100 protein-coding genes, 9 pseudogenes and 1 riboswitch (1 of these 110 only partly in view) are annotated in these 111646 nt (G+C 72.2%); of the genes and pseudogenes, 58 read left to right on the top strand and 51 right to left on the bottom strand.

What is annotated here, in order from left to right:
• From ACGFWJ_RS06480 to ACGFWJ_RS06500, 5 genes are all read left to right on the top strand, one after another.
• Window positions 1-605: the 3' portion of a hypothetical protein gene (locus tag ACGFWJ_RS06480; RefSeq protein ID WP_392945876.1), read on the top strand. The gene continues 43 nt to the left of window position 1, outside the view; 605 of the gene's 648 nt are visible here — the last part of the coding sequence; the start codon falls outside the window, past its left edge; its stop codon occupies window positions 603-605.
• A complete protein-coding gene (locus tag ACGFWJ_RS06485; RefSeq protein ID WP_392945878.1) occupies window positions 548-817 on the top strand; it encodes a hypothetical protein in 270 nt (89 codons plus the stop codon). The genes ACGFWJ_RS06480 and ACGFWJ_RS06485 overlap by 58 nt, the downstream gene beginning before the upstream one ends.
• A gap of 707 nt (window positions 818-1524) precedes the next feature.
• A complete protein-coding gene (gene hutH / locus ACGFWJ_RS06490; RefSeq protein WP_392945880.1) occupies window positions 1525-3183 on the top strand; it encodes a histidine ammonia-lyase in 1659 nt (552 codons plus the stop codon).
• A 281-nt stretch (window positions 3184-3464) separates the two neighbouring features.
• Window positions 3465-3749, top strand: coding sequence for a hypothetical protein (locus ACGFWJ_RS06495; RefSeq protein WP_392945882.1), 285 nt, complete (start codon window positions 3465-3467; stop codon window positions 3747-3749).
• A gap of 10 nt (window positions 3750-3759) precedes the next feature.
• Window positions 3760-4527 (top strand): SDR family NAD(P)-dependent oxidoreductase, encoded by a 768-nt coding sequence (locus tag ACGFWJ_RS06500; protein ID WP_392945884.1) that lies wholly within the window; start codon window positions 3760-3762, stop codon window positions 4525-4527.
• Window positions 4528-4691: 164 nt separating this feature from the next.
• Here ACGFWJ_RS06500 and ACGFWJ_RS06505 read toward each other — a convergent pair whose 3' ends face one another.
• The 5 genes from ACGFWJ_RS06505 to ACGFWJ_RS06525 form a co-directional block, all read right to left on the bottom strand.
• On the bottom strand, window positions 4692-6551 hold the full coding sequence (locus ACGFWJ_RS06505; RefSeq protein WP_392945886.1) for a serine/threonine protein kinase: 1860 nt from the start codon (window positions 6549-6551) through the stop codon (window positions 4692-4694).
• Window positions 6548-8512, bottom strand: coding sequence for a VWA domain-containing protein (locus ACGFWJ_RS06510; protein ID WP_392945888.1), 1965 nt, complete (start codon window positions 8510-8512; stop codon window positions 6548-6550). Before ACGFWJ_RS06510 ends, ACGFWJ_RS06505 begins: the two co-directional genes overlap by 4 nt.
• The gene (locus ACGFWJ_RS06515; RefSeq protein ID WP_392945890.1) at window positions 8509-9780 is read right to left on the bottom strand and encodes a KH domain-containing protein; all 1272 of its coding nucleotides are present in this window, start codon (window positions 9778-9780) and stop codon (window positions 8509-8511) included. Before ACGFWJ_RS06515 ends, ACGFWJ_RS06510 begins: the two co-directional genes overlap by 4 nt.
• A complete protein-coding gene (locus tag ACGFWJ_RS06520) occupies window positions 9777-11138 on the bottom strand; it encodes a hypothetical protein (protein WP_392945892.1) in 1362 nt (453 codons plus the stop codon). The genes ACGFWJ_RS06515 and ACGFWJ_RS06520 overlap by 4 nt, the downstream gene beginning before the upstream one ends.
• A gap of 75 nt (window positions 11139-11213) precedes the next feature.
• Window positions 11214-12317, bottom strand: coding sequence for an FHA domain-containing protein (locus ACGFWJ_RS06525; RefSeq protein ID WP_392945894.1), 1104 nt, complete (start codon window positions 12315-12317; stop codon window positions 11214-11216).
• A 429-nt stretch (window positions 12318-12746) separates the two neighbouring features.
• On the opposite strand from ACGFWJ_RS06525, the gene ACGFWJ_RS06530 reads away from it, so the two are divergent.
• The gene (locus ACGFWJ_RS06530; protein ID WP_392945896.1) at window positions 12747-12983 is read left to right on the top strand and encodes a DUF397 domain-containing protein; all 237 of its coding nucleotides are present in this window, start codon (window positions 12747-12749) and stop codon (window positions 12981-12983) included.
• Between the two features lie 168 nt (window positions 12984-13151).
• Window positions 13152-14018 (top strand): helix-turn-helix domain-containing protein, encoded by an 867-nt coding sequence (locus ACGFWJ_RS06535; RefSeq protein WP_392945898.1) that lies wholly within the window; start codon window positions 13152-13154, stop codon window positions 14016-14018.
• A gap of 12 nt (window positions 14019-14030) precedes the next feature.
• Here the strand turns inward: ACGFWJ_RS06535 and ACGFWJ_RS06540 are convergent, their stop codons facing one another.
• Together ACGFWJ_RS06540 and ACGFWJ_RS06545 are read right to left on the bottom strand one after the other, a co-directional pair.
• Window positions 14031-14843 (bottom strand): SAM-dependent methyltransferase, encoded by an 813-nt coding sequence (locus tag ACGFWJ_RS06540; RefSeq protein ID WP_392945900.1) that lies wholly within the window; start codon window positions 14841-14843, stop codon window positions 14031-14033.
• A 228-nt stretch (window positions 14844-15071) separates the two neighbouring features.
• A complete protein-coding gene (locus tag ACGFWJ_RS06545; RefSeq protein WP_392945902.1) occupies window positions 15072-15227 on the bottom strand; it encodes a sigma factor-like helix-turn-helix DNA-binding protein in 156 nt (51 codons plus the stop codon).
• A 1978-nt stretch (window positions 15228-17205) separates the two neighbouring features.
• On the opposite strand from ACGFWJ_RS06545, the gene ACGFWJ_RS06550 reads away from it, so the two are divergent.
• On the top strand, window positions 17206-17685 hold the full coding sequence (locus tag ACGFWJ_RS06550; protein ID WP_392946500.1) for a hypothetical protein: 480 nt from the start codon (window positions 17206-17208) through the stop codon (window positions 17683-17685).
• Window positions 17686-17791: 106 nt separating this feature from the next.
• On the opposite strand, the gene ACGFWJ_RS06555 is transcribed toward ACGFWJ_RS06550, so the two are convergent.
• The 4 genes and pseudogenes from ACGFWJ_RS06555 to ACGFWJ_RS06570 all read right to left on the bottom strand — a co-directional run bounded on the left by ACGFWJ_RS06555 (window position 17792) and on the right by ACGFWJ_RS06570 (window position 20666).
• Window positions 17792-17959 carry a hydrophobic protein gene (locus ACGFWJ_RS06555; protein WP_392945903.1) on the bottom strand — a complete coding sequence of 56 codons (168 nt, stop codon included), beginning with the start codon at window positions 17957-17959 and terminating at the stop codon, window positions 17792-17794.
• Window positions 17960-18114: 155 nt separating this feature from the next.
• Window positions 18115-19104: a hypothetical protein gene (locus ACGFWJ_RS06560; protein ID WP_392945905.1), complete on the bottom strand. Its 990-nt coding sequence runs from the start codon at window positions 19102-19104 to the stop codon at window positions 18115-18117.
• A gap of 157 nt (window positions 19105-19261) precedes the next feature.
• Entirely contained in the window at window positions 19262-19585 is a 324-nt protein-coding gene (locus ACGFWJ_RS06565; protein WP_392945907.1) for a plasmid stabilization protein, read from the bottom strand.
• A 6-nt stretch (window positions 19586-19591) separates the two neighbouring features.
• Window positions 19592-20666: pseudogene (locus tag ACGFWJ_RS06570) on the bottom strand (SDR family oxidoreductase).
• 118 nt (window positions 20667-20784) lie between these two features.
• Here ACGFWJ_RS06570 and ACGFWJ_RS06575 point away from each other — a divergent pair.
• Complete coding sequence (locus ACGFWJ_RS06575; protein WP_392945909.1) at window positions 20785-21471, top strand: HAD family hydrolase; 687 nt, start codon at window positions 20785-20787, stop codon at window positions 21469-21471.
• Window positions 21472-21575: 104 nt separating this feature from the next.
• On the opposite strand, the gene ACGFWJ_RS06580 is transcribed toward ACGFWJ_RS06575, so the two are convergent.
• From ACGFWJ_RS06580 to ACGFWJ_RS06590, 3 genes are all read right to left on the bottom strand, one after another.
• Window positions 21576-21749 (bottom strand): CsbD family protein, encoded by a 174-nt coding sequence (locus ACGFWJ_RS06580; RefSeq protein WP_392945911.1) that lies wholly within the window; start codon window positions 21747-21749, stop codon window positions 21576-21578.
• Window positions 21750-21857: 108 nt separating this feature from the next.
• Complete coding sequence (locus ACGFWJ_RS06585; RefSeq protein ID WP_392945913.1) at window positions 21858-22814, bottom strand: TIGR03557 family F420-dependent LLM class oxidoreductase; 957 nt, start codon at window positions 22812-22814, stop codon at window positions 21858-21860.
• A 46-nt stretch (window positions 22815-22860) separates the two neighbouring features.
• Window positions 22861-23022 (bottom strand): hypothetical protein, encoded by a 162-nt coding sequence (locus ACGFWJ_RS06590; RefSeq protein WP_392945915.1) that lies wholly within the window; start codon window positions 23020-23022, stop codon window positions 22861-22863.
• A gap of 154 nt (window positions 23023-23176) precedes the next feature.
• Here ACGFWJ_RS06590 and ACGFWJ_RS06595 point away from each other — a divergent pair, with 154 nt between their 5' ends.
• From ACGFWJ_RS06595 to ACGFWJ_RS06605, 3 genes are all read left to right on the top strand, one after another.
• Window positions 23177-23545 (top strand): helix-turn-helix transcriptional regulator, encoded by a 369-nt coding sequence (locus ACGFWJ_RS06595; protein WP_392945917.1) that lies wholly within the window; start codon window positions 23177-23179, stop codon window positions 23543-23545.
• A gap of 89 nt (window positions 23546-23634) precedes the next feature.
• Window positions 23635-24084: an STAS domain-containing protein gene (locus tag ACGFWJ_RS06600; RefSeq protein WP_392945919.1), complete on the top strand. Its 450-nt coding sequence runs from the start codon at window positions 23635-23637 to the stop codon at window positions 24082-24084.
• 200 nt (window positions 24085-24284) lie between these two features.
• Window positions 24285-24776: a DUF6328 family protein gene (locus tag ACGFWJ_RS06605; RefSeq protein ID WP_392945921.1), complete on the top strand. Its 492-nt coding sequence runs from the start codon at window positions 24285-24287 to the stop codon at window positions 24774-24776.
• Here ACGFWJ_RS06605 and ACGFWJ_RS06610 read toward each other — a convergent pair.
• From ACGFWJ_RS06610 to ACGFWJ_RS06620, 3 genes are all read right to left on the bottom strand, one after another.
• Window positions 24762-25490 carry a hypothetical protein gene (locus ACGFWJ_RS06610; RefSeq protein ID WP_392945923.1) on the bottom strand — a complete coding sequence of 243 codons (729 nt, stop codon included), beginning with the start codon at window positions 25488-25490 and terminating at the stop codon, window positions 24762-24764. The two genes, ACGFWJ_RS06605 and ACGFWJ_RS06610, sit on opposite strands and share 15 nt — an antisense overlap.
• Before the next feature lie 3 nt (window positions 25491-25493).
• Window positions 25494-27281 (bottom strand): thiamine pyrophosphate-requiring protein, encoded by a 1788-nt coding sequence (locus tag ACGFWJ_RS06615; RefSeq protein ID WP_392945925.1) that lies wholly within the window; start codon window positions 27279-27281, stop codon window positions 25494-25496.
• Window positions 27282-27404: 123 nt separating this feature from the next.
• Window positions 27405-27836 (bottom strand): ATP-binding protein, encoded by a 432-nt coding sequence (locus ACGFWJ_RS06620; RefSeq protein WP_392946502.1) that lies wholly within the window; start codon window positions 27834-27836, stop codon window positions 27405-27407.
• A 186-nt stretch (window positions 27837-28022) separates the two neighbouring features.
• Between ACGFWJ_RS06620 and ACGFWJ_RS06625 the strand changes: the two are divergent.
• The 3 genes and pseudogenes from ACGFWJ_RS06625 to ACGFWJ_RS06635 form a co-directional block, all read left to right on the top strand.
• Window positions 28023-28292, top strand: a pseudogene (locus ACGFWJ_RS06625) (cyclase); the annotation flags it as partial.
• Between the two features lie 73 nt (window positions 28293-28365).
• A complete protein-coding gene (locus ACGFWJ_RS06630) occupies window positions 28366-29238 on the top strand; it encodes a SigB/SigF/SigG family RNA polymerase sigma factor (protein ID WP_392945927.1) in 873 nt (290 codons plus the stop codon).
• Between the two features lie 22 nt (window positions 29239-29260).
• The gene (locus tag ACGFWJ_RS06635; protein WP_392945929.1) at window positions 29261-29758 is read left to right on the top strand and encodes a hypothetical protein; all 498 of its coding nucleotides are present in this window, start codon (window positions 29261-29263) and stop codon (window positions 29756-29758) included.
• 22 nt (window positions 29759-29780) lie between these two features.
• Here ACGFWJ_RS06635 and ACGFWJ_RS06640 read toward each other — a convergent pair whose 3' ends face one another.
• Window positions 29781-31112: an NADH-quinone oxidoreductase subunit D gene (locus ACGFWJ_RS06640; protein WP_392945931.1), complete on the bottom strand. Its 1332-nt coding sequence runs from the start codon at window positions 31110-31112 to the stop codon at window positions 29781-29783.
• Window positions 31113-31923: 811 nt separating this feature from the next.
• Between ACGFWJ_RS06640 and ACGFWJ_RS06645 the strand changes: the two genes are divergently transcribed.
• The gene (locus ACGFWJ_RS06645; protein ID WP_392945933.1) at window positions 31924-32907 is read left to right on the top strand and encodes a CapA family protein; all 984 of its coding nucleotides are present in this window, start codon (window positions 31924-31926) and stop codon (window positions 32905-32907) included.
• Window positions 32908-33033: 126 nt separating this feature from the next.
• Here the strand turns inward: ACGFWJ_RS06645 and ACGFWJ_RS06650 are convergent, their stop codons facing one another.
• On the bottom strand, window positions 33034-33618 hold the full coding sequence (locus ACGFWJ_RS06650) for a flavodoxin domain-containing protein (RefSeq protein WP_392945935.1): 585 nt from the start codon (window positions 33616-33618) through the stop codon (window positions 33034-33036).
• 286 nt (window positions 33619-33904) lie between these two features.
• Between ACGFWJ_RS06650 and ACGFWJ_RS06655 the strand changes: the two genes are divergently transcribed.
• Window positions 33905-34537 carry a hypothetical protein gene (locus ACGFWJ_RS06655; RefSeq protein ID WP_392945937.1) on the top strand — a complete coding sequence of 211 codons (633 nt, stop codon included), beginning with the start codon at window positions 33905-33907 and terminating at the stop codon, window positions 34535-34537.
• On the opposite strand, the gene ACGFWJ_RS06660 is transcribed toward ACGFWJ_RS06655, so the two are convergent.
• Entirely contained in the window at window positions 34534-35748 is a 1215-nt protein-coding gene (locus ACGFWJ_RS06660) for an NAD(P) transhydrogenase subunit alpha (protein WP_392945939.1), read from the bottom strand. The two genes, ACGFWJ_RS06655 and ACGFWJ_RS06660, sit on opposite strands and share 4 nt — an antisense overlap.
• 145 nt (window positions 35749-35893) lie before the next feature.
• Here ACGFWJ_RS06660 and ACGFWJ_RS06665 point away from each other — a divergent pair, with 145 nt between their 5' ends.
• Window positions 35894-39484 carry a hydantoinase B/oxoprolinase family protein gene (locus ACGFWJ_RS06665; RefSeq protein WP_392945941.1) on the top strand — a complete coding sequence of 1197 codons (3591 nt, stop codon included), beginning with the start codon at window positions 35894-35896 and terminating at the stop codon, window positions 39482-39484.
• A gap of 279 nt (window positions 39485-39763) precedes the next feature.
• Here ACGFWJ_RS06665 and ACGFWJ_RS06670 read toward each other — a convergent pair whose 3' ends face one another.
• Window positions 39764-40594 (bottom strand): SDR family NAD(P)-dependent oxidoreductase, encoded by an 831-nt coding sequence (locus ACGFWJ_RS06670; protein WP_392945943.1) that lies wholly within the window; start codon window positions 40592-40594, stop codon window positions 39764-39766.
• Between the two features lie 754 nt (window positions 40595-41348).
• Here ACGFWJ_RS06670 and ACGFWJ_RS06675 point away from each other — a divergent pair.
• Window positions 41349-42035, top strand: coding sequence for an alpha/beta fold hydrolase (locus ACGFWJ_RS06675; RefSeq protein WP_392945945.1), 687 nt, complete (start codon window positions 41349-41351; stop codon window positions 42033-42035).
• Between the two features lie 348 nt (window positions 42036-42383).
• Here the strand turns inward: ACGFWJ_RS06675 and ACGFWJ_RS06680 are convergent, their stop codons facing one another.
• Entirely contained in the window at window positions 42384-42668 is a 285-nt protein-coding gene (locus ACGFWJ_RS06680) for a nuclear transport factor 2 family protein (protein WP_392945947.1), read from the bottom strand.
• Complete coding sequence (locus ACGFWJ_RS06685) at window positions 42590-43171, bottom strand: thiamine pyrophosphate-dependent enzyme (RefSeq protein ID WP_392945949.1); 582 nt, start codon at window positions 43169-43171, stop codon at window positions 42590-42592. The genes ACGFWJ_RS06680 and ACGFWJ_RS06685 overlap by 79 nt, the downstream gene beginning before the upstream one ends.
• Between ACGFWJ_RS06685 and ACGFWJ_RS06690 the strand changes: the two are divergent.
• Window positions 43128-43795, top strand: a pseudogene (locus tag ACGFWJ_RS06690) (glycosyltransferase). The gene ACGFWJ_RS06685 and the pseudogene ACGFWJ_RS06690 sit on opposite strands and share 44 nt — an antisense overlap.
• 141 nt (window positions 43796-43936) lie before the next feature.
• On the opposite strand, the gene ACGFWJ_RS06695 reads toward ACGFWJ_RS06690, so the two are convergent.
• From ACGFWJ_RS06695 to ACGFWJ_RS06710, 4 genes are all read right to left on the bottom strand, one after another.
• Window positions 43937-45298 (bottom strand): carotenoid oxygenase family protein, encoded by a 1362-nt coding sequence (locus ACGFWJ_RS06695; RefSeq protein WP_392945951.1) that lies wholly within the window; start codon window positions 45296-45298, stop codon window positions 43937-43939.
• A 66-nt stretch (window positions 45299-45364) separates the two neighbouring features.
• Window positions 45365-45805 carry an SRPBCC family protein gene (locus tag ACGFWJ_RS06700; protein WP_392945953.1) on the bottom strand — a complete coding sequence of 147 codons (441 nt, stop codon included), beginning with the start codon at window positions 45803-45805 and terminating at the stop codon, window positions 45365-45367.
• Window positions 45806-45858: 53 nt separating this feature from the next.
• Window positions 45859-47310, bottom strand: coding sequence for a DHA2 family efflux MFS transporter permease subunit (locus ACGFWJ_RS06705; RefSeq protein WP_392945955.1), 1452 nt, complete (start codon window positions 47308-47310; stop codon window positions 45859-45861).
• Between the two features lie 114 nt (window positions 47311-47424).
• Window positions 47425-47991 carry a TetR/AcrR family transcriptional regulator gene (locus ACGFWJ_RS06710; protein ID WP_392945957.1) on the bottom strand — a complete coding sequence of 189 codons (567 nt, stop codon included), beginning with the start codon at window positions 47989-47991 and terminating at the stop codon, window positions 47425-47427.
• A gap of 139 nt (window positions 47992-48130) precedes the next feature.
• Here ACGFWJ_RS06710 and ACGFWJ_RS06715 point away from each other — a divergent pair, with 139 nt between their 5' ends.
• Complete coding sequence (locus ACGFWJ_RS06715; protein WP_392945959.1) at window positions 48131-48427, top strand: hypothetical protein; 297 nt, start codon at window positions 48131-48133, stop codon at window positions 48425-48427.
• On the opposite strand, the gene ACGFWJ_RS06720 is transcribed toward ACGFWJ_RS06715, so the two are convergent.
• The 4 genes and pseudogenes from ACGFWJ_RS06720 to ACGFWJ_RS06735 all read right to left on the bottom strand — a co-directional run bounded on the left by ACGFWJ_RS06720 (window position 48414) and on the right by ACGFWJ_RS06735 (window position 52543).
• Entirely contained in the window at window positions 48414-49691 is a 1278-nt protein-coding gene (locus tag ACGFWJ_RS06720) for a WD40 repeat domain-containing protein (RefSeq protein ID WP_392945961.1), read from the bottom strand. The genes ACGFWJ_RS06715 and ACGFWJ_RS06720 overlap by 14 nt on opposite strands.
• A gap of 45 nt (window positions 49692-49736) precedes the next feature.
• Window positions 49737-50105: pseudogene (locus ACGFWJ_RS06725) on the bottom strand (transposase); the annotation flags it as partial.
• A 75-nt stretch (window positions 50106-50180) separates the two neighbouring features.
• Window positions 50181-51533 carry a cytochrome P450 gene (locus tag ACGFWJ_RS06730; RefSeq protein ID WP_392945963.1) on the bottom strand — a complete coding sequence of 451 codons (1353 nt, stop codon included), beginning with the start codon at window positions 51531-51533 and terminating at the stop codon, window positions 50181-50183.
• Window positions 51533-52543, bottom strand: coding sequence for a hypothetical protein (locus ACGFWJ_RS06735; RefSeq protein ID WP_392945965.1), 1011 nt, complete (start codon window positions 52541-52543; stop codon window positions 51533-51535). The genes ACGFWJ_RS06730 and ACGFWJ_RS06735 overlap by 1 nt, the downstream gene beginning before the upstream one ends.
• 296 nt (window positions 52544-52839) lie before the next feature.
• Between ACGFWJ_RS06735 and ACGFWJ_RS06740 the strand changes: the two genes are divergently transcribed.
• The 11 genes and pseudogenes from ACGFWJ_RS06740 (at window position 52840) to ACGFWJ_RS06790 (ending at window position 64645) form a co-directional block, all read left to right on the top strand.
• A complete protein-coding gene (locus ACGFWJ_RS06740; RefSeq protein ID WP_392945966.1) occupies window positions 52840-55575 on the top strand; it encodes a BREX system ATP-binding domain-containing protein in 2736 nt (911 codons plus the stop codon).
• Between the two features lie 162 nt (window positions 55576-55737).
• The gene (locus ACGFWJ_RS06745; protein WP_392945968.1) at window positions 55738-56697 is read left to right on the top strand and encodes a helix-turn-helix domain-containing protein; all 960 of its coding nucleotides are present in this window, start codon (window positions 55738-55740) and stop codon (window positions 56695-56697) included.
• A 118-nt stretch (window positions 56698-56815) separates the two neighbouring features.
• Window positions 56816-56950 (top strand): annotated as a pseudogene (locus tag ACGFWJ_RS06750) (hypothetical protein); the annotation flags it as partial.
• Window positions 56951-57124: 174 nt separating this feature from the next.
• Window positions 57125-58129 carry a helix-turn-helix domain-containing protein gene (locus ACGFWJ_RS06755; RefSeq protein WP_392946504.1) on the top strand — a complete coding sequence of 335 codons (1005 nt, stop codon included), beginning with the start codon at window positions 57125-57127 and terminating at the stop codon, window positions 58127-58129.
• A gap of 339 nt (window positions 58130-58468) precedes the next feature.
• Window positions 58469-58696 (top strand): annotated as a pseudogene (locus ACGFWJ_RS06760) (alpha/beta hydrolase fold domain-containing protein); the annotation flags it as partial.
• 73 nt (window positions 58697-58769) lie between these two features.
• Window positions 58770-59324 carry a Dps family protein gene (locus ACGFWJ_RS06765; RefSeq protein ID WP_392945970.1) on the top strand — a complete coding sequence of 185 codons (555 nt, stop codon included), beginning with the start codon at window positions 58770-58772 and terminating at the stop codon, window positions 59322-59324.
• A gap of 207 nt (window positions 59325-59531) precedes the next feature.
• The gene (locus ACGFWJ_RS06770; RefSeq protein WP_392945972.1) at window positions 59532-60455 is read left to right on the top strand and encodes a glyoxalase; all 924 of its coding nucleotides are present in this window, start codon (window positions 59532-59534) and stop codon (window positions 60453-60455) included.
• Window positions 60456-60878: 423 nt separating this feature from the next.
• A pseudogene (locus tag ACGFWJ_RS06775) lies at window positions 60879-61271 on the top strand (aldehyde oxidase); the annotation flags it as partial.
• A gap of 190 nt (window positions 61272-61461) precedes the next feature.
• Window positions 61462-63216: a xanthine dehydrogenase family protein molybdopterin-binding subunit gene (locus ACGFWJ_RS06780; protein ID WP_392945974.1), complete on the top strand. Its 1755-nt coding sequence runs from the start codon at window positions 61462-61464 to the stop codon at window positions 63214-63216.
• Complete coding sequence (locus tag ACGFWJ_RS06785) at window positions 63213-64145, top strand: FAD binding domain-containing protein (protein ID WP_392945976.1); 933 nt, start codon at window positions 63213-63215, stop codon at window positions 64143-64145. The genes ACGFWJ_RS06780 and ACGFWJ_RS06785 overlap by 4 nt, the downstream gene beginning before the upstream one ends.
• Window positions 64142-64645, top strand: coding sequence for a (2Fe-2S)-binding protein (locus ACGFWJ_RS06790; protein ID WP_380338271.1), 504 nt, complete (start codon window positions 64142-64144; stop codon window positions 64643-64645). The genes ACGFWJ_RS06785 and ACGFWJ_RS06790 overlap by 4 nt, the downstream gene beginning before the upstream one ends.
• 11 nt (window positions 64646-64656) lie before the next feature.
• On the opposite strand, the gene ACGFWJ_RS06795 is transcribed toward ACGFWJ_RS06790, so the two are convergent.
• Together ACGFWJ_RS06795 and ACGFWJ_RS06800 are read right to left on the bottom strand one after the other, a co-directional pair.
• Complete coding sequence (locus ACGFWJ_RS06795; protein WP_392945978.1) at window positions 64657-65832, bottom strand: hypothetical protein; 1176 nt, start codon at window positions 65830-65832, stop codon at window positions 64657-64659.
• Window positions 65829-66506 (bottom strand): DsbA family oxidoreductase, encoded by a 678-nt coding sequence (locus ACGFWJ_RS06800; RefSeq protein WP_392945980.1) that lies wholly within the window; start codon window positions 66504-66506, stop codon window positions 65829-65831. The genes ACGFWJ_RS06795 and ACGFWJ_RS06800 overlap by 4 nt, the downstream gene beginning before the upstream one ends.
• A gap of 95 nt (window positions 66507-66601) precedes the next feature.
• Here ACGFWJ_RS06800 and ACGFWJ_RS06805 point away from each other — a divergent pair, with 95 nt between their 5' ends.
• The gene (locus tag ACGFWJ_RS06805) at window positions 66602-67183 is read left to right on the top strand and encodes a TetR/AcrR family transcriptional regulator (RefSeq protein ID WP_392945982.1); all 582 of its coding nucleotides are present in this window, start codon (window positions 66602-66604) and stop codon (window positions 67181-67183) included.
• 332 nt (window positions 67184-67515) lie between these two features.
• Here ACGFWJ_RS06805 and ACGFWJ_RS06810 read toward each other — a convergent pair whose 3' ends face one another.
• The 3 genes from ACGFWJ_RS06810 to ACGFWJ_RS06820 all read right to left on the bottom strand — a co-directional run bounded on the left by ACGFWJ_RS06810 (window position 67516) and on the right by ACGFWJ_RS06820 (window position 69482).
• Entirely contained in the window at window positions 67516-67896 is a 381-nt protein-coding gene (locus ACGFWJ_RS06810) for a hypothetical protein (RefSeq protein WP_392945984.1), read from the bottom strand.
• Window positions 67897-68304: 408 nt separating this feature from the next.
• Window positions 68305-68787, bottom strand: coding sequence for a DoxX family protein (locus ACGFWJ_RS06815; RefSeq protein ID WP_392945986.1), 483 nt, complete (start codon window positions 68785-68787; stop codon window positions 68305-68307).
• A gap of 32 nt (window positions 68788-68819) precedes the next feature.
• On the bottom strand, window positions 68820-69482 hold the full coding sequence (locus tag ACGFWJ_RS06820; RefSeq protein ID WP_380338285.1) for a hydrolase: 663 nt from the start codon (window positions 69480-69482) through the stop codon (window positions 68820-68822).
• A 534-nt stretch (window positions 69483-70016) separates the two neighbouring features.
• Between ACGFWJ_RS06820 and ACGFWJ_RS06825 the strand changes: the two genes are divergently transcribed.
• The 5 genes from ACGFWJ_RS06825 (at window position 70017) to ACGFWJ_RS06845 (ending at window position 76799) form a co-directional block, all read left to right on the top strand.
• Window positions 70017-70718, top strand: a complete 702-nt coding sequence (locus tag ACGFWJ_RS06825; protein WP_392945988.1) for a YoaK family protein — start codon at window positions 70017-70019, stop codon at window positions 70716-70718.
• A gap of 73 nt (window positions 70719-70791) precedes the next feature.
• Window positions 70792-72144, top strand: coding sequence for a cytochrome ubiquinol oxidase subunit I (locus tag ACGFWJ_RS06830; RefSeq protein ID WP_392945990.1), 1353 nt, complete (start codon window positions 70792-70794; stop codon window positions 72142-72144).
• On the top strand, window positions 72137-73411 hold the full coding sequence (locus ACGFWJ_RS06835; RefSeq protein ID WP_392945992.1) for a cytochrome d ubiquinol oxidase subunit II: 1275 nt from the start codon (window positions 72137-72139) through the stop codon (window positions 73409-73411). Before ACGFWJ_RS06830 ends, ACGFWJ_RS06835 begins: the two co-directional genes overlap by 8 nt.
• The gene (locus tag ACGFWJ_RS06840; protein WP_392945994.1) at window positions 73408-75153 is read left to right on the top strand and encodes an ABC transporter ATP-binding protein/permease; all 1746 of its coding nucleotides are present in this window, start codon (window positions 73408-73410) and stop codon (window positions 75151-75153) included. The genes ACGFWJ_RS06835 and ACGFWJ_RS06840 overlap by 4 nt, the downstream gene beginning before the upstream one ends.
• Window positions 75150-76799 carry an ATP-binding cassette domain-containing protein gene (locus tag ACGFWJ_RS06845; protein ID WP_392945996.1) on the top strand — a complete coding sequence of 550 codons (1650 nt, stop codon included), beginning with the start codon at window positions 75150-75152 and terminating at the stop codon, window positions 76797-76799. Before ACGFWJ_RS06840 ends, ACGFWJ_RS06845 begins: the two co-directional genes overlap by 4 nt.
• 608 nt (window positions 76800-77407) lie before the next feature.
• Here ACGFWJ_RS06845 and ACGFWJ_RS06850 read toward each other — a convergent pair.
• Window positions 77408-78343, bottom strand: a complete 936-nt coding sequence (locus ACGFWJ_RS06850) for a pirin family protein (RefSeq protein ID WP_392945998.1) — start codon at window positions 78341-78343, stop codon at window positions 77408-77410.
• Window positions 78344-78474: 131 nt separating this feature from the next.
• On the opposite strand from ACGFWJ_RS06850, the gene ACGFWJ_RS06855 reads away from it, so the two are divergent.
• Window positions 78475-78984: a carboxymuconolactone decarboxylase family protein gene (locus ACGFWJ_RS06855; RefSeq protein WP_392946000.1), complete on the top strand. Its 510-nt coding sequence runs from the start codon at window positions 78475-78477 to the stop codon at window positions 78982-78984.
• 115 nt (window positions 78985-79099) lie between these two features.
• Complete coding sequence (locus ACGFWJ_RS06860; protein ID WP_392946002.1) at window positions 79100-79735, top strand: DUF4291 domain-containing protein; 636 nt, start codon at window positions 79100-79102, stop codon at window positions 79733-79735.
• Between the two features lie 64 nt (window positions 79736-79799).
• Here ACGFWJ_RS06860 and ACGFWJ_RS06865 read toward each other — a convergent pair whose 3' ends face one another.
• Together ACGFWJ_RS06865 and ACGFWJ_RS06870 are read right to left on the bottom strand one after the other, a co-directional pair.
• Window positions 79800-80330, bottom strand: a complete 531-nt coding sequence (locus ACGFWJ_RS06865; protein ID WP_392946004.1) for a GNAT family N-acetyltransferase — start codon at window positions 80328-80330, stop codon at window positions 79800-79802.
• A 355-nt stretch (window positions 80331-80685) separates the two neighbouring features.
• Window positions 80686-81474, bottom strand: coding sequence for an alpha/beta fold hydrolase (locus tag ACGFWJ_RS06870; RefSeq protein WP_392946006.1), 789 nt, complete (start codon window positions 81472-81474; stop codon window positions 80686-80688).
• Between the two features lie 266 nt (window positions 81475-81740).
• On the opposite strand from ACGFWJ_RS06870, the gene ACGFWJ_RS06875 reads away from it, so the two are divergent.
• A complete protein-coding gene (locus ACGFWJ_RS06875; RefSeq protein WP_392946008.1) occupies window positions 81741-82601 on the top strand; it encodes an S-methyl-5'-thioadenosine phosphorylase in 861 nt (286 codons plus the stop codon).
• A gap of 140 nt (window positions 82602-82741) precedes the next feature.
• On the opposite strand, the gene ACGFWJ_RS06880 is transcribed toward ACGFWJ_RS06875, so the two are convergent.
• Complete coding sequence (locus tag ACGFWJ_RS06880; protein WP_392946010.1) at window positions 82742-83065, bottom strand: hypothetical protein; 324 nt, start codon at window positions 83063-83065, stop codon at window positions 82742-82744.
• 354 nt (window positions 83066-83419) lie between these two features.
• Here ACGFWJ_RS06880 and ACGFWJ_RS06885 point away from each other — a divergent pair, with 354 nt between their 5' ends.
• On the top strand, window positions 83420-83764 hold the full coding sequence (locus ACGFWJ_RS06885) for a hypothetical protein (RefSeq protein WP_392946011.1): 345 nt from the start codon (window positions 83420-83422) through the stop codon (window positions 83762-83764).
• A 94-nt stretch (window positions 83765-83858) separates the two neighbouring features.
• Here the strand turns inward: ACGFWJ_RS06885 and ACGFWJ_RS06890 are convergent, their stop codons facing one another.
• Entirely contained in the window at window positions 83859-84848 is a 990-nt protein-coding gene (locus ACGFWJ_RS06890; RefSeq protein ID WP_392946013.1) for a Ku protein, read from the bottom strand.
• Window positions 84849-84880: 32 nt separating this feature from the next.
• On the opposite strand from ACGFWJ_RS06890, the gene ligD reads away from it, so the two are divergent.
• Window positions 84881-85780 carry a non-homologous end-joining DNA ligase gene (gene ligD, locus ACGFWJ_RS06895; protein ID WP_392946015.1) on the top strand — a complete coding sequence of 300 codons (900 nt, stop codon included), beginning with the start codon at window positions 84881-84883 and terminating at the stop codon, window positions 85778-85780.
• A 61-nt stretch (window positions 85781-85841) separates the two neighbouring features.
• On the opposite strand, the gene ACGFWJ_RS06900 is transcribed toward ligD, so the two are convergent.
• A complete protein-coding gene (locus ACGFWJ_RS06900) occupies window positions 85842-86738 on the bottom strand; it encodes a GNAT family N-acetyltransferase (protein ID WP_392946017.1) in 897 nt (298 codons plus the stop codon).
• A gap of 312 nt (window positions 86739-87050) precedes the next feature.
• Window positions 87051-87812: an alpha/beta fold hydrolase gene (locus ACGFWJ_RS06905; RefSeq protein ID WP_392946019.1), complete on the bottom strand. Its 762-nt coding sequence runs from the start codon at window positions 87810-87812 to the stop codon at window positions 87051-87053.
• A 107-nt stretch (window positions 87813-87919) separates the two neighbouring features.
• Between ACGFWJ_RS06905 and ACGFWJ_RS06910 the strand changes: the two genes are divergently transcribed.
• Window positions 87920-88711 (top strand): DNA-formamidopyrimidine glycosylase family protein, encoded by a 792-nt coding sequence (locus ACGFWJ_RS06910; RefSeq protein WP_392946021.1) that lies wholly within the window; start codon window positions 87920-87922, stop codon window positions 88709-88711.
• Between the two features lie 42 nt (window positions 88712-88753).
• On the opposite strand, the gene ACGFWJ_RS06915 is transcribed toward ACGFWJ_RS06910, so the two are convergent.
• Window positions 88754-89395 (bottom strand): uridine kinase, encoded by a 642-nt coding sequence (locus tag ACGFWJ_RS06915; RefSeq protein WP_392946023.1) that lies wholly within the window; start codon window positions 89393-89395, stop codon window positions 88754-88756.
• A 110-nt stretch (window positions 89396-89505) separates the two neighbouring features.
• On the opposite strand from ACGFWJ_RS06915, the gene ACGFWJ_RS06920 reads away from it, so the two are divergent.
• The 3 genes from ACGFWJ_RS06920 to ACGFWJ_RS06930 are packed head-to-tail and all read left to right on the top strand — an operon-like array spanning window position 89506 to window position 90504.
• Window positions 89506-89985 carry a phosphohydrolase gene (locus ACGFWJ_RS06920; RefSeq protein WP_392946025.1) on the top strand — a complete coding sequence of 160 codons (480 nt, stop codon included), beginning with the start codon at window positions 89506-89508 and terminating at the stop codon, window positions 89983-89985.
• A gap of 58 nt (window positions 89986-90043) precedes the next feature.
• Window positions 90044-90217: a hypothetical protein gene (locus ACGFWJ_RS06925; protein ID WP_392946027.1), complete on the top strand. Its 174-nt coding sequence runs from the start codon at window positions 90044-90046 to the stop codon at window positions 90215-90217.
• Window positions 90214-90504 (top strand): dsRBD fold-containing protein, encoded by a 291-nt coding sequence (locus ACGFWJ_RS06930; protein WP_387648084.1) that lies wholly within the window; start codon window positions 90214-90216, stop codon window positions 90502-90504. The genes ACGFWJ_RS06925 and ACGFWJ_RS06930 overlap by 4 nt, the downstream gene beginning before the upstream one ends.
• 180 nt (window positions 90505-90684) lie before the next feature.
• On the opposite strand, the gene ACGFWJ_RS06935 is transcribed toward ACGFWJ_RS06930, so the two are convergent.
• Window positions 90685-90963: a hypothetical protein gene (locus ACGFWJ_RS06935; RefSeq protein WP_387648081.1), complete on the bottom strand. Its 279-nt coding sequence runs from the start codon at window positions 90961-90963 to the stop codon at window positions 90685-90687.
• A gap of 145 nt (window positions 90964-91108) precedes the next feature.
• Between ACGFWJ_RS06935 and ACGFWJ_RS06940 the strand changes: the two are divergent.
• The 5 genes and pseudogenes from ACGFWJ_RS06940 to ACGFWJ_RS06960 all read left to right on the top strand — a co-directional run.
• Window positions 91109-91815: pseudogene (locus tag ACGFWJ_RS06940) on the top strand (FHA domain-containing protein); the annotation flags it as partial.
• A gap of 206 nt (window positions 91816-92021) precedes the next feature.
• Window positions 92022-92195, top strand: coding sequence for a hypothetical protein (locus ACGFWJ_RS06945; protein WP_392946029.1), 174 nt, complete (start codon window positions 92022-92024; stop codon window positions 92193-92195).
• A 256-nt stretch (window positions 92196-92451) separates the two neighbouring features.
• Complete coding sequence (locus ACGFWJ_RS06950) at window positions 92452-92826, top strand: hypothetical protein (RefSeq protein WP_392946031.1); 375 nt, start codon at window positions 92452-92454, stop codon at window positions 92824-92826.
• 48 nt (window positions 92827-92874) lie between these two features.
• Window positions 92875-93833 (top strand): annotated as a pseudogene (locus ACGFWJ_RS06955) (serine/threonine-protein kinase).
• Window positions 93834-93968: 135 nt separating this feature from the next.
• Window positions 93969-95852: a M1 family aminopeptidase gene (locus ACGFWJ_RS06960; protein ID WP_392946033.1), complete on the top strand. Its 1884-nt coding sequence runs from the start codon at window positions 93969-93971 to the stop codon at window positions 95850-95852.
• 125 nt (window positions 95853-95977) lie between these two features.
• Here the strand turns inward: ACGFWJ_RS06960 and ACGFWJ_RS06965 are convergent, their stop codons facing one another.
• On the bottom strand, window positions 95978-97228 hold the full coding sequence (locus tag ACGFWJ_RS06965) for a streptophobe family protein (protein WP_392946035.1): 1251 nt from the start codon (window positions 97226-97228) through the stop codon (window positions 95978-95980).
• Between the two features lie 1512 nt (window positions 97229-98740).
• On the opposite strand from ACGFWJ_RS06965, the gene ACGFWJ_RS06970 reads away from it, so the two are divergent.
• Window positions 98741-99082 carry a hypothetical protein gene (locus ACGFWJ_RS06970; RefSeq protein ID WP_392946037.1) on the top strand — a complete coding sequence of 114 codons (342 nt, stop codon included), beginning with the start codon at window positions 98741-98743 and terminating at the stop codon, window positions 99080-99082.
• Window positions 99083-99177: 95 nt separating this feature from the next.
• Here the strand turns inward: ACGFWJ_RS06970 and ACGFWJ_RS06975 are convergent, their stop codons facing one another.
• Window positions 99178-99738, bottom strand: a complete 561-nt coding sequence (locus ACGFWJ_RS06975; protein WP_392946039.1) for a dihydrofolate reductase family protein — start codon at window positions 99736-99738, stop codon at window positions 99178-99180.
• A gap of 266 nt (window positions 99739-100004) precedes the next feature.
• Here ACGFWJ_RS06975 and ACGFWJ_RS06980 point away from each other — a divergent pair, with 266 nt between their 5' ends.
• Complete coding sequence (locus tag ACGFWJ_RS06980; RefSeq protein ID WP_392946041.1) at window positions 100005-101132, top strand: serine hydrolase domain-containing protein; 1128 nt, start codon at window positions 100005-100007, stop codon at window positions 101130-101132.
• Here ACGFWJ_RS06980 and ACGFWJ_RS06985 read toward each other — a convergent pair.
• The 3 genes from ACGFWJ_RS06985 to ACGFWJ_RS06995 all read right to left on the bottom strand — a co-directional run bounded on the left by ACGFWJ_RS06985 (window position 101114) and on the right by ACGFWJ_RS06995 (window position 104218).
• Complete coding sequence (locus ACGFWJ_RS06985; protein ID WP_392946043.1) at window positions 101114-101419, bottom strand: DUF2087 domain-containing protein; 306 nt, start codon at window positions 101417-101419, stop codon at window positions 101114-101116. The two genes, ACGFWJ_RS06980 and ACGFWJ_RS06985, sit on opposite strands and share 19 nt — an antisense overlap.
• Before the next feature lie 166 nt (window positions 101420-101585).
• Window positions 101586-102794, bottom strand: coding sequence for an NRAMP family divalent metal transporter (locus tag ACGFWJ_RS06990; protein ID WP_392946045.1), 1209 nt, complete (start codon window positions 102792-102794; stop codon window positions 101586-101588).
• Between the two features lie 167 nt (window positions 102795-102961).
• Window positions 102962-104218: a magnesium transporter MgtE N-terminal domain-containing protein gene (locus ACGFWJ_RS06995; protein ID WP_392946047.1), complete on the bottom strand. Its 1257-nt coding sequence runs from the start codon at window positions 104216-104218 to the stop codon at window positions 102962-102964.
• A 626-nt stretch (window positions 104219-104844) separates the two neighbouring features.
• Window positions 104845-105017, bottom strand: a riboswitch (M-box (ykoK) riboswitch).
• A gap of 232 nt (window positions 105018-105249) precedes the next feature.
• On the opposite strand from ACGFWJ_RS06995, the gene ACGFWJ_RS07000 reads away from it, so the two are divergent.
• Window positions 105250-106614 (top strand): acyltransferase, encoded by a 1365-nt coding sequence (locus ACGFWJ_RS07000; protein WP_392946049.1) that lies wholly within the window; start codon window positions 105250-105252, stop codon window positions 106612-106614.
• Window positions 106615-106620: 6 nt separating this feature from the next.
• Here ACGFWJ_RS07000 and ACGFWJ_RS07005 read toward each other — a convergent pair whose 3' ends face one another.
• Window positions 106621-107505 (bottom strand): GNAT family N-acetyltransferase, encoded by an 885-nt coding sequence (locus tag ACGFWJ_RS07005; RefSeq protein ID WP_392946051.1) that lies wholly within the window; start codon window positions 107503-107505, stop codon window positions 106621-106623.
• A gap of 377 nt (window positions 107506-107882) precedes the next feature.
• Here ACGFWJ_RS07005 and ACGFWJ_RS07010 point away from each other — a divergent pair, with 377 nt between their 5' ends.
• From ACGFWJ_RS07010 to ACGFWJ_RS07020, 3 genes are all read left to right on the top strand, one after another.
• Window positions 107883-109289: a glutamine synthetase family protein gene (locus tag ACGFWJ_RS07010; protein ID WP_392946053.1), complete on the top strand. Its 1407-nt coding sequence runs from the start codon at window positions 107883-107885 to the stop codon at window positions 109287-109289.
• A gap of 79 nt (window positions 109290-109368) precedes the next feature.
• Window positions 109369-110745: an aldehyde dehydrogenase family protein gene (locus ACGFWJ_RS07015; protein WP_392946055.1), complete on the top strand. Its 1377-nt coding sequence runs from the start codon at window positions 109369-109371 to the stop codon at window positions 110743-110745.
• Window positions 110742-111518 (top strand): 3-oxoacyl-ACP reductase, encoded by a 777-nt coding sequence (locus ACGFWJ_RS07020; RefSeq protein ID WP_392946057.1) that lies wholly within the window; start codon window positions 110742-110744, stop codon window positions 111516-111518. The genes ACGFWJ_RS07015 and ACGFWJ_RS07020 overlap by 4 nt, the downstream gene beginning before the upstream one ends.
• The last annotated feature ends 128 nt before the right edge of the window (window positions 111519-111646 follow it).

Here is a 111646-nt window from a genome sequence, read left to right on the forward strand (position 1 = left end):
GCGTCCTCGCCCTGGGAGCGGCCCTCGCTGCCGCACCCTGGAGCACCCCTCCCGCCGCGCTCACCGTCAGGAACGGCAGCACCGTCACCCTGACCCGCACCACGCGGCTGCGTCGCCTCCTCGTCGAGCCCGGCGGCACCCTCACCGCCCCGGCCGGGCAGGTGCTGACGCTCACCCTCGACGGCGTGGAGACCGGCACGGAGCTGACCGTCACGGGCGGCGACCGGGCCCGGATCGCGCCCGGCGAGTACCGCGGCGGCGTGGTGGTCGGCGTGTGCGAGCAGAACGCCGTGCCCTTCCAGGGCCTCGAGTTTCAGCTCCGGCAGGCCCTGCACGTCACCGCCGACGGGCCGGACGCGGCCAGGTCCGTGCCCGCCGCCCGGCTCGGCGGGCGGGTCGGCGGGCGGGTCGGCCGGTCCGGCGTCGACGGTCTCACCGTCCGGTCCACCGGCGAGGTGTTCCCGGCGACGTGCGCACCATCAACCTGCTGGGCCGGGGCACGACGGCCGCCTACCTCGGCTGCGAACTCTCCTCGGAGGGCTGGGGCGTGCTCTCCAGCGACGTCGGCCAGGACTGCCGGCTGGCGGCCGTCAACAGCCGGGTGACCATCACTGGCCGGTCCGGCTACGGCGCCTACGCCATCGGGGACGCCGCCGAACGCTTTCTTGGCTGCGAGTTCGACGTCGCCGACCACGCCGCCGTCGTCCGCGGCGGCACCGTGCACTTCGGCGACAGCCACCGGGCCGCCGTGCGCGAGCTGAACGACGTCTGGGAACTCGGCCTGACCGAACGCGAGTTGACGACCCTGATCCCGTAGTCGGGGACGGTCCGGTCGCGGCGCTTCGGCGTGATGTGGCACGGCCCGGGCGCGGCACGGACCGACGGCGGCACCGTGTTCCGCACCGGGGAGGCCGTGTTCCTGAACAAGGGCCAGGCCGTGCGGATCGCCGTGGACGGTTTCGGACGGGCGGCAGGATCGTCGAGGAGCTGCCGATGAGCTTGCCGGCGTTGCCCTTCAAGGTGCACCGGTAGTCGTCGACCCCCGTGCCCCCGAATCCTGCGGTGGCGCTGCTGGAGAGGCTCACGACGAGGGTCGTGGTGCCCGTGCAGGTGGCGCTCGTGGGCTCGGTGGCCGTGCCTGTCGTGCCTGCCGTGCCTGCCGTGCCTGCCGTGCCTGCTTCGCCCGCCGGGGCGAAGCCGGTCAGCGTTCCGGTGGCCGTCAGGGCGAGCGCGGCGGCCCAGGTCCGGGGGCGGATTTTCGATACGGGCATTATTCCTCTTTTCGGAAATTCCGTGCTGGGGTGGATTCGGCGACTGCGAAATCCGGGCCACCCGCCTCTTGTTTGCGATGTCAGGTTCCGGCTGCGGAGGATTATCGGAACGGGCCGCCGACTTCCAGCCGATGGGGCAATTCTGATGACAAATCATTCGTCCGGGCGACTTTCCCGCAATTAATTTTCCTTCGCGCCGAGCTTTCGCCTACGATCGGTCTGCCTGGAAATCTGACGTCGGGAGGGAATTTCCGTGGGTGCGGTGCTGCTGCTCGGCGCGGATTCGCTGAGCGTCGAGGACGTATCGGATTTCGCCCGCCGACCGGACGGGTGGGACATCAGGCTGGACGAAGCCGCCGAGGACCGGATGGCGGCATCCGCCCGGGTCAAGGACGAGCTGGTCGCGTCGGGCCGGCCCGTCTACGGGGTGACGACCGGCTTCGGCGACAGCTGCGGTCGGCACATCGGCCCGGCCAAAGCCGCAGACCTGCAACGCAACCTCATCGCGGGCCACTTGGCGGGGAACGGCGAACCAGCCCCGGCCGAGGTGGTCCGGGCCACCATGCTGATCCGGGCCAACAGCCTGGCCCGGGGCTACTCCGGCGTGCGAGTCGCCGTGGTGGAGCTGCTGGCCGACTGCCTGCGCGCGGACATCCTGCCGGTGATCCCACAGCGCGGCTCCGTGGGGGCCGGCGGAGACCTCGTCCCGCTCTCCTACCTCGCCGACCTGCTGACCGGCCACGGCACCGCGCTGCACCGGGGCGAGCTTCGGCCCGCCGCCGACGCACTGCGGGAAGCCGGCCTGACGCCACTCCGGCTCGCCCCCAAGGAGGGCCTGGCGCTCATCAACGGCACGTCCTTCATGGCCGGTTACGCCGTCGCCACGATCCGCGCCGCCCACGAGCTGTCCGCCGTCACGGACCTCTGCACGGCGCTCGCCGCCGAGACGCTGGAGGCGAGCACGGCGCCGTTCGAACCGTTCCTCCACCAGCACAAGCCACACCCCGGGCAGTACACCAGCGCCGCGCGGGTCCGCCGCCTGCTGCACGGCTCAAGGCTGGCCGTCCGGCACGAGGACCGGGTCGGCGCCAACCCCAGGCTCGCCGGGGACGGCTACCAACTGCTGCGCTCCGGCCTGCAGGACAGGTACTCCGTCCGCTGCGCACCCCACGTCACCGGCGTCCTGAACGACACCCTCGGCTGGGCCGCCGACTGGCTGGACACCGAGATCAACTCCACTAACGACAACCCACTGTTCGACCCCGACACCGGCGAGGTCCACCACGGCGGAAACTTCTACGGCGGCCATGTGGGCCAGGCGATGGACGCCCTCAAACTCGCCCTGGCCAGCATCGGCGACCTGCTGGACCGTCAGACCGCCCTGCTGGTCGACGAGAAGAGCAACCACGGGCTGACGGCCAACCTCATTCGGCCGGTGCTCGACGCGGACTACGAATCGGGCCTTCACCACGGCTTCAAAGCCGCACAGAGCGCCTCCTCCGCACTGGCCGCCGAGGCACTGAAAAACACCATGCCGGCCACGGCGTTCTCCCGCTCCACCGAGTCCCACAACCAGGACAAGGTCAGCATGGCCACCGTCGCGGCCCGGGACGCCTGGCACACCGTCGAACTCGTCCAGCACATCGCCGCCATCACCCTGGCCGCCCTCTGCCAGGCCGCCGACCTGCGCGGCAGCGACCGCCTCGCACCGGCCACCCAAGCGGCGTACGACCTGGTGCGCACCGTCGTCGGATTCCTCGACCGGGACAGGCGGCTCGACACCGAACTCGCCGACCTGGCCGCACTGATCGCCTCCGGCAGGATCGGCGCACTGCTCACCACCACGGACGGCCACCTGACGGACGAACTGCCCGAGCAGGCAAGGAGGTCCGGTGTCCATGGCCACGCCTGAGCCCGCGCTGTCCGCGCCGCCGCTGTCTGAGTTGTTGGTGCGCGAGACGGTCGGCGCCGTGCTCGGCACCTCCCTGCACGAGTGGCCCGCCGACCGGCCGCTCGCCGAACTTCGGGACGCGATCTACGACAGCCTCGCCCAACTCGAAGTGCTCACCTGGAAGGCGATCGACCCCGCGCCGTGCGCCCCGTACGGGCGCAGCGGCGGCCTGAACCCAGGGGAGGCGGTGGGCGTTCGCGGAGGAGTCCGCCCGCGTCCGCCGCGCGCCCGTCCACGCGTACGTGCTCGGCTACGGCCTGGCCGGCGACGCCCACCACGTCACCGCCCCGCCACCCGACGGGGGCGGGCTGCGCACCGCGATGCTCGGCGCGCTTGCGGACGCGGTGCTCACCCCCGACGCCGTCGGTTACGTCAACGGCCACGGCACCGGCACCGGCACCCCGGCGAACGACACCGCCGAACTGAGCGCGATGCGGCCCGCCAGGTGGCGGAGCATCGCCACGCCCGAGCGGACCGACGCGTTCCTCGAAGCTCTGCGTCAGCAAGCCCCTGTACCAGCACCATGAGGGAAGTCCGATGGGCCGACTCGACCGCAAGACCGTTCTGATCAGCGGCACCAGCTCCGGCATCGGCCGGGCCGCGGCGCTGGAGTTCGCCCGCGAGGGGGCCAGGGTGGTGGGCTGCGGCCGCGACCCGGAGGCGGCCGACGAGACCGCCCGCCTGGTCAAGGAGGTGGGTGGCGAAATGATCTCGCTCGCGCCCGTCGACCTGTCGGTCCGGGCCGGGGCCGAGGAGTGGGTGGAGTACGCGCTGTGCGAGTACGGCGGCTTCGACGTGCTGTGCAACAACGCCTCGTCGATGCGCAACGCGCCCTTCGACCGGCTCACCCCCAAGGACTGGCATTACACCATCCGCAACGAACTCGACCTGGTGTACCAGTGCACCTCCGCGGCCTGGCCGCACCTCACCAAGCATGGTGGCGTGGTCCTCAACATCGCCTCGATCTCGGGCTCCCGCGGCGCGCTGTTCGTTCAGCAGGGCGCGCACGGTGCGGCGAAGGGCGGCGTGCTCGCGCTGACGCGGCACCTGTGCGGAGCCGGCGGCGCGCACAACATCCGGGTCAACTCGATCAGCCCGGGTCTGATCCGCACCCCGGCCACCGCACCGCACATCGACGACCCGGACAGCGGTGTCCCCGCCCTGCTGCGGACCATCCCGGCGGGCCGGCCGGGCCGCCCCGAGGAGGTCGCCAAGCTCGCGGTGTTCCTGGCCTCCGACGACGCCGCGTACATCAACGGCGCGGACTTCGTGATCGACGGCGGCATCAGCGCGATGGCCGGCTGAGCTCCGCCGCCACCTGACCGACCGCCCCCGACGTCACCCGCATCGAGGCCTACCACCAGGCGTTCGGCAGCGGACTCCACGACGAACTGTGCGACCTGGTCGCCACCTGCATGTCCGACTACGACACCGGCGGCTGGACCAGCCCGCACCTGCGCAGCTGACGCCTACGGCCGGTCCGCGACCAGGGGGACGGGCTGCCAACTGCCGTCCCAGTCCTCCTGCCAGCAGCAGACCTGGTCGCCGTCGATCACGGCGGCGGCCAGCAAGCGGCCGTCGCGGCCCAGGTGAAGAGCGGGCAGCGAGGCCGCCGAGCCGCCCAGCAGTTCGGCGTGCGCGCCGGTGTCGACGGCCAGGCCGTCCGGCGTCGCTTGAGCCCCGCCCCGGCCGCCCCGCAGGGTGACCAGCAGCGACTCGGTGCCCGGCGCGGGCGCGCCGTCCGGCTCCCACACGCCCGAGAAGTGCCGGGTGAGCGGGTGTACCAGTCCGGACGCGTCGAGGAGCCGGGCGGTCAGCTCGCCCCAGTGGTTGACCGCAAGAGCGGCCTGCCGGGCGCCCGCCGCGAGCATGGTCGCCGGAACCGGAACCGGAACCGGAACCGGAGCCGGAGCCGGAGCCGGAGCCGGAACGGGACCGGGACTGGGACTTGGACTGGGACCGGGACCGGCGCCGGGGGCGAGCGGCCACGTCCAGTGGGTGACCCGGCCCTCCTCCGCGACCACGACCGCCGGGGTGCCGTCGGCGTCCCAGGCCGCGGTGAGCACCCGGGCCGGCCACACGTCGGGGACGGTCTGCTCCTCGCGGCCGCCGTCCGGGCGCAGGCGCAGCAGGCACAGGCCGGTCGCCTGGGCGGTCCAGATCAGCGCCTCGCCGAACGGCGAGACCAGCGTGGCGAGCCCCCGCGCGCCGTACCGGACCTGCTCCCAGCCGTCCGCCTCGGTGCCCAGCCAGAGCATCTCGTAACGGTCGAGGGCGGCGGTGACCAGCCGCCCGGCGCCGTCGCGGACGACGGCCACCGCGCGCACGCCCTGCGGCCCGCCGCCCGTCAGGCGCGACGGTTCGGCGGAGGTGGACCAGCGCCGCAGGCCCTGCGGGCCGCCGGTGACGACGACCGGCCGGTCCCGGGCGTCGGCGGTCAGCGACAGGCAGCCGTGCCGCGGCGCTGGGCCGGCGGCGACCAGTTCGCGCAGCCGCTCGGCCCACGGGGTCAGTGGGGACGGGCGGCCCGCCGGGTCCGGGTCCAGCGCCCGCAGCAGCCAGTCGACGGCCGCGGTGGAGTACCCGGCCTCCTCCAGTTCCTCGCCGGTCAGCGCCGCGACCCGCGCCGTGTCGCGGATCCGGGCGTCCGGCACCAGCAGGATGCGGGCCAGCGCACCCACCGAGAACGCGTCCTTCGCCGTGCTGGGTGGAGCACCCAGGCGCTCCTCCTCGGCCGCCCCGAAGCCCGGCGTGCCCACCCTGGTTCGCAGCGGCCGGTCCAGCCGTGCCAGGAACGTCAGGTCGATCAGGTGGGGCCGCCCGGCGGCGTCCACCAGCACGTTGGCGTGCGAGATGTCCCGGTGCGCCCAGCCCAGGTCGTGCAGCTCGTCGACGATCCGGCAGAGCCGCACCAGCACGTCCAGCCGTTCGGCCGGGGCCGCGGCGGATTCCTGTGCCCAGACCTGGAGTTGCGGGCCGTCGACCCAGCGCGACACCAGGTACGGCACCTGCCCGCCGCCGGGCGCGCCGGGCGGGTGCGGGGCGGCGCCGACGAAGCACAGCGGCACCACCAGGCCGGGCACGGACAGCTGGTTGGCCCGGACCGCGCTGTCCTCCCAGCGCGCCCGCCACCGTTCGATCTCTTCCTCGCTCGCGCGCGGCCCGTGCGGCCGGAGGATCTTGACGGCGCACAGGTCGCGAGCGCCGTCCCGGTCGGTGCGCTCGGCCCGCCAGACCTCGCCCTCGCCGCCGGCCTTGACCCTTTGCAGCAGGCGGTACTCGTCCGGCCGGTGCGCCGGGCCGAGCGTCAGACCGGCCTCGAAGCTCACTCCTCACCCCGGTAGCGGAAGGCGAACGAGGCGGGTGGCGGGCCGAGGTCGGTGGCGTCGGGATCGGCGACGGGTGCGGGCGGTACGGGCGGTACGGGCTGTGCGATCGGACGCGGGGGAGCGGCCGGCGGCGGGGGCATCTCCCGGACATCGGCCAGGGCGGCCGCCAGCCGCTCCAGCAGGCCGGCCAGCTCCTCGATCCTGGCGGCGCGCCAGGCCGCGTCCTCGGCCCGGCCGCCCTGCGCGGCGGCCTCGTCCAGGAAACGGTGCAGCGCGTCCAGCGGCTCGCCGAGCCCGGGCGGGACGGCCGCGGGCCGGGCGGGCCGGAAGGCGGCGGTGAGGTCGCGGACGAACGAGCGCCGGCCGTCCTCGGAGTCGCCGCCGACCACCGAACGCGTCACCGCGCGCTTGACGTTGCGGGCGTCCAGCAGCGGTCGGCCGAACACCCGCTCGGACTCCGCGACGACCCGGGCCGCGGCAGCCGACAGCCGCTCAGCCTGCCCGGCCGTGCCCGGCCCCCGCCCCGCGGGCAGCGTCGGCTCCTCGGCGAGCGCCCGCAGCGCGGCCACCGCCAGCGGGTGCAGCGGACGGCCGCCGCCGCCCGCACCGCCCGCACCGCCCGCACCACCCGCGCCGCCGCCGGGGCGCAGCGGGACCCGGCGGGAGGTGCCGGAGCCGAGACCGGAGAAGTACTCCGCGAGCACCTCGAAGCCGCCGATCGCGGCGCTGTCCCCGCCGCCGACCCGGACCAGCTGGCCGAGCAGTTCGTGGTTGGGTTCCAGCGCCGTCCCGCCCCGGTTCCCGTCCCGCAGCCACCGCTGGTACATGTCGGACGTGCTGATGCCGATGGCGTGCAGGCGCACGCCCATGTCGCGGTGGAGGTGCTCCATCAGGCTGACGGGTTCCTCGGCGGCGTGGACGACCTCGCCCAGGCCCTGGTCGCCCTTGGGCGCCCAGTGCGCGCCGTCGCTGACCAGCACCACCAGCTTCTCGTTGCCCGGTTTGCCGTGGTGGTACAGCAGGTTGGCGGCGTCGTGCAGGGCGTTGCCGATGTTCGTCCCGGCGTTGAGCGGGCGCAGCAGCGTCACCGCCTGCCGGAACTCCTCGACGGTCTCCCCGGCGGACCCGGCGTCCAGCTCGGCCATGCCGCCGCCGCGCGGGAACACCTGCTGCGTGGTGTGGGTGAACTGCACCAGGGCCAGCCGGGAGACCCGTCCGCTCAGCTGCAACCGCATCGCCAGCAGGTACTGGAGGGCTTCGCGCAGCGCCTCCATCCGCTGCCGCCGCCGCGGACTGCCCGGGCGGCGCAGCGCCGAGAGGAAACCGCCGCCCTCGTCCAGGACGCCGGGGATGTCGTCGACGCTCATCGAGCCGCTGCAGTCGGCCAGCACCACGATGTCCACGCCGTTGCGGGCCCCGGACGCGAACAGCTCGACCTCGGTCTGCGCGGTGATCTCGCCCAGCACCCCGCGCCGGCCGCCCGCGTCGGCGAGCTGCACGCGGTACGGCAGGCCCCCGATGTCCAGCCACAGCTCGCGGTCGGGCTCGGCGGGCAGCCACAGCAGCCGGCCGGGCAGTCCGGCGCCGGCCAGGTCGTGCACGGCCGTGTCGAGCGGCGACTCGGTCGGCATCTCCAACCGGACGCGGCGCAGCGGCACCACCGGCGGCCGGTCGATCCGCCAGCGCTGCTCCGCCGACGACGCCTCCACGCCGAGCGCGGCGGCCCGGTCCTCGCCGAGCGCGACCACCCCCGCGGGGACCTCCGCCACCGGGACCAGCCGCAGTTCCGCCTCGACGGGCCCGCCGGCGCCGTCCAGCACCAGCAGCGCGGGCAGCCCGGCGGCCGGGGCGCCGGCCGGCGGTTCGGCGCGGGCGATCCCGGCCCGCTGCCCGGCGACCGGCCCGCCCTCGGGCACCGGGTACAGCCGGTGAGTGGCCGCGCTCGGCAGCGACTCGCTCATCGAGGCCCCCTCCGTTTGCCGTCCGCCAGCCGGATGTCCACGCCCAGCTGCTCCGAGTAGGACCTGATCCGGGAGCCCTGCGGGCCGATGAACCGGCCCTGGAGCTCCTGCGGCAGGTACACCCAGAGCAGCGCCGGCCGGCCACCGCCGGGCCCGCCGGTGCGGGCCGCCTTGAACTCCTGCAGCCGCAGCCCGGCGGCGATCTCCGCACCCCAGCGCGGATCCTGCTGCCTCAGCAACTGCTGCAGCGCGCGCAGGAGTTGCTCGCCCTCGACGGCGCGACCGGCCAGCGTGCCCAGTTCGCGGTCCCAGTCGGCCGCCGCCCGGTCGAAGGCCGGCCCGACACCGCCCCGGACCCGGTCCAGCGCGGCGCGGATCGCCCGGTAGTCGGCGGCGAGCTCGCGGTGGCCGCAGTTGCGCAGGTTGTGAGCGAACGCCTGGAGCGAGGGCACCCGCACGCCCGGCTTGCGGACCGCCCCCGCGCAGATCTGGTACAGCAGCCGGTCGGCGGGCAGGCCCGCCACAGTGCTGTGGGCCCGGCACAGCCCCAGCCCGACCCGTTCGGCGCCGAACACCTGCCAGCGGCGGGCGTGCCGGGTGCAGGCCTGCCGGTCGCACGGCCGGCCGGCCTGGTCGAGCCAGTCGCAGGAGACCGTGCCGACCGACGCGCAGCCGCGCTCCTCGCACACCGGGAAGGCCCGCCGGTAGCAGCCCGGGCAGTAGTCGGTGTCCGGATCCTGCGGATGGCTGGTCCGGTGCCGGGCACACCAGGCCCGGCGGGTACGGCAGTCGGCGCCCGCGCACCAGAAGACCGCGTCGGCGGCGCACTCCTGACAACGCGGACGGTGCTCCGGACAGCTCGGGGTGAGCGCGCCGCTCAGCAGCACCGCGTGGTCGACGCACACCAGGTCCGGCAGCCCGGCGTCCGAGCAGCCCCGGCAGCGGAACACGCCGTAACCGGCCCGGCCCGCCCGGTCGCAGGCGGCACAGCGGTGCACCAGCCTGGCCGGTTCGCGCACCGCCACCAGATCGACCCGGGTGTCCGGCGCGAGGACGGGGACGCCGGGGACGACCCGGAGGATCTCCAGCCGGATGGTGCCCTGCTCGGCGTCCCACGAGTGCACGGCGCCGCCGCGTACCGGACGGCCGTACAGGGTGGGCTCCAACTGCGCCCACAGGGCGGCCAGTTCGTCCTGTCCGCCGATCGGCGTGGACCAGTCGCGCAGGTCGAGCACCGCCTCGACCTGACCGGTGGGACGGTCGGTCATGAGCCGTCCTTCCGCCGGGGGTTCGGGTTCTGCGGGCGCCGGACCTGGCCCTGGCCCTGCCGCCGCTGGCCCTGTGGCCGACGGCCGCCCGGCTGGGAGGGAGACCTGGGACGGCCGGACTGCTCCCTGGCGCGGGGTGCCGGCGCGACGCCCTCGGCGAGAGTGCGGCGCCAGTCGCTCAGCAGCAACTCCAATACGCCGGGGGAGTCCTGGGCCAGCCGGGCCGCCAACTCGCCTCCGGGGCGCGGATCGCGGAGCAGCTGTTCGGCGTGCTGGGCCAGCGGCCCGCTGCCGCGGCCCTCCCGGGCGGTGCGCAGCAGCAGGTCCCCGGTGCGCAGGCCGGGCAGCCCGAACGACGGCAGCTCGACGGGGGCGAGCAGCGGCAGCAGCTCCTCGGCGGTCGCGTCGAGCAGGCCGAACTCCGGCACCAGATCGGTCAGCAGCCGCCGGGCCACGTCGCGGGCGGGCCTGGTCCGCTGCGCCCGGCCGAAGTCCGTCGACTCGGGGGCGAACCGGGCGCGCAGCCCGTGCACGACCGCCCGGGCCCGGTTGGCCTCGATCACGCTCTGCGGGATGTTCCGTTCGCGCTCGCCGGCCCGGACCGTCCGCCGGGCCTTGAGCGCCAGCGCCGCGAACAGCAGCGCCTGGGCGCGCAGATCGGCCAGCGACACCTGGGCGTCCACACAGCGGACCAGCGCCTCGGCCGGTGCGCCGGACGCCGCGGGCAGCGGGGCGACATCCATCCGCAGCAGGTCCGCGATGCCGTGGCGGCGGCGGAGTTCGGCGCGGACGTGGTGCAGGTGGCGCGGGTCGGCGGAGGCCAGGTAGCGGGCGGCGAGGTGTTCGCGGGAGTCGGCGAGCCGCCGCGAGCCGACCGGATCGGCCGGGCCGCCGATCCGGGCCCGTCCGGTCAGCGCGATCAGCGTCGGGCTGTGCCGGCGCAGCAGGTTGCAGAGCACCTCCTGCTCGGCGTCGTCCAGCACCGCCAGGCCGTGGAGGTCGCCGCCGAGGGCCGGCAGCGGGCCCGCCGGGGCGAGGCGCACGCCGGGGGCGTGCAGGGCTCCGCCGAGGGCGCGCGCGGTGTCGGCCAGCGCGGACAGGACGGCCCCGAGGTACCCGTACGCCACCTCGCGGGCGCCGGGCGTCCCCAGCCAGACCCCCGGCAGGGCGACGCCGAACAGGCCGTCGGCGCGTCCGTCGGCGCGTTCGTCGGTGCGGAGTTCGGCGGCGGGCAGCGAGGGCGGAGGTCCGGGCAGCCGCACGGAACGCAGCAGCGTTGCGGTGTCCGGGCCGGTCACGGCTACCCCCTTGGTGAGGGACTGCCGTGCGGGCCCCACCCGGGTCAGGCTCACCAGCATGTCTTCAGGTTATCCAATCGGGCTGCCGCTGTGACCAGTTGACGCAGAATCAGATCCCCTCGCAGCGGCGGCAGTTCAGTCGAGAAAGGTCCGGCTGCCGCCCGCGCCGTCCAGACCGGGCGGGGCCTGCTCCTCGGCGCTGAGGTGCAGGCGGCCCGACAGCCGCACCGCGACGGCGGCACCCAGCACCAGCCGGTCCGACTCGGCGAACGGGACCCGCTCGCCGGGCTCCAGCCTGCGCCCGGAACTCCGGTGCAGCACCGTCCCGTTCCCCGACCCGAGGTCCACCGCGAACGCGCGCGGGCCGTTCGGCGTCTCCTCCAGCGAGAGCATCAGATGCCGCCGGCTCACCCGCCGCACCTCGCGCGGCGGCCGCAGCTCGGAAGCCGTCAGATTGATGCCGTGGCTCAGATCGCCGCGGCCCAACTGCACCGCGCTGCCCACACTGATCGGGAACCGCAGGAACTCCGCACCGCCGGCGGCGTCCGAGAGCACGAACAGCCGCCCGGCCCCGCGCGGCCCCGCCTCCTCCAGCGGACAGCCGCAGCAGGTGCACACCACCTGCCCGCCCCGGTCGATCGACGGCCAGTCCAGCAGCCGGTCCGGCCACAGGAACGCCTTGACGCAGCCCCGCGTCGTGCACCGCCAGTGGCTGCGCAGCACCTGGTCGTGCGCCGGGACGCGGGTGTCGATGTGCTGCCCGTGCTTGAGCTCCTTGTACTCCAGCGCCCGGGAGACCACGTGGTCCGGCTCCGGCCGGATGCCGCTCGGCCCCAGCCGCGCCGTGCCGCCCTGCCACTCCCAGCCGAGGAAGCGCCCGGGGAACTCCTCGATCCAGGGATGCTGCCGCCGCAGGTCCCTGAACCGGTCGTCGCTGATCACGAACCAGCCCCGGTCACGGGCCAGTTCGAGCAGCACCGGGTCGGCGGTCGGCGCGAAGCGCAGCTCGCCGGAACGCTCCAGCCCCCGCAGCGCCTGCCGATCCTCCGCGGACAGGGCCCGCCGCAGCGAGTTGTCGGCGACCAGCACCAGCGGGGCGTGCGCACCGTACTGCCGGTGCCAGGCGTCGCGGACCAGCTCCAGCCGGGCCAGCAACGGAAAATGCCGGCTGAGCGGCGGCAGCCGCCCCGACCAGCACACGTTGGACACATCGACCACAGCTCCGACGCCGGTCGGCATGCGCTGCACCGCCCCCCGCGAACTCCCGTTCCGTACACAGGAGTTCATCAAGCTAGCAGTGCCCGGCCGACAGGGACAAGGCCCAACCGCCGGAACGGTGCGGCTGTGCACCGGCAGTTCCGGAGCTGCCCGGTGCGGCGGAGGAGTACCCCTGTGGCCACCGGTCGTTCGCGCCACCGGGCCGCGTCGTGACCGCGACCGGGCCTGCCGGCGGGCCGGCAGATTCACTGCTGACCAATACCCACGATCGGTGATATCAGCCGACCAATTGTCGTCACCCATTTGGCGGGCTCGCTGTTCGAATAGCGAGGGCTACGCTTTACATTGCTTCGCCGGGGGAAATTTCCTAACGCCTCCACCTGCGGAGCCCGGCACCTGGTCATATTTTCCAGAGGCCTCGCAAATCGAACACAAGAGGGGATGATCGCCATGGCGAACTACCGGAACGGCATGCCGGCCGATACGATCGACGTCACCTGGATCAAGAGCACCGCAAGCGCGCCGACCGGACAGTGTGTGGAACTCGCGGTCGTGGAGACCCGCGACCTCGTGGTCCGGAACTCGCGAGACCCGCAGGGCCCGGCACTGCTGTTCACGCCCGGCGAGTTCGGGGCCTTCGTGCAGGGAGCCAAGCGCGGGGAATTCGACCACCTGATCGAGATTTAGCATTTCTGGGCGAACTTGGTCTGTAAACGCGCGGACCCCGATTGTGGGAAGATGAGACCGACTATTTGTCGGCTCGCTCACACCGTTGGGGTCCGCGTGTCGGATTTTGGCAGTTCTGAGGCAATCGTTCCGATCGGTCGGTCGAGTGCCGATCCGAAGAAGAACCCGATGGTCGCAGCGGTGGTGCTCAGTGCCACGCTGCGCTCGCTGCGGATCGGCCGGGGAATGAAGCAGGGCGACGTTGCCCGCGATACCCGGATGTCCGCTTCGAAGCTGTGCAAGCTGGAGAGTGGAGACCTGCTGCCCCAACGGCAGGACGTGGATCTCCTTGCCGGTGTCTACGGCGTCAGCCCCGGGCAGCGGACGTGGCTCGGGATGCTCACGGATCTGGCCCGCCAGCCTCCGGAGTGGCAGCAGTCGGGCATCACGGTGCCGTTCTTCATGTGTCAGCTGGTGGGGCTGGAACCCGCGGCGGAGCGGCTGTGGACCTACGAGGCCGATCTTGTTCCCGGGCTCTTCCAGACCGAGGCGTACATGAGGGCGGTGATGGCCAGGAGCCAGCCCGCGCTCGGTCCCGACGAGATCGAGGAGCGGATCGAGGTCCGGCGTTACCGCCAGGATCGCCTGTTCTCCGAGGTGCCGGACTGCATCGCCGTCTTCGACGAGAGCATCCTGTGGCGCCGTATCGGCAGCAGGGAGACCATGGTCGAGCAGCTGGAACGCCTGATCAACATCACCTGGATTCCCCAGGTCCAGATCCGCATCGTCCCGCTGGACGGCGAGCATCAAGTCCTCACCAACGTCTGCTCGCTGACGCAACTCGAGTTCGGCCAGGGCTCCACGGGGCTGCCCTCCGTCATCTACCTGGAGACCGACGAACAGAGCAAGTACTTCGTCAAGGGTGAGCGGGCGCGGGGGAACGTGCCGTCGTACGAACGCTACGCGGCCACGCTGCTGAAGCTCATGGCGGACGCCGCCGATCGCCCCAAGAGCCGGAAGATCCTGGAGGAGGCCCGGCAGCGCTTTGCTCGCTGACCGGGCCCCTGCTCAGCGAACCCGCGCGACTCCGCCGAACTCCAACCACTCATGGGTCTGTTGCGGCCGGCGCAGATCGGAGTCGGGGCGCCAGTCGGTGACGTCCACCAGGTAGGGATCGAGAACGGACAGGCCGTCGAAGTACCGGCGGACGTCGTGCTTCTCGCGGACCCGTCCCCAACGGCCGCCCGTGTCGCGGTTCATCAGGCCGGTGACCTCGTCGCGCACCCGCTCGTCGTCGCTGACCAGTTGGCAGATCACCAGGTAGCTGCCGGGGGCGAGGTGCTCCCGCATGCGCCGGATCATCGCCGCGGGGTCTTCGTCGTCCTTCAAGCAGTGGATCACCGAGACGTACAAGGCGGCGACGGGCCGGCCGAAGTCGATGAACCCTCCCCGGGAGGCCTCCTCGACGATGCGGTCCGTGTCGGTCATGTTGGCCTCGATGAACCTCGTCCCGTCGTTCACGTCGAGCGAGGTGCGGCCGTGCGCGATCACGACAGGATCGATGTCTATGTAGGTGACCCGCGCGTCGCGGTGCACATCCTGCGCGACTTGGTGCACGTTCGGCCTGGTCGGCAGCCCCGAGCCGTGGTCGATGAACTGTCTGATCCCGCACTCGCGCGCCAGGAAACGGACGACGCGTTCCAGGAACCATCGATTGTTCAGAGCGAGATCGCGACTGCTGGGCGCTATCGCCAGGAGCTTCTCGCAGGCTTCGCGGTCCGCTTCGAAGTTGAGTTCCCCGCCCAATAGCCAGTCGTACATTCGTGCTGCGCTCGGGCGTGATGTGTCGATGGCAGATGACTGCCCATTCTCACTACCCACGGTGCCCCTTCCGTGGCCGGAGCAACCCGGGGGATTCCCCGAGAGCCGGGGTCTAATCGTAGGCAGGAGCATGGTCCCGCACCATGCCCCCATCCGAGTGGCGGGGACGACTCGATGGCGCAAACCAGCGAGAGCCTGGCGGATTTCCGCAGGTGATTCGCCACCTCGCGCGCCAGGGCGCCCCTTCGGCGGGCCGGCAGACGGCATATGCCATATCGACGCGCAGTGCTATGTGCGGGCAAGCATGCGAAGCGCGAGCCGCCACTCGACCTCCACGGCGCCCTCACCGATCCCCATCAGCCGGGAGACCTCCGGAACGCCGAGTCCCAGCCGGTACCGCAGGAGAACCACGTCGGCGGCGGCCTCCGGAAGGGCCGAGTGCAACCAGCCTTCCCCCCGCCGGCTCGACGCGGCCCGCGCCGACACCGCGCCCCGGAGCAGCGGCCAGCACTCGGCCATCGGCTGGGGGCAGCCCAGCAGGGCCTCCCACCTGGCCTCGATGTACCCGAACGTCCACGCGACGGCCTCGGACCCGAGCCCACCGTCAGCGAGCCGCGCCCGGGCGTACCTCCCGTAGTCCGGCCCGTAGAGCTGAACGAACGCCTCGAAGTCGCACCGCGGCCGGAGGGATCGCGCGCGAGCGCCGGACTCCTGCCGGCACCCCACAGTTCTGGTCGAGGAATGCGACCACATGTCTCCGCCTGCCGCTCGTCAGTTCTCTTCCCGTACGCACGCACGGGACGGCCCTCCCCCGAACCGGAGGACCGCCCCGCAGGTTCAGACCACCCGCACCCACCTGACCTGGAGAACCACCTCCCTGGTGTACCGGAGCAGGCACAGCAGCAGCACCGCCCGGGAGGTGGCGATGGGTTCGCTTCCCAGCGCCACCCAGCTGATGAGAAGAACCGCCAGCACGCCGCTCAAACGCGCGGTGACGCTGATTACCCCGAACGAGGGCAGGGCCCGGTTCGGCGGGAAATTTCTGGTAGCTTTGGCGAAATCGAGAAACGGCAGGAATAGACGCCGCCCTCGGTGAAATGGTTCGAGCATTGCCTGTTCTCGTAAACCTCGACCGATTCGTACGGACCCCGGGCACGATGGGGCGACCGAACCCGGGGCCGTGCCGGCTGACCGGCACAGGCATCAACCTACCGGCGTTTTTTGCGGATCAGCGGGTTGAGGGCCGTTCACTCAATTTCTGATTGTGCCGAGCGAAATCCGACCGGCAGGATCGCCTGATCCGGTCAAGGCTGGTCGGCAATGAAACCCGGTGGTCATTTTGTGGCACTGGCCGCGACAGTCTGGACGGCTTCACCCCCGAAGGGGGCGGCGGTGCCAACGGGATGAGCGTGCAGGCGCCGGTGAGGACGAAGGCGCATCCGGTCAGGGCGAGGAGGACTCCGGTCAGGCGTTGGACGGCGGGTCTCGCCGGTGGGGGGAGCGCCGGGAGCCGTGCTCTGTTCGGCTCGTGGCGGAGGTGGCGGGAGGACTCCATGGCCCGGTAGTCCGCAGCCCACAGGACTCCGAGTCCCACAGCGAGGAGTCCGAGTGCGATGAGGACCACGCCATCGACGAGGTGGGACGAGGTGTCGACCGGTCGGGCGAGAGCGCCGACTGCCCTCGTGCCAACCGCGATTCGCATCGTCGGACACCTCCGAGTCTCGGTGGGGGCACATGGCAGAACGGCCTGGCGGGATTGCCAGGCCGTTGTCGGGAAGCCACCTCGCCCGCCTCGCCCAGCTCACCGGCCTGTCCACCGAGCCGCGCGGCCGGGCCGTCCGGCTGCCGCCCACCTGCTGGTATCGCTTCGCCCGGACACCACCGAGGCGTTCGCCGGCGCCACGAGGCTGTCCCTGCCAGAGGCCGAGGCGCTGGGACTCCGGCAGTACTGCGACGTCTACCCGCCCCTTGCCGACGCCGGGCTTCAGACCGGGCGCGTCCTGCAGAACCCCTGGGCATCCTCCGCCTCAACCAGGTTCTGCCCGACCTGCCCGGCCGATCGAGTCAACCGCCCCCGGTGCCACCGACCGGTCGGATACTCCGAGGCCAGGAACCGATGCCGAGCATCTGTTCCATCCCGGCCTCCACCCGGCGCTGGAGTGCAACTTCCAGAGCCGCCGTCGAGCCGCGCAGCTCCACGTCCCGGCCGTCCGGCTCGAGTCGAAGCACCCTCAGATCGCTCACGCATCCCCCGTCGTACGACCGTATGAGGGGCCAATCAAAGGCAGCGGTTGTGTATTTCGCTTCGGCTCCCGGTGTGCTGGTCCGGGAGGACGGGGCGTGGTGCTGATGAACCAGTCTGCGCCGAGGCCGATTTGGCCGATCGGGGGTCGGTGCGGGGTGGCCCGCGACCGGCCGGGTACTGGCCGTTGTCGGCGGCCCCGGCGGTGACCCCGCCGTCGTCCGCGGCGCACGGGATGCGGCGCGTGCCGCGGGCCTGCTGCCGTTGGTCGTCGCACCCACCGGAGCGCCGCCGGCCGAGAACCTCACCGTGCAGCGGACCTTCGGCGCCGCCCGGTCCATCGAGTTCGACGCGATCCTGGTGGCCCACGCTCCCGAGCCGGGGGCGGACGACCGCGGCGTACGGGACGCCAAGTCCGGTGCGGTCGCGGGCGGGCAGCCGGTGCTCGACTCCCGGGTCGTCCTGCTGGTCAACGAGGCATACCGGCACGCCAAGCCGCTCGCCGGCCTCGCGGACTGCCGTGCCCTGTGGGCCGCGGCGGGAGTGGACCCGCAGGCGCCGGGCGTGTTCGTCGAGACGGACGCCGGACGGGCCGTCACGGCGCTGGCCGAGCAGCTCGCCACGCACCGGGTCTGGGAGCGCTTCCCCGCGGCACTCTGAGCCGTTCTGCTCCCGCCCGCCGCCGGGGCCACCCGCGTGGGCGGGTGGGAGCTCTCGTGCAGCCCGCGCGTGGGGGCGCAATCGCCCTACCGGCACGTACAGCCGGTCACCAGCGGTACCAGCGGGCCCGACCGGATCCGGAAGCGCTGCGGACGACGAACCCGAGCAGCCACAGCACCAGCACGGCCAGCGCGACCCACCACAGGACGTGGACGGCGAAGCCTGCCCCGAACAGCAGAAGGATGATGAGCAGAACGAGCAGCAGCGCCACCATGACAACCACCTTTCTCGTTCCGGCTTGTGCCCGGCCGGGTGCGAATGATGCGTGACCGTGGCGGACGTTGCAGGGGTCCGAGCGGCGCGGCCGGACTTGAAAATCCTGAAGGCCGCATCCAGGCGGAGGAGCGCCTGCGACGCAGAAATCAGGGTTCAGGTCTGAGCGGTGATGGCGGCACACAGGACCGCGATGCCGGGGGCGAGCCAGGCCGTGTAGTCGCCCAGGCGGCCGGAGTGCAGGCGGCGCAGCGACCGGACGATCCGGGTGAGCGGATGTCCAGAAGCGAGCCGGGGCACGCGTCGGTGGACAGTGGCCACGGCGAGCGCGACAGCCAGACCGGCGGACAGCATGCCCAGCAGCACTCCGGTCCAGGTCCAGGCAGCGGCTGGTACGGGTAGGTGCTGCGGGCTGTCGGGCCCGGCGGTCACGACGGCCGAGTAGCGAGCGGGATCGGTGAACAGTGCCGCTCCACGGACGAGCGAGTCGGCGAAGGCGGGCACGCACCCCGCAGCGAATGCGAGAGCGAGCAGGATCGCGGGGACAACGATCATGGTGGGCGGCAGGGCGCGCTGCGCGGTGCGGATCTCGGGTTCCTCGCCCTCGCCGGTGGTCTCCTCCTCGTCGGTCCGGCCGCGCACGGCAGGGCCCACGGCCCAGAAGATCCGCAGCGCGACGCGCAGCACGGCGGCGCCAGTGGCAGCGGAGGCGGCGACGAACACCGCGGGGAGCCAGGGCTGCCAGTGGCCGGCGGCATCCTCACCGAGGGCTTTGCCCAGGCCGGTGCCGAACGGGGGGAGCCCGGCCAGCGCCAGCGCGCCGATGACGAACAGCACGCCCACCAGCCGCTGCTTCCGTGCCTTGCCGTGCAGGCCGTACTCGGAGACCAGGACAGCCAGGCCACGCAGCGCGGCCAGGGGGAGAGCGAGCGTCGCTCGTGCTGCGCCGCGCACGCCGTGAAGATCGGCTGCGGCGGCCGGCCTCACCCGGCGTGCCGCGAACGCCGCACCCACCGAGGCGATGCCGGCCACCAGCAACTCGACCGCAGAGACCGAGCTGATCGACACGACCGTGATGCCGAGCAGCACTACGGACCACGCCGTGATCTCGATCCCCGCGCGCACCAGGCCGTCCTGATTGCTCATGCTGCCCATGGTCGACCGCATGAGGGGCCGTCAGCATGCGGCCGGGGACCGACGTGAGCGGCTGTCACCGCGTGGCGCAGCCCTCCGCAGGCTCGGGCGCTTGTCGCGGTCGGACCCGCAGCGGTGTCGCCGCGTCGGGATCGGTCGACATGAGAACTTATCGACCGAGGGCGTGTTCGAGTTCCTGCTTGTTCATCTTCGAACGGCCGTGGATGTTGCGTTGCTTGGCCTCGTTGTACAGCTGCTCCTTGGTCGGGCCCTGCGAACCGCTGTGGGAACGCAGGCCTCCGCGCCGGGAGGAGGAGATGTCCTTGACCGAACTGCGACTGGCGGTCTTCGACTCGCCGTGCTGGGCACGTTCCTTGTTCACGGTGCGGGCGGCGATCTCCTTGGCACGCTTCTCGCTCTCACCGCGATCCAACGCACTCTCCTTGATGTGCTCGTACTGCCGTTCCCGCTTCTTGCTCGAACCAGCAGGCATGGCCACTCACTCCTGTCGATGTGACTGCGGGACGCACCCGCCCCGCAGCTGTGAAACGAACCCCGCGCAGCGTTCGGGCAGACCCTTCCCCACCCGGCCGGACACCCGCCGCGCTGCGCCGGCGAAGGCGCCAAGGGCATGGACGGCCCGCTGCTGGCGGCATCCTGCACGGGCCCGGTCGTCGAAGCGGCCGTGGGCACCGAAGTCCTGCGCGGAGTCCACCGGGGCGAACAGGTTGTCCGGGTCGCCCGGCCGGCGGGGCTGGTCGGTCTGCTGGGCCTCGAAGCCCGTGCGGGCCAGGTACCGGTCCAGCAGACCCGGCACGACCGCGTTGGCGAGCAGCGTCGCCACCGTGCTGCCGCCGACCCAGTACTCCCTCCGCCCGGGATGCCCGGCCGCGAACAGCACGGCCCGGGCTGCGACTTCGGGCTGGTAGATCGGCGGAACCGGCTGCGCCCGCCTCGGCAGACGCGAGCGGACCCAGTCGAACTGGGGGGTGTTCACCGCCGGCATCTGCACCATGGTGGTGCGCACCCGTGTGCCGGAAGCCAGCAGTTCGCAGCGCAGCGCCTCGTTGAAGCCCTGGATCGCATGTTTGGCACCGCTGTAGGCACTCTGCAGCGGGATGCCGCGGTAGGCGATGGCGAGACCCGACCTGCACGATCACGCCCCGGTCGCGCGGCAGCATCCGGCGCAGCGCCGCCTGGGTGCCGTGCACGTAGCCGAGGTAGGAGACCTCGGTGACGCGTCGGAACTCCTCGGCGGTGATCTCGGCGAAGGGCGCGAAGACGGAGGCGAAGGCGGCGTTCACCCACACGTCGAACGGCCCGAGTTCTTCCTCGATCCGCTGGGCTGCGCCCTCCACCGCGTCCGGGTCGGCGACATCCGCCTCGATGGCGATCACCTTCGGGGCGCCCCGCTGTACGGCCTCGCGTACAGCACCGTCGAGGCCGGCCCGGCCCCGGGCGATCAGCGCGAGACGGTCACCGCGGGCGGCGAACGCCACCGCACAGGCGCGGCCGATGCCGGCGCCGGCCCCGGTGACCACCACGTTCCGGGTGGGATGCTCGTGACCCGTCATGAGGTGCGGCTTTCCGCGATCGGCGACCGTAAACGGGCTGCGGCAGTGCGTGCGAGCCGGGCCGCACAGCCGTAGCGTCGAGAAACGGCAGACCACCCGTAGCCGAAGGAGGCGCCCGATGCCGGCCGCAGCGCTGTTCGACGTGGACGGAACCCTGCTGGACACCAGCTACTGGCACACGGTCGCCTGGACCGAGGCGCTCGCCCAATTCGGGCACACTCCGGCGATGGCACGCATCCATGAGGCGATCGGCATGGGCGGCGACCAACTGCTCGACCATGTCCTCGGCGAGGACCGCGACCGCAGTGAGGACGAAGCAGTCAGCTCCGCACATCAAGCCCTGTTCGCGCGCCTGTGGCCCGGGCTGCGGGCCTTCGACGGCGCGGCCGAACTGCTGCGGGAACTGAAGCGGCGCGGCTGGACGATCGTGCTGGCCTCCTCCGCCTCCGACAGGGACCTGCATGTGATGCGCCGTGTCCTGGATGCCGACGACGTGATCGACGCCGTCACCGGCGCGGACGACGTGGACGCCAGCAAGCCCGCCCCCGACCTGGTCCGCGCCGCCCTCGACAAAGCCGGGGCCGAACCCGACCAGGCACTGTTCGTCGGCGACACTCCCTGGGACGTGCAGGCCGCCGCCCGGGCCCAGGTGCCGTGCATCGCGGTGTTGTCCGGCGGCGTCGGTGAACCGGCCTTGCGCGCAGCCGGCGCCATCGAGGTCCACACCTCGGTGGCCGCACTTCTCAGGCACCTCGACACCAGCGCGCTCGCCGAACCTGACCGCGTCACGGCCGGATCCCGGTAGGGCGCGTCGGTGCGGTGCCACCTCTGAAGAGCGCAAACGGTCCCGGTCGCGACGAGAGGACGTTCTGACCGCGCAGAACGTCCTCTCCGGCGAACGCGGGCAGGTCAGTGCTTCGTCGCGTCCTTGACCTTCTCCTCGGCCTGCTTCAGATCGCTCTTGACCTGCTTGGCCTTGCCTTCGGCCTCCAGCGTCCGGTCACCGGTCACCTTGCCTGCTGCTTCTTTTGCCTTGCCCTCGGCCTTCTCGGCAACGTTTCGGACCTTGTTCTCTCCGCTCATCACGTTCACACCTCTTTCCGCATCGCGGCGGGCCGGTTCCCGCAGCACACGTGCGCATGCCCCCGGAGCAGAGCCCAAACCCACCACGGGTCCCGAACAAGGCCCGGTTCAGCGGTTGAGGGCGGGCAGAACAAGCCCACCGTAGGCGTCGAAGAAGGCCTCCTGGTCCGAGCCGATCTGACCGACGTACACCTCGTCGAACCCGGCCCGCACGTAGCTGCGCACCGTCTCCAGGTGCTCCTCCACCTCGTCCCCGCACGTCACCGCGTCCGCGATCATCTCGCGTGTGACCAGTTCGCCGGCCTGCTCGAAGTGCGCCGGGGTCGGCAGGACCTGGGCGAGTTCGCCGGGCAGAAGCTCGGTCGGCCACAGCCGGTGCACCGCGTCAACGGCCTTGTCCCGGTCGGTGCTCCAGCACACCTTCACGCCGCCCACGACCTTCTTGCCGGCACCGCCGCCCTCACGGAAGGCACCTACCAGGTCCGCGTCCGGGCTCATGGTGACGAGCCCGTCCCCGATCCGCCCCGCCAGCTCGGCCGCCCGCGGACCGAACCCGGACACGAGCACCGGCAGCGGTCGGTCGGGCGCGGTGTACAAGCGGGCGTTGTCGACGCTGTAGTGCGGGCCGCGATGGCTGACCAGCTTGCCGGTGAACAGCTTGCGCATCACCTCCACCGCTTCCTCCAGCATCTCGGCGCGCTCTGCGAAGGAAGGCCACCGGTCGCCGAGGACATGCTCGTTCAGTGCCTCACCAGTGCCGACGCCCAGCGCGAAGCGCCCGCCGAGCATGACGCTCGAAGTGGCGGCCGCCTGCGCGGTCACCGCAGGGTGCAGCCGGACGGTCGGGCAGGTCACCAGCGTGGTGACCGGCAGGCTGACCGCCTGCGAAAGCGCGCCGATCATCGACCAGACGAACGGGCTGTTGCACTGCCGGTCGTTCCACGGATGGAAGTGGTCGGAGATCGCCAGCCGGGTGAACCCGGCCTGCTGTGCCCTCCGGGCCTGGTCGATCAGCTCCGCCGGGGTGAACTCCTCGCACGAGAGGAAATAGCCGTACTCGGTCATCGGATCCCGCTCCTCTGCGGATGCTGTCCTTTCCGGGCAGACGAAGTCACGGAGCCTGCGTATCGGCCGCCGGGGGCTCCGGCTCCTCGTCGTCGTCATCGGTACGGACATCAGGCGGCGTGGGCGCCACGATCTGCCGCTCCTTCGCAGAGCGCTCTCGCACCTGCTCGTCATCGCGGGCGGTGTCTTCTTCCTCGGGGTCGCTCATGGCAATCCTCTCGTCAGGTCCAGGGTCCGCGCGGGGCGAAGGGACCGCAAAACGTGCGCAGGCGGCCCGTCGTCAGCAGGGCCACCCGCCTTCCCGCAGACCGGACCTCGGAATCCGGACTGGCCATACCCGAATCGAGGTTCATACTTGTGGTATGGGCGATGCGCGCGAGCCTCGTACCAGCTGGACGTTTCTGACCCAACACGCCAGGGTCCTGCTGATGGTCTCGCGCGACCCGGCAGTGCGACTGCGTGATCTTGCCAGCGCGTGCGGGGTGACCGAGCGGGCGATTCAGGCCATCGTCACCGATCTGGAGAGCGCGGGGTACCTGACCCGCGCCCGTTACGGGCGGCGCAATCACTACCGCGTCACCCGCCATGCGTACTTCCGTCACCCCGCCGAGGCCGGCTTCGAGATCGCCGACTTCCTGGAGCTGTTCTCCAGGCTCCCGCAGGGCTCCGGTGTTCACGAACACCGCGAGAACCTTCCTTCCGGTGATCATCATGAACGCGATGACGCGTGATCCCGCGTCCCGTACCGCTGTCCGTGCTTCCTGCTGCGGCCCTGAACGCGGCTGCCGCCGCGCGCGGTCGGACTCAGGAGGTGGGACCGGTGGCCTATGACGAGACGGGCCCGACCGGCGAGGTGCTGCCCACGGCCGTGAGAACCGGTTCGGACGAGGATGGTGGCTGCTTCACCAACTCGGTTCCCCTGCGGATCACGCTCACGCAAGTCCCCGGCGTCGCTGTGATTGTGCGGCTCGCCGGCGAGATCGATCCGGACCAGCGCCGCGCACTGGCGGAGGTGCTCGACAGCGCTGTCGCCCGGCATCAGCCACGGCTGGTCGTGGACATCGCCGCGGTGGGCTTCTGCGATTGCACTGTCCTCAACGTGCTGCTCAGCACTTGCTTGGCCTCCCAGGAGGCGGGTGTCGAGCTGGTGGTCACCGGAGCCGACCACCAGGCCCGGCGGCTGTTCGAGATCACCGGCGCCGATCGGGTCTTCACCCTGCGCACCACCGTGAGCAGCGCGTTGGCCGGCGCCCGCGAGAGCAACGGCTGAGCCCGCCATGGTCGTCGTACACCCCGCGGAGAACTCCGGGCCGTTGAAGCAGTGACAGCCGTGCCACCCGTACCGCTGGAGTGGTGCTACCCGCGCCCACTCGCCCGACCGGGGGACGCCGCCCGTTCGGCCGTGCGCTCGACCCGTGCAGCGCCGACGATGGCCAATGATGAGGGCGGCGTACCCATGGGAGGGAAACGGTGACTGAAAGCGACGGGCAGCAGGACTCCGAGGAGGAGGCCGACCGCAAATGGACCGAGATGCTGCAGGAGGTCCGCGTTGCCCAGACGGGCGCACAGATCCTCTTCGGCTTCCTGATCAGCGTGGTCTTCACCCCGCGGTTCACTCAGATCAGCCCGGGTGAACGTGCGCTGTACGACGTCACGGTGGTCCTCGGAGCCATCGCCACCGGCACTCTGATCGCCCCGGTCGCCTTCCACCGCTTCCTCGCCGGACACGGGATGATGCCCGAACTCGTACGCGCCGGCGCCAAGATGATCATCTTGGGTCTCGTTCTGCTCGGTCTCACCGTAGGCGCCGCCCTGGTGCTGCTCCTGCACGTCGCCACCGGGTCGTCGGTCGCCTGGTTGGTCGCCGGTGCGGTGATGCTCTGGTTCGTCGTCTGCTGGCTCGTCCTGCCCCTGCTGGCTCTGCGGCGCGGCCGCCGCGCATCGGGTTCACCGGCCCGCTGACAGTCCCCGAGGGTGGGCGAGGGCCGCGGCGGCTTCGAGCAGAAGCGCGTGGACGAAGGCCTGGGGCAGGTTGCCGCGGAGCCGGCGCTGGGCGACGTCGAACTCCTCCGCGAAGGCCCGGCGGGCCGCACGCGGCGCGGTTGCGTTCGAACCAGCGCACCGCGTCGACCTCGTTGCCCTGCTGGTGCGTGGCCAGTGCCATGGCGAAGCCGCACAGCAGGAACGCGCCCTCGGTGTCCTCGAGAGGCCGGCCGTCGTGGCGGAACCGGTAGACGTAGTGGTCCTGGACGAGCGGTGCGCACGGCGTGCAGGGTGGCGGTGGTGCGGGGGTCGTCGGCGGGCAGGGCGCCGCGGACAGTGTTCGGCGCGCTCGGGCAGGCTCGTGGTGGCCGCTGCGACCGTGCCGCCGGCGGGGCCGGTGAGGCCGGACAGCACCGCGTAGGCGTGCCGGGCGTCGCGCTGTCCGATCGTGTTCGCCAGGTCCGGCGCGGACGCCCGCCAGGTCTGTTCGGTGGCCCGCCACAGCACGTCGGCCGGTGTGGGCGCGGGCAGGCGCCGATCGGAGACCTCCAGGACGAGGTCGTGGTGCCGGCCGCCGGGTTCCAGCCGTACCCCGGTGCGCAGCGCGGCGTCGTCCGTGCCGGCGTCGGGTGTTCCAGCGAGGCGCACGTGCAGGTTGCCGGCCAGGCGCATGTCCACCCGGTCGGCGGCCACGGTTCAGCTCCCTCCGCTGCCGGGCAGAAACTCCTGCACCTTGGATTTGACGCCCTGGCGCACCACCGACGCGCTGTCGCTGTCGCCCTTCAGGACCGACAGGGCAGCCGCCTTGATCTGGTCCCAGGTGGCGTGGGGCGGGATCGGGGGCACCGCCGGGTCGGTGCGGAAATCGATGACGAACGGCCGGTCCGCCGCCAGGGCCCTGCTCCAGGCCGGCCCCACGTCCTCCGGCCGCTCGACCCGGACTCCGTCCAGACCGAACGTCCGGGCGATGTCGGCGTACGGCACGTCCGGCAGGCTCTGCGACGGTTCGAACTGCGGCGCGCCCTGCATCGCGCGCATCTCCCAGGTGACCTGGTTCAGGTCGCGGTTGTTCAGCACCGCCACCACCAGACGCGGGTCCGACCACTCCCGGTAGTACTTGGCGGCGGTGATCAGCTCGGCCAGGCCGTTCATCTGCATCGCCCCGTCGCCGACGATCGCGATCGCCGGCCTCCTCGGGTGGGCGAACTTCGCGCCGATCACGTACGGCACCCCCGGCCCCATGGTGGCCAGCGTGCCCGACAGGGAACCACGCATGCCGTCGCGGAAGCGCAGGTGGCGGGCGTACCAGTTCGCCGCCGACCCGGAGTCCGCTGCCACGATCGCGTCGTCGGGCAGCAGCGCGTCGAGCGAGTGGACGACGTACTCGGGGTTGACCGGGTCGGCGCTCACTTCGGCGCGGCGCTGCATGACCTCCCACCAGCGCGCGGCGTTGTCCTCCACCGTCTTGCGCCAGGCACCGTCCGGCTTGCTCTCCAGCAGGGGGACGAGCCGGCGCAGCGCCTCGGCGGCGTCGCCGACCAGGTTGACCTCGAACGGGTAGCGCAGCCCGACCATGGATGGGTCGAGGTCGATCTGCACCGCCCGCGCCTGCTCGAAGTCGGGCAGGAACTGGCTGTACGGGAAGCTGGAGCCCACCACCAGGAGGGTGTCGCAGTCGCGCATCATCTCGTAGGACGCGCGGGTGCCGAGCAGGCCGATCGACCCGGTCACGTAGGGGAGCGTGTCGGGCAGCGCATCCTTGCCCAGCAGGGCCTTCGCCACACCCGCACCGAGCAGGTCCGCGACCTGCTCGACCTCGGGCCGGGCGTGCCGAGCGCCCTGGCCGACCAGCATCGCGACCCTCTCCCCGGCGTTGAGGATCTCCGCCGCCTTGGCGAGTTCCGCGTCGGTCGGGATCGGTGCGTAGTGCGGCACGCCGAGGCTGGAGGGGACCTGCTTGAACGCGTGCGCCGGCGGCTCGTAGTCGAGTTCCTGCACGTCGGCGGGGATGATCAGCGCGGTGACGGTGCGCCGCGTCGCGGCGATGCGCATCGCCCGGTCCAGCACGTTCGGCAGCTGCGCCGGGACGGTGACCACCTCGCAGAACTCCGAGGCCACGTCCTTGTACAGCGAGGCCAGGTCGACCTCCTGCTGGTAGGAGCCGCCCATCGCGCTGCGGTCGGTCTGCCCGACGATCGCCACCACCGGGACGTGGTCGAGCTTCGCGTCGTACAGCCCGTTCAGCAGGTGGATCGCGCCCGGTCCGGAGGTGGCGGCGCAGACTCCCGTCCGGCCGGAGAACTTCGCGTACCCGACGGCCTCGAAGGCGGCCATCTCCTCGTGCCGGGCCTGAACGAATCGGGGCCGGTCCTCGGCGCGGCCCCACGCGGCGAGCAGCCCGTTGATGCCGTCGCCCGGGTAGGCGAAGACGTACTCCACCTGCCAGTCGCGCAGCCGTTCGAGAACGTAGTCGGAAACCTTCATCACCAGCTCCTCCACAGCGCGGTCGCGGCCCTCAGGACCTGGCCGGCCCCAGCCACGCGGTTAACCGTCCGGGCCCGACGCAAAACCCCACCGGCCCGGAAGCCGGACGGAGTCGCCAGGACGTCAGTGCCCCGGTTCCGGGAACCGCGGCCGCAGCGGGCACTCCGCCCAGACCGACTTGCCGAACGGCCGCACGTCCGTGCCCCATCTGGTGGAAAGCCGCTCGACGACGAGCAGGCCGTGCCCGCCCGGTCGGTCCGGACTCGCCGGACGCCGCTCCGGCATCGCTGTGGTGCCGTCGGTGACCTCGACCCGCACCTGATCCGTGCCGAGGCCAAGGGCGACCTCGTGAGGGCCTGCCGTGTGCAGGCGAGCGTTGGCGACGAGCTCACTGACCACCAGCACGACGTCCTCGCGCGCCAGAGCGCGGACGCCCCACCCGCGAAGAACCACCTCGGCGAACGCACGGGCCACGCTCACCGGGTGCTGCTCACCGGACAGGTCGATACACCAGTGCTGCTCGGCAGGACAGTCGTGCAGTGCCGGCCGCGCCATCGGTGTCACCCCCAGAAGCCGGCGGGCCACGTTGACGTTCCAGCGTGTGCCCGTTGGCCGCGAAATCCACACAACCGGCGCCAATCGAAAGCCGTCGGGTGAGCTGCGGTTGGACCGACCGTCCGGGGGCAGGCGCGAAGACAGCCGCCGCAGGAAGAGGAAGTGTGATGAGTGCCGTCCAGCAGCGACCAGCTCCCGGACGAACGGGTCGCCTGGCGCACCGTGGGAGGCGAATCCACTCAGCGTGGCGTGGTGACATTCGCGCGCCTCGACGACAGTCGCACCCGTGTCCGCCTGGCAATGGAGTTCGAGCCCGAGGGCATGGCCGAACGAGCCGGCGACGCTCTGGGCATGGTCGACCGGAGGGTCAAGGGCGACCTCGGGCGCTTCAAGGAGTTCATCGAGCACTGCGGCGACGCCAGCGGGGCCTGGCGCGGGCGGATCACCCCCAGCTGACCTCCGGCCGTGTCGCGCACCCCGAACCGGGGCATCCACGACGTAGCAGGCCAACCCGAGGGGTTGATTCCAGATGGCTATGCAGCCGCGTTCGCCGGGTAGGGACCGGCCTCGCACCGACGCGGGCCGGGTGGCGTACTGCGAGGATCTGCCGGTCGTCGACAACCCGCGGTCCGCCAGCACGGCCGAAGCACGGGAACTCACGAACTCCCTGATCATCCGGCTGCGGGAATGCGAAGAGGGCACCGCCGAGTACTCCTACATCCGCGGCACCGTGATCGAGCTGAACCTGTCGCTGGTCAAATACGCCGCCCGCCGCTACCGGAACAGCCACGTGCCGATGGACGACATCGTCCAGACCGGCACCATCGGTCTGATCAAGGCCATCGACCGCTTCGACACCACCCGAGGGGTGGCGTTCACCACCTTCGCGCTGCCGACGATCACCGGGGAAATGAGGCGGCTGTTCCGCGACACCACCTGGGCCCTGCACGTGCCGCGCCGCGCGCAGGAACTCCGCCTCGCGGTGGCGGCCGGCCGAGACGATCTCGAGCAGGCGCTCGGCCGGGCTCCCACTGACGCAGAGCTGGCCGAGCACCTCGACGTGAGCGAGGACGAGGTTCGTGCGGGCGCCGCGGCAGCCGACGCGCGAACCGCCGACTCCCTGGACGCGCCCACCGACGGTGGCGACCCGGACAGCAGCCTTCAGGCCCGGCTGGGCCGCTGCGACCCGCGGCTGGCAGCCGTCGAGGACATCGAGGCCCTGCGGCCGCTGATCGCCCTCCTACCGCAGCGTGAACGCCGGATCCTGGCGCTGCGCTTCACCGGTGAACTCACTCAGGCGGAAATCGGCCGCTGCCTCGGCATCTCACAGATGCAGGTTTCACGCCTGCTCGCGCGCACCCTCCAGAGCCTGCGCACCGGCCTGGGCGAGGAGACTCCCTGACAGGCGTCACCGCGAACCTCAGGTGATCATCGATGTCGCCGGGCTGGACCTCACCGGCTACCCGGCCGGCGACTGGCTGCGCTCCCATCGCCAAATCGACCCGCACATATGCGAGCACCGCCGCATCAGCGCACAGCTCACCCACGCCGACACCCCCGAAACCGTCGGCCGACTGCTGACCGCCCTGGCCGAACTGACCACGATCGCCGACACCTTGCGCCCCGTCGCGCAGGCCGACGTGCCCGACCCCACTGACCTGCGGCTGGAACAGGCATTGCTGCCCCACGAGGCGTTCTTCGGCCCCACCGAGCACATCCCCACCGCAACGGCCGCGGGCCGGATCGCGGCACCGTGGGGGCCGGTCCGGCTACGTGCTCGCGGCGGCCAATCTCTGCCCACGCACCGATCGGGCCTGCCCGCCGCCCGCCGCTCACCGCCCGCCGCCCGCCGCTCGCCGGTCGGACGCGGGGCAGTACCCGGTGCCGCCGGGCGAGTGCGCCCGTTCCGCATACCGAGCTGACCGCGCCCTGGCGCGGCGGCGCTCACCGGTCGACGCCACCCATCACCGGGTCGATGCTCGCCACCGCGACGATGACGTCCGCGAGCATGCCGCCCTCGCACATCGCTGCCATCGTCTGGAGGTTGGTGAAGCTCGGGTCGCGGAAGTGCACCCGGTACGGCTGCGTGCCGCCGTCGGAGACGACGTGCACGCCCAGCTCGCCCCTGGCGGACTCGATCGCCGCGTAGGCCTGGCCGACCGGGACCGGGAAGCCCTCGGTCACCAGCTTGAAGTGGTGGATCAGCGCCTCCATGGATTCGCCCATGATCTTCCGGATGTGGTCGAGCGAGTTGCCCAACCCGTCCGTTCCGAGCGCCAGTTGGGCGGGCCAGGCGATCTTTTTGTCACCCACCATGACCGGGCCGGGGGACAGCCGGTCAAGGCACTGCTCGACGATCCGCAGCGACTGGCGCATCTCCTCCAGCCGGATCAGGAACCGGCCGTAGGCGTCCGCGGTGTCCGCCGTCGCGACCTCGAACTCGTAGTTCTCGTACCCGCAGTAGGGGTCGGTCTTGCGCAGGTCGTGCGGCAGCCCGGTGGCCCGCAGGATCGGCCCGGTGGCACCGAGCGCCATGCAGCCGGCCAGGTTCAGGTGGCCGACGTCGACCAGCCGCGCTTTGAAGGCCGGGTTCCTGGTCGCCAGTTTGTCGTACTCGTGCATCCGCGAGCGCAGCAGCTTCACGCCCTCGCGGATCAGGTCCGGCGCACCCGGGGGCAGGTCCTGCACCACGCCGCCCGGCCGGACGTAGCCATGGTTCATGCGCAGGCCCGTGACCAGCTCGAAGATGTCGAGAATGACCTCGCGGTCCCGGAAACCGTAGACCATCAGCGTGGTGGACCCGATCTCCATCCCGCCGGCGGCCAGCGCCACCAGGTGCGAGGAGATCCGGTTGAGTTCCATCATCAGCACCCGGATGACGTCGGCCCGCTCCGGGATCTGTTCGGTGATGCCGAGCAGCTTCTCCACCGCCAGGCAGTAGGCGGTCTCGTTGAACAGTGGCATCAGGTAGTCCATCCGGGTCACGAAGGTCGTGCCCTGGACCCAGTTGCGGAACTCCATGTTCTTCTCGATGCCGGTGTGCAGGTAGCCGATACCGCAGCGGGCCTGTTTCACCGTCTCGCCGTCGATCTCCAGGACCAGGCGCAGCACGCCGTGCGTGGACGGGTGCTGAGGCCCCATGTTGACGATGATCCGCTCGTCGTCGGCCTGCGCGACGGCGTCGACCACCTCGCCCCAGTCGCTGCCGGTGACGGTGTAGACGCGGCCCTCGGTGGTGTCCCGCGCTCCTGACGACTCGTGCTCGATGCCGCTCATCAGCCGTATGACCTCCTGACCCCCGCTCGGGTCGCCGATCGCCTGATGTGTTCGTCTCACGGAGCGTGATCGGGCACGACAGGACCGCGGCCGTCCGGGCGGGCCGACCCCCGGGCTCCCCGCACGGGCGCGGCTCGGCGGCTCGGGCTCCTCAAATCCAGGATCGCGTACATCTGCCATGAGCACCCGGCCGGACCGGTGCGTCACAACATCCAGCCACGGCCGGGCAGACCGGGCGTCTCGTGATCGGCACGCACCGCGCCGAAGGCCCGGCGCACGACGGACCCACGGACCCTCCCGGGCGACAGCCGCCATGCCGCCCGGCTGTGAACTCCTTGGGCGGGCCGCGGCCTGCCGCGGAGGGGGCGCCCGATCTACCGTGAAGGTATGGACAGCACCCAGGTGGCCCCGGGCGTCGGCGCTGGCGGTGACCGGCGGTTCTGGCCGGCGGCCGGGCGGGACTGATTTCTGCCCTGCGGTGTCCACCGCGGACATGGTCGGCCGGAAGGAGCGAGTCGATGGGTACACCTCCGAACGATCCGGTGCCGCCGAACCCGACACCGGCGCCAGGCCCCGGTGGGCCCGAGCCCGGGCCCGTGCCCGGACCGGTGCCCGCACCGGGCGGCCCCGACCCGGTACCACCGGCTCCTCCGCAGCCCGGGCCCGATCCGCAGCCAGCCCCTGCGCCCGCGCCGGAACCGGGCCCTCACCCCGGCCCGTTGCCGGGACCTGTACCGGCACCCGAGCCGAGGGCTGGACCAGCCAGGTGACGCCGACGTCCGAACACAGCGAGCGGGAACGGATCAGGAGAATGGCGCTCAAGGTGGCACTGGCCGGTGACACGATGCTCGGGCGTGGCGTCGCCGAGGAACTGCGGCGCTCGCCGACGCCGCAGACGCTGTTCGCCGCCGAGGTGCGGGAAGCACTCGCGGAGGCCGATCTCGTGGTGCTCAACCTGGAGTGCTGCGTCTCCGACCGAGGGCACCGCTGGCCGGACCCGTGCAAGCCGTTTTTCTTCCGGGCGCCTCCCTCAGCGGCGAGGGTGCTCGCCGAGCTGGGAGTGGACTGCGTGTCCCTGGCCAACAACCATGCCCTGGACTACGGCTTCGACGCCCTTGCCGATACCCGTGTCCTGCTGGAGGGCGCCGGTGTCCGTACGGTGGGAGCGGGCCGGGACGTCCGGGCGGCCCGGCAGTTCGCGGTGCTGGAGACGGGCGGGGTGCGGCTGGCGGTGGTTGCCGCCACCGACCATCCGGAGGACTACGCGGCCGACGACCAGCGCCCCGGGGTGGCCTGGGCCGACCTCCATGCGGGCGTACCCGACTGGCTCCGGGCGCTGGTGGCCCGGGCCGCGCGGGAGGCCGACATCGTGCTGGTCACCGCGCACTGGGGCCCCAACATGACTTCCCGACCGCCGCGGCACGTGCTTGCGGCGGCACCCCAGCTGCTGGCGGCCGGCGCGACATTGGTGGCAGGGCACTCCGCCCACGTCTTCCACGGTGTAGCCGACCGGATCATCTACGACATGGGCGACTTCGTCGACGACTACGCCGTCCACCCGGCGCTGCGCAACGACCTGGGGCTGCTGTTCCTGGTCACCTTTGACGGACCCGAGCCCGCACGCCTGACCCCCGTCCGGCTGGACGCACTGCCCCTGTTCCTCGACAACTGCCACACCCGCCTCGCCCACGGCGACGAGTGGGAGTGGATCCGCGGCCGGTTCACCACCGCCTCCGCCGAGCTCGGCACCCACGTGGGCCGACGGGCCGAACGGCTGACGGTCGACTGGAGATGAGTGACGGGGAGGTCAGGCTGGTCGAGGAGAGCCCACACCGCTTCCGTATCGAGCAGTGGGACCGGACGCGAGTACGAGTCGGCCGTCACCGGAGGCAGCACGGGGGTGATCGCCTCGGTGATTTCCCTACGTGTCACCGGTATGTTCGCCATGTCCTGACAGGCTCCGGCCGATCTCCCGCCCCCAGGCGTCGACCGCGGACCAGTCCCGGTGGTCGCCGTACCGCAGCCCCATCGCCCGGAACTTCACGCGTCCGGCGCGCGTCAGGTGCTCAGGTTCGACGACCCCCGAGAACAGGCGGTGCCCGCGAGGACGGAGTTCGGCGATCAGGTCGCCCACCACGTGCTCCTCCTCGCGGGCGGCCAGCGCCCGCCACGGGCCCCGCAGCGCATCCGGCATTCCCACGGTGAACAGCCAGAGATCCCGGCCCGCGAGCAGGCCGGCGTTCGCGCGGACGAACCGCGACGCGGGCGGGAGCCACACCATGTCGTGAACGGCGCTGCCCACCACGTACGCGTCGTATCCGGCCGGATCGGCGGCGGCGTCGACGGCGACCGCGTCGACCTCGCACCCCTGCTCCCGCAGGCGTGCCGCGAGGCGTTCGGCGATGCTCCGGGTCGAGCCGTGGACACCGGCGTACGCGACGGGCACACGGGCAGCGCCGTGCCGGTCGGTGGTCCCCGGGGCGGCGTTCACGTTCACCAGTCTCATCGGCCGGGCACCCGGCCGCGACCATACGCACCCTGGCGCGGCTGGGTCCACCGCACGGCTTTCGGCCGCCCCGTCCCGCTGGCGCTTCGTCATGTTCGTCGCCGGATCGGAAGCGAGTCACCGACCGGCGGGATGCTTCCGCGTGGAGTGGTCGACTGAACTCAGAGCGTGGCGGCCGCCGGTGGCGGCTGTCGCCCGAGGGCCGCCGAGAGGAAGCTGGTGGGAGGGACTGCGCGACGTGGCCGAGCGGGTGGCCCGATGTTCCGCGCGAGACGGGAGCCGATCGATGTCGGATACCGGTGATGGTGAACTGCTGGATCTTGTCGGCGAATTGGCCGCTCTGGTCCGGCTCGCCGCGGAGGCGCTGGACGGCGCGACCGCGGCGCTGACGGCCGAGGTCGGCGCGGCGGGCGCGGTGGTGCGGTCGGAGAAGGCACTGGCCGAACTGCGCGGGCGGATCGAGGAGGACGCGGGTGCCGTGCCCGCGGGGTTGCGGGCCGTGGTGGTCGGCGTGCAGGTGGGGCGCGAGGTGGAGTGGCTGGGGGTGCTCGCCCAGCGACTGCTGGAGCTGGCCTGGGCGCGGCAGGATCGCGAGCCGTTTCCGGAGCGGCTGCGCACGCCGCTGCGCGGAATCGCCGAGGCGGCGGTCGGCCTGGTCCGCAGGGCGGCCGAGGTCCTGGAGCAGGCCGCACCGGAGGGCGTCGCGGACCTGCTGTCGGACGTACCCGAGACGGCCCTGCGGCAGCGTCTGTTGTTCGAACGGCTGCTCACGGCGAACGCACCGGTCGACGTCCGCACCGTCGCCGACCTGGTACTGCTGTCCGCGCACTGCCGGCAGTGCGCGGAGCACGCCGGTGCGATTGGGCGGTGCGCCCTGCTGTTCACCGGCCCCTCGTTGCGGCACGCAGGTCGAGGCTAGGGCGGAGGCGGGCCGACCGCGGCCGTTGCGGCAGCGAGCAGTCGCCGCGTTGCGGCGTGTCGGACGGTTCCTTGGTAAGTCACCACCATGGGGTCCTGCACCGGATCGGCCGGATCGACACGGAGCCCGTCGCGACGGGCCAGGTGGGTCAGCAGCGCCAGCACGTTGTGCGCGTACGCCTGCGAGGCCGTCACGGGGACCTGGGCGGCGAGCTCGCCGGCGCCGATCACGATCACCCCGTCACCGACCAGGGTCGTGGCGCCCGGCCGGGCGCACTCGAGGTTGCCCTGCGCCCAGCCGTCCGCAGGAGCGGGTACGTGCGCGGGCCCGGCCGTCAGGTCGACCAGGACCGAGCCGGGCCGCATCGTCGCCACCGCGTCGGTGCGCAGCAGCATCGGTGGATCCCCGCCGGGCACGTCGAGCGCGGTCACCACGAGGTCGTAGTGGGGCACGGCCGCCGCGAGGACCTCGCTCAGCGCGGAGCGGCGGTGCGCCAGCGTCTCGGCCAGCTCCAGGTCATCGGCCACCGGATCGAGTCCGGGCAGGGCCAGCAGCTCGGCGCCGAGCGCGACGGCCTGCGCCCGCTCGACGCGGCGCAGTTCGGCGACCTGTACGCGGGCACCGAGGCGGCGGGCGGTGTCGACGGCCTGGAGTCCGTCGGGCCCGGCGCCGATCACCAGCGTCCGCACCGGTTCGAACGCCGTGCCCCCGGCGCCCCACGGCGGTAGGCACCGGCCGAGCCGTTCGGCCGCCAGCAGGACCGCCCGGTAGCCGGCGATCCGCGCCTGGGACGTCGTGGCGTCCATCGGACGGGCCGCGGGCAGCCGGGCGTCCGCCAGGTCGAGGCCGATCGCGGTGACCCCGCGGTCGGCCCACTGCCCCACCTGGCGGGGGATCGCGGTGGGGCGCAGCAGGGCGATCAGCAGGCGCCCGGGGCGCAGGTCGGGCAGTCGGTCGAGGGCCGGCGGATGCACTCCGATGAGCGCGTCGGCGCGGTGCAACAGCTCGGTGTGTCCGGCGAGTTCGGCTCCGGCCGCGAGGTACGCGTCGTCGTGCAGCCAGGCCTGGGCGCCGACGCCGGGCTCGACCAGGACCGTCAGCCCGAGCCGTCCGACGGCGGTAACCACGTCGGGCACCAGGGCCACCCGCCGTTCGCCCGGCACGGTCTCCCGGAAAACGCCGAGGACGGTTCGGGGTGCTCCGGTCTCCATGTGCGTCTCACCGCCCTCCGGGACTGGCCGTATGTCCAGTATGTCCTTGATTGCGACCCCGGCTCCTCCGGGCGGATACTCGACGAGGGGCGTCGTCGGGCGTGGCCCGCCGAACCGGCGTCCCGAAGCGGCGGAAGGGGCCGAAATGCCCGGCCGGGGCTGGCAGTTCTGGGTGGACCGCGGCGGCACCTTCACGGACGTGGTCGCGCTGGCCCCCGACGGCCGGCTGCTGACCCGTAAGCTGCTCTCGCACGACCCGGCCCGCTACCGCGACGCGGCCGTCGCCGGCATCCGCGCCCTGCTCCCGTCGGGCGACGGGCGGATCGACTCCGTGCGGATGGGCACCACGGTGGCCACCAACGCCCTGCTGGAGCGGGCGGGCGAACCGACCGCCCTGGTGGTGACCAGGGGCTTCGCGGATGCGCTGCGGATCGGCTACCAGAACCGACCGCAGATCTTCGCCCGGGAGATCACTCTGCCCGAGCCGCTGTACACCCGGGTGATCGAGGTGGACGAGCGGATCACCGCCGACGGAACGGTCCTGCGCCGGCCCGACCTGGACCGGCTCGAAGGCGAGCTGCGCCAGTGCCGGAGGGACGGCATCGGCGCGCTCGCGGTGCTCTGCCTGCACAGCTACCTGCACCCCGCGCACGAGCAGGAGATCGGCCGGCTTGCCGAGCGGCTCGGTTTCGGTCAGGTGTCGCTCTCGAGCGAGGCGAGTCCGCTGATGAGGTTGGTGCCGCGCGGCGACACGGCCGTGGCCGACGCCTACCTCTCGCCCGGCCTGCGGCGCTATGTCCGGCAGGTGGAAGGGGAGTTGAGCGGTGTGCCGGTGATGTTCATGCAGTCCAACGGCGGTCTCGCCGCAGCGGGTCACTTTCGCGGCAAGGACGCGATCCTGTCCGGCCCGGCCGGTGGCATTGTCGGCATGGTGCGGATGTCCCGACTGGCCGGATTCGAGCGGGTGATCGGCTTCGACATGGGCGGCACCTCCACCGATGTGTCGCACTACGCGGGCGAGTTCGAGCGGGTGGTGACCACCGAGGTCGCCGGGGTGCGGCTGCGGGCGCCGATGCTGGCGATCCGTACGGTGGCGGCCGGCGGCGGCTCGGTGCTGCGCTTCGGAGGCGGGCGGCTCCGGGTCGGCCCGGACTCGGCCGGCGCCGACCCCGGGCCGGCCTGTTACCGGCAGGGCGGGCCGCTCACCGTCACCGACGCCAACCTGCTGCTCGGCCGGATCCAAGCCGAGCACTTCCCACGCGTCCTCGGGCCGGACGGCGACCAACCGCCCGATCTCGACCTGGTCCGCCGTCAATTCACCGTTCTGGCCGGCCGGATCGCCGCGGACTCGGGGACGGGCTGCTCGCCGGAGCAGGCCGCGGAAGGCTTCCTGCGGATCGCGGTCGGCAACATCGCCAACGCGATCAAACGGATCTCGGTGCAGCAGGGCCACGACGTCACCAGGTACGCGCTGACAACCTTCGGCGGCGCCGGCGGCCAGCACGCCTGTGCGGTCGCCGAGGCGCTCGGCATCCGCACGGTGCTGGTCCCGCCGATGGCCGGGGTGCTCTCCGCGCTCGGCATCGGCCTGGCCGACACCACCGTGCTGCGCGAGCACGCCGTCGAACGCCTGTTGGAGCCCGAGGTCATGGCGGACCTGCGCGCACTGTCCGAGGAACTGGCGGCAGGTGCCACGTCCGAGCTGCGGGAGCAGGGGATCGCGCCGGACCGGATCAGGCTGGCACACCGGGCCCGGCTGCGGTACCGCGGCACGGACACGACACTGGACGTCGCGCTCGGTGAACTCGACAACATGGAAAGGGAGTTCGAGAAGCGACACCGATCCACCTATTCCTTCCTGATGGACCGTCCGATCGTCGTCGAAGCCCTCGCGGTGGAGGCCACCGGCCTCACCGAGCAGCCGGACCTGGGCGCGCCGCAGGTCCACCGGAACGGACCTGCCGTGCTCCCCACCGTCCGGATGGCCACCGGCGGCCAGTGGTGCGAGGTGCCGCTGCTGCAACGCGAGTGGATGCGCCCGGCCGACACCGTCACCGGGCCGGCCGTGATCGCCGAGGCCGGTGCCACCACGGTGGTGGACGACGGCTGGCGCGCCACCGTCACTCCCGCCGGCCACCTGAAGATCGAGCGGATCGCCGACCGGGCCGGGCCCACGGTCACCGCCGAGGCAGACCCGGTGCTGCTCGAGGTGTTCAACAACCTCTTCATGGCGATCGCGCAGCAGATGGGAGCCCGGCTGGAGTCGACCGCCCAGTCCGTCAACATCAAGGAGCGGCTGGACTTCTCCTGCGCACTGTTCGACCCGGAAGGCAACCTGGTCGCCAACGCCCCGCACATCCCGGTACACCTGGGCTCGATGGGCACCACCGTCAAGGAAGTGCTCCGCCGCCGCGGACCGAAGATGCGGCCGGGCGACTCCTACGCCGTCAACGACCCGTACCACGGCGGCACCCACCTGCCCGACATCACCGTCATCACCCCGGTCTTCGACCCGGCCGGCCGCGACATCCTGTTCTTCGTCGCCTCCCGCGGCCACCACGCCGAGATCGGCGGAATCACCCCCGGCTCGATGCCGGCGACCAGCCGGGAGATCGAACAGGAAGGCGTGCTCTTCGACAACTGGCTGCTGGTGGCCGACGGCAGGCTCCGCGAGGCCGAGACGCTGCGCCTGCTCACCGACGCGCCCCATCCCTCGCGCGACCCGGCCACCAACCTCGCCGACCTGCGGGCCCAGATCGCCGCCAATCGCAAGGGAGTCGACGAAGTCAACGCGATGATCGAACAGTTCGGGCTCGATGTGGTCCAGGCCTACATGCGGCACGTGCAGGACAACGCCGAACGGGCGGTACGCGAGGCGATCGGCGAACTCGCCGACGGCTCCTACCGGTACGAGACCGACAGCGGCGCGGTGATCGCGGTACAGATCCGGGTGGACCGCCGCCGGCGCACCGCCACCGTCGACTTCACCGGCACCTCCGCCCAGCTCGACAGCAACCTCAACGCGCCGTCCGCCGTGGTGAACGCCGCGGTGCTGTACGTCTTCCGCACCCTGGTGGCCGACGACATCCCGCTCAACGACGGCTGCCTGCGCCCGCTGCGGATCGTCGTCCCACCCGGCTCGATGCTCGCCCCACACCCACCGGCGGCCGTCGCCGCCGGCAACGTCGAGACCTCACAGGCCGTCACCGGCGCGCTCTACGCCGCCCTCGGCCTCCAGGCCGAAGGGTCCGGCACGATGAACAACCTCACCCTCGGCAACGACCGCCACCAGTACTACGAAACCATCGCCTCCGGCTCCGGCGCGGGCCCCGACTTCGACGGCGCCGCCGCCGTCCAGACCCACATGACCAACTCGCGGCTGACCGACCCCGAGGTCCTGGAGTGGCGCCTGCCCGTCCTCCTCGACGAGTTCGCCGTACGGTCCGGCAGCGGCGGAGCAGGCCGCCGACGCGGCGGTGACGGCGTGGTACGACGAATCCGCTTCCGCGAGCCGATGACGGTCAGCATCCTGTCCGGGCACCGCCGCGTCCCCCCGTACGGCATGGCCGGCGGCGCACCCGGCGCACTCGGCGCCAACCGCCTGCTGCGCCGGGACGGCACGGTCGAGCCACTGGCCGGCTTCGAGACCGTGCACGTCGAACCGGACGACGTCCTAGAGGTCGAGACCCCGGGCGGCGGCGGATACGGCGAGCCGGAGCCACCGCGACACCGATGACGCCGCACGGGCTTGGACACTTCCCGGAAGGGCTGCGGCCGGTTGGCGCCTTGAGGGAGAGGCGTTCGCACGGACGAACCGCGACCGGGGCGGGAGCCACACCATGTCGTACAATCACCACCGCGGACACACCGCACTCGCAGGCAAACCACCCGCCCGCGTCCCCAACCTCACAGGACAGAACACCTAGTTCAGTCCGTGTCGCTCGGGGCAGTCACCTCGGCCGGAGCTGGCGAGGCACCAGGTGACAAGCTTGCCCGACCGGAACCCCGACACCCCTCACAGGGAGTCCACGAGCCCGCCGTCGATGACGAAGTCGGCGCCCGTGATGTTCGCGGCACCGGGACCGGCGAGGAACAGGACGAGGTCCGCGACCTCCGCCGGGCGGGTGAAGCGGCCGGTCGCGGACTGGGCCGCGGCAGCGCGGGCCACGTCGTCGGGGCCGGTACCACGGGACCGTCCGACCGTGGCGGCAACGCCATCAGTGCCCTGCCACAGCGCGGTCTCCACCGGGCCGGGGCCGATCGTGTTCACCCGTACCCCGTGTGGTCCCACCTCCTTGGACAGGGCCTTGCAGAAGTTGGTCAGTGCGGCCTTGGCGGCGCCGTAGTCGATGACCAGGGGGTCCGGCAGCCGGGCGTTGACCGAGGAGACGGTGACGATGCGTCCCGCGCCGGAGGCGAGCAGGTGCGGCAGGGCGGCCCGGGTGGTGCGGACGGCGGTCAGGAGGTTGACGCTCAGGGCCCAGTCCCAGTCCTCGTCGGTCACGCTCAGGAAGCCGTCGACCCTCGGGCGCACCGCTCCGACGTTGTTCACCAGCACGTCGATGCCGCCACGGAGCCGGGCGGCCTCGGCGATCAGCCCGGCCGGACCGCCCGGTGTCGCGAGATCGACTTCCACGACGGTGAGGTTCGAGCCCTGCTTCACGTGCGCGTCGAGGGCCTCGGTGCGTGTTCGTGACCCCGCGACGACGTGGCATCCCGCTGCGAGGAACGCCTCGGTGATCGCCAGCCCGATGCCGCGCCCGGCCCCGGTGACGACGACGCTCTGGCCGGCCAGACCGTCGTCGTCACCGGGCCTCGCCCATCGCGACGGTGTGGAAGGGGTCACCGCAAGGTCTCCACGGTCGGTCGTGTCGGCCCGCTGAACGCGGTGTCTGCCAAGCTGCTGTGCGGTCGGCGTCCGTGAACGAGGACGACGGCGGTCGAGGTTGTCACGTCTGGAGCCTCTCTGGGCGTGCGTGCGCGGGTGCCCTGACCCGGTATGTCCGTATCAGACCGGAACCCCGGCGGACCTGCATCAGGAAGGGCCGTGGTGTTCACGGTGGGCTACCGAACAGCTGCGGGTCGGATGTGAATCCGGAGGGGTTTCGGCACCACCCGCGCGTTCTCCTCGACTCGGGGACGTGGGACGTACAGGCGCAGGGTGAGGGTGAAGGCGCCGTCGGCGGCGAGGGGCAGCCAGTTGGTCCGGTTGAGCGGGGGCTCCCGGGTCCTGGGCCTGGATGAGCAGGAGGGTGTTCGCCGGTGTCGAGGTCCGTGGCGGGGTGGTGTGCTGGCCGATCGAGTAGATGCCGGCGGGGTTGTCGATGAGGAAGCCGTCGGCGTCATAGGCGGTCAGCGACTGCAGCAACGCGACGGCGGGCGGGGTCTGACCGATAGGGAAGGTGGGGGTGAGAGCGGCGTGGGTCGCGTGGTCGTCGGCGGACGGGTAGACGGTGCCGGCCCCGGTTCCATGACGACCAAGGCAGTCCGAACCCGTGGACGGAGGAGGGAAGGGCCGACGGTCGCGGTCGACTGCGATGAGTCATAGCGTGATCACTCGGTGCAGCCGGATCACGGCTCGATGACGAAATGAGGACGCCATGGCCAGCAGGGCCAGCATCGTTTTCGCCCATGGACTCTGGGCCGACGGGTCGTGCTTCAACAAGCTCATCCCCGCGCTCCAGGCCGAGGGGCACGCGGTTTCCAGTTCGCAGCACGGCCTCGACTCGCTCGAAAGCGACGTCGCGTGCGTCACCCGCTCCATCGAGTACGTGCCCGGTCCGGTCGTGCTCGTCGGCCACTCGTACGGCGGGACTCTGATCACCAAGGCCGGAGTTCACGACCGGGTGGGCGCGCTGGTCTACATCGCCGCGCTGAGCCCGGACGAGGACGAGACCTCGCAGGAGCAGCAGAACAAGTTCCCCCGTACGCCCGTGTTCGATCACATCGACGTCTCCCACGGCCGGATCTGGCTCAAGGAGTCGGGCACCGGCGACTTCTGCGGCGATCTGCCGCCGGCCGAGCAGAAGCTCGTCCGGGCCGTGGGCGCCGTGCCGGTCCCCGACCTGTTCGACCAGCAGATGCCCGGCACCGCTTGGCGCACCAAGCCGAGCTGGTGCATCGTCGCGAACAACGACCGGACGGTGCACCCGGACCTGGAACGGGCCTCCGCCGAGCGCATGGGCGCCAAGGCCTACGACGTCGACAGCAGCCACGTGCCGATGCTCTCGAACCCGGACTTCGTCCTCGACGTCATCCGTGACGCCGCGAAGTCCCTCGAAGCGTAGGCGTCGGCCGACCGAACTCCGCCGGGGGCTGTTCCCGGGCGGCGGCGCACGCGGCAGGTCACGTCGAGCCCACGGGATCGCGAAGAGCAGGCCGTGGATGAAGCTCAGGACTCCTCACAGCGCCACCCAAACCCCGTCGCCGCCCCTTCCGCAAGGTTGGAGTGGAGCGGTCCGGCGGGCGGCTTGGAGGTGGCTCCGAGGCCGTGATGGCGGGTGATCCCACGCCTCGGGAGGGCATTCGTGTCGGTGGCCGCCCGCGACGGCGATCGTGTGAGGGCGGTCATCGGCGGGAGCCGGAGGTGCTCGGCAGCGCGGCAGTCGGGCACTTCCTGTTCCGTCAGGGGGTGGTCAGGGGGCTGTGACGGCGGAGGCGAAGTCGGGGTGCACGCCGAGTTGGGCGAGCATGACGCTGACTCCGACGTAGCAGTTGAACTCCTTGACCTTCCCGCCTTCCACGTACCAGAAGTCGGCGGTGGGGATGCTGAGTCGGGCACCGGCTGCGTGGACGGTGCCGGGGGGTGTCTCGAAGGGGCCGGTGACGGTGCCCTCGGTCGTCAGCTCGACGGCGACCACGTCGCCCATGACGTGGAGCCGGTGCAGTTCGCGGTGGATGTCGGGTGCCAGGGCACCCATGAAGGCGACGACCTGGTCGCCGAGGTGTTCGCCGCGGTAGCTCTCGCCTGCGACGACCGCACGTCGACGGCGCGGCAGCCGAAGCCGCGGGCGAGGGAGGCGATGTCCAGGTGCGGCAGGTCCAGTCCGGGGGCGCCCGGGGTGTCCTCCAGCCGGGCGAAGGACTTGAGGATCGCGTACTCGTGGTTGCGCATGACCACGTAGACGATCGGGAGGCGGTGCCGGGCCGCGGTGTAGAGCGCCTGGACGGAGTACCGGAAGGAGCCGTCGCCGATCAGGCCGACCACCGGGCGCCGCACCCCGCGCTCCCGGTCGGCCAGCGCCACGCCGACCCCCGCCGGGACGGCCCAGCCGATGTCCCCGCTGGCCGTGGCGAAGAACGAGCCGGGGCGGGTGGTGGGCAGCCACTCGAGCTGTTCCGCCATGGTCGAGGTCGACTCGTTGACGATGACGATGACGATGACGGCGTCCGGCGGGCGGACCCGGCCGGGTATTCCGCCCATCGACCTGCTCGGCGAGCAGATCACGGCGGCGCCGGCCCAAAGCCCGACCATTGGCCACGGCCCGGCCCGCACTCTGCGCGCCGCCGCCAAGGAAGTCGAGCTGAACCGCTATCACCGGGCCACCCAGCGCGCCTTCCCCGACGGCCTCGAGACCCAGCCGACGAAGGTGCAGATCGGCGGCGGCAGCCACCAGTTGGCCGGCTTCTTCCCCCGGTGTACATCGACCACCCGCGCTCCGCCAAGGGCTTCGCCCGCGAGAGCTTCCGGGTGCTTGCCTCGGGCGGGCAGGTCATCACGGGAGTACCGGACGCCGCCCACGTGCTCGGCCGCTATCCGGCCGCCCCGGTCGCCGCCGACGAGATGATCGAGCGCTGGCACTCCTAGCGCAGCTGTCGCGACTACATCAACACCTACCTCGGCCTGATCAACCACGTCTTCCGCGACCAGGACGACGACCCCGGCTACACGCCACGCCTCTGGGCCTACAACCTCGAGAAGCCGGCCCAGCTGTTCACCGAGGCCGGCTTCACCACCGTGGAGCCCTGGACCTTCGACACCTCACTCGCCAACCCCAAGCGCGAGTGGGCCAGCTGGGCCGGCGTCTACGTCATCGCCACCAAGTAGAAACTCGGCCCGAACCAGCGCGGTGGTCCGGCAGAACCGGACCACCGTCTCGCCGGGAGGCGTCCGCAATGGGGTTGAGCCACACTCTGGCCGCCATGACAACGTCGGCCCGCTCCGCGTTCCCCGGGGCGTTGCGGTGGTTCAGCCGCGGGGGGCGTCGAGGTCGGTGTCGGGGATCCAGGAGCCGTGGATGCCGCCGGTGACGCGGCGCGGGAGGTGGACGGTGGCGATCCGGTCGAGGCCGGAGGCGTCCAGGACCAGGAGCTGGGAGGCGTCCTGCTTGAGGTCGGAGACGACGGTGAGGAGGTAGCCGTCGTCCTCGCGGGTGGCGCCCGCGGCGGGGACGAAGACGGCCTCGCTGGGCAGCCGGGCGTCGCCGGCCTGGTGGATCAGGCGGCTGCCGGTGGTGCGGTCGTACTTGACGATGCCGTAGCCGCCGAAGCCCTTCTGGTCGGGGAAGGAGACCGCGTACTGGTAGCGGTGCTCGGTGCCGAGGAAGTCCTCGTTGAGGGTGGGGAACTCGACCGCGAGGTCGTCGACGACATGCTCGTCGACGCGGCCGGCGGTCAGGTCGACGACCCAACGCCGGGTGTAGGAGCGGGTGTTGGGCTCGGTGCCGCGCCCCGGCGCGCCGACCCACCAGTTCCAGGAGAGCTGGAAGCCCTCGCGGTCCACGGTCGGCCCTTCCAGGACGATGCGGCCCCGGGCGTCCTCGTAGGCGTTGGCGGCGTGCAGCATGTTGCCCGGCTCGATGGCGAACCAGCGGATCTTTCCGGCGCCCTGAGGGCCGCGCGGCATGACTCCGATCCGGGCGGGCTGGTCGTCGTTCCAGCCGTAGGGGATGCCGGAGTGCTCGTTCGGGGCGAAGGTGACGGTGCCCTCGACGAAGACGACGTGGTTGCGGGTGATCGCGAAATCGTGCTTGAGGGAGGCGGTGGCGCCCGGCACCTCGAAGCCGTGCGTGACCCGGCCCTTGGCGTCGGCGACGTAGTACATCAGGTAGGGCGGGAACGGGGAGGAGCCGAAGAAGTGCAGCTCGCCGGTGACCGGGTCGGTCTTCGGGTGGGCGGTCATGGCGCTGCGCAGCTTGCCGTCGAAGTCGTAGGCGCCGACCGTCTCCAGCTCCGGGGTGAGCTCGAAGGGGAAGTTGGCCTCGCACAGGGCGAGCAGGCGTCCGGCGTGCTCGATGACATGGGTGCCGGCGGTGCTGGCGGTCAGGTCGGGGCCGTGGTCGGTCAGATAGGGGGCGCCCTCCAGGGCCGGGGTGTGCACCCAGCGGTTGCGGTACCACTCGGCCTCGCCGTCGCGCAGGCGGATGCCGTGGACCATGCCGCTGCCCTTGAACCAGTGAGTGGGGGTGACGCCGGGCTTGGGGTTGTGGCTGTTGCGGATCAGCCGGCCGGTCAGCTCCAGGGGCAGGTTGCCCTCGACGGTCAGGCCGACGGCGGTGACCTCGTCGGCGACGGGGGTGTAGTGGCCGGTCAGGTACGGCTTGCTGGACATGGCGGGGACCTCTCTGGTCGGTTGGAACGGTGAGCTGCGGAAGCCGGATCGGCGGTCGGGGTGGGGTCAGCGCTGCTGCTCGGCACGGGCCTTGAGACTCGCCAGCCAGGTGGTCAGGGAGTGCTCCAGCGCTCGGCCGAGCTCCTCGGCGGCGGCGTCGACGGGGGCGCCGCTCCAGGACTCCTCGGTGCGGACGGTGACCTGGCCGCCGGTCTGCTCGAAGGTCCACACGTGGACGCCGTCGATGCCGTTGGCGGGGCCGCCCCACACCAGCCGCTCGCCGGGGACGATCTCTCGGACGGTGGAGGTGATGTCCAGGCCGTGGGTCTTCCAGCGGAAGGAGCTGCCGGGCCGCAGCGGGCCGTCGAGCTCGGCCCGGTCGACGTCCGCGTTCCAGTCGGCCCAGGCGTCGATGTCGGTGTGCAGGGCCCAGACCGTCTCGATCGGAGCGTCGATCACGGTGGACAGGCGGACGATGACGGGGGCGGTCTCGTCGATGGTGAACATGGCGGTGGTTCCTCTCGGGTGATCCGGTGATGGGGGTCGGGTCTGGCGGTGGGTCAGTTGGTGGGGGCGGTGGTCGAGGCGGGGGCGGGTGCTTCCGCGGCGGGGGCGCCGCCGCGCCGCGTCAGACCTGCGGCGAGCAGGGCGGTGGCGGCCAGGACCGCGGCCGAGATGCCGAAGGCGGTGCGGTAGCCGGCGGTGAGCGCGTCCAGGTGGGGCTGGTGGGTCGCGGCGCGGGCCGTGGCGGTGCCGGCCAGGGTGGCCAGGACGGCCAGGCCGATCGCGCCGCCGACCTGGCGCGTGGTGTTGACCAGTCCTCCGGCCAGGCCGGAGTCCTGCCGGTCGACGCCTTCGACGGACAGCGCGGTCAGTTGGACGAAGGCGATGCTCAGGCCCAGGCCGATGAGGATGCTCGGACCGAGGACGTCGGCGAGGTAGCTGCCGTGGGCGCTGATCTGCGACAGCCACAGCAGGCCGGCTGCCTCGGTGAACAGCGCGGCGGTGACGGTGGCGGTGGCGCCGATGCGGCGGGAGACCTGCGGGGCCAGCGTGGAGCCGAGCATGTTGGCTGCGGCGAGCGGGAGTTGGCCGAGGCCGGTGAGGAGCGGGCCGGAGCCCAGGACCTGCTGCTGGTAGAGCGGCAGGAAGAAGAACAGGGCGATCCAGACCGAGCCGAGCAGGGCCATCAGCACGTTCCCGGCCGTGACGCGTCCGGCGCCGAACAGGCGCGGGGGCAGGAGCGGGTTCGGGTGGCGGCGCTCGATCAGGACCAGCGCGACCGTCAGCACTGCGGCGACCGCGAAGGCGCCGAGGACCTGTGGGTCGGTCCAGCCGGAGCGGCGGGCCGTGGTCAGCCCCCAGACCAGGGCGGTCAGTGCGAGCGTGACGGCGGCGGTGCCGAGGACGTCGAACCTCCCGCTCTCCTGCACCGAAGTCCTCGCGACGAAGGCGGCGGCCGCGGCGAGGACCAGGAACGCGCCGATCGCGACGGCGTGGAAGATCCACCGCCAGCCGAGCGCCTGGGTCAGCACCCCGCCGAGCAGTACTCCTGCCGCGCCGCCCGCGCCGGAGACCGCTCCCCACACCCCCAGCGCCCTGCCCCGTCCGGGGCCGGGCGGGAACAGATCCATGACCAGAGCCAGGGCCGCAGGGGCGATGGCCGCAGCCCCGATGCCCTGGACGGCGCGGGCCGCGATCAGGATGCCGGGGGAGGAGGCGAGCCCCGCCGCCACCGAGGCCGCACCGAACAGCATGAGGCCGCCCAGCAGGACCGTCCGCCGTCCCAGCAGGTCCGCGGCGCGACCACCCGCCAGGAGCAGCGCCCCGAATGCCAGGCCGTAGGCGTTGACCACCCAGGTCGTGCCGCTGTCCGACAGTCCGACGCCGGCGCGGATCTGCGGCAGGGCCACGTTCACGATCGAGGTGGCCAGCATGACGGTGAACTGGGCCCCGGCCAGGGCCGCGAGCGCGGCCGCGGGGCTTCTCGTGGTTCCAGAAGTCCTGAACATCCCGTCCTCCATGAGTGGTTGGCCACTCACTCTCGTGAGCCGAAAATATGAGTGGTTAGCCACTCACTCTTGAAGCCGCAGAGACGGCGGGGCTCACCCCGCCGACCGCCCTGCTCAGTAGTGCGTGACGCCTGCCGCCAGCGTCCGCATCCAGGGCCCGTCCGCTTCGTCCGCGCCCATCGAGACGATCAGGTGACACAGCATGCCGACGGCGAAGAACTGCTGGATCTGCTCGTCGCTCCCGCCGGAGGCGCCGCGTACGTACTCCACCAGCCGCGCATAGCCCCGGCGGACCACCTCGCGCACTGCCGGCTCCGAGACGGCGGCGGCCTGGGCGTGCAGTTGGATCAGCATCAGGTCGTTGTTGCTGATCAGCCGGGCATAGGCATCGCCCATGGCCTCCAGTACCGCCTCCGGCGAGCTGCCTGTGGCGTCGGCGGCCCCGCCCTCCAGACTTGCCCGCACCTGGACGAAGCAGTGCTCGACCACGGCCGCGAACAGCGACTCCTTGCTGGGGAACAGGCGGTAGACGTAGGCCTGGGAGATGCCGGCCGCCTTGGCGACCTCGGTCGTCGTGGTGCCCCAGTAGCCCCGCGCCGCGAAGGCGCCGATGGCGGTGCGCAGCACCGTCTCGCGGCGAACCTCGGCGGTGGACAACTGGCGGGCTCGCTCCTTGCTCATGTGAGTATTCAACCACTCACACTTTTCGGCGTCAACGAGTACGCCCACGCGGACGGTGACGATTCACGGGGTGGCCGCATTCGCGCCGACTCCGGCACGGGTGCCTGTGGTCGAACAGGGCTCCGGCAGTCACCCGGAGATGACGGGTCTTCCCTCGCGGCAGTGGACACGCGAGGTCTGCCCGGTCGCACGGGTGGAGGACCAGCTGCGGGAGGTGCTGCTGGTGCAGTGCCGGGCGGACCGGATCGAGCCGCCGGGCCGGATCGACCGGATCATCGCCTCGGCCCGGGCGGAGAAGGCGTTCTGCCCGCGGACCGTCGAGCGCCTGGGCGAGGTCTGGGCGTCCCGGCTGCCGATCGAGGCGCACTTCGGCCCGCTCGCCGGGGCGGAACCAGCAACCATCCGGTCACAGCACCAACGGCTCACGGCCCAGTAGAGTCAGGGTCGGCGTGCAGGCACAGGACCGCGACGTCGCCGCCGAAGCCCACCACGAGCGAGCCTTCCGGGGTCACGGTCAGCGCATGGACTGGCGCGGGAAACACCAGCTCCCGGCCGATCTGCCGCCCGGCGGCCAGCTCCCACAGGCACACCGTTCCATCCGAACCACCGGTGACGACCCGGAGTTCTCCACCGATCACCGCGGTCACCACCGCGGACACGGTGCCCTCGTGGCCGACCAACCTGCCGACTTCCCGTCCCATGACCAGGTCCCACACGCGCACGGTGGCGTCGTAACCTGCCGTGATCGCGTGGGCTCTGCCGCCGACGACCGCTGTCGCGACCGCCCACGCCTCGCCGTCGTGGCCCGGCAGGGGCTCCCCGACCGGTTGTCCGGTGGTCAGGTCCCACTGCCAGACCTTGCCACCGCTCATACAGCCCACCGCATGGGGCCTGTCATCGATCACCAGCGTGTCGATGGCCATCAGGAAGTCGTCGTGTCCGGTGAGTTCGCCGACCTGTTCCCCACTGGCCAGATCCCAGACCCGCACGGACACGTCGTCGTCGCTGGCGAGCGCACACGGTCGCCCCTGGACGGCAGCCGTGCCCAGACACCACACCTCACCGTTGATCCCCGGCAGCTCGCCCGTCTGCCGGCGGGTGGCCAGGTCCCACGCGAGTACCGCCCAGTCGCCGGCCGTGACGACGCACGGCCGACCGTCCACGACCTCCGTCGCCACCGCCCACACTCTGCCGTTGAAGTCGCTCATGGGCCCGCCGACCGGTTGGCCGGTCTCAAGGTCCCGCACCCGGACCGTCTGGTCCTTGCTGCCGGTGACCACGACGTGGCGGCCGTCCGAGAAGGTTGTCACCACCGCGTCAACACCGCCGGTGTGACCGGACGGGTCCATCTGGAAGTGCGGGTCACTCTGCGCGCCGGTGGACCACAGCACCTGCCATGGCTCGGTGTCGGCATCCTCCACTGACACGGCGGCAATCCGTGCCGACAACTCCCGGTCCCCGTACCGGGCCGCGTCCAGGGCCAGCAGCTGCCGCCGCACCCACGGTGGCACGTCCCGGTGTACGTCCACCGACGCCCGGTAAACCGCAGCCATCAGTCGCGCATCGGAATCCGCATCGGAAGCCAGCAACCCCAGAACCCGCTCCGGATCAGCGTTCACCAGCCATGGCAGGTCCGTCCACCACCCTTCCGCCCCGGACGGATCCGAAGCCGAAGCGGCCATATGAACGTCGTCACTCATGGCCGAAACTCTAGTGATGCGGCCGGACAGGTCCGCCAGGTTGGATCAAGCTGCGCTCTTGAGAGGCCGTCCGCCCCAGCGGATGCCTTTCTCGCTTCGGATGCGGGCGCGTTCTTTGCGTTCGGCGGCCAGGACGTCGCGGTGGCCGGCGTTGGCGCTGCGCCAGCGCAGGTAGGCGTGCAGGGCCCGGGTCTGCACGGTGTGGTTGGGGTGGTTGGAGTTGGCGATGGTGAACTGCCTCAGCAGCCCGAAGTGCGCCTCGATCGGGTTGGCCCACGAGGCGTAGGTCGGGGTGAAGCACAACTCGACCTTGTTCTCCTTCGCCCAACGGCGGATGTCGGCGCCTTTGTGAGCAGACAGGTTGTCGAGGATCACGTAGATCGGGGCGCCGTCGGGCCGTGCGGCGCGGATCGACTACCTGAGGTGGTTCGGCGCGGGCGCGGTGGGTGGTCGGCGAGTGGCGCGGCGACGGCTTCGGGCATCCCCCGCTCATCGCGGTTCGGCGATGAGGAGGGGGCCGCGCGGGCGGACGGTGGCGGCGGTGGCGTTCTCCCTGACCGGGGTGGCCGTGGCCGGCCTGAGCCGTAGGCGGGCGAGGACGGCTGCGGTGATGACGAGCATCTCGGTCCAGGCGAAGGACTCGCCGACGCACTTGTGGTGGCCGGCGCCGAAGGGGAAGAACAGCCTGGCCGGGGCACGATCCGCGGGACGGGACCAGCGGTCGGGATCGAATCGCAACGGGTCGGTGTGGAGCTTGGGGGAGCGGTGCAGTGCGGTCGGGCTGAACAGGACCTCCGCTCCCGGGGGCAGGAGGACGCCGCCGTAGTGGAGCGGCGCCACTGCCCGGCGCATCAGGATCCAGTTGGGGGTGTGGAGCCGGAGGGTCTCGCTGATCGCGTGCCCCGTGCGTTCCAGGCGCGGCAGGTCGTCCATGGACACGACGCCGTCGGCGGCGATGGCGCGGACCTCCTCGCTCAGCTCGTCCTGCAGGTCCTGGTGCCGGGCGAGTTCGTGGAACAGCCAGGCGAGCGTGGTGGCGGTCGTCTCGGTGCCGGCCAGGAGCAGCGAGACCGCCTCGTCCCGGACCTGGGCCGGTGCCATGGCGAGGCCGGTCTCCTCGTCGCGGGTGGCCAGCAGCAGGGAGAGCAGCGTGCCGTCCGGGCCCTGCTGCCGGCCGGCGGCCTGGGCGACGATCTCGTCCACGACGGTGCGCAGGCCCTCGACCGCCGCATCGAAGCGCCGGTTGGCGGGTACGGGCAGCTTCTCCAGCAGCGGCGAGGGGTAGAGCGCCCGTCGGACGAATCCGGTGAGGACCACGGGCACGGCCCGGTCGATCCTGTTCTTCTGGTCGCGGCTCAGATGGGTGGCGAACAGCGCCTCGACCACGATGTCCCGGGCGAGTTCGTGCATCCGCGTTTCGATCGGCGCGGCCCGTCCGGGCTCCCAGCGCGACACCGCCGCCGCTGCCGCCCGTGCGGCCAGCGTGGCGTACCGGCGGATGCTGTCGCGGTGGAAGGCCGGCTGGACCAGTCGCCGCTGGCGGAGGTGGAACGCGCCCTCGGAGGTGAACAGTCCGTTGCCCAGCAGTCCGCGGGCCTTGTCGAAGACGAAGCCCTTCTCGGTCTTCGCGGCGTCTTTGACGAGCAGTCGGTGGACCAGTTCGGGGTCTGTGAGGACGTGAACCGGCCTGTGCCACAGGTGGATCCGCACCACGGGGCCGTGGTCGGCCAGTGACTGGAGAAAGGGCAGGGGGCGGGTGAGCAGCGGGACCAGGTGCCCGAGCAGAGGCAGTCGGCCCGGAGCGCACGGCACCCCGGCGGGCGCGGCGTCGTCCTCGGACATCAGTGCCTCGCCACGGGCGGTGGTGCGTCGAACCGCGAGCTGCTGCGGGACCAGTCGATGTGGCCCCGCAGCCACAGACCGAGGCCGCGCGCGTACGCCGCTGTCGCAGGACTCCCGGTGGTGCGGACGGTCCGGCTCAGCTCGACGAACGCGGCCATCTCGGCATCGCGCATGGCGATGGCAGACTTCCGGGCCTCGGCCGACGAACAGCGGTGGTGGAGGGCGAGGACCTCGACCAGGTTGTGGCGGCCCTGGCCGCCGGCCGTCTCCTTGGCATGGGAGTAAAGGTCGTTGTCCCAGCTCACCAAGTTCGCGGTGATGTCCCTGAGCCGACGCAGCGCGGGGCTGTCCGCCTCGGCGGAAGGCACTTCGTAGCCCGCCGCGACGTCGACCAGGGTGAGACAGGTGTACGTCGCTCCCGCGTGCCGACGCATCGCCACGTACTCGGCCGGTCCCGGCACCAGTCCGGCCTCCCGGTTCGCGGCCTCCCATACCTGGGCGTGGAGGTAGTCGCGGACTGAGCACTCCCAGCGGAACAGCTGTGACGGCGACGCCTGTGCGGCGACCCGGTCCCGTATGTCCCGCAGGGCTGCGGCGAAGGTGTGGGCCGGTCCGTCCAGGCCGGCCTCGGCCACGTCCGCTTCGGCCAAGTCCGCGTCGAGCACCCGGGCCAGCAGAGCGGTAGTCCGTGCCAGCGGCGCGGGACGGGCGCCGCGTTCGCGGTCCTCGCAGTAGCCGTCGTCGAAGGAGAAGAGCCACACGTACCAGTCGGACAGCAGGCGCAGCATGTCGGCGGGCACCTCGGGATTGGTCCGTGCGGCCAGGTGGCCGCTGCGCTGACGCCCGATCCGCATCGCCCGGTGCGGCTGCCCGTCCAGCAGCCGGTGCCGCGCCAGCCAGGTAAGGCTCTGCCGGTCCGCCTGGTCGGCGTGTCGGTTGGTCAGGGACGGGAAAGGGCACCACAAGTCGTCCGCGGTGCTGCGCGGTTGTCCGGCGCGGAGCTCGCTCATCGTTTCGCCGACCTTCGTCTGGGTGGGTGGCCGCCGGCTTCCGTGCCCCGGCGACGATCGCGTGCGGGGCGACCCGCCTGCGCGAGGAGGCCGAAACTAGTCCGGTGCGGGGCACAGCGATGGACTGTGCGCGCATCCGTGGTTGTCTCTCGGCGCACCGCCGGTCTTCCCGCCCTGCCCCGGAGCCCGAGGACGCTGCGCACCGGGAGCCGTACACGCCGTAAAACCGAGATGTTCTGACGGCCGGTAACCTTGGGTGCCCGCGGAGCGGGCCGGCGGACTCGAGGGGGACGAGAGTGGCGGACGGCGGGCGGGTGCCGGTTCTGGTCGGGCGGCAGCGGGAGACGGAACTGCTGACCGCGGCCCTGGTCCAGGCGGTGGACGGTGCGAGCGGGTCCACCGTGCTGCTGCGCGGCGAGGCAGGCGTCGGTAAGAGCACGCTGCTGGCCTGGGTGGAGCGCGCGGCGCGCGAGCGCGGGTTCACCGTGCTGCGGGCGGTCGGCACGGAGGCGGAGACGGACCTCGCATTCGGGGCCCTCCACCAGGCGTTCTGGCTCCTCATCCAGCGTTCCGGTGCCTTGTCCGCGCACCAGCGGGAGGCCCTGGAGAGCGCGCTCGACGGCCGCTCCGGAACCCCGAGCGGGTTCGCCGTCGGAGCCGCCACCCTGGCGCTGCTGGGAGAGACGGTGCGGACCGCCCCCGTGCTGCTGCTCCTGGACGACCTGCACTGGATCGACTCCTCCAGCGCAACCGTCTTCGCCTTCCTCCACCGGCGCTGCGCCGAACTGCCGGTGGTGATCGTCGGTGCCACCCGCCCGGACGGGCCGGCCGCTCAGGCCTGGTCGGCCGAAGCCGTCGACGTGCGGGCCCTGCCGCAGACGGACGCGGCCCTGCTGCTGGGCACCCGCTACCCCGAACTCGCCGCTCCCGCCAGGGACCGGGTGCTGGCGGAGGCGGCCGGAAACCCCCTGGCGCTGGTGGAGCTGCCGCGCCAACTGGCGGCCGCACAGCAGCGGGGAACCGCTCCCCTGCCGGAGCGGCTGCCGCTCGGGCGGAAGCTGGAGCGGATGTTCACCGAACGGCTGGGGGCGACGACACCGGAGGTCGGCCGTCTCCTCCTGCTCGGCGCACTGGCCACCGGCCCCGGCTTCAGCAGCGGCGAGTGGCTGCGCACCGCCGCGGGCGAGAACGCGCGGGAGATCCTGGAACGGGTCGAGGCCGACGGACTGGCCCGGCTCGACCCCGCGGGACAACTGGTGTTCCGGCACCCGCTGGTCCGCACCGCCGTCGTCTCCGCAGCCTCCGACAGCGCGCGCCGCGAAGCGCACCGGGCCCTGTCCGACGCCCTCGCACCGGACGACCCCCGACGGCTGGTCCACGAGGCGTCCGCCACGCTGCTGCCCGACGAGAACCTCGCGCACCGACTGCAGGAGGCCGGCCGCGACCTTGCCCGGCGCGGCGGCGACGCAGAGGGCGCGCTCCTGCTCGAACGCGCAGCCGCCCTCAGCCCCAGCTCCTGCGACCGCACCCGCCGACTCACCTGGGCCGCGGTGATGTCGGCCCGCGGCGGGCAGGTGCGCCACACCGCCGCGCTGGTCGAAGAACTGAAGGCCAGCACGGTCCCGCCGGACATCGCCCCGCTCTTCGCGTACGCGGTGGTCTACGCCGACCAGAGCCACCACGTCGCGTTCGAGTCCTCCGCCGTACTGCTGCCCGCCGCCCTCGACGCGCTGACCGCGCCGGGCGCCGAGACCTTCGGTGGGCTGGTCGAACAGGCGTACTTCAAGTTGCTCCTGGCCGCCACCTACACGGACGACCCCTGGGCCTGGCGTGCCCTGGAACGGCACCAGGACCACGTCTCGGAGGCGGGCCGACTGTGCCTGCGCGCGTGGACCCACCCGGGCCCGGGTATGGCCGCCGCGCTGCGGGCGGTGACCGAGGACCTGAACGAGGAGCAGGAGGCGGGTGCGGCCTGGCTCCTGCTGTGGACGGCCTCGGCGCTCGACTGCCCCGAAGCCGACCTGTGGCAGCGCTTCACCGGGCTGCACGGCTACGCCACCCAGGGTTCGGTGGCGAAGGCCAGGTGCCACCAGGACTTCCTGTTCGGCCACTGGGACCGGGCGGCCGAGTGCCTGCGCGAGGCCGAGATCGCGGAGGAGCTCGGCTACCGCACCAACGCCCTGATGTTCCGCCAGTACTACGCCCACTTCCTGGCGGCGCAGGGCGACGAGGCCGGACTGCGGGAGGTCGACCGGTCGATCAGGCCGGCGGCCACCCGGGCCCGGATGCGGTTCGTCCTCGACCGGCTGGCCCACCTGCGCGGCCTGGCCGCCCTCGCTCACGGCCGCTACGAGGAGGCGTACGCGTACTTCTGCGAGCTCACCCCGCCCGGGCGGCTGGCGGACGGCCCGCCCTGGCGCCACACGCTGGTCTTCGACCTGGTGACGGCAGCCGTGCACACCGGCCGGGGCGAGGAGGCGCGGGTACACGTCGCGGCCGGGCGGGCGGCAGGCTCCGGGGGGATGTCCGGCCGACACGCCTTCCTGCTGGCGGCCGCCACCGCCCTGGCCACCGAGGCCACCGAGGCCGACGAGGCCGAGGCCGCCTATCGGGCCGCGTACGCCGTGCCGGGTGCCGAGCAGTGGGTGTTCGACCTCGCCCGACTGCGGCTCGCCCACGGCTCGTGGCTCCGCCGTCGCCACCGGTCCGGGGCCCGGGAGGTGCTGCGCGCGGCGCACCAGGTGTTCCGTCGCCTCCGGGCGGACCCCTGGGCACAGCGATGCGAGGAGGAGCTGCGGGCCGCAGGCGATCGGGTCGCACCGTCGCAGGGCGGAGCGGCCCGGGATGCGACCGGGTTGACCGGCCAGGAGCTGCGGATCGCCCGGCTGGCGGCCACCGGGCTGAGCAACAAGGAGATCGGCCGAATGCTCCAGTTGTCGCCCCGTACCGTCGGGGCTCACCTCTACAGGCTCTTCCCGAAGCTCGGCATCACCTCGCGGGCCGCGCTCGCCCGCGCCCTCGGTACCGGCTGACCCGCCGGGACGCGGCGGCCGGCCCGTGCTTCCCGTGCACCGAGTCGGTCCTGCGGCGCACCGCTGAAACCCGGTAGTCAGATGACCTAACACGCCTCCCGGCCTGCGGATCAGGCTGACGTCGAAGGGTTTCGGCGAAAGGGCGGTCAGGTGGGCTTGCAGGTGACGTCCGCGGCGGTCCCGGACGACGAGAAAGCGGCGTTCTGGAGCAGGGATCTGTCGCGGGCGCTGGTGCCGGTCGAGGTGGTCCCACTCGCCGGGCAGCCGATCGAGGGGCATCTGGCGTCGCATCGGCTGGGGTACGTGCGAATCTCGACGCTGGAGGCGGACGCGGCGCGGGTCTCCCGGCCGGCGGCGCTGATCGCACGGGACCGGCGGACCGAGCCGCAGGTGGGGGTCGGGGTGCAGGTGTCGGGTCGGGCGGTGCTGGAGCAGGACGGGCGCCGGGCGGAGGTGCCGGCCGGCGGGCTCGTCCTGTACGACACGACACGGCCGTACTCCATCGACTACCCGGAGCGCTTCCACACCCATCTGTTCCACCTGCCGCGCCGGCTGCTGGGCGTCCCGGAGCGTGAGCTGCGGCGGGTGGCGGGGACGGTCGTCACCCCGGCCGAGGGATGCGGGCCCGTGCTGCTGCCCTTCCTCAGCACCCTCGCCGGGTCCGCCCACTCGTACTCCGCCCCGGTCGGCGACCGGCTGGCCGGCAGCGTCGCCGACCTACTGAGCACGCTGGTCGCCCAGCTGACCGCCGCACGGACGGCCGGCGGGCCCCGTCCCCGGAACGACCACCTGGTCCGCCGGGTGCGGGAGCACATCGACCGCCACCTGAGCGATGCGGAACTGTCACCCGAGACGATCGCGCGCGCCCATCAAATCTCCGTGCGGTATCTGCACCGGCTCTTCGAGAGCGAGGGGGTGACGGTGAGCCGACTCATCCAGCAGCGCCGGCTGGACGCCTGCGCCCAGGAGTTGCGCCGCCGCGGCCGTACCGTGCCGACGGTGTCGACGGTCGCCCAGCGGTGGGGCTTCGTCCACCCGGCGCACTTCAGCCGAGCCTTCCGGGCCGTCTACGGAGTCTCGCCGAGCGAGTGGCGCGCGCTCCGGACCATGGAGGCCGAGTGATGAGTCGCTTGCCGGTGGCCGCGATCCGTGCACGGACAGGCCACGCTGGAAGCCGTCCCGGAAGTACGGTCGAGCGGCGTGTGCGCGGGGGCGGGAAGGCGCCCCGGCACTCGGCTCGGTGCGTACGGCAAGGCGGCGACGGACCTGCCGGACACCTCCAGCCGACGCGCTGCGCGACGAGGGCGAGGCATACGCGGCCAGGCTCCGCGGGGCGGGTGTCCCGGTGGTGGCGACGCGCCACCAGGGTGCCGTGCACGGCTTCCTCCTCCTCGACGCGCTCCACCCCACCGGCAACCGGCACCGCCCGGGCCGCACTGATCCAGGCCGTCGACACCGTGCACATGGCCCTGCACCGCGGGTTCCTGGCGAGGCAGGGCGGCGCGGTGCCTGCGTCCGGTCCGCCCTTACCGCCGTCCGAGGAGCGCTGATGTCCGTCGTTCTCGACACCGCCCCGCTACCGTTCGCCGAACGAGCCGAGTACTGGCACGAGGCGGTCTCCCGCACCTTCATCCCGGTGGACGTGTCCCTGCTCGAAAGCACGCCCGCCGCCGCGACCATCACCAGTCACCGTCTGGGCGCCCTGCAGGTCTCTCTGGTGCAGGCCGGCCCGCAGCGGGTCGTCCGCAGCGCGGGTCTGATCGCCCGGGGCGGGGAGGACCACCTCACGCTGGCGCTCCAGCACCGGGGCGCCGCCCGGCTCGTGCAGGACGGCCACCAGGTGCTGCTGCAGCCGGGCAGCTTCGCGATCTCCGATGCCCGGCGGCCGTTCGCCAAGGAGCTGCCGGAGCGCTTCGCCTTCACGGCTTTCCACTGGCCGCGGTCGGCGGTGAGCCTGTCCGACGAGGATCTGCGGGTGCTCACCGCGACGGCCTTCGACACCGGCGGCGGCACGGCCGCGCTGGTGGCCGCCTATCTGGAGCGCCTGGCCCGGTCGGCCGGCTCGCTCGAACCGGCTCTCGCCTGCCGACTCGCCACCACAGCCCTGGACCTGCTCGCGGTGCTGGCCCACGAGCGCCGCGGGCGGTCGGCCCCGGACGCGCCCGAGGCGGCCCTCGCCACGCTGGCCAGAGTGAAGGACCACATCCTGCGCCACTTGGGCGACCCGGACCTCTCACTGGAGCGGATCGCGGCCGCCCACCACGTGTCGGTGCGCTACCTGCACAAGATCTTCCGGTTGGAGGGGGTGACGGTGGCCCGCTGGATCCAGCACCAGCGTCTGGACATGTGCCGTCGGGCCCTGGCCCGCCGGACGGCGAATCGGGCGACCGTGGCGGCGGTCGCGGGCCGCTGGGGGTTCGTGAGCGCCAGCCACTTCAGCCGGGCGTTCCGGGCCGCCTACGGAGTCTCCCCGAGCGAGTGGCGAGCCAGCGCGGGGACGGGTCTCCCCCCGGGGCCCCGTCCAGCTGCGGCTTCCGGGTGCGAGGCGCGGTGAAGTCCCCTCCTCGTCCGGATGCCGCGGTCTTGGCGCGACCGCGGGCCCGGTGGCACCCTCGGCGGCCGACGAGGCGTCACCGGCGGTGCCCTGCGGTACGCAGGACCGCCGGCAGGGGTGCCGGCCCGGCGCGACGTGCGCGGACCGACTGAAGCGCGTGCGCCCAGGGGACAGGATTCCCGCCTGAGCGTTCCTAGCCTGATGACACACCGTCAGGACCACGAGCTGCGAGGTGATCACCATGTCCGAGCAGAACGCCGCGGGCGCCGGGCCGACCCTGGAGCCCGAGGCCCGGGCTTTCACCGAGGCGACCGCGAACCCGCCGTACCTGTTCGACCTGGGCTGCCGCCGGCGCTGGTCATCACCGGCGAGGCCGACGTGCTGCGCGACGAGGGCGAGGCATACGCGGTGAAGCTGCGTCAGGTCGGCGTCCCCGTCACCGCCGTCCGGTTCCTCGGCACCATCCACGACTTCGCGATGCTCAACGCGCTGCGTCCCTCGAAGTCCGCGCAGGGTGCCATCACCCTCGCGATCGGGACGCTGCGCCAGGCGCTTCACCGGGGGTGACCGCGCCGCCACCTCAGATCGCCGACCTGATCCGTGCCGCCGTCCGCTCCGTCACCGACCGACCGGGAGAGCCATGAGCAGCCAACCGCGCCTCCACCGGCACAGCCCCGAGATCCGGGCCTTCGGCACCGTCACCCAGCTGCCGATCGCCCTGTCCCACGACGCCCGGCAATACTCCTGCCAGCGGCTCAATCGCATCCTCGCGGACACCCAGTTCCTGTACGCGCTGTACAAGAAGCACCACTGGGGCGCGCACGGCCCGACCTTCTACCACCTGCACCTGCTCCTCGACAGGCACGCCCAGGAACAGCTTGACCTGGTCGACGTGCTCGCCGAACGAGTGCACAGCCTGGGCGGCGTCGCGGTGGGCGATCCCCGCCACGCCGCCGAGATCACCGGCGTACCCCGTCCGCCGGACGGGGTCGAGGACGTAGCGGCCGTGCTCTCGCGTCTCCTCGACGCCCACGAGACCATCCTCGCCGAGGCCCGCGACGCGGCCACCCGCACCGTGCGGCTCGGCGATGACAGTACCCAGGACCTCCTGGTCTCCCAGGTCATCCGCATCGGTGAGGCCCAGGTCCGGTTCCTTGCCGAGCACCTCGTAGTCACCCCCCGGACCGGGGCGTGACCGCCGGCGGGGCCCGTCCGACGACGGCCCCGCCGCGCCTGTTCGTTCCGTCGAGCCGCTGCGCAACCGGCTCCGCCGGCAGACCTTCCCCCTTGTGCCCCTCGGCGCCGAGTCCGAACTCGTCGACCGGGAGCCCGAATTGACCCGCACGGCCGGCGACCGTCGAGGTCGCCCGGCCGTCACTCAGTCCCGTCAGGAGGAAAACCCATGCGTTCACGCTTCGCCGTGCGGCTGCGGATCGCGGCGATCGCCGCGCTGCTCGTCGTCAGCTCGGCCTCGATCGGTCCGTCCGCACAAGGGGCACCCGCCGCCGAAACCGGCATCGCGGCGGGCGCCCAGTACGACACCACCCACGTGTACGTGACGCCCGGCTCCATCGATGCCTTCGTCACCAGCTGGGAGGCCACGTTCGGCGGCAGCCACACCCAGAAGGCGCTGGTCACCGTCACACCCACCCCGAGCCGGACATACTCCGAGCTGGTCCTCTCACCGGTCGGCACCCTCTCCGTCTTCGACTACCAGACGCCCGCGCCCTACCCGTTCGGGGCGGAGCGCACCGGCTGGCTGGTCCAGAACCTCGACCAGGGCGTCCGCAAGGCCGAGGACGCCGGTGCCGCTGTCGTGGTGGCCCCGTTCGCCGATCCGATCGGACGGGACGCCGTCATCCAGTTCCCCGGCGGCATCGACGCCCAGCTGTACTGGCACACCACGGCGCCCTCCTACCCGCCGCTGGACTCGGTGCCGGAGAACCGCGTGTACGTCCCGGCCGGCTCCCTGCACGCCTTCCTGCACAGCTATCTGCGCTTCACCGGCGGACGGGTGGTCTCCGACGACTCCCGCGCGCCGGGGCAGGAGCTGGGCATGCCCGGCACCACCTACCACCGGATCAGGATCACCAGCCCGTTCGGGGACACCGTCGTGCTGGCCACGGACGGGCACCTGCCCTACCCCTTCGGCCGGGAACTGACCGGATACCAGGTCGACGACCTGACCGCGACGCTGGCCCGCGCCACGGCAGCCGGAGCCCAGGTGCTGTGGGGACCGCAGACGACGGCCGACCGTGACTCGGCCCTGCTGCAGTTTCCCGGCGGCTACGTGGCCGAGATCCACGATCCGCGGCCGCAGCGCTGACCGACGCCGGCGCCCCGTGTCGCCTGGGCCCGGCTCACTCCCAGGCCGGTACGGCGTGCGTCACGACTGGCTCGCTCCGCACGAACTCCCGGGCCGTGCGCTCGAATTCGGGGTCGACCCCGGTAGCGCGCTCGTGGTGCTGGGCGCGGTGCTCCGCCCACGAGGTCAGCGTGAAGACCTCGACGAAACGGTTCGGTTCGGCTGCGTCCCGGTACAGCCGGCCGAACCGGCTCGCCCGGTCCTTCGCACATGACGAGTTCGGATGAACTGACGACGCGACCGGTACCTCGGTGGGGTGCCGGTCGTTGAGTGGGACGTGCCGATATCTCGTTCACGTCGCCCAGGGGTCCACCGTCCGCGGTTGACGGTTGAGTTGACGCCCGTGGTGGCGAGGCGTCTGGGCGCTCTGCTCCTGCGGGCAGGATGAGTCACGGAGGTGAAGTCGTGGAGCAGTGGGCCAGACGCGAGGACGAACGGCTGCTCACCGGCCGGGGCCGCTTCGTCGCCGACATCGAGGTACCGGCCTGCCTGGATGCGGCGTTCGTGCGCAGTGGTGTGGCCCACGGCGTGCTGCGCGGGGTGGACTGCGCCGCCGCTCGCGAGGTGCCGGGGGTGGTGGGGGCCTGGTCGGGCGCGGATCTGTCGGAGCCGGCACCGCCCGGGCTGACGGCCTCCGGCGCTCAGGGGCTTCCGGCGGTGCCGCACACGTTGCTGGCCGGGCTGTCCACCGAGGAGGCCGTGGCCGGGCGGGAGTGGCCGGCGCTGGCCAGGGGCCGGGTGCGGTACGCGGGCGAGGCGGTGGCGGTGGTGCTGGGCGAGGACCGCTACCGGGCCGAGGACGGGGCGGCGGCGGTGTCCGTCCGGATCGACCCGCTGCCCGCGGTGGTCACCGCGGGCGCCGCGGTGACGGACTCGGTCCGGCTGTTCGACGGTCTGAGCAACACCGCCTTCCAGGGGGAGGCGGGGAAGCCGATCGATGCTTCGGTGTGGCGGCAGGCTTGCGGCGGTGGTGGAGGGTCGCTACCGCCAGCAGCTGTTGCTGCCCTCCCCGATGGAGTGCCGGACGATCCTCGCCGTGCCGGAGGACGGCCGGCTGACGGTGTGGTCGGGGCACCAGATGCCCCACCGGCTGCGGCGCGAGCTGGCGGCGCTGTTGGGGTGGCCGCTCGACCGGGTGCGCGTGGTGGTCCCGGACACCGGCGGGGCGTTCGGGTCGAAGAGTGCGGCGTTCCCGGAGTTCGTCGTGGTTTCCTACCTGGCGGTGCGGCTGGGCCGACCGGTGCGGTGGATCGAGGACCGGCTGGAGTCGATGACGGCCGCCACCCGGGGCCGGGGGCAGGACCAGCGGGCGCGGCTCGCCGCCGATGCCGACGGACGGCTGCTCGCCTACGAGTTGGAGGTCGACGCGGACGTGGGAGCCTACCCCCACCTCGGCGCCGGGCTGCCGATGCAGACCGCCTGGATGGCCACCGGCCCGTACGCGACCCCGCGGGTGCACGCGACCGTCCGTTCGGTGCTGACCAACACCATGGTGACGTACCCGTACCGCGGTGCCGGCCGGCCGGAGGCGGCGATCGCGCTGGAGCGGGCCATGGACCAGCTGGCTCGTGAACTCGACATCGACCCGGCCGAATTGCGGCGGCGCAACTTCATCCCGCCGCACCGGTTCCCGTACCGGACGCCCACCGGTCGGTGCTACGACAGCGGGAACTACGCCGCCGCGCTGGACCTGGCGCTGGAAACCCTGGACTACCCCGGGTGGCGTGCCGAGCAGGCCCGGCGCCGAACGGATCCCGACGCGCTGCCGCTGGGCATCGGCCTGTCCTGCTACGTGGAACGCTCCGGCGGGGAACCGGGTGGGCTGCACGAGTTCGGCGGCGTCGAGGCCGCTGCGGACGGCACGGTCGTCGTCCGGTGCGGCGCGGCCTGCGCCGGCCAGGGGCACGAGACGGTCTTCCCCGCGCTGGTGGCCGAGGCCCTGGGCGTGGACGCGAGCCGGGTCCGGCTGATCGAGGGGGACACCGGCGAGCAGCCCGAGGGCCTGGGCTCCTTCGCCAGCCGATCCGCCCAGGTGGCCGGCGCGATGCTGCGGCACACCTCGGGGCTGCTGGTCGCCGAGGCGCGGGAGCGGGCCGCGCGGCTGTGGGACGTTCCGTCCGAGGCCGTGGGCTGGTCCGACGGCGCCGCACAGCTCGGCCCGAGCGGCTCGCAGGCGATCGGACTGGCCGAGCTGGTGCGGGCCACCGGGCCGCTGCGGGTCGACGACCGGTTCGAGACGGGCATGGCCTTCCCCTTCGGCGCCCACGCGGTGGTGGCCGAGGTCGATCCGGAGCTGGGTACCGTACGACTGCTGCGGGTGGTGGCCGTGGACGACTGCGGAGTGCAGCTCAACCCGGAGATCGTGCGCGGGCAGGCCCTCGGGTCGGCGGTACAGGGCATCGGCCAGGCCCTGTACGAGGGGATCCCCTACCGGGACGACGGCGTACCCCTGTTGGCCTCCGGGCTGTTGGACTACCTGCTGCCGACCTTCACCGAAGTGCCGCCCATCGAGCTCAGGGACACCTGCACTCCGAGCCCCGGTACTCCACTGGGCGCCAAGGGGGCGGGTGAGTCGGGCTGCATCGGCACTCCGGCCGCGGTCGTCAACGCCGTGGTCGACGCGCTGCGGATCGCCGACCCCGACCTGTTGCAGATGCCGCTCACCCCGGATGTGGTGTGGCGGGCGGCCCGTGCCCCGAAGCTCACGGAGGCGCCCCGATGAAGCCCGCCACCTTCGACTACGCCGCACCGCGCACGGTGCCCGAGGCCGTCGAGCTGCTCGGCTCCGCAGACGGGACGGCCCAGGTGCTCGCCGGCGGGCAGAGCCTGATCCTCGACATGCGGCTGCAGCGCGTGCGCCCCGGGCTGGTGGTCGACATCAACCGCGTCGCCGGGCTCGACCGGATCGACGCGGACGACCGCACCCTGCGGGTGGGCGCCCTGGTGCGGCACCGCGCGTTCGAATCGACGCAGTCCCTCCCGGGCCCGCTCGGTGCGCTGTTCGCCCGCGCGGTGGTCCACATCGCCCACCCGCCCATCCGCACCCGCGGTACGATGGCGGGCAGCTTCGCCTGGGCGCATCCCGCCTCCGAGTGGTGCGCCGTGGGCACCGCCCTGGACGCCGGCATCGACCTGCACGGCCCGCAGGGCACGCGCAGCGTCGCGGCCCGGGACTACTTCCGGGGGCCGCACGTGACCGCGCGCCGACCGGACGAGCTGCTCACCGCGGTGACCTTCCCGCTGCTCGACGAGGACACCGGGGTCGGCTTCACCGAGCACCGCCGTACGCACTTCTGCTTCGCCCAGGTCGCGGTCGCCGCCACCCTGACGGTGCGGGACGGAGTGGTCGCCGAGGCCCGCATCGGTCTGGCCAACTGCGCCGACCGGCCGCTGCGGGCCCGCGCGGCGGAGCAGGCGCTGATCGGCTCCGAGGTCCGGGCACCCGCCGACGGGCACCGGCTGCCCGAGGGACACCCGTTCACCCGGGCCGGCCGGATCGCCGCCGAGCAGGACGCCGCACCCGTGCCGGAGCCGTACGCCGACGTCGAGTACAAGCGGCACGCCATCGCGGTCCTGGTTGCCAGGACGCTGCACCAGGCGGCGCGGGACCTGCGATCCCGCCGCGCCGAGCCGGACGGAGACCGCGCATGAGGATCACCCTGACCGTCAACGGCGAGGCGTACGAACTCGACGTTGAGCCCCGCCGCATCCTCGCCGACGTGCTGCGGGAGGACTGCCGGCTGACCGGCACCCACCTGGGCTGCGAGCACGGCGTCTGCGGGGCGTGCACAGTGCTGGTGGACGGCGAGGCGGTCCGCTCCTGCCTCGTGTTCGCCGTGCAGTGCGACGGGAGCCCGGTGCGCACCGTGGAGGGCCTCGCTGGGCCCGGCGGCGAGCCCCACCCCCTCCAGCGCGCGTTCTCCGCCGAACACGCCCTGCAGTGCGGCTTCTGCACGCCGGGGTTCCTCATGGTGGCCGCCGGCGCCCTGGCGGCCGACCCCGGTCTCGCCGACTCCCCGGAGCGGGTCGACGCCCTGGTCGGTTCCAACCTCTGCCGGTGCACCGGCTACGAACCCATCCGCCGCGCGATCCTGCGGGCCGCCCGCGAGCAGGACGCGCCGCGCCCGCACGACGCGCGGGGCCCGCGGTGACGGCCGTCCGCTCACGGCTCCTTCCCGGTCCGGCCGTCGGCAGCGGCGGCCGCGTCCGGACCGTCGAGGCCCAACCTGCGCCCGAGGCCCACTCCTTGGTCGTGGATGGCGGTGCCCTCCGCGAGGCGGAGCCGCTCCCAGGTCTGCAGGGCGGTGTCCGCGGACGGCGCCTGCCGCAGGGCCTGGAACAGGGTGATGGCGTCGGCGGCGGCCTTCTCCGTGCTGGCCGCGGTGTGGGGCCGGACCACGAAGGCGGCGTCCCCGGTCAGCAGGATCCGGTGGTTGCGCATCCTGGTGGCGCGCGCGTCGAGGATCGCCTGCACGAAGGGCTCCGCGGTGTGTTCCACCAGGTGACACAGGGGCGGCGGGAGCGTCGAGCGCGCGCGGGCCAGGAGGTCGGTGCGGACCTGGGGCGCGAGCAGTCCCGGCGGCAGTGACAGCCCGTGGCGGGTGCCGTTGCGGTCGGTGGTGACGCGGGCGAGTTCGGGCCGGTCCGCCCGCGTGTACCAGACCCAGTTCATCCGGCGGCGGCCCGTCGCGGTCGTGCCGAAGTCGCCCGGGATGAAGTAGCAGAGGAACTGGCTGCGGTCCCCGTCCCAGAAGCTGAACCGGTCGTCGAAGCGCGCCACCAGTTCCTTGGGGAGGTCGGCTTCGTCCACGACGCCGCGGTAGGCGACGTAGCCGGCGTAGCGCGGCGCACCGTCCGGTGTGACGAGTCCGCGGTGCCGGGAGGCGGATCCGTCCGCGATGATCGCCAGGTCGACTGCCCGGGCCGCCTCGCCGACATGGACGGTGGCCCCCGCGGCGCTGGGCACGAGGGCGGTCACCGGCTGCCCGTCGTGGTAACGCTCAGCGGGCAGCACGTCCCGGAGGGCCTGGTAGATCGTTCCCCAGGAGATCATCCGCTGCCGCATGGGCATGATCCGCACGTTCCCGTCCCCGGTGAAGAACTGCCGATGGGTGACGGGGACGCTGACCCGGTCCGGATCGACGCCGCAGAACTCGCGCAGGAACCAGGCGACGCCCGGTTGCAGCACGATGCCGGCGCCGCGGTCGTCGGGGCGGCCCGTGGAGCGCTCCCAGACATCCACGTCCAGGCCGAGCCCGGTGAGCGCGACGGCATGGAACAGGCCGGCGAGCGACCCGCCGACGATGCCGACCGAGGTGACGTCGGGTGTCGCGGTCATCGTGAGCACCTCCCTTCCTCGCACCCGGCTGCGGCCTGCGGTCGGCCCGTCTGCTCCTCCAGGGCTTCGGTGAGCCGCTCGACGTCGACCGCGCCGTTGATCGCACGCCCGCCCAGGACGAACAACGGCACACCGCGCAGCCCCAGCCGCCGGGCGAGTTCCTCGTCCTCACGCACGGCCCTCTCCAGCGCCGGGTCGCCCAGCCCCTGCGCCACGCCGGGGGCGAGGCCTTCGTCCTCGCCCAGCCGGGCCAGCACGGCCGGGTCGCCGATGTCCTGCCCCTCGGCGAAGTAGGCGGCCAACAACCGGTCCGCCATGGCGGCGCCCAGCCCCGTCTCGCGCTGCGCCAGGGCGATCAGGCGATGTCCGGCCCGGGTGTTCGGTGTCCTGGTGATCTTCTCGTAGTCGAAGGCGATGCCGTCGCCTCGGCCGGCCAGGACCGTGCCGTGGTCGAGTTGCCGGGACCGTTCCCAGCTACCGAACTTCGCGCTTCGGTAGGTGCGCCGGTCCATCCCCGCCAGGGGCATGGCCGGGTTCAGCTCGAACGCGCGGTGACGGATCCCGAACTCGGCGCCGGTGCGTCCTTCGACGGTGTCGACCGCTCGCCTCAAGCGGCGTCCGCCGATGTAGCACCAGGGGCAGATCAGATCGCCGAACACGTCGATCGTGAACATGGGGCCCTCCTCTTCCTTCCTCATCGGACCGACTAGTCTGTCCGATCCGAACGGCAATCGAGCCGAACCCATTCCCATGCCCGTCGGAGGCGCCGATGACCAGCCCTGAAGCGACCCGCGCCAAGATCGTCGGAGCCGCCGCCGATCTGTTCGCCCGCTGCGGAGTCCGCGCGGTGGGGATCAACGAGATCTGGCGTGCGGCGGAGGTCGCCAAGTCGACGCTCTACCAGCACTTCCGCTCGAAGGACGAGCTGGTGGAGGCGGTCCTGCGCCGGCGCAACGACGCGTGGTGCGCGCGACTGCGCGCGCTCGCCGAGAGCCGCGACGCACCGGCCGACCGGCTCCTCGCCATTCTCGACCTGCTCGGCGAGGAGTTCGCCGATCCCGCCTACCGGGGCAACGACCTGGTGAACGTCGCCGCCGAGTACCCCGATCCCGACCACCCCGTACGGGCCGCCATCCGGGACCACAAGCGGGAGATCCTCCACTACCTCACCGACCTCGCCACCGCCGCGGGATCCCACGCCCCGGAGCGGGCCGCCGCCCTGCTGCTCATGCTCGCCGATGGGGCCGTATGCGCCCGGGTCGGTCTCGGCGACGCCGACGCTGCCCGCACCGCGCGCACGGCAGCGGCACGACTGCTGCCGGCCGGCCCGTCGAGCGCCGCCACCCCCTGACGCGGGATCAGGCACCGGACCGGGCCGCCGGGGCGGGGCAACGGCTCCCGCCGCACGCCAAGCGGTCCGATCGGCCTGACGGTGACGGACGTTCCGTGCGCGCGGCCAGGCAGAAGCAGGCGGACACACCGGCCTGGCAGGCCTTCCACTGCGACAGCGTCCGCCGGTACGCCGCGCTGACCACCCGGATGGCGGCGACGGTGTCCCGCTGGAAGTCCGGGCGGCCGGCATCGACGAGAAGCCGAAGGCGTCGGGACCCGCTGCGTGCCCGGCGGGCCGCCAGTGTTCCCGCCACAGGCGAAGTGCCGGATAGTGGCCGGTTCGGCAGGCTCCTACGGGTGCCACCGGTCCGCGGCGGGCCGGCCCGTGGCGGCGAACCGCCCCGCGCCGCCCTCAAGCAGTGCCGCCGCGATCGAGCGCGCCTGCTCGTCGGTGGCGGACCGGATGAATGGGGCGAACGTGAAGAACGTCGTCATCTCGTCCTTGGTCCCGGTCAGCAACTGTTTGCCGTCCGGGCGCCCGTCCGCCAGGGCCTGCTGCCAGATCGCCGGCACGCCGAAGGCGCCGAGGACGGGGTACATCGGCGGAGCGGTGCTGCCCGGGCGGGAGACGTCCCGGGCGAGCTGCCGGTAAGCGGCGAGCAGGTGCTCGGCCGGGACGGTGCGCGGCCGGCGGGTCGGGGCTGCGGTCCAGGCCAGGCCGGTCGACCACACGTTGAGGTGAGGCAGCCGTCCTCGTTCCAGGCGGGGCGCGCCGTCCCATCACCGCTTTGAGCCGGGAGGGCTCCTGGGGCACGGACGACCCCGGGGGAGCCGCGTCCCGAACGTCCGTGAATTGCTGGACGTCGAGGGTCAGGGGCGGTTCGGCACCCATCTCGCCGGACCCGCGTAGCCGCGCCCCGGTCGGCCGGCCGCCCGTGGCCGACCACGGCACTGTGGCCCGACGGTCTGCATTCAGCCGCCCGCGTTCGAGACGAACTGGGCCAGCCGGGCGGAAGACCTTCTCCCGCAGTGGGGTCCAGGCGGACCCGGCGGAATCCGTGATGGTACTCGGCTCCATCGACCCTCCCAGGCTCCCTGTCGCGTGGGCCCCGGGCCCACGCGACAGGGAGTCGCCCGCGGTCAGGTCCGGTGCAGGGCGAGCCGCGTGGCCACGCCGCCGCCGACGCCGGCGACCACCGCCGCCGGCAGCCACCACCATGGCCAGTGCGCCAGGCCGAGCGCGGCGTCGAGCGACCACCGGCCTGGGCCGGTGGCGGCCAGCACCGCACCGATGGCGATCAGCACGAGGGGGTACTCGTACCCGTCGTGCTGTACCCACAGCCCGTGCGGCCACTTGACGGTGAGGGCGACTGTCATCACGCCCATCACACCCGCGCCGGCCAGCGGGGTGAGCAGGCCGAGCGCCAGCATCAGCCCGGCCCCGATCTGGGTGCCGCCCGCGGCGAGCGCGGTGAGCCTCCCGCCGCGGAAGCCGTCGCCGCGGAACTCCGCGGTGCCACCCGCCAGCCCGCCGCCGCCCAGGCGGAAGCTGACCTTCTGGACGCCGTGGCCCGCGACCAGAAGGCCTGCGACCACCCGCAGCAGGAGAAGGCCCGTGTTCATGACGGACTCCGGTCGAGTTCGGTCGCGGCCCGTCAGCCGGCGGCGTGCGGGTTGACCATGGCCTGGGCGTAGACGACACCCATGCCGTAGGCGCCGCCGTGCTCCTTGACCAGGTCCGTCACCGCGACATAGGTCTCGGTCCGGGCCCAGTCGCGCTGGAGCTCCAGCAGCACCTGCACCCAGGTGACCGGCACCGCGCCGGCCGCGGTCATCCGCTGCAGGGCGTGCTCGTGCGCCTGCGGGCTCACACCGCCGGAGGCGTCCGCGACCACGTACACCTCGTAGCCCTGATGCAGCGCCGACAGCGCCGGCAGGACCAGGCAGACCTCGGTCCACAGGCCGGAGAGGATGATCTTGCTGCGGCCGGTCGCCTTGACCGCCTCGACCAGCGCCGCGTCCTCCCAGGCGTTCATGCTGGTCCGGTCGATCAACTTCTGCTCGGGGAAGACCGCCCGCAGCTGCGGGAGGATCGGCCCGGAGAAGGACTCCGCCGCCACGGTGGAGAGCACCACCGGCACGTCGAATATCTTCGCGGCCTTCGCCAGGCCGACGGTCGAGTTGATGATGGCGGTGCGGTCGCCGCTGCCGGTGCCGAAGAACATCTGCGGCTGGTGGTCGACGAACAGCATCATCGCGTTGTCCGGGGTGAGCAGATCGGGACTCGGGGCGGCGTGGACCCTGTCGAAGTCGACCATGATTCTTCTCTTCTCTCGGAGCGTCAGGGAGTCGATGAAGCGCTGGGCCCCGTCGGACCGGCGGGGCCGCACGCTGGACGACGCTAGGACACTTCGCACGGAACGGCTGCTCCCTCCGTGCCCCGGGAGTGTTCCGACACTGCACGCGGGCCCCGGGTGGGTCGTCGAGGGGGAACCGTGCGCTGAGAGGCAACCGGCGATGCGCTGCGATGGCACTACGGACGCGGCCGGCGGCCTAGGTTCGCCGGGTCGTTCCACCGGACTGCCCGAGAGAGGAATCCCGTTGTCCGCCATGCCCGTTGCCGGAATCCGCCCCGGCGCCCCCGAGGAGCCCGCCGACCTGGTCGTCCGCAACGCCAAGGTGTTGACCAACGACCCGCGCCGCCCCCGGGCCAGTGCCGTGGCCGTCCGGGACGGACTGGTCCAGGCGGTCGGCCTGGCGTGCGGCCCGCGGTCTCGCCCTCCCGGGGCAGGGCGCGGCGCCGCTGGACCCGTGCTTCTTCTGACGATGCGACAACTCGGAGAGGAGGCGTCATGACCACCGCAGGTGATCCCCGCACCGCCCCGCCACAGGTTTCCGGACCACAGGTTCACGACCGTCATCCGCTGGCGCTGGCCCTGTTCGCCCTCACCGCGGTCAGCGGCCTGATCGACGCGGTGAGCTACCTCGGCCTCGGCCATGTCTTCACGGCGAACATGACCGGCAACGTCGTCGTCATCGCCTTCGCCCTGGCCGGAGCACCCGGCTTCTCCGTCGCAGGCTCGCTGACCTCCCTCGTCGCCTTCCTCGCCGGCGCGGTCCTGGCCGGCCGCCTCGCGGCGCGGTACGCCATCACGCGGCGCGGCCGGTGGCTGCGCGCGGCCCTGGTCCTGGAGGTCTCGCTGCACGGCGCGGCCGCTGCTGTCGCCTTCGTCCGGGGTGTCGACGGGGCCGCGCAGTACACCGTGATCGCCCTGGTGGCGGTGGCGATGGGCATCCGCAACGGCACCGTGCGCGCCCTCGCCGTCCCCGACCTCACCACCACCGTCCTCACCCTCACCCTCACCGGCCTCGCCGCCGACTCCCGCCTGGCCGGCGGCACCGCCCCCCGCCAGCGCCGCAGGGTCCTCGCAGTCGCCACCATGCTGGCGGGCGCCCTGCCGGGTGCGGTCCTGGTGCTGCACGGCCAGATCGCCTGGGCCCTGGTGGCCAGCGCGGTGCTGGCCGGTGCCACCGTCCTGCTCAACCGGGAGTGAGACAGCACCACTTCGCTCGGCTCCCCATTCGCGCCGCGTCCCTTCCGGAGACCTCATGCCCTCAACGGCCGCCTTGGAACTGTCCCGATGGCAGTTCGCCATCACGGCGATCTTCCACATGTCCTTCCCGGCCCTCACGGTCGGTCTCTCCGTGCTGCTCGCCGTCGTACAGACCGCTTACGTACGCACGGGAAACCCGCTCTATCAGCAGATCTTCCGCTTCTGGAAGAAGATCTTCGCGGTCGGCTTCGGCCTCGGCGTCGTCGCGGGCACCGTGATGACCTTCGAGTTCGGCCTCAACTGGGGCGTCTTCGCCCACGCCGTCGGACCCGTCATCGGAGTGACCATCGGCATGGAGGTCATCACGGCCTTCTTCCTGGAGGCCGGCTTCATCGGCGTGATGCTCTACGGCGAGGGCCGGGTCAAGCCGCGGACCATGGCCTTCGCCTCCTGGATGGTGGCCTTCGGCACCCTGCTGTCCACCACCTGGATCCTGTCCGCCAACAGCTGGATGCAGGACCCGGCTGGCTACACCGAGACGGCCGGCCAGTTCCACCCGAGCGACTGGGGCGAGGTCCTGCTCAACCCGGCCTTCACCTACCGCTTCCCGCACATGCTGCTGGCCGTGCTGATCAGTGCGAGCTGGTTCGTCGGAGGCATCTCCGCCTGGTACCTCGTCAAGCAGCGCCGGGCCGCGCTGCCGTTCGCCCGCCGCTGCCTGTCCGTCGCCCTCGGCGTGCTCGCCGTCCTGATGCCGGTCCAGCTGTACATCGGCGACGCCACCGCCATCTTCATGGCACAGCACCAGCCCGCGAAACTCCAGGCGTTCGAAGGCAACTGGCGCACCGACAACAACGGGTACAACCTGGTCGTCGTCCCCGACACCGACCGGGGTGCGAACGATCTGCGCATCACAGTCCCGCACCTGGGCGCGGTGATCGGCCACGACCTCACCGGCGAGGCAGCGGTGCCCGGCCTGCTGGAGACCCCGCCCGACCAGCGGCCCAACATGTGGAGCACCTTCTACGGCTTCCGGGCCATGTACTTCACCGCCCTCGCCATGTTCGCCACCGCCCTCGCGGGGCTGGTGCTGCGCCTGCGGAGGCGACTGTTCGACTCCCGCCGCTTCCTGCGCTGGATGGTCTGGATGACACCGGCCGGCGTCATCGCGATCACCGGCGGGTGGATCACCGCCGAGGCGGGGCGCCAGCCCTGGGTGGTCTACGGCAAGCTGCGCACCCAGGACGCGCTGTCGCACTTGAGCACGGCGCAGGCCGCGACCACCCTGACCGCCTTCGTGCTCCTCTACGCGGCCCTGCTGGCCATCTGGGTCCGCTACATCGTCCGTACCGTCAAGGCCGGACCCGACCTGCCCACGGGTGAAGCCGCGACGGCCGCCCCCGGAACGGAGGCCTCCGTTGCTTGAGTACGCCACCTACGCCCTCGTCCTGCTCTCGCTCGGCATGTACGTCGTCCTGGACGGCTACGACCTGGGCGTCGGCATGCTCAGCCTGTTCGCCAAGGGGGAGAGCCGGCGCGAGTACGGCGAGCTGATCGCCACCGCCTGGGACGCGAACGAGAGCTGGCTCGTACTGGCCGGTGTGGCCCTGTGGGCCGGGCTGCCCGGCGTCTACGCGACCGTGCTCCCCGGGGTCTACCTGCCGCTGATCGGCATGCTGCTCGCGATCATCCTGCGCGGCATGGGACTGGAGTTCCAGAGCGCCGCCACCGGCTACCGGCGCGGGTGGGCCCTGCTGTTCGGCGCCTCCTCGCTCGCTGCGACCCTCTGCCAGGGCCTGGTGCTCGGCGGCGTGCTCTCCGGACTGGAGCAGCGTGACGGGTCGTTCAGCGGCGGCGCCTTCGACTGGCTCACCCCCTACAGCCTGCTGTGCGCGCTCGGCCTGGTGGCGCTCTACCTGCTGGCCGGGGCCGCCTGGCTGCAGGACAAGACCGAAGGTGCCGCCCGCGAACGCGCCGGTCGGGCCGGGCGCCCGCTGCTGGCGGCCACCGCCGTGGCCGCGCTGATCCTCGGGTTCGGCCTGCAGGCCGCCGACCCGCAGGAGTTCGGGTTCGACGAACCGGTGCGCGCGGCACTGTTCTGGACTGCCGTCGCCGGGGCGGCGGCCGCGGGCGCGGTGGCCTGGTACGGCTTCGGACGGCGGCCCGACTGGCGGCCGTTCGCGGGTGTGGTCACCGCCCAGGTCTGCGGCCTGCTCGCCCTGGTGGCCGCGACCGCGCCGGTGGTCGTCCCGCCCGGGCTGACGCTCCATCAGGCGTCGAGCCCGCCCGGCTCGCAGACCTTCCTCGTCGTCGGCGTGGGATTGTGCATGCCGGTGGTGTTCGCCTACAACGCGTACGCCTGGTGGGCCTTCCGGGGCAAGTTCACGCGGACCCCGGAGGCGCCGCTCGACCCGCTGCGGGTGCGCACGGGGGCACCCCGCCAAGCCCGGCCCGAGGCGGGCGGCTTCGTGGTCGTGGTCCGGCGCGCACTGCTCACCGTGCTGGGCGTCGGGTTGGCGGCCGTGTCCCAGGACGTCTTCGGTGGCGTTGCGACCTGGATCGATCCGCTGGGCGTCACGCTCCTGTCGGCGGCGGCCCTGGCCGCCTGGATCATCAGCGACCGGAGGGACCAGCGGGACGGGGTCTTCGATCTCGACCCGGACGATCAGGACCCCGTTCGGACGGGGACGTGAGCACCTCGACCGCCCTGCTGACCGAACTCGGCGACGCGCGCGTCCGGGACCAGGACGACGAGGTGTCGGCCCGGTTGCACGCATGGGCCGAGCCCGGCCGCGCGGAGTTGCGGCGGGCGGGCCTGCTGCGCGGTCTGGCCCCGCTGGGCACCGTGCTCTGGGCGGCCGGTCTGGCCTGGGCGGCGCAGCGCGGGCTCACCGGCCAGCACGGCGGACGGCTCCCGGTACGGATCCTGCCCGGCGCCGGGCTCGTGCTGGCCGGTGTGGCGGTCCGGGCGGCGCTGCTGGCCACCGCCGACGCGGCGGCCGCGCGCGGCGCCCGCCGGGTGCGCGCGGCACTGCGCGAGCGCCTGCTCGCCGCAGCTCTGCCTGCGCGCGGCCCCGCCCGGCCCGCCATCGGTGACGCCGCCCTCGCCGAGTCCCTGACCGGCGAGGTCGCCCGGCTGACCGAGTGGCTCACCGAGTACGTCCCCGCTCGCACCACGATGCTGCTGGGCAGCGGTCTGACCTTGGCCGCCATCGCGGTTCGCAGCTGGTTCGTAGCACTGATCCTGGTCATCGCCACCCCGCTGTTGCCCGCCAACCTCAAGGTCATCGGCCTCGGTACACAGGCCGCCGTGCACGCGCAGCTCACGGCGGTGCGCCGGCACGGCGCGCGCCTGCTCGACCACCTGCGCGGCCTGCCCACCCTGATCGGACTGGGCGCCCGGGAGACCGCCGCCGTCGCGCTGCGCGAGGACGACGAGGAACTGGCCCGTCGCACCCAGGCCGTGCTACGGGTCGCCTTCCTCTCCACCGCCTGGATCGAGCTGCTGATCACCGGCACGCTCGCCGTGGTGGCGACCTACTGCGGACTGGCGCTCCTCGACTACCTCCAGCTGCCGCTGGTGCCAGGCCGGATGAGCCTGGCCACCGCGCTCTTCGTGCTGGTGCTCACCCCCGCCTACTTCGCGCCCGCCCGCGACCTGGCCCGGGGCTACCACGCCCGCGCCGAGGCCCGCGCCGCAGCGGAGCTGATCGAAGGGATACTCGCCGGCGCCGGCAATGACGGCGACGATCCGGACCCGCCCGCGCCGGCCCGGCACACCGGCGGCGCGGCCGGCGTGCACCTGGACCATGTGACGGTCCGTCATCCCGAGCGTACGGAGCCGGCACTGGACGACGTGAGTCTCCAGCTGGCCCCCGGCGCCCTCGTCGCCGTCACCGGGCCCAGCGGCGCGGGCAAGTCGACCCTGCTCGCCGTCGCCGCGGGACTGGCTCAACCCACCTCCGGAACCGTCGCCCACGAGTGGGGCGGCACCTTCCAGCCGCCGTCACCCGCCTCGGTCGCCTGGGTCGGCCAACCCGCGCACCTGCTGCCCGGCACCGTCCGCGAGAACCTGCTCCTCGCCCGACCCGATGCCACCGACGAAGCACTCTCCGCCGCCTTCCGCACGCTCGGCTTCGGCGACCTGCTCGCCGACCTGCCGGGCGGTCTGGACACCCCGCTCGGCGAGCGGGGCAGCGGGCTCTCCTCCGGCCAGTCCCAGCAACTCTCCCTCGTCCGGGCACTGCTGCGGGACGCCCCGCTGCTCTGCCTGGACGAGCCCACCGCCCACCTCGACCCGGTGGCGGAGGCCCGCGTGGTGGCGGCCCTGCGCACGCTGATGCGCGGCCGGAGCGTGCTGCTCGCCACCCACAGCCCCGCACTGCTCCCGCTCGCCGACCGGACGATCCACCTGGACCGGGGAAGGACGCAATGAACGCCTGGAAACTGCTGAGCCACTCCATGCCCCGCCGCGACCTGGCCGTCGCCATCGCATTGGCCGCGGCGGCGGAACTGAGCGCAGCGGCGCTGCTGGGCCTGTCCGGCTGGTTCCTGACGACCTGCGCGCTGGTGACCCTGCTGGCCAACACGACCTGGTCGTGGATGTACCCGTCGGGGACGGTCCGCGCCCTCGCCCTGCTGCGCACGTCGCTGCGCTACCTCGAACGGCTGGTCAGCCACCGGGTCGTCCTCGCCACGACCGTGACCCTGCGCGGCCGCCTGGTTCGGGGTGCCGGCGAACTGAGCGCGCGCGAGCTCCGAGCCCAGCGCGACGGCACCCTGCTCGCCCGCCTGACCGCCGATGTCGAGACAGTGGCCGGCCTGCCCGCCCAGGTCGTCGCGCCACTCGCCGGCTGCGCGGTCACCGCGGTGCTGGTGGAGGCGCTGCTGCTGCGGGCGAGCCCGACGCTCGGTGCGGCCGAGCTCGTCGTGTTCGGGGGCGGCACCTGGTGGGCGATCCGCACCGGCCGTCGGGCCCGGCGGCACCTCGCAGGCGCGGCCGCCGCGCGGGCCGGCGCCGGGACGAACCTGATCGCCGCCCGGACCGCTTTCAACGAACTGCGCTGCCTGGACGCGATCCCGCAAGCCCGAGGCCTCGTCGCGACGGCGCTGGAGCACGAGGAGGCGGCTGCCGCCGCCGCGGCAGCCGAGCAGCGCAAGGGCCGCCTCGGCCTGAGGCTGCTCGCCGCCCTCGGCCAGGGCCTCGCCCTGCTTCTCGCGCTGCAGGCAGGCGCCTGGTCGCAGCCGGTGGCCGACGCCGTCGGCGAGGTGCTGCTGCTCGCGGCGGTGTGGGACCTACTGGAGCGCCTTCCGCAGCTGCTGCAGGAGCTGGCCGCCGCCCAGGACGCGGCAGCGCGTCTCGGCCCGCTCGGTGCGACCACCGCCGACCGGCAGCCGCCCGCGCCGACGCGGCGCGGCCCGGTGCTCACCGTGATGGACCTGCCCGCTGCCAACGGTGGGCGGCCACTGTCGTTCACCGTCCGCGCTCCCCGGCTGATCGTCGTCACCGGCCCGAACGGCAGCGGGAAATCCACGCTTCTCGGGCAACTGGCCGGACGGCTGCCGACCACCTCCGGCCGGGTACGGCTGGACGGCGCTCCTGTCGCGGACCTGCCCGCCGAAGCCGTCGCCGACGTGCTCACCCTGGTCGAGGCCGACGACTGGCTCGCCGACACGACCGTCGCGGCCAACTTGCGTCTGGCCGCACCACTCGCCGACCCGGAGCACCTGCGTGCCGCGCTGGCGACAGTCGGCCTCGGCGCCCTGCCCCTGGACACCCCGGTCGGCCCCGCCGGCCGCGCGCTCTCCCAAGGACAGCGCCGCCGCCTCGCCGTCGCCCGCGCGATCCTGCGCCGGCCGCGCATCCTGCTGCTCGACGAACCCACCGCAGGCCTCGACCGGCCGACCGCCGAGGCACTGCTGCGCGAGCTGCGCAGGGCGCTGCCCGACTCGGCCCTGGTCCTCGCCCTGCAGGACCAGGACCTCGCGCTGCTCCCGTGGCACCCGGACGTCGCGGTCGACCTGGCCGGCGCGACGGCTCCTCAACCGGCCTGCGAAACCGGGTGTTCCCACACGCGGTGAGAGCCGCCCCGGGCAGGACGGGGGTCGGGAGGCGATCCGGAACGTCCTGACCGTCGGCGCCCGCACCGACCTCGCCGTGTTCGACGGTTACCGGCCCCTCGCCGTCGGCGGCGACCGCTCACCACCGCCAACGCCTACGCTGCCCACCCCGCCCTCACCCCTGAAACCGTCCAGGCACTCCTGGTCCATGAGGCACGCTGGACCACCGCGATGACCGACGGCGGCAAGGACTTCGCGCGTAACGTGCTGCGCCGCTACGGCTGGGGAGTGCCGACCGAGGTGCGGTGTGGGTGGAAGGTACGAGGCCGGCAAACGGGCCGGATCGCGGGGTGGTGCAGCTGCGAGGCCGTCGGCCCCATGTCCGCCACGTGCGCGAACGGCCCCCCGTCTGCTGACGACCCGTCAGGAAAGTCAGCAAAAGGTCAGCATTCATCCACCCACAGCGTGCAAAACCCACCCGCAGGCGGGAAATCGGCAGGGTCTCCGGGACTGCTGCCGAGAGCTCGGCCCGCGACGCTCGTTGGCGTCTCGCCCAGCGCCGAAGGCGGTCGCGGGCCACCCCGCATGGGGCTGATCGCCGCGACCGCCGAGTGCGACATGTGAGCAGGTCAGGCGCGGTTTCCTCGCGCCTTGAGGGCGATGTTCGGAAGCTCCGGGGCGGGCAGCCGGTCGCCCGGGTAGCCCTGGACCTCGCCGAACCGAACCCCCTTCTCCCAGTCGATTCGTGCTTGTACGATCTCCTCGCTGGATCGGCCGATAAAGTTCCACCACATGACGATCTGCTCGTCGAAGGGGGTGCCGCCGAGCAGGATCAGGCGGGCGGGGGTGGGGGAGGGGTTGGTGATGGTGAGGGTGCTGGGGCCGGGCGGGAGGTAGCCGAGGTCGGCGCGGTGCAGGGGGGTGCCGGCGAAGGTGATGTCGCCCTGGTCGACGAGGAGGCCGTGTTCGAAGGCGGGGTCGACGTCGAGGGTGAGGGTGGCGCCAGGGTCGAGGACGAGTTCGGCGCCGAGCAGCGGGCTGAAGGTGGGGACGGGGGAGGTTTCGCCGGCCAGCGTGCCGAGGAAGACGCGGACCTCGGCGCCGTCGAGCGTGACCGGGCCGGGGACGTGGTGGTGGAAGTCCCGTGCGGTGTGCCGGTGTTCGTCGGGGAGCGCGACCCAGAGCTGGACGCCGTGCAGGGTGCTGGTGGCGGCCGTCGAGGTCTCGGAGTGGGCGATGCCGCGGCCGGCCGTCATGAGGTTGAGTTCGCCGGGCCGGACGAAGGCGTGCACGCCGAGGCTGTCGCGGTGCTCGATCTCGCCGCTGAACAGCCAGCTGACGGTCTGCAGGCCGATGTGCGGGTGCGGGGCGACGTCCATGCCGCCGGTGATGGCGACGTCGTCGGGGCCGTAGTGGTCGATGAAGCACCAGGCGCCGATCAGGGTGCGCTCGCGCTGGGGGAGGGTGCGGCGGACGGTCATCGCGCGCGGGCCGCCGAGCGGGACGTCCCGCGGCGGGAGGACCCGGACGGTGGCCGCGCGGGGGTCGTTCTCGGTGGTGCTCATGGTTGTGTTCCCTCCCGTGCCGTCCGGTTACCGGAGTTCCCGGTCGGCCCGTTCCAACAAATCGTTCCAGCTTCAACTATTATGGAGGGTATCGTCAGACAAATACCAGTACGCAGGCGGAGGAGCTCCAGGTGACCGAGGTGGCGACCACCACGACCGGCCGGCGGGTCTACATCGACAAGCAGCACCCGCAGGCCTTCCGTGCTCTGCGGTCCAACGCCGAGGCGGTCCGCGAGGCCGCTGCCGAGGCCGGACTCGACCGCCGCCTCGTCGAACTGGTCAACCTGCGCGTCTCGCAGATCAACGGCTGCGCCTACTGCCTGGACGTGCACACCAAGGCCGCCCTGCTGGCCGGCGAGAGCGTGCAGCGGCTCGGCGTGCTGAACGCCTGGCGCGACACCGCCCTGTTCGACGAGCGCGAGCGGGCCGCACTGGCGCTCGCCGAGGCCACCACCCACCCTGCCGACGCCACCGCCCAGGACGTGGCGTACGCGCAGGCCCGGGCGGTGCTCGGCGACGAGCAGATCTCCGCCGTGATCTGGGTGGCCATCGCCATCAACGCCTTCAATCGCGTCTCCATTCTGAGCAAGCACCCGGTCCGGCCCGCGCGCGTGGCCGCCGAAGCCGTTGTGAATGCGTAGGCGCCGGTAGGGAGTTGGCGTCACGTCGGCAGCGCACGCCCAGCTGTCGGAGGGCGGTCGGCCGGCCACCGAAAATGCGTGGCCGGCGGGATCGGGCGAGTGGCAGGGTCGGAGGATGGCTCAGCAGCACAGCTCGCCCCGCCACGCGCCCAATCGGTCGTCCAGTCGGTCCGCCACGTCAGGGCGGGCGTCCGAACTGCACGCCGTGCGCGCCGACTTCGACGCCAGCACGATCGTCGTCTACCAGGCGTACGCGCCCGCGATCGCCGAACCCGCGCTGCGGGCCGGACTGTTCGTCGCGCCGTTCTCGTTCCGCCGGATGACTTGGATCAAGCCCTCGCTGCCCTGGCTGCTGCACCGCAGCAACTGGGGCACCAAGTCCGGACAGGAACGCATCCTGGCCGTCCGGATCACCCGGCAGGGCTGGGAACGCGCGCTGGCAGCAGCCGAGTTGACCATCGGCGACCAGCAGCGGCTGGCGGCGGCCCAGGTGCACGTCCAGTGGGACCCGGAGCGGTCGCTGCGCGGGGCGGCGCTCAACCACTACAGCATCCAGGTCGGCCTGGGGCGGGGGATCGTCCGGGAGTTCGCCGAGGAGTGGATCGTGTCCCTCGCCGACCTCACTCCGCAGATCCGCCGCGCCGCCGAACTGGTCCGCGCCGGCCGCACCGAACAGGCCCGCCGGCTGCTCCCGGACGAGCGCCGCTACCCACTGCCCCCCGAACTCGCCGCGCGTCTCTGCCGCGTGTGACCTCCCGCCAGCGCAGTGGCCGGGGAGGGGGAAGGGGAAGGGGAGGGGGAGGGGAAGGGGAGGATCAGGCCAGGTCGGAGGGGCGGATCCGGTAGACCTGGAGATTCAGGTTGTAGTACTTGGTGGTCTCGCCGACCCAGCGCATCCCGAGCCGCTTCGCCACCGCGTGCGCCCGGTCGTTCTTCGGCCGGGCCACCGCGAACACCTCCTCGACGTCCTGGGTGAACGCCCACCTCAACAGCGCCAGACCCGCCTCCGTCGCGTACCCCTGGCCCCAGGCGTGCGGGGCGAGCTGCCAAGTGATCTCCAGGTCCTCGTCGTACGGCGGCAGCGGACGGATGCTCAGCCCGCCGACCACCTTCTTGTCCTCCCGCCGCTCCACCGCCCACCGCCCGCGCGGAGGCAGCAGTCCGGACTGCTCCTGCGCCCAGGCCTGCAGCACCAAACGCATCGCATCGACATCGGCGACCTGCGACATCGCCGGCGTCAGCCAGCGGGCGACGTCCGTGGAGCCGTACACGGCCAGCGCGTCCTCGGCGTCGTCGGGCGTCCAGTCGCGGACGACGAGCCGATCAGTGGTCAGTCTGATCCCCATGGCCGGGTCCTCCCTCATTCGATTGGCGGACGTCTCCTCCCCCGGAGTGTGCGCCCCCGGCCCGTCCCCGTCGAGCGGGGGAATCGGCCTTCACTGTCCGTCGCTGTGCGGTCGCCCGGGCCGGTCTGGCGTTGGGGTGCTCGCCCGTTTGTTGTGCGTTGGGTGGGTGCGCGCGGTGGGTCAGGGGCGGGCCGGGGAGATGATCTACGCGGAGATTATCTCTGCGGGGATGTTTTCCGCGAGCGGCGATCGGTTTTGATCGGCCGAGGGAGATCATCTATGAGGAGATTATCTCCGCAGGGATGAACTCCCCGCGCCCGACCGACTGGGCCGAGACGGACCCAGCGGCGCGCGCTCAGCGGCGCCCCGCCAGCGGAATGCCCAGACCCTCCGGGCCGCCGCCCTCGAGGGCCAGCGCGGTGCCGATCTCGTCGGGCAGCGTCGCCAGCCCCAGCAGGGCCAGCGCCAGTCCGGCGGTGGTGCGGTGCCAGTCGCCGGCCCGGCGCATCAGAGTGTGGCCGCTGCCGAACACCCGGTAGCCGGCCACTCGCGCGCCGTGGTCGCGGGCCCGGAGAGCGAACAGATCGGTGTCGGCGGGCGGCGTCACCCGGTCGCGGTCGCCGTGCATCATCAGCACCGACGTGCCCCGCAGGTGCTCGGTCGGCTCGTCCTGCGGGCACCACGGCGCCAGCGCCACCACTCCCTGCACGCACGGGTGTGCGGCTGCCCGCAGCGCCGCCCGGCCGCCCATCGAGTGCCCGATCAGCACCGTCGGCACCGGCCCGAGCGTCTCCGCCAACTCCGCCATCGCCGCCTCCGCGTCGCGGGCCGCATCCGCGCGCTCACCGTTCCAGCCCCGGCAGCGGTAGTGCACGGTGCCCACCGCCAGCGACCGGCCCGCAGCCCCGTCCGAGCCGGGCCGTGCCGAGCGTCGCACCGCGCGTTCCACGGCCCGCGCGAACGGGCGCATCCGCAGGCCCGGCAGGTTCAGCGCCGGCACCGGTTCCGGGCCGAACTCCCGCCCGCCGTGCAGCACCAGCACCGCCGCGTCCGGCGCCGAAGGCCGCACCCGCCAGGACAGTGCCCGGTGCGCCGCCATCGTCCCGTCCTCGCCGGAGTGCACCGCCAGCCGCCCGTCGTTCATCACACCGTCCCGTCGCCGTGCCCACCTGGGCTGCCACTGTACGCGGACGCCACCGCCGACCGGGAGCGTGCGGATCGCCCGGTGTTCGAGCACGTGAGTCCGAACCGCACAGCTCCGATGCGGGACGCCGGACCTGACTGCTCGTAGGGTGTCAGCGTGCCCACGGCAGGCCGCGCCGCCCACCGTGCGGCGCCCCCAGTCGCAGCCCCACCGCGCCCCTCGGGCTGTGGCGGGCCTGCGTCCCACCGGCAGAGCCGAGGAGAGCCATGGCCGACGTCCAACCGCCCCGCACCGACGGCACCCCGACCGCCGAACTCGGCGTCATCGGCGGATCCGGACTCTACGCGCTGCTCGAAGACGTCACCGAGGTGCACGTCGAAACGCCCTACGGGCCGCCCAGCGACGCCCTGTTCATCGGCGAGGCGGCCGGCCGGCGGGTCGCCTTCCTGCCCCGCCACGGCCGCGGCCACCGCCTGCCGCCGCACCGCATCAACTACCGCGCCAACCTGTGGGCGCTGCACTCGCTCGGGGTGCGTCAGGTCCTCGCCCCGTGCGCCGTCGGCGGCCTGCGTCCCGAGTACGGCCCCGGAACGTTGCTGGTGCCCGACCAGTTCGTCGATCGGACCTCCGGCCGGGCGGGGACCTACTACGACGGCCGCAGCCTTCCCGACGGTTCGATGCCGGAGGTGGTGCACGTCGCGATGGCCGACCCCTACTGCCCCGACGGCCGGAACGCCACGCTGGCCGCCGCCCGGTCACTCGCCTGGGAGCCGGTCGACGGCGGCACCCTGGTGGTGATCGAGGGCCCGCGCTTCTCCACCCGCGCCGAATCCCGCTGGTTCACCGCCAACGGCTGGTCCGTGGTCGGCATGACCGGCCACCCCGAAGCCGCACTGGCCCGCGAACTCGGCCTCTGCTACACCTCGTTGACACTCGTCACGGACCTGGACGCCGGGGTGGAGACCGGCGAGGGCGTCACCCACGCCGAGGTGCTGAAAGTCTTCGCCCGCAACGTCGACCGCCTGCGCGCCGTCCTGTTCAAGGCCCTCGAATCGCTGCCCGCCACCCGCGACTGCCTCTGCTCGCACGCCCTGGACGGCGTGGAGACCGGCCTGCCCGGCGTCTGATCCGGCGGCCCTGCTGCTCCGATTCACGCTGCGGCCCCGGTTTCCCGGAGTTCCGGCCCGGCGACGTCGATCGGCCGGCGCCCGCCGTCTTCTGGCGGTGCGCCGGCCGAACGCGCTCCCTGCGCGGGCGGGTGCGCCCGCTATCGATTCCGCGCGCGCCGGCAGAAGTGCGCCAGCGCCATCAGGGCCGCCAGCGCCGTGCCCCAGGCCGCCACCACGGCGACCAGCAGCATCGGCGCCCGCAGCGCCACCGCCAGTCCCAAAAGTCCGAACGACACGACCAGACAGCACGCGATCACCACGACCACCGATCGTGGGCGGGCCACCAGCGACCGCCGAAGCCGCGCCATCCGTGCTGGTCGCATCGTGCGCAGCTCGCGCTCCAGCTCCAGATCGCTTCCCAGCTCGGCCTCGATCTGATGAAGGATCAGGAGCTCACGCGGGGAGAGTGCCGGTCCGTCCATCAACCACCTCCGCGCCGCCAGGCAGGCGCGCCCGGCCTTCCCCGCCGGCGCGTCCCTACGTCCCAGGTAGCAACACATCTGCCCGCTGCACGCCGGTTCTAACATGCGAACGCGGTGCCGAACCGCCGTGCTGCGACCGGCGTTTCGTCCCTCCGCGACCCAAATGACCCGCGCGCCGCGCCCACCCCACCGGCACCGGGCGCACGCCTCCGGGCGGCGTCCGCACGGCCGTTGCGACGGCGCGCGACGTGTACGCGCAGAACCGATTCGCCACCGGGCCCCGCCCCTACGGTAGTTCGCGCCGGGACGGACCCGCCGATCCCGGCGTTCGATCGGAAAGGCCGTACCACCCCCATGCACCTGCGTTCCACGGCTGCCGCCGCCGTCGCCTCGCTCGCCCTGCTGTTCGCCACGCCGTGCCCCGCCGCCGCGGCCGTCGGCGAGTTCCGCTACACCTACTTCGACAACTTCGGCGACCGTGCCGAGGGCCGGCTCGTCGACCCCGACAGTCGGGTCTGCCACACCCTCCCCGAGGTCGCCGACCCCGACACCACCGAACCCGCCTTCGCCCCGCAGAACTTCACCGGCTCCACCGCCACCGTGTTCACCGGCACCCACTGCGACGGCGAGTACTACTCGCTGCGTCCCGGCGGCCGCGCCTCCGACCGCCTCAAGCTCCGCTCCGTCGTCTTCTCCTGACCGGACCCCCCATTCGCACACCGCCGTGCGGCTCCGTCCCAGCCGGGGCCGCACGCCCCGCTCCGGACGCGTGAATCGCCCAAGTGATGGGGCGTCAGGACGCCTTGCGGGGTGCGGCCTTCTTCGCGGCAGCCTTCTTGGCCGGCGCCTTCGTGCTCTTCTTCGCCGCCGCCCCGCTCCGCCTCGCCGACGTCCGCTTCGCGGCACCGCCGCCCGAGGCCGCGTCCTGCGCCGCCTCCGCATCCTCGGCATCCGCCGCAGACCCGGCCGCTCGGCCGCCCTTCGCGCCCCGGCCGTGTTCGCCCTTGGCGGCCTTCACGCTGTTGCGCAGCACCGCCATCAGGTCGATCACCTCGGCCTCGCCGCCTCCGGCCTGCTCCTCCAGGTGCGGTGCCTCCACCCCGGCCAGCTTGGCGTCGATCAACTCCTGGAGCGCCAGCTGGTATTCGTCGTGCAGCGCCGACAGGTCGAAGTCCTCCGACAGCGTGTCCATCAGCGAACGCGCCATCTTCAGCTCCTGCGGACGGACCGTCACCTTCTCGTCCGGCGCCATCCCCTGGGCCGAGCGGACCTCGTCCGGCCACAGGCAGGTCTGCAGCACCAGGGTGTCCTCGTGCACCCGCAGCACCGCCAGCGACTCCCTGGTCCGCATGGTCACCTTGGTCACCGCGATCTGCCCCGACGCGCGCAGCGCGTCCCGCAGTAGCACGTACGGCTTCGCCGGGGCCTTGTCGGCGGTGGCCACGTAGTAGGCCTTGGAGTACATCAGCGGGTCGATCGACTCGGCGGGGACGAACGCCAGCACGTCCACCACCTTCTTGCTCGGCAGCGGCAGTTCCGCCAGGTCCTCCTCGTCGAGCACCACCTGCCGACCGTCCGCAGACTCGTGCCCCTTGGCGATCTCGCCGTACGGAACCTCCTTGTCCTCCGCCTCGCAGAACCGCTTCATCCGGATGCGCGAGCCGTCCTTCGCATGCACCTGGTGCAGGGCCGGCCCACTGTGCTCCTCCGTGGCGGCATACAGCTGGACCGGTACGCTGACCAGCCCGAACGTGATGACGCCTTTCCAGGTGACCTGTGGCATGTCATGGCCCTTTCGCGGGGATTTCCCACGGTATGCCCGAGCGACAGGTCACGGAAGTCGAGGGCCGCCGCCTGGTCCTCTCCCACCTCGACAAGGTCCTCTGGCCCGCCACGGGGTGGACCAAGGGCGAGGCCCTCTACTACTACGCGCAGATCGCCCCCGCGATGCTTCCGCACCTGCGCGGCCGCGCCGCCAGCTTCCTGCGCTTCCCCTCCGGCATCGGCGAGGAGGGATTCTTCGCCAAGAACCCGCCACCCGGCCTGCCCGCCTGGGTGCACACCGTGACCGCGCCCAGCCACGAAGGCCCCAAGCAGCGCGTCGCCGTGGACGACCTGGCGACGCTGATGACCGTCGCCAACGGCTACGCCCTCGAACTGCACGTGCCGCAGTGGACCGCCGAGAGTGGACCCGACGCCCACGACCGCCTGGTCGTCGACCTCGACCCCGGACCCGGTGCCGACCTCACCCACTGCTGCCGCGTCGCCCTGCTGATCCGCGAAGCCCTCGCCGCCGACGGCCTGGTCTGCCGACCCAAGACCTCCGGCAGCAAGGGACTGCACCTGTACGCCGCGCTGCGCCCCGCCCCCGCCCGGCAGGTCAGCGACTACGCGCACGCCCTCGCCGAACGCCTCGCCCGCGAGCACCCCACCCTGGTCGTGTCCCGGATGACCAAGGCGCTGCGCCGGGGAAAGGTGTTCGTCGACTGGTCGCAGAACGCGACGGCGAAGACCACCGCCGCGCCCTACACTCTGCGCGCCACCAGCGTTCCGGGGGTGTCGGCCCCGGTGAGCTGGAGCGAGGTGGAGCAGTGCACCGACGCGGCCGAGCTGATGTTCAGCCCGGAGGAGGTGCTCGACCGGTTTGCCGAGCAGGGCGACCTGCTGGCCGACCTGCTCAGCGACGACCAGACACTGCCGGAGCCCGACGGCTGATCCCGGCGGCAGGCCGGCCGGCGCCCGGGGGAGGCCCGGGCCGTGCGGCGGCGGTGTGGTGTCAGGACGTGGCGGCCTCCGCGGCGGGCTCGGCGATCAGGGCGGTGGCGATGCGGCGGAAGCCGACGCTCTCGTATATCCGCGCCACGGCGTCGTCGCTGGCGGACAGGAAGACCGTGCGTATGCCGGTGGTCCGGGCGTGCTCGACCAACTGCGCGGTGACCCGGCGCGCCAGGCCCTGCCGCCGCAGCGACGGGAGCGTCGCCACCGCGACGATCTCGCTGACGTCGCCGACCGGCTGGTGGCAGCCGGAGGCGACGGCCAGGCCGTCGGGCCCGGCGATCGCGACGACGACCGTGCGGCCGGCCTCCATGCGGCCGATCATCCGCGTCACCTGGCCGTCGGCGATCGCCGTCCGGGTGGCGTCGGCGAGCTGCTCCGGGCCGGCCACGCCGACCTGGGTGCCCGGGTCGGCGAAGGCGAGGTGCGGGACGGTGACGGCGCTCGGCAGCAGCGGGTCGTCGATCGTCAGCACCCGGACCTTCGGGTCGTTCTCCGCAGCCGGGGCGGCAGCCGACGGGCCGTCGAGCTCCAGGACCAGCAGCGGGTGCTCGTGCACCTCCAGGCCCGAAGACTCGATCGGGGCGCGCAGACCCGGCGAGGTCTCGTGCACCCATTCGAAGCTCTCCGGTGCGCCCAGCTCACGCTGGCGGGCCCGGACCCGCTCCACGTCGGCGGCGGTGAACGGTCCGTCGCCGCCGAGTCGCGGACGTGCGTAGTAGTGCCAGCCCGGCCCCGTGCGGACGAACAGGGTGAACGGGCCGTGTTCCTCGGCGGTCGCGGAGAACCGGGGAACGGCGTCGAAGAACTCCTCGAGTCGGGCCAGGACGGTCGACGGCCCGCCTGCCTCCGCCCCCGGGGTAAGGGTGAGGTCGGTGTCGTGCTGGGTGTCGCGCATCGTGCCGTCCAAGGGTGTGGTGCGTCCTCTCGTGGAGGTTGATCACGCGGAATCAAAGCAGGGCGATCGGACGCGTGCACCTGTTTTTTCGAACCCTGCGCACGGCCTGTTCGACCATGTCGGTCTGGCAGCGTCTGCGTCGGCGTCGAATGACGAATCGGTTCTGCGATGAGGCGATTGCCCTGTTGAGGCGCAAAAGTGAGGTGCAATCACCTCCCGCGGATGGCGGCGCGTGGGGCCCTGGGGCTCGAACGGGATGCCGATGTTCACTCGGGGGAGGGGATGTGAGGGGTTCGCCGTTGACGTTCGGCGTCAGGCCTTCCACACCTCGGCGAGGTGGGCGATCAGCAGCTCGGCCACCTCGGCCGGGCGCTCCAGAGCGGGCAGGTGGCCGGCCCAGGGGAGTTCGCGGTGCTCGCCGGCGGGCAGCACGGCCGCCGTGTCGACGGCGATCCGGCGGAAGTCGTCCACGTCGTGCCGGCCGCCGAACACCAGCGCGGGGGCGACGGCGTTGCGCAGGTCCACCTCGGGCTCGGTCGGGTGGAACTCCTCCTCGGGCGCCAGCTGCACCTCGTACGCGTTGCGCTGCATCACCCGGACCTTGGCCTTTGCGGCCTCGTCCGCGTCGGGCCCAAGGAAGGTGTCCACCATCAGCTCGACCGCCTCGTCCAGCCGCCCGGAGTCGACCAGTTCGACCTCGCGCTCGCCCAGTTCCACCAGTTCGGCGCTCGGCTCGTGGGTGGCGCTGCCCGGGCAGAGCAGCGTCAGCGAGTGCACCCGCTCCGGGCGCAGCGCCGCGAACCGGGCGGCCATGTTGCCGCCGAAGGAGGCGCCGATGAGCGAGACCCGGTCGATGCCGAGTTCGTCGAGCAGGTCCTCCAGGTCGGTCAGGTTGCTGTACGGCGCGTCCGCGCAGGGGGTCTCCCCGAAACCGCGGAAGTCGCACCGCACGACTCGGTACCCGGCCTCGCGCAGCGCGTCCCACTGGCCGTCCCACATCCGCCGGTCGCAGACGGAGGAGTGCAGCAGGAGTACCGCGGGGCCGGAGCCGGCCGCCTCGTGAGTGATCGTCATCGCGCCAACCTAGAACAGCGACTCGTGACCTGACCAGGGGATTACCTGTCAGCAGAGACGGTGGGGGTGGGCCGGGCGGTGTCCGTGGCGGACGGCATGATGGGGGCGTGCCCGAAGGAGACAGCATCTACCTGGTCGCCACTCAGCTCAACCGCGCGCTCGCCGGTGCGGTGTTGACGGTGGCGGACCTGCGCGTGCCCGCCCACGCCACCGCCGACCTCACCGGCCGCCGGGTGCTGGAGACGGTGCCGCGCGGCAAACACCTGCTGACCAGGTTCGAGGGCGGCGTGACGCTCCACACCCACCTGCGGATGGACGGCCGCTGGCAGGTGTTCCGGCCCGGCGAGCGCTGGCGCAGCGGACCGGCGTTCCAGATCCGGGCGATCCTCGGCACCGAGCAGGGCACCGCCGTCGGCTACCGACTGCCCGTGGTGCAACTGCTGCGCACCGCCGAGGAGACCCGGGTGGTCGGCCACCTCGGCCCCGACCTGCTCGGCCCCGACTGGGACGTCGCCGAAGTCCGCCGCCGCCTGCTGGCCGCCCCGCAACGCCCGGTCGGCGCGGCCCTGCTCGACCAGCGGAACCTGGCCGGCATCGGCAACGTCTACGCGAACGAACTGAGCTTCCTGGCCGGAGTCACCCCGTGGCTGCCGGTCGCCGAACTGCCCGACCTCGACCGGCTGCTGCACCGGGCGCACCAACTGCTGGACGCCAACAAGCTGCGGCACGGCCACATCACCACCGGCGACACCCGGCCCGGCTGCCAGAACTGGGTGTACGGCCGGGCCCGCCGCAACTGCGTGCGCTGCGGCACGCCGATCCGCACCGGTACCCACGCGCAGGACCGCACCGCGTACTGGTGCCCGCGCTGCCAGCGCGGCCCGGCACCGACCGGCTGACGGCGGCATGCCGACGCTGGACGGCGTCGGGACGCGGGGGTATCAGTCCGGCTCGACCAGCGCCGGGTGGCGCGGGTCGTCCACCCGGACGGTGAGGTCGGCGAGCTCGGCCGGGTCGGTCTCGGTGCAGTAGCGCTCGTGGGCGGGAAGCGTCCAGTGCTGATCGGCGGGGGTGCGGCGGGCGAGCGCGGCAGCGGACTGGGTGAGGTGCACGGTGAGTTCGAACGGCAGCCAGCGGCCGAGCAGGAACGGGCCGTCCAGTAGCAGCACTCCGCGCGGCGGCAGTTCCAGGTAACGGGCCCGGGTGGAACGGTCGGTGGCCGGATCCCAGAAGGTGGGCAGCATCCGGCCGTCCGCGCCCGGCTCCAGCGGGTCGAGTACCTCGCGCAGCAGCGCGCCCTCGTCCAGCCACAGGTCGTGGAAGGCGTCCGGATCCTGCTTGCCGTACTCGAAGCGGACCGAGGCGGGACGCAGGAAGTCGCCCGCCGATACCCGCTGTACCGGCCGGCCGAGCAGCCGCAGCGGCTCCACCAACGCATCCGCCAACTCGCCCGGGCGGGCGGCGGCCGCGCCGTCGATCGCCACCCGCAGACGGCGGTCCGGATCGTCGGGGCCGGGCAGCCGGTGGATCCGCTCCGCGAGCAGGGCGACCAGGCGCTCCGGGGAGATCGGGGTCACCCGCACCGGACGATCACTTCCTCTCCGTCGATCGGACTTTCCGTCGACCGGACGTTCCGTCAACCGGACTATATTTTCCGATACCTGATCGTCGCTCATCCCAGGGGGATCCCGCCGTGCCTTCGCCGACCCTCGCCGACGTGGATGCCCTCGCCGCCCGTGCCCACGCCGGACAGTACGACCGGATCGGCGTCCCCTACATCGAACACGTCCGGGCCGTGGCAGCAGGCGTCGCGGCGTTCGGCACCGGCCTGCAGATGGCCGCACTGCTGCACGACGTGCTGGAGGACACCCCGACCCGCGCCGACGATCTGCTTGTCGCAGGGATCCCCGCCGGAGTGGTCGCCACCGTCCGCCGGGTCACCCGGGAGCCGGGGACGGACTACCGGGCGATGCTGCTCGACATCGTCACCGATCAGGCCGCGACCCTCGTCAAGATCGCTGACAACGCCCACAACTCCCGCGCCGACCGGTCCGCCCGGCTGGCCGCGCGCTACCGGGACGCCCGCGCCGTCCTGTGGCCCGCCGTCGCCGACGCCGACCTGCGGACCGTCCTCGCCGCCGTCAACCCCCCGCTGCTGGCCGAACTCGACTGAAGCGTTCGGCGGGAGCAGGCTGGAAGGAGCAGTGGGGGCCGACAGCGAGGAGCCGAGGATGTCCGAGATGAATGACAGGCTCAACGACAAGGCGCAGCGCGACGAGGACGATGTCCGCGCCGTAGACCCCCTGGAAGGCATCACCTCCGACCAGAACATGAGCGCCTGGGGGGAGCCGCCGGCGGAGGGCGAGCGGATCGCCGAACCGCCCCAGCAGGAGGAGCAGCGGTGAACGCGCGAGCCGCGGTGCCCGAACCGCACACCTCCGATTGGAACGTGCGCCTGCGGCTGGTCGAGGTCGGCGACCTCACCCAGGCACACGCCGTCCTTGACACCGGCGTCAACCTGATCGAGGTCGACGCCGAGGCCCATCGCAGCGCCCAGGACCCCGCCGACCCGGCGATCGGCGACGAACTCGCCGTCGGACGCGCACTGGCAGCCCTCGGGCAGCAACTGATCCACCGCGGCTCGACCGCCGCCGAAGCAGTCGAATCCGCCCGTCGGCGCGACACACCGTAGTCACCGAACGGCGGGGCGCCGGGTGTCGAGGGTTCGGCACTCGGCCATGGCGGGCGGTCTGCGGGGCTTCGGTCTGCCTGGGTACAGGTGCATGGGTGCAGGGCTTCGGTGCCCGGGCAGGCCGAAACCCGGGCCGTCGCGCACCTGACTGTGCCGCCGCGGCCCGGGTTCGGGGGAGAGTCAGGCCTGCGGGGCGGCCGCGCCGCCGCCCGTCTTCACCGCCTCCACCATGTGCTGGTGCACCTCGCGCGCCGCCGCCTCGTCCGCCGCGGCGACCGGGCTGCCCTCCACGGTGAACCAGTCGAGCGCCCCGCTGTACTGCACCGTCAGCCGCGCCTCGCCCTCGATCCACATGGTGTGCACCGTCAGATCCCCGGTGATGACGCCAATCTCCACGGTCTTCACGCCACCGTGGCCGGACAGAATGCCCTGCGTGGTCCAGGTTGCCCAGGTGTTCACAAACCCGCTCCCATCCGCCGCCCTATGGGCCGCTCGGTCCCGACCCCACAGGTACCCAACCCGTGGCGACCGTCTTCCACTGTCACTCGGAAGGCCGAAAACCGCCCCCCGGGCGGGTGCCCGGCGCCGGGAACAGCATCGACGTATGGGAGAGCGAGAGACGGCGTCCCCGCGCCGAAAGTGGTCCTCGAAACTGGCGGCGACTCGACCGTCATCACTCCGAGCCGCACCTGCTCCTCAGGCCGTGACCCCGCTGCCGACATCGTCCTCACCGACCCCCGGGTCTCCTGGCACCACGCGCGACTGCATGTCGATGTCGGTGACGGTCACTGGATCGTGGACGACATCGGCTCCACCAACGGCACCTGGGCCGACGGGCGGCGCATCGTCCACCAGGAGATCGAACCCGGCACCGTGCTCTGCCTCGGCAGCCCCGCCGACGGGCCGCACTGCACCTTCAGCGCTCTGCCGCGGCCGACCGCCGTCCACCGGGTACCCGGCAGCGGACCGTCGCTCGAAGCCCGGCCGTCCGCACTGACCGCCATCACCGGCTCGCTCCGGCCGCCGTCCAGGGTCCGGCCGCTGCCGACCAGAGTGGTCCGGATCGGGCGAGCCTCGGACAACGACCTGGTGCTCGGCGACCTGTCCGTCTCCCGGCACCACGCCGAACTGCGGGCCCGCCCCGACGGCCGCTACGAGATCGCCGACCTGGCCAGCCACAACGGCACCTACCTCAACGGCCGGCCCGTGCTGCGGGCCCTCGCCGGGCCCGGCGACCTGGTCGGCATCGGCCACTCGATGTTCTGCCTGGTCGGCGACGAACTCCAGGAATTCGTCGACACCGGCGACATCGACCGGGGTGCTCGGTGACGGGCAGGCGCCGGGTGACTGTCAACAGCCGGGCGCAGGGACGCCCGCCGTCGGCATTCCCACCGCAGACCGCCCCGCTGCCGGGCCGAGGCCGCAGCGCTGGCGCCGACAGGTCGGCACGCTCGGCCGCCGCTACGCCAGTGCCCTCGCCGCCGACCGGACCTTCCTCGCCCTCGCCCCGCGGGGCATTGCTGCAGCTCGACCACATTCCGGTGCTCAACCAGCTCCCCTGGCTGGTCCCCTCCCGCTGGGCGCTCGGCGCGATGGCCGCCACGATCGACCTGCACGCCATCGTCCCCGGCAGCCTCACCGACGATCCCCTGCTCGCCCACCGGGCCGGTTGCTCGACGTGGGCATGCTGATCGTCCTCGCCGTGCTGTACGGCCTGATCGTCGCCGGTTGCTGCGCCGGCACGACCGGCCGTGATGCGGCGGTAGCCGATGGGGACCCCTGGCAGATTCCGGCCCCACCCACGTCGTTCCCGGCGGCGGCCTGCCGACCTGAACCGGCCCCGGCCCGGCCGCCGTCAGGGTGCCACTGGACCCGCTGCTGCCGGTCGTCCTTGCCGCGGCCCGCGGGAACTGGGCCCGGGGCGTCTGCTCCAAACGGCTGGACGGCTTGGGTCGACGGCCGACTGCTGGTGGCCCTCCCGCAACGGCCCCGGCCACTGGCCTCCCGCTCACCGCCGGCGACGACCCGCGCCCGCTGCTCGCCGCTCTGGAGCGCAGCCTCTCCGACTACCGGCGGCTGCTCGACGACTACGCGGCCGGTCGGACCGACCTGGAGACCTTCCGCGACGGCACCCGCGACCTGCGGCTGGGCGCCGTGCTCGACGGAGCCTCCGCCTGGCCGCTCGATCTCGAACAGGACCGCTGGCTCTACTGCGCCGCCGCGCAGGTACAGGGCTACGCGGCGGCCGGCGGCGCTCGCGCAGGCGGCGACACCGGCAGCCAGGGCGAGCGCGATGACGGTGGGGGTGGCAGCCGTGGCTGAACGGGGCGCCGCAGTGCGGGACAGCGCCGAGCGCGGAGGAAGTTGACGATGACAGGGGAGGAGCCACTTGCCGCCGCCGGGCAGGACGAACTCGGCGGCCGGACGCTCGCCGGATACCGGCTGGAGCACGTGATCGGGCGGGGCGGGATGACAGTGGTCTACCGGGCCGAGGGCCTCCGGTTGGGCCGCACCGTGGCGCTGAAGCTGCTGGCACCCGAACTGGCCCGCAACGAGACCTTCCGGCAGCGCTTCGTCCGGGAGTCCAGGGTGGCGGCGTCCCTCGATCATCCGAACATCGTCCCGGTGTACGAGGCCGGGGAGATCGAGGGCGTGCTGTACATCGCCATGCGGTACGTCCGAGGCCGGGACCTGCGCAGCCTGCTCGACCGGCAGGGCCCGTTGACGGTGCGCCAGACCGTACGGATCGCCGTGCAGGTGGCCAGCGCCCTGGACGCGGCGCACGCCCATGACCTCGTCCACCGCGACGTCAAGCCCGGTAGCGTGCTGATCGCCGAGGGCACCGACCCCGACCACCCGGAACATGCCTACCTCACTGATTTCGGGCTGACCAAGAAGTCGCTGTCGCTCACCGGCCTTTCCAGCGTCGGACAGTTCGTCGGCACGCTGGACTACGTGGCCCCCGAGCAGATCTCCGGCAAGCCGGTGGACGGGCGCTGCGACGTGTGCAGCCTGGGCTGCGTGGTGCACGAAATGCTCACCGGCAGTCCGCCGTTCCGCGTGACGACGACCTGGCGCTGCTGTGGGCGCACCTCAACGACCGGCCACCGGAACCGCTGCAGCAGCGGGCGGACCTTCCCGGTGAGGTGGGCGCCGTCCTGCGGCGGGCGATGGCGAAACGGTCGGAGAGCCGGTAGTGCGCCGGCTGTCTGGAGTTCGTCGCGGCGCTGCGGGCCGCGTCCGACGCCCGGCCCGAACGGCCGCGCCAGGCACCGTCGTTGCCCCCGGCGTGGGCGCGGCCGGTGTTCGACCCGGACGGGACGCGCTGACGGGTGCGCGCGGCGTGCCGGTGAGGGTGGGTGTCGTAACGATTGATGGCATGCACCTATCAATCCTGAGAGTTTGCTGGCAATCTGCCCCTCGGCCAGGGCCCCCACAGACCCTGGCAACCGAGAGGAGCACCGATGAGCGACAGACTCCGCGTCCTCGCCACCCGCGCCGCAGCGCTGCTGAGCACCACCGTGCTGGTAGCCGCCGGCACCGCGGCCCTGGCCGCCCCCACCGCCCAGGCCGTCCAGGGCAACAGTGGCACCGCGGCCGCGAGTTGCACAGCGACCCAGGTGGTGGCGAACGGCGGATTCGAGTCCGGCACCTCGCCGTGGACCTCGTCCAGCGGCGTGATCACCAGCGGGGGAGGCCAGAGCGCCCATGGCGGAACGTCCTTCGCCTGGCTGAACGGCTACGGCTCGGCCCACACCGACACGCTGGCGCAGACCGTCACCCTTCCCGCAGGCTGCACCAGCGCCAGCCTCAGCTTCTGGCTGCACGTGGACACGGCCGAGACCACCACGACCACGGCATACGACAAACTCACCGCCAAGATCGGCACCACCACCCTCGCCACCTACTCCAACCTGGACGCGGCGGCCGGCTACGTGAAGAAGACCTTTGACGTATCCGCCTGCGCCGGACAGACCGTCAGCGTCTCGTTCAGCGGCGTCGAGGACTCCGGACAGCAGACCAGCTTCGTGCTGGACGACGTGGCGCTCGACGTCTCCGCGGGCGGCACCACCCCGCCGCCGACCACCGACGGCACCCGCACCCCCGCACCCACCGGATACACCGTCAACCTGACGAGTGACACCAGCGGCGCCAACTGGTCCGGCCACCAGAGCATCGGCTTCACCAACCCCTCGGCAACCCCGCTGACCGAGGTGTACCTGCGGCTGTGGGACAACTACCACGGCAGCTGCCCCACGACGCCGATCACCGTCAGCAACCTGACCGGCGGCACCACCGCGCCGCTCACCGTCGGCTGCACCGCACTCAAGGTCACCCTGCCCGCACCGCTCGCCCAGGGCGCGAGCGGCAGCGTCGGCTTCGACCTTTCCATCGCCGTTCCCTCCGGCGCGGACCGGTTCGGACGCGACGGCGCGTTCAACTTCATCGGCAACGCCCTGCCCGTGCTCGCCGTCCGCGACGCGGCCGGCTGGCACCTCGACCCGTACACCAACAACGGCGAGTCCTTCTACACGCTGGCATCCGACTACACGGTCACCCTCGACCACCCGAGCAGCCTGCTCGTCCCCGCGACCGGCACCTCGGTGGACACCCCCGGCAGCAGCGGACGGACCGTCACCACCGCCACCGCCAAGAGCGTCCGCGAATTCGCCTGGGCGGCCGGGCCGTTCAGCAAGATATCCGGCACCTCGCCGGGCGGAGTCGCCGTCAACGTGTACTCCGTCAGCAGCATCAGCTCGTCCAGCGCGCAGTCCATGCTGACCACCGCCAAGTCCGCCGTCGACTCCCACGCCGCGCGCTTCGGTGCCTACCCCTACGGCGAGCTCGACGCGGTGATCGACAACAACTTCTGGTTCGGCGGCATGGAATACCCCGGCTTCGTGCTCGACCTGGTCTCCACCACCGCCCTCACCCACGAGATCGGCCACCAGTGGTGGTACGGCATCGTCGGCGACGACGAGTACAACAGCCCCTGGCTGGACGAGGCCTTCACCGACTACGCCACCGACCTCGCCCTCGGCGGCACCGGAACCAACTGCTGGAGCAGCGTCTCCTGGGCATCCTCCGCCGAGAAGATCACCAACTCGATGGCCTACTGGGACGCCAACTCCTCCCGCTACTCGACGGTCATCTACAACTACGGCAAGTGCGCCCTGCACGACCTGCGCCGCACCATCGGTGACACCGCGATGACCAAGCTGCTGCACGACTACGCGGCAGCGCACTGGTACGGGGTTTCCACCACAGCCGAGTTCAAGGCCGCCGCGCAGGCCGCGACGACCGTGGACCTGACCTCGTTCTGGACCCAGCACCGCATAGAAGGCTGAGCACCCGCCATCGGCCCCGCCCGCCCGTCCCGGACCTCCGCCGGGCGGGCCGGGCCGGCCCGCCCCGTCGAAGTGGTCCGTGCCCGTCTCATCGCTTCTCCTTCTGTTTCTGCATCGGTTCTCGGTCAGTGCGGTGCCCCTTCTTCGGGTGACGCCGGGTGACTGTGGGCCTGCGTGCCGGGACTCCGCCCGGCAAGGCGTGGCGCGAGGATTCCGCCGACGAAGCCCGCAAGGGCGCCCCAGCCTGCGGCCAGCGGGACCAGCGTGAGCAGATTTGGGTCCAGCACCGTCGAGCCCGTTCCTCCCAGACCAAGCAGCGACAGCCCGTACACGGCCGACACCCGGGTCAGCAGGCCGATCGTGAGCAGTGCCAGGGCCAGCACCACAGCGAGTTGTACGGCTGACCGCCACGCCGGGAGTGCCGGACGCGAACGGGCCGCCACCGCCACGCCGGTCGCCAGGATCAGCACTGATGCCAGCGGCAGCAGGAGCCACGCCCAGCCGTTCTGCTCCGCCAGCGACCCGAGGTCCAGCGTCACGTTCTTTCCGGAGTGCAGCACCGCCGCCAGCGGCTGTGGGAACGGCAGGCCCAGGCTGTCGTCCACATGCCCGTGCCAGGACCCGCCCATTCCGATGCCCAGCGCCATCCAGGCCAGGTTCGGAAGGCCCAGGCACAGCACCGCGAGCGTCTCCCGTGGCTCACTGCCCGTTGCCGTCGCGACCAGCCCGCTGATGAGGCCCAGCCCGACGCACAGCAGCAGCAACGACAGCACCGCGTGCACCGTCGGACGCAGCGTGCCGTGCCAGCGCACCCAGCGGGTCGGCAACGGCGCGCGGCGAGAGGCGGCCAGCGCCAGCAGGACGACCACCGCCAGCCACAGCAACCCGAAACCGACCGCCGGGCCGGGGTCGGCCCGGAACCCCACGACCGGGGTCGCGCCCAGCGCGCCGCCGAGCTGGTCGATCAGTGGATTGCCCGTTGACACCGTGAAACTGTGCCGCGCCGCCCAGGAGAGCAGCAGCACCACGACCGTCCAGCATCCTGCCAGCGCGAGAACTCGCGCGAGCAGAGCCCGTCCGCCCACCACCGGGTGTCGGCGCAGCGGGCGCAGAAACAGGAACGCCGCAGCGAGCGCCCCCGCCAGCGTGACCGACAGCGGGATGGCGGTGATCCCGCCCTGCGCGGTCGCCACGAAGGCGGCGCTGCCCTCGAGTTGGACCGGCACCCCCATCGACATCAATACCGTTGCAGCCAGCACCGCACCGAAACCGTCACCCGGCAGTTCGTCGGCGCGCGCCAGCCACAGCCCGAGTGCGGCCACGGCCGCCATCGCCACCAGCGAGCCCACGGTGGCCACCAGGGCGGAGACCAGCACGGCGACCCAGCCGGGCAGCGCCGAGCGGGGCCCGAGGCCCGGCTGCGGGGGAGCAGGAACAGGGGGCACGCGTCTCACCGGCCCTTCGAACTGAGCCCCCCGCGGGCAGCCGACCGGGACCGGCCGACCTTTCCAGCTTCGGACACCCCGCAAGGCAGGGCGAGTTACGGCTCGACCCTGGCGCGAGGCAGCGAGTTCGCCGGTGCTGGCGGACAATGGTGGATGCGCAGCGTGGCTTCGGGGGAGTCCGACTGAGAGGCAGTTCCGTGGCTGATCAGCCGACACCCCGACAACCCGAAGAATCGGACAACGAGAACAACAACGCACCGCCGCCGCCTCACCGCCCCACCGAGGTGGTGGGCGAGTCGACCGACCCGCCGACGGAAGGGGTGGCAGACACATCCGGGGCCCCGACCGAGGCAGTTGGAGGTCCGGCGCCTGGTCGGGGATGCGCAGCGGCCTCGGAAGGACGCACCGGGCGCGTACCAGGTGCGCCGGACGTCGTGGGTGACGGTGCCTCGGGCGCAGGCCCGCCGATGGAGCTGGTGGACGGAACATCGGGGCCTCCTGCAGCGGTAGCTGGAAGCTGGTAGCTGGTGGCGAAGGGGCGGGTCGGTGGGCGACGGCGTCGGATCAGTGGGGCGCTGAGGGCTCTGCGGGATCCGCGCGGTCCGGGCGGGGCCCGCGGAGTGATGGCGCGTCGGGTGGGGAGCCTCCGACCGAGTCGGTGGGTGGGACAGTCGAGCCTCCTTCATGGGTGAACGGTGGGTCGGCGCCTGGGCGGGTGGATGCGCAGGGGGGGGCGGGCTGCGTGCGGAGAGCGACTGGCCGACGAGTAACGGACCGGGCGGGTTGAGGTCAGGTTCTGGTGCCGGTGGCGGCTCCCGGGCTGAGGCCGGGCCGCCGTCGTCCTCGGACGGAGCGGGATCTGCCGGGCCGCCGTCCGGTCCGTTGTCGGCAGGTGGCGCGGGCCAGTCGGAGGGGGTGCGGCCGGTTGATGGCCTCGGGTGACGGGACGCCACCGTCGAGTGGTGGTGGGCGAGTGCTGGTCGGGGACGGTGGGGACGGTGATGGGGGGTGGAAGGTGGTCGTGGTGGCGGTAGGGGCCGGCGCTGGCCGCCGCGGTGCTCGTCGTCGGTCTCGGTGATGCGCGGGGCGTGGTGCTCAGCGGCGGCTCCTCCGGTGGCGGGTCCGCCCAGAACGTGGCCCTCCAGCCCGCCGCGGCGGTCGGCCAGGAGCCGTTCACCGACCCCGTTGCCTACGCCGCCGGGACTGGTGCCGGCGGATCAAGCGGGTACCCGACCGGTGGGGCAGGGACGGCCACCCCGGCCGCCACCCGCGGCACCGTGAAAGGTGACGAACCCGGTCTGTGCGGAGGTACGCGGGAGGTCGCCAGCTGTGACGTGCCGAAGCCGCCGTTCTGGTTTGACAACCAGGGTGTGCCCCGGGTGCGGTGCGAGTGCGGCAAATCCGCTGCTCCCGCCGAACGGCACGGGTGATACCTATACCGGCATGGCTTGGGCCTCCTTTCAGGCGAACGATGTGGTGACGGTCCAGCCAGCGGCGGCACCGGTGACGCAGATGGTGTCGGTCAACCAGGCCACGGGCAGCCAGTTCGACCGGCCGGTCGGCGGGACTGGCAATTCGGACAGTTCGGCCACACCCGGCGAATCAGGCTCAGGACCGTACACAAGCCAGCCCGGCAGTGCCTCGCCGTCCGGTCCTTCGTCCCCTGGCGGGCAGTCGGGGATGCCGTCGTCAGGAGCTTCGGGATCATCGGGGAACAATTCTTCAGGGGTTGGGCCGGGTTCTGAACCTACTTCGCCGTACGCCGGTGCCGGGACATCGGGATAGGCGAATACGGGTACAGCTGGGAATTGATCGATCGGTGGCGCTCCGGCCGGTGGGACGGCGGCGGGTCCGGGTATGCCGTGGCGCAGCGCCAGGTGTCAGTGGCGCAGGTATCGGAGCATGGTGACACCGCTTTCGAAGGTGTGTGTCTCGGCGAGGACCAGGTCGGTTCGCGTGTCGGAGGGTGGAAACAGTGGTCGGCCACGGCCGAGCACCACAGGGTGGACATACAGGCTGTACTCGTCGATCAGGTCGAGCCGTCGGAATTCGGTGGCGAGGACGGCGCCGCCGACCGCGAGGTCGGACGCGGAGGCGGCCTTGAGAGAGGCAATCGCCTGCGGGTCGACGGCTCGGGCGATCGTGGTGTTCCAGTTGGCGTGGGTGAGGGTGCGGGAGAAGACGGTCTTCGGCATGTCGCGCCAGATGCGGGAGAACTCCACCATGGGCGGGGTGGCGGCCGGGTCCTGGTCGGCGGTCGGCCAGTAGCCCGCCATCAGCTGGTAGGTGACACGGCCATCGAGGAAGCCGCTCATCGCTGCAAGCCGTCGGTTGAAGTGCTTGTGCAACTGGTCGTCGATCAACTGCCAGCCGAGATCGCCTTCGGGACCCTCGAAGTAGCCGTCGAGTGACACCGACATCATCAGGACAAGCTGGGACATCAGTGCCTCCTGGTGCATATGGCAATCAATGTGGTGTTCGGCAACGTACCCGGGCGATTGGCCGTCATAACGGCCATCGGGGCCCACGATCGCGAAATCTCCCTTCGGTGGACACCGGGGTCAACTGATCGGTTGATGGTCCATCAACTGATCGACAGGGAAGGGATATCCGATCGGCTTGAGAAGGCGTCGCGGCGGCCGGGCACACTCCAGACAACACGGAACAGAAGGTGCGAAGGTGGCACCCCAGTTGAAAGGGGATCAACATGCGTGAACTGCAGAGCATGCTGGACAGCCGGGTCGCGGACGGCACGGTGCCGGGTGCGGTGGCACTGGTGGCCCGAGGAGGGGCGGTGGAAGTCGCGACGGCAGGCGATCTGACCGGGGAGTCCCTGGTGCGGATCGCGTCGATTGGGAAGCCGATGATGGCCGCCGCAGTACTTCAACTGGTCGACGACGGCGCCTTCGGCCTGGACGATCCGGTGGAGCACTGGCTGCCGGAGCTCGCCGAACGCCGGGTGGTGCGAACACCGCAGTCGCCGGTCACGGACACCGTGGCTGCCGACCGGCCGATCACGGTGCGGGACCTTCTCGAATCCCGGGCGGGGTACGGATTTCCGGCGGATTTCTCGCTGCCGGCCCTGGCGCCATTGGTCGGCGAACTGCTGCAGGGGCCACCCCAGCCACAGAAGGTGATGCCACCGGACGAGTGGCTGGCGGCGCTGGCCCGCATCCCGATGCTCCATCAGCCGGGGGAGGCATGGCTGTACAACATCTGCTCGGACATCCAGGGCGTATTGGTGTCCCGCGCAAGCGGGCAGTCGCTCGACGAGGCGCTGGCAGAGCGGTTGTTCGAGCCGTTGGGGATGGCCGACACCGGCTTCTCCGCACCATCTGGCGAGGCCGACCGACTCAGCCCGCTGTACCGGCCGAACCCGGACGGGGCACCGACCGTGGTGGACCCGCCGGGCGGGCAGTGGAGCATTCCCCCGGCATTTCCCTCGGGGGCCGGCGGTCTGGTGTCGAGCCTGGACGACGTACTCACGTTCCAGCGGATGTTGCTGTCCGGCGGCCGGGCCGAAGACGGACGGCACGTCATGTCCGAGCGGGCGGTCTGGCAGATGACCACCAACTACCTGACGGAACAACAGCGTGCGGACAGCGAGCTGTTCCTGGAGGGTCAGGGATGGGGCTTCGGCGGATCGGTGGACGTGACACGTCGCGAGCCGTGGAACGCACGAGGCCGGTACGGCTGGGTGGGCGGCACCGGGACGGCGGCACACCTCGTCCCGACGACCGGGCTGGTGACAATCCTGCTCACCCAGCAGGAGATGACTGGCCCCACCCCGCCACCGCTGATGCGGGAGTTCTGGCGCTACGCGGCGGGCGGCTGAGTATCCGGCGAGGCGGCGGCGTCGGAGCGGCGGTAGCTGGATCCGTCCCGGGTGCGGGTCAGCAGTTGGGCCTCGATCAGATAGCGACGAAGCATGGAGGTGTCGGAATGGACGGTGAGTAGCACGTCATTGACCTCGCGCTCGCTGTACGAGCGGTCGGGTTCGAACAGGGACTGTGCGAGGTGGGAGAGCAGGGCGGCGCGACGGGCCGGCTTGCGAGGGATCGACGTCAGACGGCCCTCGCTGAAGAAAGCGGCAAGGGCGGTCGGCGTTGCGTTGGCGGACATGACATGAAGCCTTGCAGGACGGCTGCCGGGCGGACAACCGGATTTCGACGCGGGACGCCGGCCCGAGGGCCGGCGTCACCGACAGAGGAGAACATGCATGCGTATGACGAACGTACGGTGGGCTGCTGTACTGGTATTGCTGCTGCGGTGCCGACGGGGCATCAGCTCAGGCCAGGCCGAACCAGCTGAGGACGGTCTGCACCAGCAGGATGGTGGACATCAGGGCCACCCCGACCACCACCGTGGTCGCGGCGATCCGGTACCGGCGGCCGTTCGCGGCATTGCCGAGCAGCGAACGGCGGTTGGTGAGTACCAGCAGGTACACCAGCACGATCGGGCTGATCAGCCCCTGGAGCACCTGAGTACCGATCAACAACTGAATGACGTCCACGGGCGTCAACGCCACGATCGCGCCCAGGGCGAGCTGTGCAGTGAACACACCGAGGAACAACGGTGCGTCGCGGAACCGCCTGGAGACCGAGCGCTCCACCCCGACGGCCTCGCCGATCGCGTAGCCGGCGGACAGCGGGACCACGGCGCCGGCCAGGGCGGAGGCACCCAACAGTCCGAAAGCGAACAGCAGTTCCGCACCCGGGCCGGCCACCGGCTCCAGAGCCCGGGCCGCCTCGGCCGCGGACTGCAAGGGACCGGTCCCGCCGATCGCGGACGCGGTGGCCACAATGATGGTCAGGCTGATGACGCATGCGAACACCGCTCCGAGTACGGCGTCCGCCCTGATCAGCTTGTAATCCTCCGGCTTCGCTCCGCGGTCCACCACCCCGGCCGCGGCGTAGAACTGCATGTACGGGCTGACGGTTGTTCCGATCAGAGCCACCGCGAGGAGAATGAAGTCGCTGGACGGCTCGAGGTGCGGAATCACCAGGTGCTTGCCGACGTCGCCCCAGTGCGGATGGCCGAGGATCATGGCGATCGGGTAGGCGAAGAACGCCAGCGACATCACCAGGAAGATTCGCTCGGCCCACCGGTACGAGCCGAACAGCACCAGCGCCCACAGCAGCACGGCGGCCGGCGGAACGACCGCCCACTTCGGTACGCCGAGCAGCTCGAACGCCGCGCCGATTCCGGCAAATTCACTGACCACCAGGCCAGTGTTGGCCAGCAGCAGGCAGCCGACTGCCAGGGCAGTCAGCCGGAGACTGAACTGCTCGCGGATCAGGGCGCCGAGACCCTTTCCGGTGTACGCCCCGAGACGGACGGCCATCTCCTGGACCATCACCAGGGCGACGGTGACCAGCACCATGAAGAACAGCGTGTTGTAGGTGAACTGGGATCCGGCCGAGGCATAGGTGGCGATGCCCGCGGCGTCGTTGCCCGCGTTGGCGGCGACCAGTCCGGGCCCGGCGATCACCGCCACGGCGGCGATCCGGCGCAACCCGCGCCTGCGGCCGCGTGGCGGTGCAGGGGCGGCGGCCGGCCCGGAGAGGGTTGCGGTGACGCCGAGTTCGGTCGCTGCAACGCCGACCGGGGCCGAAGCGGCCTGCGGCGCAGTGGAATCGGTAGCGATGGGGTCGAGGTGGGCGTTCACTGGCGGAACCTCCGGAAGTGCAGGCGCCCGCGTTCGGGCAGCAGGGCGTCGAGGATGTCGTCGGCGAGGATGCGGCCCAGAGGGCGTCCGTCCTCGCCGACCACCAGGAGGGAGGACTTGCGAGCGGCCATCAGCTGGTCGGCGGCCTGGGCGAGCCGGGTGTCCGGGGTGAGCGTCACCGGCGCACCGAACTGGGCCAGCCAGTCCGCCAGCTCGAAGATCCGGGTGGAGTCCTCGGCCACCGCCAGCTCGAACAGCGGCACGTCGGCTACCAGCCGTCCGGCGGCGTCGAGCACCACCACGGCGTCGATCTCGGCGCGGTGCTCTGCCTGGGCGGCAAGGTCGGCCCGGACATCCGAAACGGTCTGTTCCAGCCGGACCGTGACCAGCCGGGTCGTCATGGCGCCACCGGCGGTGCCCTCGCGGTGGGAGAGGAGGTCTCGGAGCTCGGCGGCCTCCTCGCTGGGCATCCGCTCCAGCAGACTCTCCCGTTCACGGGGCGCCAGATCGCGCAGCGCGTCGGCGGCTTCGTCGGGCTCCATCGCATCGACCAGCCGTGCGGCATGCTCAGGCTGGGCCTCGCGGAGCAGGTTCTCGAGCTCGGCAGGCACCATTTCCTCCAGGGCGTCCGCGGCCTGCTCCGGCTCCAACCAGCCCAGGAGTTCCTGGCGTTCGCTGCGGCCGAGGTCCTCCAGGATGTCGGCCAGATCGGCGGGGCGGAGCCGGTGCAAGGCGGAGCGTGAGGCACGCAACCGGACTTCCGTGGGGCCGTCGGTGGCCTGCTCGCCGAACGGAGCGACAGACTGCCAGTCCAGGACGCGCTCCGGCGTCGGTCGGACCTGCCAACGGCGCGGGCCGAGTCGGCGCAGCAGCGTCGGCAGCGAGACATCCACCCCGACCAGGACCACCCGGCCCACCAGCGGGGCCAGGTACAGATCGGCGGCCCTGGTCACCTGGACGCCGTCCACATCGACGAGTTGGTGGTCCAGCACGTCGCGGGCCAGCAGCACCTCACCGGGACGGCGCTGGAAGTCCCGCAGGTCGACCCGGGAGGCGCGCAACCGGACCTGTCCGGCCGTGAGACGTCCGATCGCATCCGCCGGGAGGAAGGCCCGGCGACGTCCGATCCGCAGGATCAGACCGGTCATCGGTGGATACGGCTCCGGGCCGTACAGCCGGGCGACCACATCGGTGAGCCGTCCGACCTCCGCGCCCGCCTGATTGGTGACGGACGCTCCGATCAGCCCGGCCAAAGAGACAAGGGAGGAACGCACCGCACGGCCGGCGGTGGCGCGGTGGCCCAGACCGGTCCGGCGATCGCGGAGCCTGGAAGAAGTCGAATTGAAAAGTGTGTTGGTGGCCATGGCGAACACCCCTCTGCCCCGGCTAGGCGGGGCCGACGGGCGATTCGGGACTGCTCCTCATGAGTGCCGGTCAACTTCCGCGACCAGGCCCCGGTTCGGCCCGGCGGCAACGGCTCGGCCGGGTGCGGTGGGCTCCGGGGTGGCCCGGTCGCGGGCGGTCCACGGAGCGGGCCGACGGCAGCGGACCGCCGAGCGCCCCACAGCAGGCGGTACGAAGCCGTGGCGGAGCCCATGGCGAGGCCGGACCCGACCGGGCCGGACCGCAGCCAGGCGCAGCCACGGACCGGGCATGCCGGAGGACGACGGACCGCGGCCGGGTACCGGCGGCGCTCGACCGAGCAGGGTCACGGAATCAGTGAAGGAGGAACTGTCTCGAACCGCAGAAAAACGGCGAGGACGAATCGGGAAGGGGCTGACTGTGCCCCGGACTACTGCAGTCCATCTCGCCTCCTCCCGATTCTGACCAGCGAGTCCCACTCGCGGCCGCGCGGCAGGCGACCAGGCCACGACGGCCCGGCGCACCCCAACTCGTCAGAGCTTTGGCACTCCACGGCGTGTCCCCAGGTCAGGGGAAGCCACTTGGGATCACCCCTTGGGCCGGGGAGACCTGTCCTGATCCGGAGCGTCTCTCGACGGGTGGGATCAGTGGCCTGTGTCCGTGAAGACGCCTCACCGAACGAGGTGTCTGTCCTGTGCGACCAGGATAGGGCCACCGTCACCCCCGCAACCCCATGCTTGACCAGGGTTTGACCCCAACGTGGTCGGACCTGGGGAAATGACGGACACGGGCCGACCGGCCGAAGGGAGAACTCGGGGCGCGCACGGAGGCGGTGGAGGTGGCGGGGTGGGCGGGGGTTGTGGCTGAACCGCAATGCGCCGCGTGGGACAGGCGTCAATGTTGACCGGAGATGATGACCGACATGGGGGAGAGGGGGATCGACGTGAAGGAAACGTCGGTGCGCAACGGGTACGTCGACCTATTGCGGGCAGTGGCGATCGTCCTGGTGGTGGTCGGGCATTGGCTGATCACCGCACTGGAACGGGCGCCCGACGGATCGTTGGCGGCACCCGAGTTGATGGCCGTCGTGCCATGGACCCAGTGGCTGACGCTGGTCTTCCAGATCATGCCGGTGTTCTTCCTGGCCGGTGGCTACGCGGCGGCCGGTTCCTGGAGCGCCTGCCGCGCCGAGGGCGGTACTGCGGCCGGGTGGATCCGCGGGCGGGCCTTGAGGTTGCTGATGCCGACCGGTGCGTACCTGGTCCTGGCGCTGGGCGGGCTGTTGATCGCGGCAGCGTTCAGAGCCGATCCGGTGCTGCTGAGGATGATCGGCTGGGCGCTGGCCATGCAGTTCTGGTTCCTGCCGGTCTACTTGATGATCAGCGCCCTGACACCGTGGTTGTACGCGCTGCACTGGCGGTGGGGTCTGAGCGCCGTCGCGGTGACGGCCGTCGCGGCTGTCGGCGTCGATCTGGTGGTTCTCGGGGTGGACATGGAGTGGGCGGGGCGCGTCGGTCTGCTGAACTACCTGCTGGTGTGGACGGTCTCGTACCAACTCGGATTCGACTGGAAGGACGGCGGGGTGACAACTCGGCCGTGGTTCGGTGCCGTTCTGGCCGTGGGCGGCGCGGCAGGCTACGCGGCGCTGGTGGAGTTCGGACCGTTCCCGGTCAGCCTGGTGCTGGTCACCGGGGAGGAGGTGTCCAACACCAACCCGCCCTCACTCGCCATGCTGGCGTGGCTGGTCGCCCAGTGCGGGCTCTGTCTGCTGCTGGCTCCGCGCGCGGAGCGGGCGTTGCGGTCGGCGCGTCGCAGGCGGTTCGTCGAACCGCTCGGCCGGGTCAGCATGACGCTCTACCTGTGGCACATGGTGCCGGTCCTCGGTGCCGGCGCCGCGTTCTACCTGACCGACCTGGCCCCCGAGCCGGAGGTGGGCTCGGGAGCCTGGTGGGCCTGGCGGCCGGGCTGGATCCTGGTGCTGGCCGCACTGTTCTGCCTGCTGCTGCTGGCCCTGCGGCCGGTGGACGGCCTGCTGATACGCCTGGCCCGGCGGGCCCGGCCACAGGCCGCGATCACCGGGGCGTGGCGGACGCTCCTGCTGACCGTCGGCCTGGCCGCCACCGTCTGGGCGCTGGCGCACTGGGCCGTGCAGGGCCTTGCCTGGGGCGGGTCGCCGGACTGGCCGACAGCGCTGGCCTTCGGCGCCGGGGCGGTACTGGTCGGCGCTGCCGCCACCCGGCGGGCAGCGGCGGAGGCGACGGATATGGCTGCGCGGGCCGGGAGTTGATCGACGTCAGGACTCGAGCGGGAGGCGGAACTCGATGGAGCGGTGCGTGGTGCGGTAACCGAGGGCCTGGTTCACGGCGATCATGCCGGCGTTGTGGTCGGCGGTGTCGGTAAGGAGGCCGGTGATCTCCGGCTGCTCGGTGCGCGCCCAGCGGATGGCCTCGGCCTTCATGGCCCGGGCGAGACCCCGTCGGCGATGGGCGGGCATCACACCGGTGCCGTAGTGCTGGGCGTTGCCGGAGCGGTTGGCGGGGAGGACGAGTTCGGTGAAACCGACGATGCTGCCGGTGGCCTCCTCGACCACGGCGACGGTGTGCAGGAGTTCACCCCGGTCCTCAACGGCCTTCTCGGCCGCGAGGACCCGGGCCTCGTCCCAGACGACCACGCCGAAATCGGTGTCACCCATCGGCGTGTCGTCCATGGCGGTGCGCGAAACGGTGAAGGTGGCCAGCCACTCGTCCGGGCAGCTGCCGAGCCACGAGATCAGCCGGTATCCGGGGTGGAGCGGCACCTCGGTGGCGGCCGGCGCAGAGGTGGGTGAGGTCAGGTCGAGCCGGGCGTAGTCGAGGGCCAGCGCCCGTCCGAAGCCCCGTGCGGTGAGGAAGGCATCGCCCGGGGATCCCTCAACCGCCTGGACGAGCATCGCCCGGCGGCCGTCCTCGCGGGCCGCCGCGGCGGCAGCGGACAGCAGCGCGGAGCCGACGCCCCGCCGGCGTTCGGCGGGGTGGACGTTCAGTGTCAGAGAGCACAGGTGGGCCTGGGCGGGGGAGGCGAACAGTCCCAGAACGGCGGTTCCGAGCGGGGTGCCGTCAGGGGCGGACGCCAGCCAGGTGAGACGGCGGGTGAGCGGCGGTGGGACGGAATCGGTGAGGGCGGTCAGACGGAACGTCACGAGTGGTGGACTCCAGAGGGAGGGCGGGCGAGCAATGAGCGTGCATGCGGCACCGAATCAGGTGAATCCGTCCGGTGCAAGCGATTTCCGGTCCGCTGCCGGTTGTCGAACCGGGCGCGGGGCTGTGGCCTGCGGCGGTTGGTACGGGGGATATCGCGGGGAGCAAAGGAGGGTCGAATGAAAGGAGTTGGCGACTGATGCGGCGTCATATTGCTTGGAAACGTGATGAGCTGACGATGAATCAGTTCGGATCGACACGCGCGCGGCCACTGGTGCGGGCAGGTCCAGGGCGGGATCATCGTCGCTGTGGTGGTCGGCGTCGCGGCAGCCGGACAGGGCTGCCGGGACGCACCCGGGGCGGCGAAGGTGGAGGGCGGATGACCGACGCGCGACTCACGGTGGAGCGCCTGCGCACTCTGGTGGCCGAAGGCGCCGTGGAGACCGTGGTGCTGGCCGTCACCGACATGCAGGGGCGGTTGCAGGGCAAGCGATTGGCGGCGGAGTACTTCCTGAACGAGGTGCTGACCGGAGGCGCCGAGGGCTGCGGCTACCTGCTGGCGGTGGACGTGGAGATGAACACCGTGGACGGCTACGCGGTGTCCTCCTGGGAGAACGGCTATGGCGACCTGGTGTTCCGGCCCGACCTGACGACCCTGCGGATGGTGCCGTGGCACCCGGCCACCGCGATGGTGCAGTGCGACCTCGCCCACCAGGACGGCAGCCCGGTCGCGGTGTCGCCCCGCCAAGTGCTGCGCCGTCAGCTGGAGCGGCTCGCCGGGTACGGATGGCGGGCGTACGTGGGCACCGAGCTGGAGTTCATGGTCTTCCGCGACAGCTACGAGCGGGCCTGGGAGAAGCACTACCAGGACCTAACGCCCGTCAACCAGTACAACGTGGACTACTCGATCCTCGGCACCGGACGGATCGAGCCGCTACTGCGCAGACTGCGCACGGGGATGGCGGGCGCCGGGCTGGTGGTGGAGTCGGCGAAGGGCGAGTGCAACCTCGGGCAGCACGAGATCGCCTTCCGCTACACCGACGCGCTGCGCTGCTGCGACGACCACGCCGTGTACAAGACCGGAGCGAAGGAGATCGCCGCACAGGAGGGCGTCAGCCTCACCTTCATGGCCAAGTACGACCAGCGGGAGGGCAATTCCTGCCACATCCACCTGAGCCTGCGCGACCAGCAGGGCCGCCCAGTATTCCCCGGGAACGGCACGCAGGAGACGGACACGGAGACGGGGATCGAGGGCGGGCACGGGCAACTGGGAGGGTTCTCCCGGACGATGGAGCACTTCCTGGCGGGGCAGCTCGCCTGCCTCGGCGAGTTCGCGCTGCTGCTCGCGCCGACCGTCAACTCCTACAAGCGCTACGTGGCAGGCAGCTTCGCCCCGACCGCGATCGCCTGGGGCCGCGACAACCGGACGTGCGCGCTGCGGGTGGTCGGGCACGGCAGCTCCCTGCGGTTCGAGAACCGGGTGCCCGGCGGGGACGTCAACCCGTACCTGGCGGTGGCCGCACTGATCGCCGCCGGACTGCACGGGGTGGAGCACCAACTGCCGCTGGAGCCGGAATTCACCGGCAACGCCTACGCCTCCGACGCCCCACGCGTCCCGGCCACGCTCCGGGAGGCGATCGAGCTGTTCGACCGCAGCGAGGCCGCCACCGTGGCGTTCGGCAAGGACATGGTCCGGCACTACGCCCACGCGGGCCGGGTCGAACTCGCCGCCTACGACGCCGCGGTGACCGACTGGGAACGCCGCCGCGGCTTCGAGCGGCTGTAGGACGCGGACTCGTGGCCGCCACCACCGGACACCACCGCGTGGGCCCGGCCACCCGGACACCACACCACAGGAGAGCGCCGTGATCGACCAGCCCGATCCGTACCAGGTGGTCAACCCCGCCACCGAGGAGGTGATCGCCACCGTCGAGCTGGCCGGCATCGAGGCCACCGACGCCGCGATCGCCCGCGCCAAGATCGCCTTCGAGAGCTGGCGGGCAGTCGCCCCGGGCGACCGGGCCCGGCTGCTGCGCCGCTTCGCCGCCGAAGTGGACGCCGACCGTGAGCACCTGGCCGCGCTGGAGGTCGCCAACGCGGGGCACACCATCGGCAATGCCCGGTGGGAGGCCGGCAACGCCCGCGACGTCATCGAGTACTACGCGGGCGCGCCGGAGCGGCTGTTCGGTCGGCAGATCCCGGTCGCGGGCGGCCTCGACGTCACCTTCCACGAGCCGCTCGGCGTGGTCGGCGTGATCGTCCCGTGGAACTTCCCGATGCCGATCGCCGCTTGGGCACTCGCGCCCGCCCTCGCCGCCGGCAACACGGTGATCGTCAAACCCGCCGAGGCGACCCCGCTGACCGCGCTGCGCCTCGGCGAACTCGCCCTGCGCGCGGGGCTGCCGGAGGGCGTGCTGCAGATCCTGCCCGGCCGCGGGCCGGTGGTCGGGCAGCGGTTCGTCACTCACCCGGATGTCCGCAAGGTAGTGTTCACCGGCTCCGCGGCCGTCGGCAGGTCCGTGATGGCCGGCTGCGCCGCGCAGGTCAAACCCGTGACGCTGGAGCTCGGCGGCAAGAGCGCCAACATCGTGTTCGCCGACGCCGATCTGGACAAGGCCGCCGCCACCGCCCCGTACGCGGTGTTCGACAACGCGGGGCAGGACTGCTGCGCCCGCTCCCGGATCCTGGTCGAGGCGAGCGTGTACGAGGCGTTCATGGCCCGGCTGGAGACCGCGGTGCGGGCGGTGCGGGTCGGTGACCCGGGCGACGAGAAGACCGAGATGGGCCCGCTGATCTCGGCCGCGCACCGGCAGCGGGTCGCCTCGTACGTGGACGGCGACACCGAGGTGGCGTTCCGCGGCAGCGCCCCGGAGGGCCCCGGATTCTGGTACCCGCCGACGGTGCTCGCCCCCATCGCGCCCGACCACCGGGCGTTCACCGAGGAGGTGTTCGGGCCGGTGGTCGCGGTGGTGCCGTTCCGCGGCGAGAGCGACGCGGTACGGATCGCCAACACCACCGAGTACGGCCTGTCCGGCTCGATCTGGACCCGCGACGTGGGCCGGGCACTGCGCGTCGCCCGCGCCGTCGAGGCGGGCAACCTGTCCGTCAACTCGCACTCCTCGGTGCGGTACTGGACGCCGTTCGGCGGTTTCAAACAGTCCGGCCTGGGCCGCGAGCTCGGCCCCGACGCCCTGCACGCCTTCACCGAGACCAAGAACGTCTTCATCGCGACGGAGGAATGAACCCCATGACCAAGCGACTCGACGGCCGGGTGGCCGTCGTCACCGGCGCGGGCAGCGGCATCGGCCTGGCCACCGTGCGCAGGTTCGCCGCCGAAGGGGCGAAGGTGGTGTGCGCCGACATCGACGAGGAAACCGGCGCCAAGGCCGCCAACGAGGTCGACGGCCTGTTCGTGCGCACCGACGTGAGCGACGAGGAGCAGGTCCGGGTGCTGTTCGACACCGCCGTCGAGCACTACGGCAGCCTGGACGTGGCGTTCAACAACGCCGGAATCTCGCCGCCCGACGACGACTCGATCCTGGTCACCGGGCTGGAGGCGTGGAAGCGCGTCCAGGACGTCAACCTGACCTCCGTCTACCTGTGCTGCAAGTACGCGATCGGGCACATGCGGCGCCAGGGCAAGGGCTCGATCATCAACACCGCGTCCTTCGTGGCGGTCATGGGCGCCGCCACCTCGCAGATCTCCTACAGCGCCTCCAAGGGCGGGGTGCTGTCGATGAGCCGCGAGCTGGGCGTCGAGTTCGCACGCGAGGGGATCCGGGTCAACGCGCTGTGCCCGGGGCCGGTCAACACCCCGCTGCTGCAGGAGTTGTTCGCCAAGGACCCGGAGCGGGCCGCCCGCCGCCTGGTGCACATCCCGCTCGGCCGGTTCGCCGAGCCCGAGGAGATCGCCGCCGCCGTCGCCTTCCTGGCCAGCGACGACTCCTCCTTCATGACCGCGAACACCTTCCTGGTGGACGGCGGCATCTCCGGTGCCTACGTCACCCCGCTCTAGCCGGCGCGGGCTCAACGGGACGGCCGGGCGGGTCGCGAGGACACCGCCCGGCCGTTCAACGCTGAGCCGTTCGACCCTGGTTCAAGCCTGAGTCGTTCTGCCGCGAGCCGTTCCGGCCCGGCAGGGCG

This window comes from Kitasatospora sp. NPDC048407 (assembly GCF_043200475.1).
In the GTDB taxonomy this organism is placed as follows: Bacteria; Actinomycetota; Actinomycetes; order Streptomycetales; family Streptomycetaceae; genus Kitasatospora.

Bases quoted from the DNA above. Each gene is read 5' to 3' on its own strand.
- ACGFWJ_RS06925 (WP_392946027.1), top strand. From the start codon at position 90,044: ATGTCCGAGATGAATGACAGGCTCAACGACAAGGCGCAGCGCGACGAG.
- ACGFWJ_RS06785 (WP_392945976.1), top strand. From the start codon at position 63,213: ATGAAGCCCGCCACCTTCGACTACGCCGCACCGCGCACGGTGCCCGAG.
- ACGFWJ_RS06715 (WP_392945959.1), top strand. From the start codon at position 48,131: ATGACGGGTCTTCCCTCGCGGCAGTGGACACGCGAGGTCTGCCCGGTC.
- ACGFWJ_RS06795 (WP_392945978.1), bottom strand. From the start codon at position 65,832: ATGACCGCGACACCCGACGTCACCTCGGTCGGCATCGTCGGCGGGTCG.
- ACGFWJ_RS06615 (WP_392945925.1), bottom strand. From the start codon at position 27,281: ATGAAGGTTTCCGACTACGTTCTCGAACGGCTGCGCGACTGGCAGGTG.
- ACGFWJ_RS06980 (WP_392946041.1), top strand. From the start codon at position 100,005: ATGCGTGAACTGCAGAGCATGCTGGACAGCCGGGTCGCGGACGGCACG.
- ACGFWJ_RS06675 (WP_392945945.1), top strand. From the start codon at position 41,349: ATGGCCAGCAGGGCCAGCATCGTTTTCGCCCATGGACTCTGGGCCGAC.
- ACGFWJ_RS06590 (WP_392945915.1), bottom strand. From the start codon at position 23,022: ATGAGCGACCCCGAGGAAGAAGACACCGCCCGCGATGACGAGCAGGTG.
- ACGFWJ_RS06530 (WP_392945896.1), top strand. From the start codon at position 12,747: ATGGCGAACTACCGGAACGGCATGCCGGCCGATACGATCGACGTCACC.
- ACGFWJ_RS06960 (WP_392946033.1), top strand. From the start codon at position 93,969: ATGAGCGACAGACTCCGCGTCCTCGCCACCCGCGCCGCAGCGCTGCTG.
- ACGFWJ_RS06640 (WP_392945931.1), bottom strand. From the start codon at position 31,112: ATGAGCGGCATCGAGCACGAGTCGTCAGGAGCGCGGGACACCACCGAG.
- ACGFWJ_RS07000 (WP_392946049.1), top strand. From the start codon at position 105,250: ATGGGGGAGAGGGGGATCGACGTGAAGGAAACGTCGGTGCGCAACGGG.
- ACGFWJ_RS06720 (WP_392945961.1), bottom strand. From the start codon at position 49,691: ATGAGTGACGACGTTCATATGGCCGCTTCGGCTTCGGATCCGTCCGGG.
- ACGFWJ_RS06900 (WP_392946017.1), bottom strand. From the start codon at position 86,738: ATGCGCGACACCCAGCACGACACCGACCTCACCCTTACCCCGGGGGCG.
- ACGFWJ_RS06665 (WP_392945941.1), top strand. From the start codon at position 35,894: ATGCCCGGCCGGGGCTGGCAGTTCTGGGTGGACCGCGGCGGCACCTTC.
- ACGFWJ_RS06770 (WP_392945972.1), top strand. From the start codon at position 59,532: ATGCGTTCACGCTTCGCCGTGCGGCTGCGGATCGCGGCGATCGCCGCG.
- ACGFWJ_RS06880 (WP_392946010.1), bottom strand. From the start codon at position 83,065: ATGGACGGACCGGCACTCTCCCCGCGTGAGCTCCTGATCCTTCATCAG.
- ACGFWJ_RS06520 (WP_392945892.1), bottom strand. From the start codon at position 11,138: ATGCTGGTGAGCCTGACCCGGGTGGGGCCCGCACGGCAGTCCCTCACC.
- ACGFWJ_RS06535 (WP_392945898.1), top strand. From the start codon at position 13,152: ATGGTCGCAGCGGTGGTGCTCAGTGCCACGCTGCGCTCGCTGCGGATC.
- ligD (WP_392946015.1), top strand. From the start codon at position 84,881: ATGCCCGAGCGACAGGTCACGGAAGTCGAGGGCCGCCGCCTGGTCCTC.
- ACGFWJ_RS06645 (WP_392945933.1), top strand. From the start codon at position 31,924: ATGGCGCTCAAGGTGGCACTGGCCGGTGACACGATGCTCGGGCGTGGC.
- ACGFWJ_RS06970 (WP_392946037.1), top strand. From the start codon at position 98,741: ATGGCTTGGGCCTCCTTTCAGGCGAACGATGTGGTGACGGTCCAGCCA.
- ACGFWJ_RS06790 (WP_380338271.1), top strand. From the start codon at position 64,142: ATGAGGATCACCCTGACCGTCAACGGCGAGGCGTACGAACTCGACGTT.
- ACGFWJ_RS06695 (WP_392945951.1), bottom strand. From the start codon at position 45,298: ATGTCCAGCAAGCCGTACCTGACCGGCCACTACACCCCCGTCGCCGAC.
- ACGFWJ_RS06560 (WP_392945905.1), bottom strand. From the start codon at position 19,104: ATGAGCAATCAGGACGGCCTGGTGCGCGCGGGGATCGAGATCACGGCG.
- ACGFWJ_RS06555 (WP_392945903.1), bottom strand. From the start codon at position 17,959: ATGGTGGCGCTGCTGCTCGTTCTGCTCATCATCCTTCTGCTGTTCGGG.
- ACGFWJ_RS06710 (WP_392945957.1), bottom strand. From the start codon at position 47,991: ATGAGCAAGGAGCGAGCCCGCCAGTTGTCCACCGCCGAGGTTCGCCGC.
- ACGFWJ_RS06800 (WP_392945980.1), bottom strand. From the start codon at position 66,506: ATGTTCACGATCGACGTGTTCGGCGATCTGATCTGCCCCTGGTGCTAC.
- ACGFWJ_RS06875 (WP_392946008.1), top strand. From the start codon at position 81,741: ATGGCCGACGTCCAACCGCCCCGCACCGACGGCACCCCGACCGCCGAA.
- ACGFWJ_RS06680 (WP_392945947.1), bottom strand. From the start codon at position 42,668: ATGGGTGCCCTGGCACCCGACATCCACCGCGAACTGCACCGGCTCCAC.
- ACGFWJ_RS06845 (WP_392945996.1), top strand. From the start codon at position 75,150: ATGAACGCCTGGAAACTGCTGAGCCACTCCATGCCCCGCCGCGACCTG.
- ACGFWJ_RS06655 (WP_392945937.1), top strand. From the start codon at position 33,905: ATGTCGGATACCGGTGATGGTGAACTGCTGGATCTTGTCGGCGAATTG.
- ACGFWJ_RS06865 (WP_392946004.1), bottom strand. From the start codon at position 80,330: ATGGGGATCAGACTGACCACTGATCGGCTCGTCGTCCGCGACTGGACG.
- ACGFWJ_RS06500 (WP_392945884.1), top strand. From the start codon at position 3,760: ATGGGCCGACTCGACCGCAAGACCGTTCTGATCAGCGGCACCAGCTCC.
- ACGFWJ_RS07020 (WP_392946057.1), top strand. From the start codon at position 110,742: ATGAACCCCATGACCAAGCGACTCGACGGCCGGGTGGCCGTCGTCACC.
- ACGFWJ_RS06515 (WP_392945890.1), bottom strand. From the start codon at position 9,780: ATGACCGACCGTCCCACCGGTCAGGTCGAGGCGGTGCTCGACCTGCGC.
- ACGFWJ_RS06580 (WP_392945911.1), bottom strand. From the start codon at position 21,749: ATGAGCGGAGAGAACAAGGTCCGAAACGTTGCCGAGAAGGCCGAGGGC.
- ACGFWJ_RS06565 (WP_392945907.1), bottom strand. From the start codon at position 19,585: ATGCCTGCTGGTTCGAGCAAGAAGCGGGAACGGCAGTACGAGCACATC.
- ACGFWJ_RS06585 (WP_392945913.1), bottom strand. From the start codon at position 22,814: ATGACCGAGTACGGCTATTTCCTCTCGTGCGAGGAGTTCACCCCGGCG.
- ACGFWJ_RS06870 (WP_392946006.1), bottom strand. From the start codon at position 81,474: ATGAACGACGGGCGGCTGGCGGTGCACTCCGGCGAGGACGGGACGATG.
- ACGFWJ_RS06850 (WP_392945998.1), bottom strand. From the start codon at position 78,343: ATGAGCACCACCGAGAACGACCCCCGCGCGGCCACCGTCCGGGTCCTC.
- ACGFWJ_RS06825 (WP_392945988.1), top strand. From the start codon at position 70,017: ATGACCACCGCAGGTGATCCCCGCACCGCCCCGCCACAGGTTTCCGGA.
- ACGFWJ_RS06660 (WP_392945939.1), bottom strand. From the start codon at position 35,748: ATGGAGACCGGAGCACCCCGAACCGTCCTCGGCGTTTTCCGGGAGACC.
- ACGFWJ_RS06730 (WP_392945963.1), bottom strand. From the start codon at position 51,533: ATGTCCGAGGACGACGCCGCGCCCGCCGGGGTGCCGTGCGCTCCGGGC.
- ACGFWJ_RS06860 (WP_392946002.1), top strand. From the start codon at position 79,100: ATGGCTCAGCAGCACAGCTCGCCCCGCCACGCGCCCAATCGGTCGTCC.
- ACGFWJ_RS06700 (WP_392945953.1), bottom strand. From the start codon at position 45,805: ATGTTCACCATCGACGAGACCGCCCCCGTCATCGTCCGCCTGTCCACC.
- ACGFWJ_RS06975 (WP_392946039.1), bottom strand. From the start codon at position 99,738: ATGTCCCAGCTTGTCCTGATGATGTCGGTGTCACTCGACGGCTACTTC.
- ACGFWJ_RS06905 (WP_392946019.1), bottom strand. From the start codon at position 87,812: ATGACGATCACTCACGAGGCGGCCGGCTCCGGCCCCGCGGTACTCCTG.
- ACGFWJ_RS06755 (WP_392946504.1), top strand. From the start codon at position 57,125: ATGTCCGTCGTTCTCGACACCGCCCCGCTACCGTTCGCCGAACGAGCC.
- ACGFWJ_RS06890 (WP_392946013.1), bottom strand. From the start codon at position 84,848: ATGCCACAGGTCACCTGGAAAGGCGTCATCACGTTCGGGCTGGTCAGC.
- ACGFWJ_RS06685 (WP_392945949.1), bottom strand. From the start codon at position 43,171: ATGGGCGGAATACCCGGCCGGGTCCGCCCGCCGGACGCCGTCATCGTC.
- ACGFWJ_RS06510 (WP_392945888.1), bottom strand. From the start codon at position 8,512: ATGAGCGAGTCGCTGCCGAGCGCGGCCACTCACCGGCTGTACCCGGTG.
- ACGFWJ_RS06815 (WP_392945986.1), bottom strand. From the start codon at position 68,787: ATGAACACGGGCCTTCTCCTGCTGCGGGTGGTCGCAGGCCTTCTGGTC.
- ACGFWJ_RS06705 (WP_392945955.1), bottom strand. From the start codon at position 47,310: ATGTTCAGGACTTCTGGAACCACGAGAAGCCCCGCGGCCGCGCTCGCG.
- ACGFWJ_RS06820 (WP_380338285.1), bottom strand. From the start codon at position 69,482: ATGGTCGACTTCGACAGGGTCCACGCCGCCCCGAGTCCCGATCTGCTC.
- ACGFWJ_RS07010 (WP_392946053.1), top strand. From the start codon at position 107,883: ATGACCGACGCGCGACTCACGGTGGAGCGCCTGCGCACTCTGGTGGCC.
- ACGFWJ_RS06595 (WP_392945917.1), top strand. From the start codon at position 23,177: ATGGGCGATGCGCGCGAGCCTCGTACCAGCTGGACGTTTCTGACCCAA.
- ACGFWJ_RS06805 (WP_392945982.1), top strand. From the start codon at position 66,602: ATGACCAGCCCTGAAGCGACCCGCGCCAAGATCGTCGGAGCCGCCGCC.
- ACGFWJ_RS06620 (WP_392946502.1), bottom strand. From the start codon at position 27,836: ATGGCGCGGCCGGCACTGCACGACTGTCCTGCCGAGCAGCACTGGTGT.
- ACGFWJ_RS06885 (WP_392946011.1), top strand. From the start codon at position 83,420: ATGCACCTGCGTTCCACGGCTGCCGCCGCCGTCGCCTCGCTCGCCCTG.
- ACGFWJ_RS06765 (WP_392945970.1), top strand. From the start codon at position 58,770: ATGAGCAGCCAACCGCGCCTCCACCGGCACAGCCCCGAGATCCGGGCC.
- ACGFWJ_RS06985 (WP_392946043.1), bottom strand. From the start codon at position 101,419: ATGTCCGCCAACGCAACGCCGACCGCCCTTGCCGCTTTCTTCAGCGAG.
- ACGFWJ_RS06525 (WP_392945894.1), bottom strand. From the start codon at position 12,317: ATGCCGACCGGCGTCGGAGCTGTGGTCGATGTGTCCAACGTGTGCTGG.
- ACGFWJ_RS06650 (WP_392945935.1), bottom strand. From the start codon at position 33,618: ATGAGACTGGTGAACGTGAACGCCGCCCCGGGGACCACCGACCGGCAC.
- ACGFWJ_RS06735 (WP_392945965.1), bottom strand. From the start codon at position 52,543: ATGAGCGAGCTCCGCGCCGGACAACCGCGCAGCACCGCGGACGACTTG.
- ACGFWJ_RS06630 (WP_392945927.1), top strand. From the start codon at position 28,366: ATGGCTATGCAGCCGCGTTCGCCGGGTAGGGACCGGCCTCGCACCGAC.
- ACGFWJ_RS06575 (WP_392945909.1), top strand. From the start codon at position 20,785: ATGCCGGCCGCAGCGCTGTTCGACGTGGACGGAACCCTGCTGGACACC.